Origin of the sequence: Sedimentibacter sp. (genome assembly GCF_038562225.1) — a bacterium.
Taxonomy (GTDB): domain Bacteria; phylum Bacillota; class Clostridia; order Tissierellales; family Sedimentibacteraceae; genus Sedimentibacter.
Genome location: NZ_JBCFAS010000002.1, coordinates 115,344 through 230,686, shown reverse-complemented (window position 1 = coordinate 230,686; position 115,343 = coordinate 115,344). Strand labels below are relative to the sequence as shown.

Genomic DNA, 115,343 nt, shown 5'->3' with positions numbered 1-115,343 from the left:
ATCAACTATATTATCCGTGGCAGCATTAAGCTTCCTTGGACTCGGAGTACAGCCTCCTACACCTGAATGGGGATCGATGCTCAATGATGGAAAGGAGCAGATGAGGTATTATCCACATCTTGTTGTAATTCCCGGTATTGCAATAATAATTTCCGTGCTGTCCTTGAACTTGATAGGAGATGGTTTGAGAGATGCATTGGATCCCAGGTTAAAGAATTAATGATTGATGGAGGAAATAATGGCAGAAAAATTGCTTGAGATAAATAACTTGCATGTTGAATATAAAACGGATGAGGCTGTTGTGTATGCCGTAAACGGATTGGATCTGACCGTCAACAGGGGCGAAACAATAGGACTTGTGGGTGAAACCGGAGCTGGAAAAACAACAACAGCACTTAGCATCATGAGACTCCTGCCGGAAAGAATCGGTTATATAAAAGACGGGAGCATTAAGCTTGAGAACAAAGACATAATAAGGGCTACAGAAGCAGACATGAGATTGATCAGGGGAGAAAGCGTGTCAATGATATTCCAGGATCCAATGACAAGCTTGAATCCAATATTGACAGTCGGCGAGCAAATATCTGAAGTGCTGGAGCTGCATAAAAAAAATATGAGCAAAGCAGAAAAGTCTAAGAGAGTTGATGAAATATTGGAACTGGTAGGGCTGCCTGCATTAAGAAAAAAGGATTATCCCCATCAGTTCTCGGGAGGTATGAAGCAGCGAGTAGTCATTGCAATAGCATTAGCCTGTGAGCCTAAGCTTTTACTTGCTGATGAACCAACAACAGCGCTGGATGTTACAATTCAGGCTCAGGTGCTTGAAATGATGAAAGATTTGAAGGAAAAAATAAATACAGCTATGATTCTGATAACGCATGATTTGGGTATAGTAGCCCAAACCTGCGATAGGGTTGCAATTATGTATGCAGGTGAAATAATTGAGATAGGCACAGCAGAAGATATATTTGAAGGCAAAGACCACCATCCCTATACGGTTGGTTTATTCGGCTCAATACCAGATATGAAAAAAACGTCAAAAAGGTTAAGCCCTATAGAAGGATTGATGCCTGATCCGACAAATTTGCCTGATGGATGTAAGTTTCATGACAGATGTCCTAAATGCATGGAAATTTGTAAAACAAAAAATCCAGATGTATTTTTGGAAGGAATGCATTCCATAAAATGTCATTTGTATTCTTTAAATTAAGAAGGATCATTAGCGGTGAAAGGAGGCATTAAATGAGCACAGCTTTAATACAAACCAGGAATTTGAAAAAATATTTTAAAACACCTAAAGGCACGCTTCATGCGGTGGACGGTGTTGATTTGGAAATAAAAAAGGGACATACATTAGGCGTCGTAGGCGAATCAGGCTGCGGAAAATCTACACTTGGAAGGGCGATATTGAGATTACTGGAGCCCACAGACGGAGAAGTATTATATGACGGCAAGAATATTTTAAATTATGACAAGAAAGAAATGATTGATATGAGGAAAAGGATGCAGATAATTTTCCAGGATCCATATGCATCTTTAAATCCGAGAATGACTATAAATGAAATCATTACTGAGCCTGTCAAAGTTTGCAGAACCATAACCAATAAAAAAGAAATAGAAAAAAAAGTAACTGAACTTATGGATACAGTCGGTATAGCGCAAAGATTCATAAACACATATCCTCATGAACTTGACGGTGGAAGAAGACAGCGTATCGGCATTGCGAGAGCATTGATATTGGATCCGATGTTTATAGTGTGTGACGAGCCTGTTTCAGCTTTGGATGTTTCAATCCAGGCGCAGATACTCAATCTGATGATGGAATTGCAGGAAGAAAGAGGTCTCACCTATATGTTTATAACGCATGATTTAAGCGTTGTAAAGCACATTAGCGACGAAATTGCTGTAATGTATCTTGGTCAATGCGTTGAAAGGGCTCCCTCCGAAGAACTATTCAACAACCCGTTGCACCCATACACAAAGGCATTGTTAAACGCCATACCTGCTCCCGATTTAAGTTCCAGGTCTAAATCGAAAACTGTAATTAAGGGTGAAGTGACAAGTCCTATTGATCCAAAGCCAGGATGCAGGTTTGCTGCAAGATGTCCGGAAGTTAAAGCGGAATGCACGTTACAAAACCTGGAACTGAAGGAAAATTCAAGAAATCATTTTGTGGCTTGCACATTGTATAACAGAGATTATTCAATGTATTAACTATTATAAAAGGAATTAATGGTAGACATTTCGTTAATGAAGACAGATGCTTCATAAATATAGAAATGTCTACTGCTTTAAGCAGGAGTATTTTAAATAAAGAGGAGCTGGAGACAAAATGGACAAAAAAGTCAAGATTGCTCATCCATACATGCCTAACAGTGTGGAAAGCATAAAAAAGGAAATGCTTGAAGAAATAGGAGTAAAAAACGCTGAGGAGATACTGAAATACATACCGGAGGAGCAAAGATTCAAAGGAACCATGAAATTGCCAGAACCGCTGCTTTCAGAAATGGAACTGAAGGATCAAGTGGAGGAGACATTAGGAAAAAACATTTCATGCAAAGATAATCTGAATTTTTTAGGTGCAGGATGCTACAACCACTATGTTCCTGCAATATGCGACGAAATCAACTCGAGAAGTGAATTTTTAACAGCATACTGTGGTGAAACATATACGGATCACGGAAAATGTCAGGCAATATTTGAATTCACAAGCTTAATGGGTGAGCTTGTTGATATGGATGTTGTAGGATTAGCAACATATGACGGCGGTCAAGCAACATGTACTGCGTTGAGGATGGCACATCGTATTACAGGCAGATCTGAATTGCTTGTTCCAAGAACCATGAACCCGGATATCATATCTCAGTTAAATAATTTTGTTGATTTTATGACAATTACGTTTATAGACTACGATCCGGTCACAGGACAGCTGAACGTAGATGATCTGAGAGGAAAGATTTCAGAAAAAACAGCAGCGGTATACTTGGAAAATCCCTCATACCTGGGATTTATCGAAGAAAACGGCAAAACAATCGGAGAGATAGCTCATGAGCATGGAGCTGTATTCGTAGTGTCGGCAGATCCATCATCATTAGGGATATTGGAGGCCCCGTCGAACTATGGAGCAGATATAACCTGCGGTGATATTCAGTGCCTGGGAATGCACATGGGATTTGGCAGCGGCCTTTCAGGTTATATCGCAAGCAAAAATGATTCTAACTACATTATGAATTTTCCAAACCACTTTTATAGTTTGTATGAAAACGATAAAGGCGAGTTCGGCTTTGCACGCTCGTTAAATCAAAGAACAAGCTATGGCAGCAGAGAAAATGCAGTGGAATACTTAGGCACAAATACTGGATTATGGGCAATAACGGCAGCAGTCTATCTTTCGTTGATGGGACCTGAAGGAATGTATGATTTAGCAGAAAACATATTATTCAAGTCCAAATATGCAGCAAAAAAACTGTCCGAGGTTGACGGAATAAAGGTACTGTTCAATGGGAGCACAAATTTTAAAGAGTTCATACTTAACTTTGAGGATACTACAAAGACTGTCGGAGAAATCAACAAAGAATTATTGTCAAAAGGAATTTTCGGAGGAAAAGACATATCAAAGGAATTTAAGGAACTTGGAAATTCAGCCTTATACTGCGTAACAGAGCTGACGATGAAAAAAGACATAGACAGACTTTCGGAGACACTTAAAGAAATTTTGAAATAAAACGGTATATGCTTAAAAACCACATTGATACCATTAGAGGTGAAAAACATGAAAGAAGATATGAAAGTCAGAAATTTTCATCAGGCAAGATGGAATGAACCGATTATATTTGAGCTCAGTACCCAAGGTCAAAGAGGGATACTGATTCCAGAGCCTGAAAAGGAATTAAGAGAACAAGTTGGCGAATTCGAAAACCTCATACCAAAAAGCATAGAAAGGAAAAGAAAGGCTGCTTTGCCGGAAATAGCACAGCCTCAGGTGCTTAGGCATTTTCTGAGGTTGTCTCAGGAAACATTGGGGCAGGACATAAACATAGATATAGGACTTGGAACTTGTACCATGAAATACAGTCCGAAAATCAATGAACAATTTGTATCCAATCATAAATTTTCGGAACTTCACCCTCTTCAGGATGATGAAACAACACAGGGCATTTTGGAGATAATATATAAAACAGAAGAAATGTTAAAAGAAATATCCGGCATGGATTCGTTTTCGTTTCAACCGGGTGGCGGAGCGCAGGCTGTATTTTCCAATGCTTCAATTTTGAAGGCATATCATAGTGACAGAGGTGAGGTAGAACAAAGGGATGAAATAATAACGACTCTGCTGTCTCATCCGGTAAATGCTGCGGCTCCGCGCACAAAGGGATTCAAGGTAATAACACTGATGCCGGACAAGGAGACCGGATATGCTGATATAGAAACATTAAAGTCAGTAGTATCCAACAGGACTGCAGGGATGTTTATCACAAACCCGGAGGATACTGGAATTTATAACCCTATAGTGAAGGAGATGATAAAAATAGTACATGATGCTGGAGGATTATGCATAGCTGACCAGGCTGATGCAAATGGTCTGTTTGGCATTACGAGAGCGAGAGAAGCAGGATACGACATGTGTCACTTCAATCTTCACAAGGCTTTTTCATCACCTCATGGTTCCATGGGACCCTGCTGCGGAGCGCAAGGCGTAAGAGATTACCTAGTGAAATACCTTCCGTCTCCAGTTGTAAAATTCGATGGGAAAAGATATGGCTTAGATAATGACAGACCTGAAAGCATAGGTAAGATACGAGAATTTTACGGAGTAATAGCAGTAGTGTTAAGAGCATATGCATGGATTTTATCAATCGGAGCAGAAAGGCTAAAAGAAGTATCTGAAATATCTGTCATCAACAACAACTATATGATGAAGAAGCTTTTAAAGGAAGTGAAGGGAATTTCAGTTCCCTGGGCAGAAGGACAGTTCAGAATGGAACAAATTCGCTACAGCTGGGAAAAATTGAAAAACGATACGGGCGTAAATACAGAGGATATTGACAGAAGAAGTGGCGATTATGGTTTGCAGGGATACTTCCAAAGTCATCATCCACGTATAATAAAAGAACCATTTACACCAGAACCAAATGAAAGCTATTCTAAAAAGGAAATAGATGAATATGTTAATATATTTAAAAAAATATCAGAAGAGGCTTATGAAAATCCTGAAATTGTAAAGACGTCACCGCACAATGGGCCTATTTCCTTAATACCGAAAGAGGAAATAACTGATCCTGATGATCTGATTGTAACGTGGAGAGTTTATAAAAGAAAAAAGAAACTAGATGTATTTGATAGACTGCTGAAATAGTGTATGAAATATATTATTATGAGTGATAAATAGCATTTCTGCTTAGAGAAAAAATTATAAAACCGTATTATCCAGGAGTTATATAACAATCTGGTTAATTCGGTTTTTTTAGTGTATAGGTTTAATACCACTCGAGAAAAATCCGACATTAATCGACAAAAAAATACATGTGCTTTTTTGGAACATTCTGATGAACGGTATTTTGCAATAATCAGAAATAACGAATGGTTAAACAATCACATTCAAGCATAACCTTATAAAATCAATTTTCACAGATTAACAATCATATAGAAAAATGCCGACTTCAAATCAGCTTTTTCCACACAAAATAATTTATGTAAACATAACGTGTAATTACAACTTTAATGAAGAAATTTGTCGAATACAGTCGACAAACGTCGAAAATTACTGCCTTGTCGAGGGTATACAAATTTTGTCAGCAGTGCTATAATGTTCATTGCTTGAAACATTATGGATTAACCAGTGCAGGACTTAAGACATGGCAATAACATTTTGTCATTTCTGGGTTTCTTTTGTACAACTTTGAATTATTTGTTGGTACAACAAAATACCCATTTGAAACAAACAGGCACACATTCATTATTTCGGATGGATTTAAAAAAAGTTTAGGGTTCGTTATTAACTTTCATAAATTTCAGGCAAAGTTATCATACATAATAGCAAATGCATAAACCGGGATAACGGGGGAGTAACAGGGGATGAGGATTAATTCAAGTACATATTCGTTTTTTAGCAGGTACCGGAAATATGTACCTGTTCCTATCAATGCCTTAGCGGCAATACTATCATATTCGCTGCCTCATGTACTGACCGGCTAGCATCCGGTCGAAATCAAGATTATCCAGCACGATTTTCATTTACGCAATAATTTCATAGGTATATTAATTATGCTAAGAATTTCAGAATCCGGTTTAAAGCTGTAAATTCCGTTACTAAACTAGAACGGCTTTTAAGGCTGTCCTTGTAACTGGAATGACAACCATACAATGTAATTGGATTTTGAGGGTTTAGAGCTGGGAATAGTTTCAAAACCAGGGGAGGAAATAGATGTTAAGGGAATTTGGGGCGCTTTTAGATGATGTTTCGCGGTTAGTAGATTTTATTATCATTAGTCTGGGGTTTTATTGCACAGTGGAAATCTACCTGTTTAAACACGCTTTGAGCGGAAGTTTATGGGAACAGTATTTTGTGATATTTTTGGTATATGTTTTATGTTGGATTATAATTTCTAACACCGTTAAGGTTTACCAGTCCAGAAGGTTTATGACTGCAGGATTTGAAATAAGGCAACTTGTAAAGGCACATGTTGTTACATTTGCTGTGACGATAATGACTGTTACTTTATACCAGCCAACGTTAATACACAATCGATTTGTGTTTTATTTTGAAACCATAGCACTTTGTCTTACTTTAGTGGTTCATTGCATTGTAAGACTGATGCTTCAATCCTGGCGATTGATGGGGAGAAATACCAGATATGTTCTGATTCTTGGGAGTGGTCAGGCGGCTCATTCTTATTTAGACAAGGTTAATGAAAATCCTCAGTTGGGATATAAAGTCATAGGATACCTAGCACCTGAACGCAACGGTCTGAAAGTACCATATCTGGGAGATTATCCAAATCTTGAATCAATTATGAGGATGAAAATTGTAGATGTAACAGTAGTCACAGCCCCATTATCAGACCAAGGGGTAAGGGATTGTCTGGAGTTACTGGATATTATGGGTAAGACCGTTACAATTCTGCTTGATGACATCGTAGCAAAAGTAACACGCAGCAGATCAGTTAATTTTGATGGGTTGCCAATGGTTGCCTATTACGGCAGTCCAAGGTTACCGGTACAGGAATTTATGAAAAGAACATTGGATGTTACAATATCGGGGATAGGTCTCATCGCCATCAGTCCGTTATTGTTACTGATTGCAATAGCAGTAAAGGTATCATCTGACGGACCGGTTTTATTCTGCCAGGAGAGGGTTGGATTGAACGGACGTAGATTCAAAATGTACAAGTTTAGATCAATGGTTATAAACGCTGAAGAACTTAAAGAAAAATTAGTGCACCTCAATGAGATGAGCGGACCTGTATTCAAGATTACAAATGATCCCCGTGTAACTGCGGTAGGACGTTTTCTTAGGAAAACAAGCCTGGATGAGCTGCCGCAGCTGTGGAATGTGCTGATAGGAGACATGAGCCTGGTTGGTCCAAGACCTCCGTTGCCCAGTGAAGTAAATATGTATGACCCAAGGCACAGGAAGAGATTATCAGTGAAGCCGGGGATTACCTGTATCTGGCAGATCAGCGGCCGCAACGAGGTGGACTTTGAAGAGTGGATGGAAATGGACGCTGAATATGTAGACAGTTGGTCTTTGATGATGGACATGGAGATTCTGGCAAAGACAGTACCGGTGGTGTTAATGAGGAAGGGTGCAAGCTAAATCGGATACAAAACTTGCCAACTTGGGTGAATATAATAGCCACAGCGAAGATGCTAAAGCATTAGGGAGAAAAAGTTGATATAAGAGAATATCTACTTGTAATGAGGAATAGTTAAATGGAAAATAAGAGATTTAAATTATTTAATACGTATGTTGATGCTTTAAGTTTCGATGAAACAATAAAAGAAGTTGAAGACATTATTGTTGAAAAAAAACCAACTCAGCATGTTGTCATTAATGCATCAAAAATAAACTTAATGCAACAGGATGATAAATTAACTGAAATTGTTAATTCCTGTCCATTAATTAATGCAGATGGTGCATCAATTATATGGGCAGCAAAAAAGCTTGGTATTCCTGTTGTGGAAAGGGTAACAGGAATTGATTTATTTACAAAACTAGTGGAAATTTCGGATAAAAAAGGATATCGTATTTTTTTGTTTGGCGCAAAAGAGGAAGTTGTAACTAAGGTTAAGTCTATATTTGAAAATAAATATAAAAATATCAAAATAGTCGGATATCGAAATGGGTATTTCACTGAAGTAGATGAGTTTGAAATTGTACAACAAATAGCAGCTTCTGAAGCTGATATTATGTTCGTAGCTTTCTCTTCACCTAAAAAAGAATATTGGATAAATAAATACTTAAATGAAATGAACGTTCCTTTTGTTATGGGTGTTGGAGGAAGCTTTGATGTAGTGGCTGGTGTAACAGACAGAGCGCCAAAATGGATGCAGGAACATGGACTCGAATGGTTTTATCGTTTTATACAGGAACCGAAACGCATGTTTAAACGATACATTATCGGAAATGTAAAATATGTAATGTTAACATACAAAACAAAATTTTTATTATCTAGGTAATTTGGAAGGGGAAAAAATGATCAATGTTATAGGATTAGGATATATCGGATTACCGACAGCATTAATGTTAGCATCTCATGGATTGGCGGTAATCGGTACTGACTGTAACGAAGAACTTGTGTCTACATTAAATTCGGGGAAAACTACATTTAAAGAAGATGGCTTAGATGAAATATTTAATACTGCTGTTAAATTGGGGATACAATTTAGCAATGAATATCAGCAGACAGATATGTATATTATTTCTGTTCCAACACCGTATGATGAGTGCACAAAGAAAATAGATGCAAAATATGTGGGAGCGGCTATAAAAAACGTAATGGGTGTGTGTTTAAAAGGTGCAACTATTGTTATTGAGTCAACCATAGCTCCAGGTACTATTGATAAATATGTGCGTCCAATTGTTGAAGAAAATGGATTTGAAATTGGTGAAGATATAAATCTTGTTCATGCACCAGAAAGAATAATACCAGGAAATATGTTTTATGAACTTGTTCATAATTCCCGGACGATAGGTGCAGATAATAGAATTATTGGAGAGAAAGTAAAAGAAGTGTACTCAGTGTTCTGTAAAGGAGAGATAGTAGTTACGGATATAAAGACTGCGGAAATGACAAAGGTTGTTGAGAATACATTCCGTGATATAAATATTGCATATGCCAATGAACTGGCAAAAATCTGCCGCTCTGATGACATGGACGTTTATGAGATTATACGAATAGCAAATAAACATCCAAGAGTAAATATCCTTTCACCTGGCCCTGGTGTTGGCGGACATTGCATATCAGTTGATCCATGGTTTCTTGTTGGTGATTATCCAGGCCTTGCTAATATTATTCTTGCTGCAAGAAAAATTAATGATTCTATGCCTGAATTTGTACTTGAAAGAGTACATGATATAATGATAGAAAAAGGAATGACAGATTTAAGTCGTGTTGGTTTATATGGTCTAACTTATAAAGAAAACGTAGACGATATGAGAGAATCACCTACACTTCAGATGTTAGAATCAATGGAAAAGCATTTGAGTGGGAACTTTGTTAAAGTATATGATCCATATATTAAGAAGGATGTTGTTCCAAACCAATTTCATGATTTAGATGAATTTTTAAACACTGTTGATTTTGTTGTATTGCTTGTGGGTCATGATGAAATTAAAAAAAATATGGATAAACTTAGAGATAAAGTAATTCTTGATACACGTAAAATTTGTGATTTAAATGGAACGTATAGATTGTAATAGTATAAGATAAACTGGTGATAGTGTCTTAAGAAATTAAAAGAATTTGAATTATTGAGCACTAAAGTAAAATGCACCTTAATTAAACCAGTATTGGTTATGGTAGATACAACAGAGTGAACCGAAGGAATAAAGCTATAACTTTGAAAATGATTGGAATCGAGGAAAATTAATTTTGCAATAGTTTTTAGGTGTTACTATATATAACGATAGGAATATGAAAAAAATGCGAACTATGTAATTCTTATGGTGACATATTTACCAATAAACATAATGAAGGTATTCTAGTAAGGAGATAATTAGAGGGAGTTAGTAGCAATGATAAAAGTACTGATGTGTGGTAATCATCCAACTAATAAGGGTGGGATGACGAGTGTTATTTCTCAAATTTTATCTCATGATTGGGATAATGAAGGTATTGAGATTAAGTTTGTTCCTACATTTTATCCAGGGAACAATGCGGTTAAGAGCATCTATTTTATCGTAGCTTGTATTAAAATACTCATCAATTTTATTTTCTTCAGGCCTGAAATTGTGCATATGCATATGTCGTATAAAGGCAGTTTTAGCAGAAAGTATTTGATACATAGGCTATGTAAGATATTTAAAATTAAAGATATTATCCATTTGCATGGTTCGGAATTTGAAAAGTGGTATAAAGAATCAAATTGTTATTTACAAGGGAAAATACGATGCTTATTAAAGGAATGTGATACGTTTTTAGTTTTAGGAGAAAAATGGGAAACTGTAATTAAGAATATTGAGCCGGATACTAATATCATGCTAATCAATAATGCCATTGAGATACCTAATACAATGGTGTCGTGGAATGATAAAAAATGTCAGTTATTATTCATGGGCGTTTTAATACCTAGAAAGGGTATGTTTGATCTACTTAATGCTTTAAAAATACTTAAGGATCAACAGAAATTAGAAAAAATTAGATTGGCTATAGCTGGTACTGGTCCAGATGAAGAGAAACTGAAAAAGTTTTGTGATGAAAATGGTTTAAATAAATATGTCCGGTTTTGTGGTTGGGTGACTGGAGATAAGAAAAATGAATTGATTTGTAGTAGCCAAGTGTCTGTATTAACTTCATATAACGAAGGACTTCCAATATCAATTTTGGAGGCAATTAGTTATGGAATGCCAGTTGTGGCAACTGATGTAGGGGATATTTCATCTGCAGTTATAGATGATTTAAATGGATATCTTATAAAACCAAGAGATATAGAGACCCTGATTGAGAAAATACTATTTATAAATAATCAAGAGACTTTTACAAAAATGTCAGTAAAATCAAGGGAAATTGCTGAAAATAAGTTTTCATCTAAAATCTTTTATAAAAAGTTATCTAATTGCTATCACAAATTGATATGTAATTAGATTTGCTGGATAGAGGAATAAAACATATGAAGATATTACATTTACTTGCTACAGGGTATACTGGTGGGATAGAAGTTTTATGTAAGGAATATGCTTGTAATTCAAAACTGGATAACATTTTTTTATTTTTGTGGGGGAATGGGCAAATTGCTCAAGAAATGTTAGACAGAGGTGATAATGTTATTAACATGAATGCTTCAAAATTAAATCCAGTTAAATCCTTTGTTAATATTTTGTTTTTGTGTAAAAAAGAAAATATAACATCAGTTGTAGTACATCATTCAGCACCAATGATGCATGTTTATTTAATATTAATAAAACTTTTTAAACCATATATTAAAACATACGCCTATGCTCATTGTGATGCTAAAGATATGTGTCCGTCAGAAAGAAGGTTTTTGTGGCTACGCGAAGCAATAATTCGACAATCTTTATATCGGGCGGATATGGTTATTGCTATTTCTTATTATGTAAAAAAGAGTTTGATAAATTACTATAAAATAAATGACTCTAAAATTAAAGTTATATACAATGGAGTTGATTTAAAAAAATTTTTAGCTAAATTACAAAGAAGAAGTTCTTTTGAATTGATTGAATTGACATATATAGGTAGATTAATAAAAAATAAAGGCGTACAAATTATCCTACAAGGGTTATCATTGTTACCAGACGATAGTCCTTTTCATTTTAATATTGTTGGTGATGGACCATATAGATTAGAATTAGAGCAATTAACTAAAAAATACAAACTTTGCAAAAAAGTTAAATTTTGGGGGACACAAAGAGAAGTGTCAAAAATATTATTAAAGTCAGATGTTTTTGTACATGTACCGATATGGGAAGAAGGATTTGGTATCACAGTAGTTGAAGCAATGGCAGCAGGGTTAGTCACAGTTTGTTCAAGGAGTGGTGCACTTCAAGAGTTAATTGAAAACGGAGAGAATGGGTTTTTAGTTAATAAAAATAGTCCTAATGAAGTCGCAAATATTTTTCAAAAAATATTTGATAATATTAATTCTCCATGTATTTGGAATATACGAGTTAAGACTCAAGAAAAGGCAACTCAGTTCTCAATTCAAAGATTTACAGAAGAGCTTGATTCTACATTGAATGAAAAAAGTTAGTATAAGTACAGTTAGCCATAAATGTACATAACTTATAAAACTAACAATTTCACATATCTAATTCGATGTTTTGAGTTGGTTTATATAAACTCACCTCGTGGAACTGAACAGTTATTATTAAATATCAATTTAGTAAAAAAGTACTGTGTATGATTTGAATAAGAATAATTTAAAGTTGACTTTCACTATATATGCATGCTCAAAATTGTAAATGATGAAAGGTAAATGTTAGAAATGAAGGTAATACATATTGAATCAGGATTAGGAAACCAGATGCTAAGCTACTGTGAATTTTTGGCAATTAGGAAAACCAATCCTTATGATTCGTGTTATATTGAAAATATTATTTATGAAATTCCCTTATGCAATGATTACATTTGTCAGTGGAATGGTTACGAATTAGATCAAATTTTTGGAATTGATGTTCCAAACATAAAAGACATATTTACGAATGAACAATGGATGAATATAAGCAAGATGATTGTTGAGAGTGCATTTTGGCAAAAAGATTGGAATTGGCCAGTTTATTTTGCAAGAGCTTTTCAAGAAGAAGGATTAGTTCTGAAAAATATTCGTGGAGATTTTGAGGATGAAAAAAGAGAGTGGTCCATAAGTAGGAAAGGTAATATTCCATTAAGTTTTAAATTAAAGCAAACAGGCACCTATGCGAATTTTCGTAGAATATATAGAGAGCATAGATTTAAGGAGTATTTGTCTTCAGATGTTGATAAGCTTTTCTATAATGGTGAAGAAAGTGTATTAACAGGACAAAGACTTACATTTAAAAATAGAAATAACAATATTGAAAAAATTGATACTGAAATTAGAAGAAGTTTTATCTTTCCGGTTATTACTGATGCTAAAAATAAGAACTGTGCAGAGAAAATTTCAACATGTCAATCAATTGCAATACATGCAAGAAGAGGTGATATGCTATCAGTTAATGGTAAATATTATAGAAGTGGCTATTTTAAAAGAGCTGTCAGATATATTAAAAAAAATATTGAGAATCCTTGTTTTTTCTTTTTTTGTGATCCAGGAAGTATTGAGTGGTGTAAACAAAATGAAAGAATATTTGGACTGAATTTTCAAAAGGACAATGTATACTTTGTTGACTGGAATAGTGGTAAGGGTAGCTATCGCGATATGCAGTTGATGAGCTTGTGTAAACATAATATTATAACGAACAGCTCGTTTGGTTGGTGGGGAGCATATTTGAATACAAATCTCAATAAAATAACAATTTCTCCGGAAATTGAAATCAATACAACGCATCATTTCTAAGAAGAAGCTTTTATAATGGAGTAGTAGCATAGATGAAGATAAGGTTCAAAAAACAACTAATTTTTATGTTTATCATTATAGCAACAGGACTGTCATATTTTTATTTGATTGACTCAGATTCATCAGTTGTTGGCATTGGAGTCGACGATATTGCCTTGATATTTGCATCAGCATGGGGAGTATATATATGGTTGATACTGTATAAAAAGCCAAACCCTAAATTTGAGTATGCTGTTTGGATGTTGTGTACAATAATACTTATAGTCTTGAGTTCATGGCAGAGTTATAACTTATACGGTCAGAATATAAGTCTTGGAATTAAGGTTCAACGAACTTTTTTAGTTTGGGCGATTTTATATTTTCCTATTCGAAAAGCATTTTATTATCAATTGATTACCATTCAAGGAATAAAATATGTAATTCAAATTATTGGTATTATTGAATTGGTTTTGTTTATTGGGCAATATCTACTATCAGATAGCGTTTCTTTCTTGTACGTGGATCAAGGACTTCGATATGGAACAGTTCGATATTATTTTCAACCTATTTTGATAGACCTTTTATACTTTGTGGAATTCGATAATTTTATTATGTTAAAAGGTAGAAAGAAAATAGTATCTAGTGTGCTGTTGATTACATGTTTACTAGAGGTTATGGTTGTTCAAAAGCTCCGGTTAACATCGATAGCACTGATTCTGTGTATAATGATTGGAACATTTATAGCTAAAGGTTCAATTAAAAAAAAGTTTATGTATATTATAATTGCATCAATTTTTTTCTTAATCCTTTTTAAAACAATACTAGTTCAAGATGTTTTGAATGAACTCTTTTATTCAAGTAGCCATACTTCCACTTTAAGTATTAGAGAATCAGGAAGAGCATTATACTTGTCATCATTAACTAATCATCCTTTATTAGGTGGTGGCTATCCACACGAAGAATGCTATGCCGCATATACTGCTGCGGGTTTATATAGTAAGATTTATCTAGTTGATAACGGCATATTTGGGTTCATGTATATATATGGAGGTATCGGACTAGTTTGGTTGGTAACATTTTGGTTTAAAATGCTTTTGAAAGGTTGGAATTTATTCAAAAAATCTAAATATATGGCATATCTTTTGTTTCCAATTTTCTTCTTGGTTACTGGAATTAACGAGATGCATTGGTATTGGATGAATGGATTTATGATTTTGATATTTTTTCTTGCACTTCAAGAACAGGAAAGTGAGAAGAAAAGGTATGAACATTTAGGTAAGTATAGAATATTAACTGAAAAGATTAATATATATGCCACTTCTTAAATATAAGCAACTAAATAGTGTCGAAATTCTGATTGCTTATCGTACAATTAAATGCCAAATTAAAAGATGTTTTTAAATTTGAAGAGATATCATCATTACCAGATAAAAATGCTTATTTAGAAAAATTGATAACTCAGTAACTTATAAAAAGTTACATAATAATAATTAAAATTTTGAAACAGAAGGCTATTAATGCTTGGGTACAACTCTTGCTCATGTCGAATAAAGTCGAAACGGCTCGAAAAGAACTGCCCAGCTAAACTTGTTTGGGTAAGGAACAAAATGTTATAATGTTAAGAGTTGGTAAAATATGTGCTTTAAATACAGGACATATTTTAAAAATCAAAAGGAGAATTTTATGTACGAAGATGAAGAATATGACGTGATTGAGCTTAAGGAAATTTTGCAGATTGTTAAGAAGCACATTTGGCTCATTGTGATAGTTCCGATTATATTTGGAGCAATCGGAGCTGCAGTGAGCATATATGTGATTGCACCTGTGTATGAGTCTTCGACCACGCTCATAGTAAGACAGAACAAGGCCGACAATGAAGAAATGGAACTTACAGATGTGAATCTGAGCAAGAGCTTGGTTTACACCTATGCAGAAATGGCAAAGTCTAAGACTATACTGGAAAACACCAGGGTATCTTTGGGGCTGACTGAAATCGATGATGAGTCAATTACAGTGTCTCCTGTAAAGGACACTCAGATTTTGAAGGTTTCCGTGGAAAACACCAGTCCTCAGCTTGCCATGGACATCGCAAACACTCTTGTGGAGGAGTTCACGCTGGAAATAGTCAGAATCACAAAGACCGACAACGTGGCTGTGGTTGACTATGCGGACATGCCGCTAGAACCGATCAAGCCGAACAAGATCATGAACACGGCCATTGCTGCAATGATTGGCGAGATGCTGGTGCTGCTGGCAGTGTTTCTTAAGGAATATCTGGACAATTCCATCAAATCAGAAAAGGATATCGAAAAATACTTGGGTGTCTCTGTCATAGGCAGCATACCTAATTTCAACCAGGGGGTAAAAGCACATGGAAAAGTTCACCGCAAAAGACAGTCCGAAGTCGCCAATAACGGAAGCATATAGAAAGGTTGCCGCAAACATTCAGTTTGCAAACATAGACGGCAACATCAGGACCATAATGGTCACAAGCTCCATGGAGAATGAAGGCAAGTCCACAACCATCAGCAACCTGGCAACTGTCATGGCAGACCTTGGGAAGAAGATACTGCTGGCTGATTTCGACCTGAGAAAGCCATCCATTCACAAGCAGTTTGGTCTATCCAACAGAAAAGGTCTCACTGACCTGTTGTTGAACAAGGATAACTTCAAGAACTATGTAAATAATGTTTATCCCGGTCTTGATGTTATGACGGCAGGTAAGATTCCGTCAAACCCTTATGAGATACTTAATTCCAATGCCATCAGGGAGCTTGTGAAAGAGCTTCAAAAACATTACGATTACATATTTCTAGATACCCCTCCCATGATTCTGGTGAGCGATCCCATAACCATTGCTTCCTACTCCGATGCGGTCATACTTACCATTGCATTTTCGGAAACCGAAAGGGAAGTTGCAAAGAAAACCATCGAGAGCCTCAAAAAGGTCAATGCAAACATAATCGGAACAATACTGAACAAAGTGCCAGTGACTAAACAAAACAAATACTACTACAACTACTATTATTAAAACGGGGATTGGGGGAATATAAATTGATTGATATGCACAGCCATATTTTATATGGCGTAGACGACGGGGCTACATCCATGGACGAGTCCCTGACTTTGATCAGGTATGAGGCAGGTAAAGGTGTCAGCCATATAATCCTTACACCTCACTTAAAAAGAGGCGGGAAAAACAATTATGAAACAATCACAGACAACTTCAGAACACTTTCAGAAGCGGTTAAAGCCGAAAATCTGAATGTGGAGCTTCACCTTGGCAGTGAGCTGTATCTGGGGAACGATTATTTTGAGGTGCTTTGCGATGAATCAATAATTACCCTGGCAGGCTCAGACTATATTCTCATGGAATTCAGCCTTATAGACATCCCCCGAAACATTCCGGAAATATGCTACGAAGCTAGACTGAAAGGTTACATACCGGTCATTGCCCATGCGGAGAGGTACGAGACGCTGTTTGACAACGAAAGGCTCGTTGGAGACATATTAAATGAAGGAGCCCATTTTCAGGTCAATGCTTCTTCTGTAATCAGCAAGGAAGACAAGGACAGCCACAAGTTTGTGAATTATCTGTTGAAAAACCAGCTGATTAGCTTTGTGGCATCAGACGTCCACCATATGGACAAGAGAGGATTTTATCTGGATGAAGCATACACTTCTGTGGTAAAAACCTGCAGCAAGGGTTATGCCGACAGGATTTTTAAGGAAAACCAGCAAAACATAATATCGAATAAATTTTTTGACAGCCCCAAGCTAGACAGGGGCAGGAAGGGTTTACTGTCAAAACTATTTAATAAATAAAATCTTAATAACGAAAGGGGAATTTGAATGAACAAAATCAAAAAGACTATTGCAATAATATTATGCCTGATCCTGGCAGCAGGAAGCATGGCATTTGCAGAAGAAACACAACAGGCAGGAGCAAAGGATTATGAGGGGCATTGGGCACAAGCAACTATTCAGAAATGGATGGATGCAGGGCGTGTTTCCGGTTATCCTGATGGAAGCTACAAACCGGATGCTAATGTAACAAGAGCCGAATTTGTAAAGCTTGTCAACGGAACTATCGATTACAACGCAGCAGGAGTTTTGTCATACAATGACGTTACAGTCAATGACTGGTTCTATGACTATGTAGGCATTGCCCAGGAAATAGGTTATATATCCGGATATTCGGCTGACAAATTCGGACCGAATGATTACATAACAAGAGAACAGGCTGCTTCAATTTTGGCAAGAATTCAGTATCTAAACGGCAATGCTGCAGCCGCAGGGAAGTTCAATGACAAAAACAGCATATCATCATGGGCTGTTGAAGCTGTGGGAGCTGCATCTGATGCAGGCTTCATATCAGGTTACAGCGACGGAACATTCATGCCGTCAAAGAAACTCACAAGAGCTGAAGCATTGACAATGCTTGATAACATGGTTTCAAAATCGAAGAACGTCGTAATATACAAGGCAGGAACTGAGCTTAAGGACAAGACAGTAGAAGGCGATTTGATTATTACCAAGACTGTTGGCGAAGGAGACGTTCACCTGACAAACATTGTGATGAAGGGCGACATAAGGGTGTTCGGAGGAGGACTCAACTCCATATACTTCAACAATGTCAAGTATGTCAACGTGCTGGTTGAAAAGGACAATGTTAGACTTGTGTTCCCAAGAGGTACTGTGATTATTGCAGGAGAAAATGCTCAGGGAATTATTGCTCAGATTTCCATTACAGGCGACAATGAAGTGACATTTACAGGTAATTTTACAGATATAAAAATTGTAGGTGAAGTAAACATAGCGTTAAATAATGCTGATATAAACAAATTGACTGTCGAAAAGACCATAACCGTTACCGGTACAGGTTCCATAGGAACCCTGCAGGCCAATGCCGACGGAATAAAGTACGCTCCCGCACTGACCATCAATGAAACATTGACAGGAAGCGGAGTCAAAACAGCTCCTGCTCCCATAGCTGAATCAACTGGCGGCGGGGGAGGCGGATTTGCTCCTGATCCTGAAGCAAGAATTTCAATATCCGCATCAATTGACGGTAAATCATACAATCCTTTGATGACAACATCAGCTTATACAGGCAAAAATAATATTTCTTTGTTTTTGAAAAGCGAGATTGTGGATATATTGGGCACTTATAATACCAATATCAATGACATTGCAGGAAAAATCAACAACAGAATAGGCGGCATGACCATAAACGGAATAAGTGTCAACACGGTGGAAGGCCTTGGTAAAATTCAGGATAAACTGGCCGGCACATTCATAGTGAATGGTTTTGACGGAATATTCAGCGAAACGGATTCCACCCTTTCTTTGACTGATATCAAGGCTATTATCAATGCCTATCAGTATGACGATTTAAAAACCTTCAGCTTATTAGATATATCAAAGACTGTTGCTTATAACGGAAATGATGTTGAACCTGTATTTAAGGTTAATGGCGTTACAAAGAACAGGGAAGAAATGAGAAGCTTTCTCATTGATGCAGCTAGATGCACAATAGACAACTTCTTTGCTACCTACGGAACTACCGTTAACATTGAGGCTGTAAGAGGAAGCAGAACTGCTACAGTTACTATCACAAGAATCGATAATTAGGAATGAAAAATATAGGGACGCTTCGGCGTCCTTTCTACAAAAACAGAAACGGGGAACAACAATGAAAAAAACAATCAGATTTTTAAACTTGACGATGATTATAATCCTGCTGTGCGTGCAGCCTGTTTTTGCTGATGAAGCTTCATCGCCGGCATTTTCGGACCTGGATGAAGCTCACTGGGCATACGGCAGTGTTATAAAGCTTTCCCAGGCAGGAATCATAAGCGGATATCCGGATGGAACCTTCAGGCCGGAGGGGTTCATAACAAGAGCTGAGCTTGTTAAGATAACAAACATGGTATATTCATATACAGTGACAGGCGATGAGTTATCCTTTTCTGATATAAGTGCATCCGACTGGTTTTATGGCAATGTGCTGACTGCAAAAGCTGCAGGATACATTGACGGATATCCTGACGGAACGTTCAGACCTAATGACAACATCACGAGGCAGGAGCTGTGCAAGATAATAGATTCAATAAACAGTCTTGTGGAGCTGCCCCTTGACAGTGCCATAGCAGATGAAGTTTCACCATGGGCTGAAGGATTTGTGAGGAGGGTAGTATCAAACAGAATAATGACTGTTGACGGAAACGGAAATTTCAGGGCTGTAGAAAAGGCAACAAGGGCTGAAGTCTGCGATGCACTGGCAAAATTCCTGATTGAAGAGCCTGTGGTTGAGGAACCGGTTTCAGGAGGCTCAGGTGCAGGATCGGGTTCCGGTTCTGAAAGCGGAATTTCTGAAGAAGTGCTTTATGAAACCATGGACAGGGTTATAGATGAACTGAGCATGGATGTTATGAAAAACCTCACTACGGATGCACAGAAGGAAATAGTTGATGATATAATCTACAACATGAACGCTTACCAGGCTGACAATACACACGATTATGAAGCTGCTGCTGAAGCTGCTTATAATAAGTATAAAAAGCTCAGTGAAGATGAACGCGTAGAGTTGAAGTATGAGATACAAATCAGGAATGCCACCAAGGATTTGTTGATACTTCAGGAATTTTTCTTCCCGGATGTGGAATACTAGGAATTAGTGATTGGTGGAGCCTGACATGAACAGTAGGAGGGAGCCCGTAGGTTCACTCTTGATGACACGGTACATTAATAAATTATAATAGAAGGAATACGTATGAAAAAGGTTGTTAAAGTACTTATTGCATTGCTGATTTTAATTGCAGCTGCGGCAGGAGTAGTTGTATATTACTATGGCGACAACATTTCTGCGCTAATAAGCGGAATGAACTCCTCTTCTGAAGATCTGGCTGTTAAAATGAACGAGAACAGAGAAAAACTCAAGACTCAGGTTGAAAAGTACACATCAGTGCAGGTGGCCGACATGAGTGCAGAGGATGAGGAAAAACTTCTGAGCGGAGAGATTTCATTGGAGGATGTGGCTGAGAAATACAACCTTCCCGTGGATTACATGAGGGACGATGATGTGACAGGTATATCCTATAAAAGCACTGCTCCGGTTGCTGTTTCTAAAAACGACAATACAAACGAAATTGATGCAGTCGTAGGGGAAAGCGTCAGCAGGATGTATGCACTTAAAGCAAAGTACGTAAATAAGCTTGGAGAGCTTGAAAGGGCTGTGTTCAAGGAGTACAGCAGTCTGCCCAAAGAAAAACAGAACGATGATGCCAAGTATAAAATTGTTCTGAACAACCTTAACTATGTATCCGAACTTGAAAAAAAGTGTGACGATGAAGTGTCCAATGTACTTGCATCATTACAAACAGAACTTGAAAAGCTGGAAGGGGACACTGAAATAATAGGTATACTGCAGAAAGCCTACCAGGATGAAAAGGAAGTCAAGAAAGCATACTATATGAGTTTGTACAACAAGAACTGATAAAAAAGCCACAGGCTGTCGAACAGCCGGTGGCTTTTTTGCGGCGTGCAGCGCAATTTATAAATTCATATCCCATCGTTCTTCTACCAATTTTTCTGTTCCCCACTCGTTGTTTTCATGGGTCTCGGTTATCCTGAAGCCCTTGGTTTCATACAGGTGTCTCGCAGCGAACAGGGTGCTGAATGTCCACAAAAACACATGCTTGTATCCTTTTTTCCTGCAAAAGTCCATAGCCGAGTCAAAAAGCAGATGACCGGCTCCCTTGCCTCTTAATTCAGGTTCGATCAAGAAAAATCTGAACTGAGCGTTGTTGTCGTCTGCATGCCTTATGGCGGCACTTCCCATAGCAGCTCTGTCATGGTGAAGAATGAGCATGCATTCTTTTTCCTTATCAAAATGATCGATGAAATCATATACGGCATCTTCCACGTATGACTTCCACACATCAGTTGTCAGGCCGTATTCCGTCTCATACATCATGTGATGACCTTTTATTACATAATCAACATCCTCTGAAGTGAAGTTTCTGATTGTCAGACCGCTGTTAATAGTATTCTCATTTTTATCCATGAATTTACCTCCGCCATCAATTGTTATTGCATTAACATGCATCTGCTGCTACATATGATCAGCTGCGATTGTCATTTTACTTATTTTACCTCATAAGGCTTTTATTGTCCAGACTTATTGATGAATGCTTTGCAAGGCTGTCTTTGCATATATAGCAAACTCTTTGTTAATTTAATATTTTAGAAATACTTATAATTTTTATAAATACTATATTGCATAATTCGTCAAACTAAGTTATAATCGTCCTAATTAAATATCAGAGGATAGAGGCGGTCCTGACAAGAGTAGGCAAGTTGAGGTATTAGAGATACCGTGGATTCTTGCTGAAAGGGGAAGGGCCCGAAGGGTGGATTTTTCTCTTGAATCCATTACCTGGTTTCAGAATTAAGAGTTCTGCGACTGTCACCTATTGAGGTGGAGAGCTATCGTTTTGTACAGGCGTTTTTTTGCTATTATTTTTTTGAACAAGGCGATCAGGATTTCTATCGTCTTGTTTTTTATTGTTCTGATAATCAAAATACGGAGGATGAATATGACAAAAGTAATTATTGTTGGAGGCGGCTGGGCAGGATGTGCAGCAGCCATAAGCGCCAGAAAGGCAGGAGCTGAAGTGACTGTTCTGGAAAGAACTGACATGCTTCTGGGCACGGGCCTGGTAGGAGGCATCATGAGAAACAACGGAAGATACACTGCAACCGAGGAAATCATTGCAATGGGATGCGGCGATCTTTTTGAAATCTGTGACAGAAGTTCAAGACATACCAATATAGAGTTCCCGGGACACAAGCATGCGAACCTTTACGATGTGGGTAAAACACCGGGTGAGGTTATGAGACATATGGAGGGCATGGGCATTAAGATATTCTTCAATATGAGAATTAGCGGCATATCAATTGACAACGGAAGAATTCTGGGGGTTCAGGATTCTGAAGGCAACATGTTTGAAGGTGATGTGTTTATAGATGCAACAGGAACTGCGGGACCCATGAACAATTGTATCAAGTACGGCAACGGATGCGCCATGTGCATACTGAGATGCCCGAGCTTCGGAGGAAGAGTGAGTCTGACGGGCCTTGCAGGCATAAAGGAATCCATGGGTGCAAAGCCAGACGGGTCCATAGGTGCAATGAGCGGGTCCTGCAAGCTTTACAAGGAATCACTTTCTGAGGAAATTCAAAAGGACCTCAATGAGAAAGGCGTGGCTGTCATTCCTCTTCCCATGGAGCTTGTTGAAGACCATCTGGGTGTTAAGGCCTGTCAGCAGTATGCACTTCCGGAATTCAGGGACAACATAGTGCTGCTGGATACGGGCCATGCAAAGCTCATGACGCCGTACTACAACCTGGAGACGCTCAGGAAAATTCCGGGTTTTGAAAATGCCAGGTTTGAAGATCCATATGCAGGCGGAAAAGGAAACTCCATGAGATATTTTGCCATGGCACCCAGGGACAACCATCTTAAGGTCGAAGGTGCTGAAAATCTGTTCTGCGGCGGTGAAAAGGCCGGGCTGCTGGTTGGCCACACAGAAGCGATCGTAACGGGAACACTGGCAGGCAATAACAGCGTAAGATATGCCCTTGACATGGAACTAATTTCAATTCCGGAAAAGCTTGCAACAGGCGATGCCATTGCATACGTTAAGGAAAGGATGTCCAAGCCGGAGGGGATGACGAAGAAATATACATTCTCAGGTTCCGTATATTTTGAGAGAATGAAAGAGCTGGGTTTGTACAGTACTGATGCTGCAGAGGTGTCAAAGCGCGTTGAACAGTGCGGCATGAAAGATATATTTGCAAATGCATTATAAAAAATTGACTATAGCGAGGGCTTAAAATGGAACTTGGAATACTTCACTATATTTACATCGGCATGATTCTGGTAATCATGCTGACCATGACTTTAAAAATGGATACTGTCTTGCCTTGCATAATAGGATTGTTTCTGATGGGATTTGCGTCCACAGGCAGCCTGATAGCAGCAATACAGGTTATATTCAATGCCATGATAGCGGCAGGAAAGGAATTTCTGGGCATCATTGTCATAATATCCCTGGTGGTGGCCATGTCAAAGGCCCTCGGAGATATAGGCGCCGATGAGCTGATGCTGAGACCCATAAAAAAGGTAATGATAAACAGGGAGATAGCTTTCTGGATTCTGGGATTCGTAATGATGACCGTGTCATTCATCGTATGGCCGTCACCAGCGGTAGCCCTGGTTGGAGCCATCATGCTTCCTGCAGCGAAAAAAACAGGGCTTCCTGCAGTTTACGCTGCATCTGCAATGAACCTGTTCGGACATGGCATAGCTCTGTCCGGTGACTATTTCATACAGGGAGCACCGGAAATAACCGCGAAGGCAGCCGGACTTTCAAATGCAGGTCCCATAACAAGTGCGAGTCTGCCTCTTTGGATAACCATGAGCACCGTAACGGTAATCACGGCTTTCATAATGATGAAAAGAGATTTGAAAAAATCTGACCAGGGTGAGGCTGCATTAACCGTTGATCATGTGGATTCCAATGCAGCGACAGAGCCGTCTCTCAGTGCAAAATTTGTGGCAATAATCACGCCGTTGGCATTCATCATAGATGCTTTTGTGATGTATAAATTCAAGCTGAGGGGAGGAGACGCCACGGCGCTTGTTGGCGGAACATCTGTCATCATAATGTCTCTGGTGGCTGTAATAGAACATAAGCTAGTTAAATCCTGCGAGAAGGTTACAGAATATATAAAAGACGGATTTATGTTTGGAATAAAGATATTTGCTCCGGTTATTGTAATAGGCGCGTTCTTCTTCCTTGGAAGTGAAGGAACTGCAAAGGAGATACTTGGTCCGGGTGCAACAGGTCTCTTGACGGACATCGGGATGTATCTGGCTGACAGGGTTCCTCTCTCAAAGGCTCCCGTTGTCATCATACAGGCTGTCATCGGCGGAATTACCGGTCTTGACGGTTCAGGATTTTCCGGACTCCCGTTGGTTGGTTCGCTGGCACAGACATTTTCAAGTGCCATCAGCATAAGCAGGGAAGGCCTTGCGGCCCTAGGTCAGATAACTGCCATATGGGTGGGAGGCGGAACCATAATACCATGGGGCGTAATTCCCGTGGCAGCCATCAGCGGAGTGGATCCCGGCAGCCTTGTAAGCAAAAACATAATTCCTGTAGCAGCAGGTTTTCTGGCAACCATCATCGTTGCTATAGTGCTTCTTTAAGTTTATAAGGGTGACAGTGACCGAGTAAATTTTTCGTGTCCATACTTATATACTAACACCACACCATTTTTTAAGAATATATTATTTATATATTAAAATGGAGGTTAGTAAATGAGTGTTAACGGACCTAATGTTACTCGAAGATATCTTAATCCTTTAGATATATATTTATTACCAGGCTACACTATAGAAGTTTTTGCGCAAGGGTTAAATGCACCTGTAAGCATGGTGTTTGATGAAAATGGTGATATTATAGTGGGAGAATCTGGAGAGATAGATGGAAATGCAAGAGTTATGCGACTTGTTGAAAATGGTTATGAAGTTGTAGCAGAAGGCTTTAATGTTCCACTTAGAGGGGTTAATATACTTAATAAAGACATATATGTTTCTCATGATGGAGTGATAACTGTTATTAGAGCTGACGGTGCGAGACGTAACTTATTAACAGGTCTACCAACAAGGGGTGATTATAAAAACAGCCAAGTAGTTTTCGGACCAGATGGAAAAATGTACTTTGGCATTGGTTCTGTAACTAATTCGGGAGTTGTTGGTATGGATAATATTTGGGCTGCTCAGTATCCGCTTTATCATGATTTCCCAGCTGAAGATATTAAGCTGATTGGACAAAATTTTGTAACATATAATTTCTTATCATATTCACCAAGTGATTATGCATTTACCGGAGCCTTTCGCCCATTTGGAATACCAAACAGACCAAATGCAATAGCATACGGAAGTTTAAGGCCAACCAGTAGCATTATGAGAGCAGATTTGGATGGTGCGAATCTTGAGATGTATGCTTGGGGGATAAGACATCCTTATTCACTAAAATTTGACAGATTCAATAGATTGTATACTACGAATAATGCCTATGATGACAGGGGAAGCAGGCCTATTAAAGATGCTCCCGAAGAATTTTTATTAATAATACAAGGAGTTTGGTATGGCTTTCCTGATTATTCTGCAGGATTACCGGTTACATTACCACAATTCAGGCCAGATGTTGGCCCTCAGCCGGAATTCCTGATGGCAGAACACCCTATGATTCCACCAAAGCCTCTGGCTGTGATTGAACCACACTCAGGACTAAAAGGCTTTGATTTTAATTACAATGCTGATTTTGGCCCATATGGAGATGTTTATGTAGCTGAATCGGGTAGTATTTATCCTGTTAGTACAGGCGGATATCCTCTGCCTGGAGTTGGAAGAAGAATTTTAAGAATTAATATGACAGACGGAAGCACAAGTGTTTTTGCCATAAACAGATCTGGCCTCGGAGCCTCGGTTACAGGGGGAGGAGGATTTGAAAGACCTTGGGATGTTGTTTTTGGACCTGATGGAGCAATGTATGTTTTGGACTATGGTAGGTCCAGTCCTACAAATCCAAATCTTATGTTGCCTAATACCGGCGTGATATGGAGAATATCAAAAAACTAAGGGCGATATGGGGTGACAAGTCCAGCTAAGAATTGTCAATAATAAATTTTAAAATATTTAATATATTTGTTAAACAAAAAAAGAATCACTTTAATAAGCCTTTTAACAATCGTCAAAAAAGAGAAAGTAAAAATTTAGAATTAACCTAGAGACCGTTTCAAGTTTTGTGTAAACCCAAAAAACTGACATAATTTTAAAGATGATTTTTACAAGGGCAGAACCCGGAAATAAAATGGGATCTCCCCTTGTTTTGTATATAAAGATAACTTGTCATTTGTCAAGGGGACGATTTGTCAAGGGGACGGAGTTGTTGACACAAATATGACAGGAACCCCGTCCCCACGTCATCCCCCACGTCATCTGCCATTGTCCTGAACAGGCAAACACAAAATTTGTTTTATGCATTTTTGGAATACAAAATGCATACAGCAGGGTGGATAAACTACTAAAGTGCTTGATTTTGCATACTTTTATGTTATAATGGCATAAGCGGCTTTTGCGGCAAAGATTATTAATTTCCAAATTCCTGAATAAATTCGGAGGTGATTATTTGAAGAAGGATGAAAATAATAAAGAGGGAGTAAGCTTAAGAGATTCTCTGGAAGAATTGGTTCCGGAGGAAAAAGAACAGCTTGATATGGAAGCAAGGCAGTTAGTGGAAAAGGTAGATACCGAAAGCAGGGTAAGGGATTATCATGGACTATGGAAAAATATTATCACGGTGCTTTCTGTGCTGTGGGTTGTATTCCAGCTATATTACACAACCATAGGGACCATTGAGGCTATAACATTCAGGGCAATACATGCAGCTATTCTACTGGTATTTTGTTTTTTGCTGTACCCGGCTTTCAGAAAAGAAAACAGAAAGAGAAAACAGCCATCAATATTTGATTTTATTTTAATAGCAGGCACATTGTTTGTGTTTACATATTTTGTTCTCAATTACAACAGAATAGCTTTGACCGGCGGCTTTGTATCGGATTTTGAAAATATTATTGGTTTTATTGCAATCATTCTGGTATTCATAGCGGCAAAAAGAGCAACCGGCGGACTTGTGTGGCTTTCTGCATTGTTCATGGCATATAACTTCCTGGGAAGGATGGTGCCGGGAACATTGGGCCACGGAGGATTCTCCCTGTCCCGAATTATAGGTCATATGTTTTGGGGAAGCCAGGGTATTTTCGGAAGCGGAATTGGTGTTTCGGCAACTTATATATTTGTATTTATAATTTTTGGATCATTCCTGAATCTAAGCGGCTTCAGCCGTCTGGCAAACAACATTTCCCTTGCATTGGTGGGAAGATCGGCAGGAGGACCTGCAAAGGTATCTGTGGTAGTTTCCGGTCTTCTGGGAATGATAAACGGATCTGCTGTTGCCAACGTGGCAACCACGGGAATAATTACTATACCCATGATGAAGGACACAGGCTACAAGGCAGAATTTGCAGGAGCAGTTGAGGCAGCGGCTTCAACAGGGGGGCAATTTCTTCCACCGGTAATGGGTGCTGTTGCTTTCCTCATGGCTGAGTTTTTGGGTGTTTCTTATTCAGTCGTTGTAGCGGCTGCAGTGGTACCTGCTGTACTGTACTATTTCGGAATGCTCATGGCAGTTCATTTTGAAGCAAAGAAACTTGGACTGAAAGGCATTGACAAGGAAAATATTCCTGATGCACTGAAGGTTCTGAAAAATGACGGGCATCTGGTTGCTCCGCTCGTATCGCTTCTCGTTTTTATGGGTATGGGATACACACCGTTGTTTGCCTGCGTTATATCCATATTCGTCACCATAGGCTCAAGCTGGCTGAGAAAACACACTAGAATGGATCTCAAGACTATAATCAAAGCCTGCGAGGATGGTGTCAGAGGAGTCATTAGCGTAGGGGTAAGCTGCGTCATCATCGGCCTTATTGTAGGTACCGTATCCCTTACGGGCCTTGGACTTAAATTCGGTTACATAATGCTGAGGGTTGTTGGACCGGGGGAACTTCTGAAGGCGGGCATCATGGTTGCCATCATGAGCATCGTACTTGGCATGGGTGTACCGGGAATTGCTGCCTACGTAATAGTTACGGCAGTTGCAGTGCCTGTAATGGTTCAGGTTGGTTCACTGCCAATACCGGCGCATCTGTTCTGCCTCATGTATGCATCCTTGTCAAATATTACGCCGCCTGTGGCTATGTCTGTATACGTGGCTTCGGGTATTGCAAAATCAGATTTTACCAAGACTGGAATTTTAGCCTGCCTGGTGGGACTGTCCGGGTTCCTTCTGCCTTTCTTCTTCCTGCTTAACCCTATCCTTTTGTTGGGTGTGGCACCTGAAGGCACCGGAATGCTGCAGATTGTAATTGCCATAATCGGAGCAGCAGTAGGAATAGTATTCCTGTCAGCAGGAACTCAGGGATGGTACCTGAGAAAAAGTGGATTTGTGGAAAGAATTATTTTTATAGCAATAGGGCTGTTGATGATTCATCCGGGGGGCGGCACTGATATTATTGGAGTTGCCATGGTTGCCATCATTACCCTTTATCAGCTGTATTTGAATAATAATGACAAAAAAATTATATTAGAAGGAGAAAAGAAATGAAAAAGTCAGTTGCATTAGTTTTATCTTTGGTTATGGTTATGAGTCTTCTTGCAGGCTGCAGCAACAGCGGCAGCTCATCAGACAAAAAAGAAAATATCTACCTCAAGTTCCCAACAGCTTCCACATCCGGAGCGATTTATCCCATAGGTGCCGCCATGGCTAACCTTTGGACTGAAAAAATAGAAGGATTGACTGTTTCTGCAGAGGCTTCAAACGGCGGTGTTCAGAATCTTGGACTTGTGGCAACCGGAGAAGCTCAGATGGGAGTTGCAGTAACAAGCATACTGAGCGACCAGAAGAACGGAAAAGGTGTATTTGAAGGCAAGCAATACGAAGGAATGAGAATTCTCACAGCGCTGTATTCAAACTACAATCAAGTGGTGGTTTCAAAGGATTCTGGCATTGAAACACTGAAGGACATAAAAGGCAAGGTTTTTGCACCGGGAGCACCGGGAAGCACACCGGAGGTTGAGACAAAACTTCATCTTACGGCAGCAGGCCTTAAGTACCCTGACGATTTTAACGCACAATTTGTAAGCTTTACTGAAGCTATCGACCTCATAAGAAACAAGCAGTTGGACGGCGCTTGGATTCAAGCCGGCATCCCAACATCTGCAGTAACTGAAATTTGTGCAACTGCAGGCGGCAAGCTGATCTCTCTGGACGAAGATGTTATTGAACAGCTCACAAGCGAATATCCGTGGTACAACAAGGACGTCATTCCTGCAGGAACCTATGAGGGACAGACTGAGGACATAGCAACAACCAGCATAGTTATTACCATATTTGTGGATGAGAGTGTGCCTGAAGAAACCGTGTACGAAATGACAAAGGTATTGTGGGAAAACATGGATTCCTTAAAAGGTACCCACAATGCAATAAAGAATTTAGCAATCGAGGATGCCGTTGAAAACCTGGCTGACATTCCATTGCATGACGGAGCAGCTAAATATTACAAAGAAAAGGGCGTTCTGAAATAAAATTTTTCAACAGCAAGGGTGTGATAGGATGAAGCAGCTGGTATCAATAAAACATGGTTATGAACCGGCACAGATGGCATATGATGCCATCAATAGAGTATTCGTGGATGATGCGAAGGGAAAAAGAGTGCTCCTAAAGCCTAACGCAGGCAGAAAGGGAGAGGCCAATACGGCATTGTGCACATCGCCGGAAGTAATCAGGGGAGTCATCCGCTTCTTTAAGGAAAAGGAAGCCGGTGAAATACTTGTTGGGGACGGTGCCCTCTGGGGAGTTGATGTCCGGGAGGCAATGGAGATGGCTGGCATAACCGGGGTTTGCAACGATGAGAATGTAACAGTTGTAAACCTTGATGATTATCCTCCTGTAACAAAGGAAATTGAAAACGGCATAATGGTTGATAGGCTTCGCTTCAGCTCCCTGCCGTTCCAGGTGGATTTCGTGGTGTCAATGCCGGTTGTCAAAACTCACATGTACACCGGAGCGACCCTGGGAATTAAGAACATGAAAGGCTGTCTCTATCGCATGGAAAAAACAATTCTGCACAGGATTGATAAGCCCAATCCCCAGCCTGAGAAGGGTAAGTGTCTGGACATTGGAATAGGCGACATGTCTACGGTGCTCCTACCGGATTACGTGGTGCTGGATGGTACTACCTGCATGGAGGGCTTTGGCCCTGCAGTGGGAAGCACCATAGACCTGGACCTGGTGGTTGCCAGCAAGGATCCAACAGCTGCAGATTACGTGGGGATGTCCCTGATGGGCATGGACCCTTCTTGCGTTTCTCATGTCAGTATTGTTCGGGAAAGATGCGGCACAGCGTCTTTGGATGATATTGCAGCAGAGCCCGAAGATTATCTCAAGTATGCTAAGAAGTTTCAGACAGCTGATATGACAAGGCTATCGAACCTTTATCCGTACATTGATGTGGTTGAAAAAGGGACATGCAGTGCGTGCAGCGCAACCATAATGGCATTCATCAAGAATCACGGCAGCAAGTTTGACGACAACAACAGGCTTGTTCTGGCAACAGGCAAAGATCTGAAGGATGAGGACCTTATCAGAGAATGTCTTGTGCTGGTGGGAAACTGCGCCGGCCATGCGGGAAAGGGACTGCCCTACTGCAAGGGATGTCCGCCTGTGGGTTCAAGCATACTCAAATTTATAGAAGACCAAGCGGAGGATAATGCTACTTAGGGACAAGGACTGTTATGAACTGATTAATGATGAATAATCTTAATCAGTTTTTTATTTCTAAAAAATTACAATTTATGACAAAAATAGATATTAATTCTTGATATGACAGTATATTTTTTATATAATAAAAAAGGTTGAAAGATGTAACAGCAAGGTTTTGATAAACGTAGTACGATTGGAAGGAATATTAGAAAACGTTTATTGTAAACTGCTAAAATTTATAGGACGGTGATTGGAAGGAATGATAAAAAGCAAAAGAATTTTTCTATTAATTTTAATTGTTTCACTCCTTTTGTCTTCTGCAAATCTCTCATATGGCGAAATTCAAGACATGGGATTTGAGAATGACTTAAGCAAATGGAATGTAAACGGATTGATTACACTAAAAACACAATCAGTCATTAATACCGACGTCAATGTTTGGACAATATTGCCAAGGTATGAACAAATGGCTGAACTGGTTCCGGCAGGAGCAGAAGGTGCATTCGGTAATATGGCAGACACTCTCTCATTGTCTGCAGAAAGCAGAAACTATATTACAGGATTATTTCCTAATATTACAAATACAACCTACATCTACAGAGATATTGAATTGAGTGCAGGCGAAGAATTTACAATGGGATGGAATTATGTGTCTACGGACTATGAGCCTTTTAATGATGCATCCTTGGTTTCCTTGGTTAATATTGATGATCCTTCAAGACAGCCTATCATAAACGGGTATTACAGTGAAGTCTCTATATTGGGCGCAACTGTTGCTGGAACAGGAAATTATTCTACAGGAAGTTACGGAAGCACAGGTTGGCAGCTTGCAGAATTCAAGGCAATTTATCCCGGAACATATCGTCTTGGATTTGCAGTATATAATTTGGATGACACAGCATATAATCCATATCTTTTTTTAGATGACTGGAGAGGTACAACATTAAAAAACGGAGTGAATTTTGAACCTATCCCAAAGGACACATCAGCACCTCCGCCACCTGAATCTACTTCTATTATATTCAGTAATTATACTTTTGATGAGTCTTCCGAAAATAACGGCTCTATCGTTACAAATTCTCAAATCACATTGTATGGCGATACATTCAATGGAAACATAGGAGATACAATAACAGAATATGGAATAACAAATCTGCCTGCAGGATTGAGTGCAGTAATAACTAAAACAGGTGAAAAAACTGCTGAACTTTCCTTTTCTGGAAGCGCAGCTCAGCATCATGAAACTGACAGTATAGAAAATTTAATTATATCATTCAGTGACGGAGCTTTTGTCGGAAACAATGCCTCAGCAATAATGGGTGCTGACTCTTCTGTTTTTAATATTGTTTTTACTGATTTTGCAAATGCAATAATATATAATCAGCCTGAAGCAAAAGTTTATGGAGATGAACCATTTTCATTGAATGCAACATCAGACTCAAACCTTCCATTAAGTTATACGAGCTCGAACTTAAATGTTGCAACTGTTGATGCTGATGGTATTGTAACCATAATTGGTTCCGGAACTACAGATATTACAGTATCTGACGGCGGCAATGACTACTATGCTCCGGCTGCAGATGTAACAAGAATTTTTACTGTTAATAAAAAAGATGCATCAGTAACTCCTAATGATAAAGTAAAGGCATATGGTGAAGCTGACCCTGCATTGGACGGAGTACTTAATGGTTTTCTTGCTCAAGATAGTATAACAGCTTCCTACAGTCGAACAACAGGTGAATCTGTAAATACTTATTCCATCAGCTCAGTATTGAATCCATCTGATGCCTTGAAAAACTACAATATAACATATAATACTGCTGATTTTACCATAGATAAAAGACAAATAACAGTTCAAGCAGTAACCGATAACAAGGTTTATGACGGAACAGCCACTTCAGATGTGATACCAACTATACTGGAGGGAACATTAGCTAATGAAGATAATGCCGTATTAGTCCAGGAATTTGATGACAAGAATGTCGGAACCAATAAGACATTGACTCCATCATGCAAGGTGTATGATCAGCTGAATACTGAAACAACAACCAATTATGATATTGCATATATATTATCGGCATCCGGTGAGATTACTTTAGCTGATCCGATAATAAGTTTAGAGAATAAAACAAGTGCATATACAGGAAATGCTATAACCATTGAACCGGCTGTTGTTATTGGCGTGCCGGGAGAGACGCCTCCAGGTAATATCTCTTATACATATTATACAGACACAGCATGCACTACTTTGACTACACCTGGAAACAGCGGAGCAGCTGCAAATGGACAGGCACCGGTATATGCGGGCATTTATTATGTTAAAGCAACGATTGAAAATACGTTGAATTATACATCGCAAACCACATCAGCGCCGGGAACTCTGACTATACTGCCGGCCAGCGGGGCAGGCTTTTCTATAGGAAGTGAATTAACCAAGACTTATGGAGACGAATCATTTATGCTTACTGCGTCAGGCGGCAGCGGAATGGGAGCCGTTTCTTATACAAGCAGCAATCCAAATGCGGCATCGGTTTCAGCTGACGGATATGTGACAATCAATTCGGTTGGCACAGCAACAATTACTGCAACAAAAGCATCTGATGGAAATTATGACGTTCAATATGCTTCTATGACAATAACAGTCAATAAGAAACATGTTGCATATGCTATCACAAATAACTATAAGACTTACATTGGTCTCGCACAGTTTGCTGATGTTACTTGTGATGTAGCTGGATTAACAGCAGGTTTAGATTTTTCAATAAAATACTATCAGGACGATACTTTAGTCAGTAGCGCTGTTGAACCTGGCGTTTACAGTATAGTTGTTACAACTTTAAACTGTAATTATGAAGGCAGTGCAGAGGGAACATTTATCATTTCAAATGCAGATCAAATAGATTTTGGAGTAGGTGGTATACCACAGACTGTAGAATATTCAGATACATTTACAGTATATCCGGTTGAAAATATTGATGGAACTACAACCTATGAAATTGTATCCGGAAATGCCACTGTAGATTCTGCTACTGGTCTTGTTAATATAACAGGAGTTGGAGAAGTTATTTTAAAAGCAACCAACACAGCTCAAAATTTTGATGTTAAAACTGCTATGACATCATTTACAGTACAGCCAAAGACTATTACTGTAACTGCAATTGCAACAAACAGATCTTACGAAGAAGGCAATAAGGATGTTTCAGTGGAACTTATGACAGGTATTGAAGGCTTGACAGCCGGATACACATCAGCTTCTATGGTTACTGCTGATGCAGGAGTGGACAAGGTAGTGACTGTAACAGGTATAACCTTGAACAATGAAAATTATAAACCTGAAAGCACAACAATTTATGCAACAGTAAATATAGACATGATACCTGTGAGCTCAGAGTTGGTCATATCAGGACTTCCTTCATCAATAACATATGGAGACGATGATTTCAGACTCACTGCTGCAGGCCAAGGTACAGGAGACGTAATATGGAGCAGCAGTGACAGAACAGTAGCAGGCATAAACAGCTCTACAGGTGTTGTAACAATAGAAGGAGCAGGCAGTGCAGAAATAACTGCTGCCAAGGAATCAGACGGAAATTATAGTGCTGTTTCAAACAGTATAACGATAGAAGTAGGCAAAAAAGAAGTAACATATTCAATAATCAGCAACACAAAAATATACAATGGTTCTGTTCAATATGCAGTGGTAACACCAAGTGCAATATCATTAGTGGAAGATGTGGACTACAAGGTTACATACAGCCAGAATGGCAATGAAGTAGATGAACCAATTGAAGCAGGCGTATATGACATATATATTGAAACGTTAAACGACAATTATGAGGGGTATTCCTCAGGAGCAACACTAACAATTCTTGAGGCGGATCAGACATATGCTCTTGAAATTACAGGAATTCCAAAATATATAGAATACGAGGACTCTTTTGCTCTATATGCAAATGGAGGAAACGGAGAAGGAAATGTCACCTGGGATGTGGTGTCAGGAAGCGAATATGCAGATATAACAAGCGGTTCCGGGATTGTTTATATTAATGGAGTTGGTACAGTAACAATTTCAGCAACTAAGGAAGGTGACGGAAATTATAAGAACCAGACTGAATTTGTAACCTTTTCCACAAACAAAAAACAAATTAATATAGCAATAAGCAATACAATGAAGACATACAACGGACTAGAACAAAATGTGACAATCAAGGCAACACCTACATGCTACAGCTCCTTTGAAAATATAGCAGAAATAACATATTTCAATCAATCCGATGGAGAGGAAGCTGTATTTAGGAATGTAGGTACGTATAATGTCTTAATAGACGTAAATGATGATTATACTGAGTATTATGAATTATCAGGAAGCTTATCTGCTGGGGCGTCAATTAATAAGGCCGACATAATAATTACAGCAGATCATAAAGAAAAGGTATATGGTGAAGCAAATCCGAAATTTACTCTAAGCTACAATTTGCTGGGTACTGATGTTAATGATTTGTTTAATGAACCGTCTATAACATGTGCAGCAGATGAAGCAAGCAATGTTGGGGAGTACGACATATTATTGTCATATGATGGAGACGGAAATAACAGCAACTACAATGTAATATTAGTAAACGGAAAGCTAAGTATAACACCTGCTGAATTAACTGTAACAGCTGAGGACAATAGTGTTTACTACGGTAAGAATCCACCCGCATGTACATATAACATATATGGATTCAAGGGAAATGATTCAATAAATGATTTGGAAGGTACGGTAGTATTTAACTGTGACTATGCAAAAGGGAGTGCAGAAGGTGAATATGATATCAATATATCCGGCTTATCCTCCAACAATTACAATATAAAATTTGTTCGCGGAAAACTTACTGTATTGCCTCCGTTAAGCAGTGGCGGCTCCGGAGATGGATTCGTTCAGCGAAATACTATTTCGGTAAAAGATGTATCAAGCACATTACTTAATAATCCGGAACTTATTACAGTAACAGCAGATATGGAAAATGCATTCAATGAGTCAGTAGACTTAAGAATTACAGATGATGAAGAAGCGTCAGATAAGATTTTCAAGTTTGTTGGTGAAGGTTTTGATGTATATCCGTTTGACATAAGTTTGTATTCAAGGGGAACAAATAACAAGGTTCAGCCTAACAGCGGATACAAGGTAATAATAACTTTACCTCTGCCGGAAGCTCTGCTGGATTGTAAGGATGATGTACAGGTTGTTTATACAGATAATGAAAGTCTTATTACTTTGAAGTCAGAATTGGTACAAAATGAAGGAATATGGTGCATAGTGTTTGAAGCAGAACATTTTAGTCCGTATGCATTAATTGTTGATAAAGAGTGGAAGAATTCGTTTAGCGATGTTGATGAAACTGATTGGTTCTATGATGCCGTAAGATATGTAAACATTGAAGGATTAATGTCTGGAACGGGACTTTTTGCATTTGAACCGAACCTTGAAACAACTCGCAGTATGATTGTCACCATACTGTATCGTATGGAGAAACAGCCTGAAGTTACAAAAACAAGCAGCTTTGATGATGTTTCAACGGATGCGTGGTATTATGATTCAGTTTCGTGGGGTGAAGAAAACGGAATTGTCAAAGGCTATGATTCTGAAACATTTGGTCCCGATGATAAAATTACTCGTGAACAGTTGGCTGCTATCCTTTATCGTTATGCAACATATAAAGGATATATAATGAAAGAGCCTGCTGATTTAAGCAAATATAATGATACAGCAAAAATTTCTTCATGGGCTGTTGAAAGTATTGGTTGGGCCGTATCTGAAGACCTTATATCAGGAACAACTTTAACAACACTGGAACCTGCAGGATTAGCCACAAGAGCTCAAACAGCAACCTGCCTGATGAGGTTCATGCAAAATATCAATTAATAGTAGTCATAAGGGGATGTTTTACAGGGTGAAATATCCCCATTTCTTTTTTTTGATGGTTGATAATAAATAAAATTATGTTATAATAAAAAACGCAAATCAAACTGTACGAGAATTTCTTTTTCGAAAGTAGAAATGGAAGGAATAAATACTTGAATACATTGAAATACTGCGAAGCAAAAGATAAATTTTTTTTCATAGACGTAAGAAGCCCTTCGGAATATGAGGATGACACTATTCCCGGTGCCGTGAACATTCCACTATTAAATGACGATGAAAGAAAACAGGTGGGCACAACATATGTGCAGGTGGGCAAGACTGAGGCCAAGAGGCTCGGGGTCAAGCTCATTTCTCCAAAGATGCCTGACATGTTCGAACAGGTTGTGGATCTTAAATACAAGCACGGGCAGCTGGCAGCGTTTTGTGCAAGGGGCGGGTACAGAAGCACTTATTTTGCTTCCGTGTTCAGCTCCATAGGCATACCGGTCTTTCAGCTGGAAGGCGGATACAAAAGCTACCGCAAGGAAGTTATGGAATCACTTCCGAAATTGAATGACAGGGTCACTTACATTGTGCTCAGTGGAAATACCGGAGTGGGAAAGACTGATATACTGCACTGCCTTCGCAGTCTCGGATGCTCGGTGCTGGACCTTGAAGGAGCAGCCAACCACAGGGGGTCTTTGCTGGGGAGCATAGGCATAGGGGATTGCAACTCACAGAAGAAGTTTGAGACCAACATTTATGACCAGCTCATGAATACAAGGGACAGCTACGTCTTCGTGGAGGCCGAAAGCCAGAAGATCGGAAGCGTCACCATACCGAAGTATATCTCTGACAGGATGAAACAGGGCATACAGATTTTCGTTGAAGCAGATATCGACTACAGGGTTCAGAGCCTGAAAAAGGACTATATACTAAACGCTGACTGGAAAGCTGAATCAGCAAAGGCAATGGACAGACTGAACAAGTATATTTCAAGGGATAAACTTGAGGAACTGAAGCATGAAATAATGCAGGGCAACTTTGATCTGGTGGCAAGGGAACTCATGGAAAAATATTATGACCCTATGTACAACTTCAAGTCTGACAAGCTGAATTACGCAGCCAGATTCAAGGCAAAAACAGACAGCCGGGAAGCAGCCGGTGAAATATTCAAATGGTATAATGACCGCGTATGGGGAAGATGTTCTGACTTCATATGACCGTTACAAGAGGATGGTGTGAGACTGGTTAATAATCTCACACCGTCCTCTTTTCATCAGGCTGTCTTTTTGTTGATAATTTTTACGTAGATGAGGCTTATCAAAAGTATGATTCCTCCGTAGCCAACCACCGGGTACAGATACTTAACCAGGTTGGAGAACCCGAAACTGCTGGCGGCCAGACCTGCTACAGTTGAAACTGCAACAATCATCCTGCTTCTTGCAGGGTGTTTTTTCATGTCCGTGATCCTTGAAACAAATCCGTACATGGCGCCCACAGATGTGGTATAAACCTCCGCCGTCAGCACTACTGCATAAAATATCTGGACGGTGTATGAAATTCTGCCGGCAACGTGTATCATTGGAACTTCATACCTTGAGACCTCTGCAATGTTTCCTGACAGGGCAAGGTAAATCATGACTGAGCCAAGGCCCAGTCCCAATCCGCCCAGGATTGCCCCGTTTCTGACAGATTTTCTGTCCCTGGCTTCGGCACCCAGGGGACCGAGAACTGCCACAGAAACAATTGTGTTGTAGGACACGTACAGCACTGCTGCCATGAACCAGTTTGTTATGAGGCCGCTTTCGCCCATGCCTGATACGGTTGCTGTGATGTCGGGAGGCGAACTTAATATGGAAAATACACTTGTTCCGATAACTGCCGCCAGCAAAAATGGCACTACAAAGCTGATGGAATTTATGACGCCATTTATCCCGGTCAGCACAGTAAGAGCAGTTATGACAGCCATCAGGATGCTACCAAGCATTCCTGGCAGGTTGAACTGCTGGACAAACAATGCTCCTGTTCCGGCAATCATCGCTGTAAATGCTCCGAAAAGGAAAAATGTTATGATGGCATCTATTGCAGACCCAAGTATACTGCCGCCTGAGTATCTTATGATTTCCAGATGAGAACGGGCGTTCAGGCTTTTCCCCAAATCCATTATTATGTAGCCGAATACGATGAACATTATTGTTGTTGCAATAAGCCCTGCTATTCCCATTGCCCCGAATCTGGTGAAGAACTGCAGCACCTCCTGGCCGGTTGCAAAGCCTGCGCCAACTATGGTTCCTATGTATGTAGCCGCCACTTTCAGCGTTGTAACGTCATTTTTACTCACCATTTCACTTCCTTTCAAACTATAGTTATATTGTATCTGAAATAAGAAGTTTTATTACCTCAAAATTAACATGTTCAGTTCCGTTCCCTTGTGGTCCGCTTGCCATTCATCAATCCGGTTTTATTAGCATCAAATTAAATGAATCGTCGCATAATTCACTTGCAAAATTTTAAGAATTATTTGGTTGTAAATATGGTTGTACTGTAGTATAATAAAAAAGAACAGTGTAAAAAAATTCAAACTTTTAGAAAGTAAGTTTTCCATGGATGACGGCAGCTGCCACAAATTTATAGACATTACAATAAGGCCAATGACATTTGAGAATGGACAATCAGATGTCTTTTTTGTTTTCAAAAACAACCGGTGCAAAGTTCTATGGCGGTATTCATTTGAATGCATTAACTTACTATAAGTCATTTTCGGCAAATATACATATATTTCCACAAAAAAATGCTTGATAAATATCAAACAATATTTTATAATGAATACGTTCATAGAACACGTTCATCAAAACTTGGAGGAGAAATATGAAAGGTAAAAAAGTATTAAGTATCATCTTGATCATTGCCATGATATTCAGCATGGTTGCGTGTGCAAAGACTGAACAACCTGCAGAACAACCAAAGGTTGAAGCTATCTTTACACCAGGAACTTATGAAGGCGAAGCTGAAGGGTTCCATGGAAAAATAATTGCAAAAGTTACAGTTACTGAAACAGAAATAACTGATATCACTGTTGAACAGTCTGAGACTCCCGGTCTCGGTGACAAGGCAGTTGAAAAAATTGTACTGGGAGTTAACGAAACTGATTCTCTTAACGTTCCAATGGTATCCGGAGCTACTTATTCAAGCAAGGGTATCCTGGCTGCTATAACCGCTGCTCTTGAAAAAGCAGGCGCTGACATTGAAGCTCTTAAAACTAAAGAGGTTGCAGGCGCTGCTAAGGCAGAAGATGTTGAAAAAACAGCTGACGTTATCATAGTAGGTGCAGGTGGAGCAGGTCTTGCTGCAGCGGTAACAGCTCATGAAAACGGAGCATCTGTAATAGTTATTGAAAAGATGCCGCAGGTTGGCGGTAACACAATGATCTCCGGTTCAGCACTCAACTCAGCTGACCCTGACAGACAAGCAACTTTGGAAATGACTGAACTTGAAAAGAAGACTGTTGAAGGAATCATAGCTGCAGAACAGACTGATCCAATAGTTAAAGAGTGGCAGGCAACACTGAAGACAGAATGGGAAGCTCATGTTGCTTCAGGAAAAACAACATTGTTTGACTCACCAACACTTCACAAACTTCAGACTTACAACGGCGGAGACAAGAAGGGTAATCCAGAGCTTATTAGCACATTCACAGAAGGTACACTTCCGGCTATTCAGTGGCTTGAAAGCATGGGAATGGAATTCAAGGATTCAGTATTTACAGTTCTTGGAGCACTTTGGAACAGATCACACAAACCTGTAAAACCGCTGGGAACAGGATATATTGAAACATATATGAGCTATATTGAAAAGAACAAGGCTGATATCGAAATAATGCTGGATACAACAGCTAAGAACTTCATAGTTGAAAACGGAGCAGTTGTTGGAGTTAACGCTGAAAACGGCGGAGCAAAGGTAACATTGAAGGCTAACAAGGGTGTTATTCTTGCAGCCGGCGGTTTCGGAGCTAACGTTGAAATGCGTGAACAGTACAACACAGTATGGCCTTCATTGAAGGACGTTAAGACTACTAACCAGTCAGGAGCTACCGGAGACGGTCTCGTAATGGCTCAGGAAATCAAAGCTAACCTGGTAGGAATGGAATACATCCAGCTTCTTCCAATGGGAGACCCTGTAACAGGAAGCCTTAGCGGAAACATCGAGCAGGGCGTTCAGAACCGTATATTCGTTAACAAAGAAGGAAACAGATTTGTTGACGAAGGAGCAAGAAGAGACGTTATGACTCAGGCTCTTATGGATCAGACTGATGCTTACATGTGGGTTATAGTTGACCAGCATTCATATCCGACTGGAGACACAAAGAACAACTTCAACGAAACAATAGATGATCTTGTTGCTGCAGGAAGAGCATTCAAGGCTGATACTCTTGAAGATCTTGCAAAACAAATCGGTGTTGACCCAGCAAACCTGGTAGCTGCTGTTGATACATTCAACCAGTCAGTTGACGGTACTGCTGATCCATTCGGAAGAACACTGTTTGCAGACAAAATTGATACAGCTCCTTACTATGCAGGTGCTCGTGTACCGACAGTTCACCACACAATGGGTGGTGTTCAGATCAACACTACAGCACAGGTATTGGATGTTAACGGCAACGTTATAAAAGGACTTTACGCTGCTGGAGAAGTTACCGGAGGAATTCACGGAACTAACAGACTTGGCGGAAACGCTCTGGCTGATATCGCAGTATTCGGTAGAATAGCAGGCGAAAGCGCAGCTTTGGCAAAATAATTAAGAAATAAAACAATTGTTGATACCCCCGATTGCGGAGCTTATGCGCTGCTTTCGGGGTTTCTTATTTTGACAAGATTTCTTGCTTTTCTGATTGCGGTATTTGAGAAACTGTGAGATAATGTAATGTTATTGCTTCGGTTTTAAGGTTAAATTAAACAATGAGAGAGATACTGAATAATGGTACATGTCCTTCCTGCCAGCAGGAGAGGATGAAGGGAGATTGAATAATGAGACTGAGAAACATCAGCAGAAAAAATCTGCTTGATTTTGCCAAGACCTTATTTTTGGTGTTGATAGCTGTCTATATCGTGTATGAGGGACAGAAGGAACTTAGAGCCATCGATTTTTCCAAGACCGTTCACATGCTTAGAAGCTTTTCAGCATCCACTATACTTATTTTTACTGTGTTCGGCTTGCTTGCCAACGCACTGATGACATTGTATGACTTCATTATTGTCAGACATTTGAAGCTGGATATTGAAAGGATGAAGATTTTCAATGTTTCGTTTGTTGCCAACAGCATAAACAACGTCTCAGGGCTCGGGGGCCTGACCGGTGCATCCATAAGAGCCGTTTTTTTCAAGAAAGATGCTGGTTCAGCGGATGATATCATCAGGTATGAATTGTTTCTGGTTCCTGCCACCGGTGTGGGACTTTCGGTTATGGCTGCTGCGGTCCTTTTAAGATACAGGTACATAGAGCCCATAATACTTGAAAACAAGTGGCTTATGGCTGTGCTCCTGGGATTTATAGCTTATTTTTTCATATATTTTTTTATTGACAGCATATTTTTCTGGTATAAAAAACAGCCCTATGAAGGATTAAATAAGGATAACACAAAAATTAAACTGAAGCTTTTGCTTGTTTCACTGCTTGAATGGGTCAGCGCAAGCCTGCTGTTATACTTTATCGTTCTTCAGTATGACAGGAGCGTTTCCTTCACTCCGGTTCTTGTTTCATTCACGCTGGCGTCCATTGCTGGTGTGGCCAGCATGCTGCCGGGAGGGGCGGGTTCCTTTGACTTCATTTTGCTGCTTGGATTCAAGCACTATGGGATGAATGTGGAGTCTGCACTGGCTGCCCTGGTCATGTACAGGATGTTTTACTACTTCATGCCGCTTCTTATAGGAATAATAATCACATTCTCTAAACAGCTTATTAGCGGCAGAAAGGCAGTGGTTCAGAACCAGCAGCTCAAAACGTTCATGTGCAGGACATCCAATATTACAAACATGTTCCTGAGGCTTCTGGTTTTAATTAGCGGACTGGTTTTGCTGGCTTCAGCACTGGTTCCGGGACTGGTAGAAAGACTAAAGATAGCCTACAGAATTTTGTCGCTGCCCATAATGCAATGGTCAAACCAGATATCCATATGCATCGGAATATTGCTCCTTTTCATGTCCAGGGAAATAGGAATGAAAGTCAAACGCTCGTATTATGCAACCCTCTTCCTTCTGTTCGTCGGTGCGGTCTCCACATTTTTGAAGGGCTTTGACATAGAAGAGGCAGTCATCCTGACATTTGTGTTCATCTTGCTGTTTTTTTCAAAAGAAAGTTTTTACAGAAAAAGCCTGCCTTTTAACTGGCTCAAGACCATATTTACTGTTATTCTTGCATTTGTTGGCATACTGACTTATGTGAAGCTGAGACACATGATACTTGTTGACTTTCTTTCCGCCTACAAGACAACAAGGGTTCCGGGAATGCTGAGGTTCAACTCCGTATTTACAGGAATGGTTTCGTATTTATCACTCATTATCTTTATAATAGGTTGGCAGCTGACAAAGCCAAGGATAGTAAATGATGAGCGATATGAAAGTGTGGATGATGAAAAACTAAAGAGATTCCTGGAAAACAACAAGGGAAACTATCTGACACATCTGATATTTTTGAAGGATAAGCACATATATTGGGCCCAGGGCGGAAATGTTGCAATTGTGTATGAAAAAAGCCATAACATTGTAGTAGTCCTTGGAGATCCCACCGGAGACGACAAGCTGTTTGGCGAAGCCATATCGGAATTTTTAAGTTTCATAGACGAGTACGGCTACAAGGCTGCATTTTATCAGGTAAGCGACAATTATCTGCCCATATACCACGACCTGGGTTATGTCTTCTTCAAGCTGGGGGAGACGGCCCTTGTAAACCTTATTGAATTTGACCTGCAGGGGCCTGAAAGCCGAAGCTTCAGGAATGTATTGAGCCGTTTTTGCAAGGATGGAATGGAATTTCAGCTTTTTGAAAACCTGCCCGATGAACTTTACCAGGAGCTTAAGGACGTTTCGGACCAGTGGCTTGGCAAGCGAAAAGAGATGGGATTTTCGCTTGGAAGTTTCGATAGAAATTACCTGAAACATTCACCGGTTGCAGTGGTAAGAAGCTGCAGCACAGACGAGATTGTGGCATTTGCTACTGTTATGCCGTCCTACGACGGAAACAGGTCGGTGTCGCTGGATTTGATGCGTTTTAAAAAGGATGCCCCAAAGAACACCATGACTTTTCTCATACTCAATCTGCTGACAAACTACAAAGACATGGGATATGAAATATTCAATCTGGGAATGGTTCCGCTTACAAATGTCGGCAACAGGCAAAGAGCTCACCTGCCTGAAAAGCTGGCACACCTCATCACGCTGTACGGCAACCATATTTACAGCTTTGCAGGGCTTCGCAGCTATAAGGCAAAGTTTTCTCCCTCATGGGAACCCAGGTATCTTGCTTATGAAAACATAATATGGCTTCCATCATCATTGATAGAAGCGACACTGCTCATTCACTAGCGACTAAAGGCATCGCTTAATAAAATGGCAAGGTTGCGGCTGCCACTCCCAGCAATATCAGGGACAGAGTTGCTTCCGTACTGTACAATGTGAAGGCATTCTGTCCCATTGTTATGCTCTTTTTCCCCCGCCCAATTATTAATTTTTTCTTATTTATTAATTTTAATTGCGAGAAAACATTGCCACCCGATTGACTTATTTAACCGCGTTTAATATAATGAAGCGTATGAGAGGGGTATCCCCAGGATTCAGCGTAATCTGCAGTGCCGTTAGCCGTAATCCGTTCTAAACCTAAGGTTTGGTGGATTTTTTTTATTTCGCTGCATACATTCAGGAACTTACCGACGTACTTATCAGGTGCACTGCAGGCATCTCAACATTGAAAGGAATAAATATATGAAGGATTTAGAAAAGAAAGATTACATTTTTACCAACAGAAATTTATTGGAGCTTTTGTTTCCGCTTATAATTGAGCAGTTTCTGGCAGTGGCAGTGGGACTGGCTGACTCCATAATGGTGGCCAGCGTGGGAGAAAGCGCTGTGTCTGCAGTTTCTCTGGTTGACTCCGTAAACATACTTCTCATAAACATATTTGCTGCACTGGCCACAGGAGGAGCAGTTGTGGCGGGCCAGTACATCGGGCGAAGCAGGACAGACAAATCCTGTGAAGCAGGCGAGCAGCTTCTCATATTTGTCACATTGGTTTCACTGGCCATAATGGCTTTGATGTATGCCGGGAAAGGCTTCATTTTAAACGTGGTGTTCGGAACCATCGAGCCGGATGTGGCAGCCTATGCCGACAGGTACATGATGATTGTGTTCTCCAGCATTCCTTTTATAGCTTTGTACAACAGCGGAGCTGCGCTGTTCAGGGCCATGGGAAACTCCAAGGTCACAATGGTCACATCAATAATAATGAATGCCATTAACGTAGCGGGAAATGCCATTCTAATTTACGGGTTCCGTTACGGTGTGGAAGGTGTGGCGATTCCAACGCTTATATCCAGAGGTGTGGCAGCGGTGATAATAATAGCCCTGTTAAGAAACCAGGATCTCATCATTCATATCAGCAGCCCGTTCAAATACAGGTACAACAAGAAAATGGTGGGAAACATTCTGCGCATAGGAATTCCAAACGGAGTTGAAAACAGCATGTTCCAATTGGGTAAGATACTTCTGTTAAGCGTTGTGGCGGGATTCGGCACTGCATCCATAACAGCCAATGCCGTTGGAAACACGGTTTCATCTTTTGAAATTCTGCCCGGAGCTGCCATAGGACTGGGACTCATAACTGTTGTAAGTCAGTGCGTAGGAGCAGGAGATTACGAGCAGGTGAGATACTACACCAAGAAGCTACTCAAATATGCGTATGTGTCGCTAATAGTACTTAATGCGGCCATAGCCCTTGCCACTCCATCAATTCTGAAGGTGTACAATTTGTCTTCCCAGACGGCTGCCATGGCTCAGCAGGTCATATTGTTTCACAGCATAAACGCGTGCCTCACCTGGCCCTTGTCCTTCACGCTTCCAAACACCCTCAGAGCTTCAAACGATGTGAGGTACACCATGGTCATAGGTGTTGGCTCCATGTGGATATTCAGAATAGGTTTCGGCATCTTCCTGTCAAGATACATGAACATGGGAATGTTCGGAGTGTGGGTTGCCATGATCATTGACTGGGTAATAAGAAGCATTTTCTTTGTGTCACGCTACATGGGAGATAAGTGGGAAATGAAGAAGGAGCACAACAGTCAAAGCCGGGAAACAACAGAGGCGGCCTGTGAGGGAGCATAAAACTTGATACATTTTTATTGATTTTATTTTGTAAAAGTAATATAGTAATTAAAAAATAACTATATGTCTGTACTAAGAGGTATGCATTGAACATAAATAAAATCATAAATGAAATAAAATCAGGCAGCTCTGTCAATGAGCAGGAATGCTTCGTAACCGTTGAAGAAGCGCTGAGGCTGCCCATGTTCGGAGGCTATGAGATCTTAGGCGGGAAAAACGGCCTCACCAACAAATGCAAACACATGACTATTCTTGAAACACCGGAAGGGATTAGCTGGCTGAAGGGCGGAGAATTTCTGGTGACGGCAGGTTATGCCCTTTACGGCAAAGAGGACCTCAAACAGAACATGATCGCAGATGCCTACAACAAGGGAGTTTCTGCCATAGCCATAAAGGATATGAGGTACTTCGGTGATATCAGCGATAAGCTCATATCGGATTCAAACAAGTACAAGATACCCATTATCAGGATACCGTACAATGTGACGTATTCGGAGATGATTTCCAACTTTTATTATATTTTGTTCTACCGCAGGAATGAACATATCCTGAATCTCAACAACATTTATAAAAGTCTGCTGAAATTGTCATTTGAAGACAAGGAAATAGATGAAATAATTCATTCTCTTTCCAATCTGACCAATTCAAATGTGTTTTTGTTCGATAACAGGCTGGAACTCATCAGCCGGAGCATCATCAATATTGAATGGTACAATAAGGTTGCCGAACAGTATCCGTTTAACAAATCTGGCGGTTCTGCTTCTGCAGAGTTTGAAACTTTCTGCGTGAACAAGAAATTCAAGGATTCTTACATCAGCATATATCCGATCATCAAGAGGAACAACAAGACAGCATTCATATATGTGGTGAATGAAAACAAGATAGACGCATTGATTCAGAGTGCCATAGATTACGGTGTTTCTATAATTTCTTCCAAAATTGAAAAAGATAAGCTGGAAAAGTTTAATCAGCCGAAATATAAGACCACAATGGTTGACATCATGCTCAACAACAAGGATCTGCCTCTTGACTTTTATCTGAATTTTGAAAGAGATATCGGATGGGACAAGGATGGGGAAGTTGTGGGACTGTGCGTCAAAACGGAAGCTGTTAGCGAAAAAAGCCAGGACGATTTTAGCAGCACTGTCCATAAGGTTCTTATGGAATCCATCGGTCATGAGAATTACCTTTCAACTGAAAAAGCAAATGATATTTTTGTATTCATGAAGATGGAACCGGGGGATTTCATCCAGGATGTAATTGCCGGCATCTATGACAGACTGATGGCTTATAAAACCAAGTTTATGGTTTCAGTAGGCGTTTCCAAGCCCTATGAAAGTTTGCATGACATAGAAAATCTGTACAATGAATCTTACCTGGCAGTTTTATTCAGCAGCTTTGATGTTGTTCACTACAGTTCACTGGACACCATACGGCTTTTGTATCCCTTGAAGAATGACGACGAAATAGTGAAATACTTCAACAAAACCATAAAAAAGCTGGAGCTTTATGACATCAAGCACGAAACAAACCTTGTGGATACGCTTGAAGCATATTTCAGATACAATCTGAACAACAAGCTGACAGCTTCAAAGCTGTTCATACACATAGAAACCTTAAGGTACAGACTAAACAGGATTCAGGAAATAACAGGGTTTTCGCCTAATGAGACAGAAGGCATATTTGCACTGCAAATGGGGCTTAAACTCATGAAGCTGATCAGATTAAAATAAAATACAATTATTCGGTAAAGTCTTTGCGTTTTATGAGAAGTCATAAAACAGAAGGCTTTATTTTTATGTTTATATATGATTGTATTTAACTGACAAGTTGTTATAATTCTTTACTAATAAGTATTCACAAATGCTTGCAACAAAGATTTTGACGCAATGTCAGGGGGTTAATATGTTATTAAAACAAATATTGGAAGTGTATGAGCAAATTGACTCGTCTTTCGTAGACGGACAGAAGGTAAAGGAATATCTACAGTCCTACGGTGCTAAAGATGTTGAAGTAAAAACTTTTTCCGGAGATAAAGGAAAAACGGATTTTGTAAGAGTAAGAATTCCCGGATTGAAGGGAAAGTCAAAAGGCATGGATACCCCTACCCTGGGTATATTGGGAAGGCTCGGCGGAATAGGTGCCAGACCTGAAATGATCGGAATGGTGTCCGATGCTGACGGCGCTGTGGTTGCACTGGCTGTGGCAGCAAAACTTCTGGATATGCAGAACAAGGGCGATTTTTTGGACTGCGACGTGGTAGTATCAACTCACATATGTCCCGATGCTCCCACACAGCCACACAAACCGGTTGCCTTCATGGGTTCGCCCGTTGACATGGCTACCGTAAACAAGGAAGAAGTAGACGGAGAACTGGATGCCATATTGTCCGTGGATACCACAAAAGGAAACAGGGTTATAAATCACAGGGGTTTCGCCATATCTGCAACTGTTAAGGAAGGATACATCTTAAAGGTAAGCGATGACCTGCTGGACATAATGGAAATGACAACCGGAAGACTTCCAGTTGTTTTCCCTATCACCACTCAGGACATTACACCTTACGGAAATGATGTGTACCACCTGAACAGCATACTCCAGCCATCCACTGCAACTGATGCACCGGTAGTGGGAGTTGCCATAACAACTGAAACAGCTGTACCCGGATGCGCCACAGGCGCCAGCAATCCCAACGATATGGAACAGGCAGGAAGATTTGCGGTTGAAGTTGCCAAGCAGTTTGGAAAAGGCAACTGCAGCTTCTACAACAAAGAAGAATTCGCGAGATTGAAAAAGCTGTATGGAAGTTTGAGCCATCTGCAGACTTTAGGAAACTAAGCCATTAAAGTTTATACCAAATAAAATAAAAATCAAAATTCAAAGAAGGAAGGTAAAGAAATGAAGAAAAGATTATTGTCTTTAATGCTGGCAGGCATAATGGCTGCAACTGCGCTGACAGGCTGCAGCAGCACAAAAACGGAAACGCCGGCCAGCACTGAAAAACCTCAGGAAAAACCGGCTGAAACAGCAAAGAATGAACTTGTGGTTCCCAGCGAACCTCAGGATGGAGGAGTACTTACAATAGCTCTGACATCATCACCAAAGAACCTTGATCCGGTAAAGTATACAGGCACCTATGAATCTCAGATAATTCAACAGGTTGCTGATACATTGGTGACATACAAGATGGATTTAAGTGAAATTGCACCTAACATTGCAAAGTCATGGACAGTAAGTGAAGACGGCAAAGCATATACTTTCCAACTGAGAGACGATGTTTATTTCCAGCCTGGCAAGTATCAGGACGGAAGACAGCTTAAGGCTGAAGACGTTAAATACTCACTGGAGCGTTCTCATGAACTGTCAGCAATGAAAAGGCTTGACATGATTGAAAACGTGGAAGTTGTAAATGACTTTGAAATAATCGTTCATCTTCCTGAACCCAATGCAGCGTTTCTGACAGCCCTTACAAACTCAGGAAACGTAATAGTTCCGAAGGAAGAGGTTGAAGGATGGGGCGATGATTTCGGCAACCACCTGGTAGGTTCAGGTCCGTTCATGCTTAAAGAGTTCAAGTACGATGAAGAAGCAGTGCTTGTGAAAAACGAAAAGTACTGGGCTCAGAAACCTCACCTTGACGGGGTTACTTTCAAGGTAATCACAGATATAAATCAGAATGCAAATGCCTTAAGAACAGGCGAAATTGATTTTTCCTCAGGACTCAGCGGAGAATCAGTTAAGCTCATAAGAGAAGATGCAAACATTAAATTGTTGGAAACTCCGGGCCTTCACGTGGCATACATCTACTTCAACCAGGTTAAGGGACCCACTGCCGATATAAGAGTTAGGGAAGCATTGATTAAAGCTGTTGACACCAAGGAATTGGTTAAAGGTATATATCAATACGGTGAAGCCCAGCCGGCTTCTCTTCCTCTCCCTCCAGGATCATGGGGATATGATGCTTCACTGGAAAGCTCAGTGCCTGCTTATGACCCAGCAGCTGCAAAAGCTCTGCTTGCTGAAGCAGGATATCCTGACGGATTTAAAACAACCGTTTATATATCTAACACTCCTGCGCGTGTGAAGATGGCTACAATTCTTCAGCAGTATCTGAAAATGAATTTGAATGTGGATCTTGATATTCAGACTTCAGAGTGGGGAACATTCAGCGAAATAGCTTCCAAAGGAAATGCAGAGATTTTCGCAATGTCATGGACATGGTATCCGGATCCGTATTTCTTCCTGAACAAGATTTTTGCATCAAGCGCAATCGGTTCATTGGGCAACGGCCAGGGATACAGCAATGCAGAGGTTGATAAGCTTCTTGATAAGGCCTTGCTGGTAACTGACCAGGCAGAAAGAGCAGAATATTACAAACAGGCTCTTAAGCTCATAGTTGAAGACCGCCCTGGTATATTCTATTCAAATGAAAATGTAACATGGGGTGTCGCTCCGGAAGTTCAAGGCTTGATTCAGAGAGCTGACGGAAGCATATTCCTCGTAAATGAGGAAGTAAATGTTTGGAAAGTACAGAAATAAATAAAGATAAGTTTCAATAATTACAATAAGAGGGGGCTATACCCCCTCTTAAGGTATAATTAAGTAAAAGAGGTGATGTAAATGTTAAAGACATTTTTAAAAAGGTTGTTTCAGATAATACCTACATTGCTTGTTGTCGTGACTATTACATTTATCATAACGAGGATGATACCGGGAAATCCCGCTGCAACTATACTTGGTCCTCAGGCTTCTGCTGAGGAAATTGAAAAGCTCAGCGAAGAGTTAGGTTTAAATGAAAGCATTTGGAAGCAATATTTCAATTATTTGGGTGATCTGCTCAAAGGTGATTTTGGAACTTCATATTCATACAATCAGCCTGTTGCAAGGCTCATATCGGATAGAATACCGAATACACTGGTAATTTCTCTTTCAAGCATAGTATTGGCAATTCTAATCGGAATACCCATCGGTATATTATCTGCTGTAAAACAGTACACTCTGTTTGATTATATTTCTATGATTCTGGCATTGATAGGTGTGTCTATGCCTATATTCTGGCTGGGACTGATGCTGGTTCTTGTGTTCAGCGTCAATTTGGGATGGCTGCCATCCCTGGGAATGGGTTCCATGGAAAAGGGACTTTGGGATGTGGTGTCCCACATGGTGCTTCCTGTGGCGTGTCTTGCGACAATTCCAACTGCCACATTCGCAAGGATTACACGTTCCAGCATGCTGGAGGTGATCAATGCCGAGTACATTAAATCCCTGAGGGCAGGAGGGCTTAAGGAAACAGTCATCATTTGCAAGCATGCTCTTAAAAATGCACTTCCGCCAATAGTTACCGTGCTGGGATTGCAGCTTGCCACATCCTTTACGGGAGCCATATTGACAGAAACAATTTTCTCATGGCCGGGAATGGGGACGCTTATTGTGGGAGCCATCGAAAACAGGGATTACGTGTTGATACAGGGAGCTGTGCTGCTTACTGCATCGGCATTTGTGTTTATAAATTTATTGGTTGACGTGGCTTACATGTTTATAAATCCCAAGGTGACATATGACAGTGCAAAGGGGGGAGCATAGTGAACGATACACTTGGTAGCAGCGCACAGGCAGAAATGATAAAAAAAGAGCGCAGAGCAAACAACGCCTGGAACAAACTCAAAAGAAACAAGACTGCCATAATCGGGTTGGTTATAATCTGTGCCATGGTGCTTATGGTTATATTTGCGAAATTTTTGGCTCCCTATGATCCCAATGCCCTGGATCTGGGCAATGCCTTCATGAAACCCGGAGGAGAAGGGCATATATTCGGAACCGATGAGTTCGGAAGAGATCTTTTCAGCAGAATTGTCTACGGCTCCCGAATTTCCATACTGGTAGCCGCAGGGGCGACTGTTGTTGGAGGCGTAATAGGATTGCTGCTGGGATTGGTTTCAGGCTATATGGGAGGCATTGTTGACTCCGTGATCATGCGTGTAATGGACGGCATGATGGCATTTCCATTCGTCCTTTTATCAATTCTATTGATGACAATTCTGGGGTCCGGAGTTTTCAACGTGATACTTGCCATAGGCATATCCAATGTTCCGCGGTTCGCCCGCATAGTGAGGGGACAGGTTCTTGTAGTGAAGAACGAGGAATACTGCAATGCGGTAAGGGTTATTGGAGCATCTCATACAAGGCTTTTGTTAGGACACATTTTCCCTAACTCCCTTTCTCCCATTATTGTTCAGGCGACCCTGAATATCGCAGGTTCAATTATATCAGAAGCGACATTGAGCTTTCTGGGACTTGGTATCTCTCCTCCAACCGCATCCTGGGGAAACATACTGAGAGGAGGAAAGGACTATCTTTCCACGGCTCCTCACATAGCCATGATTTCCGGATTCTTCATTCTTATTACAGTTTTGGGATTCAATCTTTTCGGAGACGGAATAAGAGACGTGCTGGATCCCAAGATGAAAAAGTAGGTGATGATTATGGATTACAAAAAAGCAGTACAGGAAAGAGTGGACATGATTATGCCGGACCTTGTTTCCCTTTCGGATAAGATTTGGAGCAATCCTGAATACAATTTTGAAGAACACAAGGCCTGCGAAGCATTTTCAAAGCTTCTTGAACAATACGGCTTCCATGTTACTGTGGGACTGGCTGGCCTTGAAACAGCCTGCAAGGGAACCTATAAAAGTGCAAAGGACGGCCCTCACATAGGCATATTCGGAGAATATGACGCGGTTCCAGGCATGGGACATTCCTGCGGACACAACCTTATGGCCGCCATGGCGGTGGGAGCAGGTGAAGCGATAAAAAGCGTAATCGATGAAATTGGAGGAACCGTGACTGTGTTCGGCACTCCCGCAGAAGAAGGCGGAGGAGGCAAGGTCATTATGCTGAACAACAGAGCATTTGACGGCCTTGACGCTGCCATGATAATTCATTCGGCAAATGAAACTGTCGTAAATGACATATCATATTCAAAAACAGATATACTTGTTGATTTTTACGGAAAAAAATCTCACGCAGCAACCTGGCCCGAGGAAGGAATAAGTGCTCTTGCTCCGGTGCTGGAGCTTTTTAACACAATTAATTCCCTGAGGCTGGAAATTGCCGATAAAGGAAAGATCCTGGGCATAATCACAAAGGGCGGCGATGATCCGGTAATGATTCCCGAACACTGCCAGGCGAAGTTCACTGTGCGTTCCTTCAGCATGAAACACAAATTTGAACTTCTTCACAGGCTCATCCATATTTGTGAAAATATTGCAGCAATAACCCGGACCAGATTTGAATACAAGCTGGACGGACACTCATATGAAGACATAAGAAATAATCCGGCCATTGAAGATGCACTTGCTGATAACTTCAGGGCTCTGGGTGAAGAAGTGATGCCAAGAAGAAGGGAACTGGGCATAGGATGCACTGATGTAGGCAATGTTACCCATAAGATACCTGCCCTTCAGTCATATGTGAAGGTAGTGCCTTATGTCAGGGGACACACAGCTGAATTTGAGAAGGCCGTGGGAGGACCGGACGGTCACAGGGCAATCGAGGTCGGTGCAAAGGCAATGGCCATGACGGCTGTCGATATATTGACCGACAAAGAACTTTACGAAGAAATTATAAAATCATTCAATGAAATGAAGAAAAAATACCAGTGGGAGGAGTAGATATGAACGAAACAGTTTTACAGGTAAAGGATTTAAAGACGTATTTATTCCTGGCCAGCGGGGTTGCCAAGGCTGTTGACGGAGTCAGCTTCAATCTGGAAAAAGGAAAAACGCTGGGCATTGTAGGCGAATCAGGTTCCGGAAAGAGCATGACGGCTTCATCCATCATAAGGCTTCTCCCCAGAAATACCGGAAAAATTCAAGACGGCGAAATAATATTTGACGACAGGGACGTGCTGTCCTTAAGCAAAAAGGAACTCCTTGAATTCAGGGGAAAAGATGTTGCCGTAATATTTCAGGATCCAATGTCAGCGCTGGACCCGGTGTTTAAAATCGGTGATCAGATGATTGAGAAAATCTGCGCTCACCAGAAGGTTTCAAAGCAGGAGGCAAGAGCTATAGCAGTTGAAGCTCTTAGAAAAGTGGGCATACCTAATCCTGAAAGCCGCATGCAGTCATATCCGTATGAACTTTCAGGAGGAATGTGCCAGAGAGTAATTATTGCAATGGCCATATGCAAACAGCCAAAGCTTGTTATTGCAGATGAACCGACCACGGCTCTCGATGTTACAGTCCAGGCACAGGTCCTGAAGCTTTTGAAAAACATGCAGAAAGAAAATGACACTGCAATTTTGCTGATAACTCACAACCTCGGAGTAGTGTGGGAGATGTGCGACACGGTAATGGTGATGTATGCAGGAAAAACTGTGGAGTATGCTACTACAGCAGACTTGTATTCGGAACCTCTTCATCCGTACACATGGGGGCTTCTGGATTCCATGCCGAAGCTGACGGATACGGCAAAGACAAAGCTTGTAACCATACCCGGAACGCCTCCGGATTTAAGGCTGACAGGTAACTGCTGTAATTTTTACAACAGATGTCCATACGTAAAACCCGTATGCACAGAAAAAGCACCGGAGCTTACAGAGGTAAAAAGGGGGCATTTTGTGGCGTGCCACAGACAGACAGCAGCAGAAAAGCTGGAAAAAGGGCAGGTGGAAATCAATGAGTGATAAGGCCATACTCCAAATCAAAAAACTCAGCAAGAATTTCAAGCTGAGGGGCAGCAGGATGTTTGAAGAGCCAAAAACACTTCATGCCCTCAGTGAAGTGAGCATTGACATTTATGAGGGTGAAACCCTGGGCGTCATAGGAGAGTCGGGCTGCGGCAAGTCAACATTTGGGAAATGCATCGTGAACCTTCACAGCGCCTCATCCGGAGAAATCATCTACAAGGGCGAAAACATCACGGATAAAAAAGGTAAAGAGCTGAAGAAACTAAGAAAAGAAATCCAGATAATATTTCAGGACCCCTATTCATCCCTTGATCCGAGAAAGTCTGCAGGGAACACCATATTGGAGCCCATGAATATTCACAATATTTCAAGTGGCAAGGAAAGAATGAACAGGGTTTCCTCTCTCATGCAGGAAGTCGGGCTGGATTCGCAGCACATATACCGCTACCCCCATGAATTTTCAGGGGGCCAGAGGCAGCGTATAAACATAGCGAGGGCGCTGGCTCTGGATCCCCAGATAATCGTGTGCGACGAACCTGTTTCGGCATTGGATGTTTCCGTGCAGGCGCAGGTGCTGAATCTTCTAAGCGATCTTCAGAAAAAGCACAACCTGACGTTAATATTCATATCCCATGATTTAAGCGTAATAAAGCACGTGAGCGACAGAGTGGCAATCATGTACCTTGGAAAAATAGTTGAGCTGTGCAAGGCAGAAGAAATTTATGAAAATCCGAAGCATCCCTATACTCAGGCTTTGCTTTCAGCCATTCCGCCGGACAGTCCTTTTGAAAAGAAAAAACAAATTGAACTTAGCGGAGAAATCCCAAGTCCCATAGGAGAGCAGAAGGGATGTTCCCTGGCTTCCCGTTGTCCATATGTTATGGAAAGATGCAGGAACGAAGTGCCTGAGCTTAAGGAAATAAGCAGCGGACATAAGACAGCCTGTTTCCTGTATTAAAAAAGATAGGAGAGAGCAAATGAGCATTTCAAAACAGGAGCTGCTTAACCTGGCAGCTGAGAAAGAGCAAGAACTTATAAACCTGACTTCGCAGCTTATCAGGATAAACAGCGAAAACCCAAACGGAAGTCAGCGTGAAGTAATAGATTTTGTAAAAAACTATTTAAATGAAGCGGGAATCGAAAACAAGGAGATTGCCGCCGATGAAACTTATCCCTGTGTGCTGGCCCAGATGGGTTCAGATGAAGGGTTCAGCATGATAATAAACGGCCATGTGGATGTGGTGCCGGCAGGAGACATATCCAAGTGGAAATTCGATCCCTTCGGAGGAGAAATAACTGAAACGCAGATTCTTGGGAGAGGAACATCCGATATGAAAGCCGGAGTGGCATGTACACTGTTTGCAATGAAGCTTTTAAAGGAAACAGGGGCAGATCTTAAAGGAAACATAAGGCTTCACATTGTGTCTGACGAGGAAACAGGCGGCGCATACGGAACAAAGTGGCTGTGCGAGCAGGGATACGCTGACAATGCCCATGCATGCCTTGTAGCGGAACCTACATCCAATTCAACCATTGAAATAGGACAAAAGGGTTCAAACGAACTCATAATCAAGTCCTACGGAACTCCTGCCCACGGAAGCCTGGGCAATTACAAGGGCGACAATGCCATACTGAAGCTTTCAAAGGTATTAGAAGGAATTGGAAGGCTTCACACGGTCAAGGGAAAATATGACGACAGCCAGCTTGAAGCTCTTGAGAATTCAAAGTTTATTGCAAAAAACAAACTGGATGTTCCGGGAATAGAAAATGTCATAGACCGCGTTACTGCCAATGTGGGTATAATAAGCGGAGGCAACAAGCTGAACATGGTTCCTGACTACTGCGAAGCCCGCGTGGACATCAGGCTTCCCATCGGTGTTGACGTTGCAGAGGTTGAAAGAGAAATAAAGGGAATGATAAAGGACAGCGGCGTCAGCGGAGTTGAGTATGAAGTTGAGTGGAAGAAATTCGGAAACAGCACTCCCATGGACTCATCAATTGTTCGGACTGTTAAAAAGCATGCGGAGGATTTGTGGGGAATCAAGGTTCTTCCTGCATACCAGTGGGCATCAAGCGATGCTGCCTTTTACAGAATACATGGCATTCCAACCATACAGTACGGTCCTTCCAACACAGAGGGCATCCATTCATACAATGAAACCGTGGATATAGAAGATGTGCTTAACGCAAGCAAAATATACCTTTTGACACTTTGCGATTTGCTGGGTGTCCAATAATAAATCAATCAGGTCTGCCAGAATGAAACAGTCTTTCATTTTAGGCAGACTTTTTTGTTGATTAAATTTGTTTGTCATTATATATTTAATGTACAAAGATACCAGCTGAACCCATTAATAATGGTTCAAATTAATAGGAGGCCGCTATGGAGATAACAGTAACAGATAAACTTAAAACTTACCTGATGGATAAAAGTGAAAAAAACATTACACTCAATCTTCCCATGAGAAAGTTTTGCTGTGCGGGACCGTACCTGCCGGCAGTGAGACTGGGAAAGCCAAAGAAAACAGACGAATTCAGCCTTGTGGAAATAGACGGTGTCACCGTATACATAAACAAGAAAATAAAATACTCCAAACCAAAGATGAACATAAGCCTCAGGCAGTTCATGCTGATGAAGGAAGTGTACGTGTTCGACCCGGATACGGTGTGCATCTGCAGCGGAGGAGAAAAGAATACTTAGAAATTTCAGCCATCCCGATATAAGGGGTGGTTTTTTATTAACCTTATAAAATGTGGACATAAACATTATAAATCAGGAATATACTTTAGCATATACTCTGAAGGAGGATTAAAGATGATACATGAAATTACGATGCCTAAATTAGGAATGATGGATGGAGATATCAATTTATCTGAATGGTATGTAAAGGAGGGGGACAAGGTTGCAGCCGGTCAGGAGCTGTGCGAAATCGAAAGCCAGAAGATTACTAATAAAATCGAAACAAAAATTGATGGTACAGTATTGAAAATATTTACGGATGAAGGAGATGAAGTTCCTATAGGAACACTGTTGGCGCTTATAGGTGAAGAAAGTGATGATATTTCAAAATATCTTTAGGATAGGGTGATTTAATGATTGGTATTATTGCAAATCCGTCATCAGGTAAAGATATAAGGCGTTTAGTCGCCCAGGCCACAGTGTTTGATAATATGGAAAAGGTCAATATTGTTCAGCGTATTTTGGCAGTCATATATACAGCAGGATTAAAAGATGTTTACATGATGCCTGATGCATTTCATATCTCACATAAGGCATCATACAACATCAAGCGCGGCATGAAAATAGATTTTGATATTAAGGAAATAGGGATAAAGTTCGGCAATGATCAGAATGATTCAACTCAAGCCGCTGCCATGCTGAGTGATATGGGTGCCTCATGCATTATAACGCTTGGTGGTGACGGAACAAACAGGGCGGTTGCCAAGGCATGCAAAGATGTACCGCTGATTCCTGTATCAACAGGCACAAATAATGTATTCCCTCTGATGCTGGAGGGTACAATGGCAGGAATGGCTGCTGTTATTGCCGAACGGGATGAAATGAAAAAGTTTCTTAAGATAACCAAGCGTAAAAAGCTAAACATTTATAAAAACGGTGAGCTTACAGACATAGCACTTATTGATGCGGCAATAACTGATGATATGTTTGTGGGGGCAAGGGCATTGTATGATCCGGAATCTTTAAGCGAATTGATTGTTACTGTTGCTAAGCCAGACTGCCTGGGTATGTCCGCAATAGCCGGAAGTGTTTATCCGGTAGAGGAAAGCGAATCAATAGGGCTGTATCTTGAAATGGGACAAGACGGAGAACTTGAAACATGGGTGCCCATGGCGCCGGGTGTTATGAAAAAAATCAGGTTCAAACAGTTTAAGAAAATAGTCTTGGGTGAAAGGATAAAGGTCAAAGCCATGGAAGGAATGGTAGCATTGGATGGAGAGCGTGAAGTTCCATTTAACAAGAATGATACCGTAGAAATCGAATTGTCTTATGAAGGACCAAATGTGATAGATATTCACAAAAGTTTGAAAGCTGCTTCTGAAGGAGGTTTCTTCATTGAAAAAGGTGGACATGGATTGGCAAAGTCATCTTGCTATAGCTTTTATTCTGAAAATTAGTGTTTTAATTAAATTAATATAAGGGAGGAACAAGATGAAAGTATCAAATGAGGATTTAATTAAGTTGTATGGCGAAATGTGGTTGATTCGATTGTTTGAGCAACGGGCTTCGGATTTATTTGCTAAAGGGGTTCTGCCTGGTTTTATACATCTTGGAATAGGGCAGGAGGCATTTATGGTAGGAACACATTACAATATTAAAGCGGGAGACAGCGTAGGCACAAGCCATAGAGAACACGGTCTTCTGCTGGGGCTTGGTATAACTCCAAATGAGCTTATGGCTGAACTTTATGGAAGGGTAACAGGCTCTAACAAGGGAAAGGGTGGATCCATGCACGCTTGCAGCCCTAAAAACGGTGCTCTTGGATGCAACGGCATACTCGGACCCGCACAGACAATAATTAATGGTTATGGATTTGCTCATAAGGTTAGGAATGACGGCAACATAGCAGTTACGGTTTTCGGCGATGGAGCATCAAACAGGGGAGATGTTCATGAGGGTATGAATCTGGCAAGTGTTATGAATCTTCCTGTGGTGTTCATAATTATTGACAACGGCTATGGCATTTCAATGTCCAGCAAGGATTCATCGGTAATTGCAGACTTGTCGGCAAGAGCTGCAAGCTATGGTATGCCGGGACTTACTGCTGACGGCAATGATGTGCTTGCAGTAATCGAGGCAACAGGTGAAGCCTTTAAACGCGCAAGAGAAGGAGGAGGACCTTCGGTTGTGGAATTTAAAACATACCGTCATCGCGGTCATTTTGAAGGTGACCCAACACCGTACAGAACAAAGGAAGAACTGGAAATGTGGATGAAAAAGGATCCTATTCTTAATCTCGAAAAAGTGCTTCTTGAACGTGAGGTAATAAATGAAGAGCAGATGAAGGAAATACAGGCGGAACAGCTTGCAGTTATTGATGCGGCTCAGAAATTTGCTGAAGAAAGCCCATTCCCTGAAGGGCCGGAAGGATATGAGGATGTATTTTATTTTTACGAAGGGAGTGATAAATAATGAGAAAAATTACTGTGGCTCAAGCTATAAATGAAGCATTGGCAGAAGAAATTTCGTTAAACAATGAGGTGTTTGTTCTGGGTGAGGATGTGGGCAAATTTGGTGGATGTTTTGGCGTAACAGCCGGATTATATGATAAGTTCCCCGACAACGTAATCGACACTCCCATTTCTGAAGCAGGTATCATGGGGTTATCGGCAGGTGCTGCATACATGGGCATGAAGATGGTTCCTGAGCTAATGTTTGCTGACTTTACCGGAGTAGCAATGGATTATTTTCTGAACCAGATATCAAAATCCAGATACATGGGCGGAATGCAGCCTGAAGGCAAAGAGTGCTGCGTTGTTGTCAGGCTGCCCAACGGAGCAGGAGTAACTGCAGCAGCCCAACACTCCCAATGCATAGAAGCATTGCTGATGAATATTCCCGGTATTAAGATAGCAATCCCAAGCACGCCTGCTGATTATAAAGGAATGCTGAAGTATGCCATAAGGGGAAAAGATCCTGTTGCATTTTTCGAACACAAACTGCTTTACGGCATTAAGGGAGAAGTACCAGATGAAGATTATGTAATACCTTTAGCATCAGCTGATGTTAAAAGGGAAGGTACAGATGTCACTGTTATTGCCACTCAGGTTATGGTTCATAAGTCTCTGGCTGCTGCCGATAAACTTGCGAAGGAAGGTATAAGCGTGGAAGTCGTAGATCCACGAAGCTTAAAGCCGCTTGATACAAAAACAATAATTGATTCAGTCAAAAAGACAGGTCGTGTTGTTCTTGTAAATGAGGCACCCGAATTTGGAAATGCCTTGACAGAGATTGGGCTTCAGATTGCCGAACTTGCCTTGAAGGAATTAAAGGCAGCTCCGGTGCGTGTTTGCGGTCCGAACAGACCTATTCCGTTTTCTCCTGTCCTGGAAAAACAGTGGCTTGTAAGTGAAGAAGATATTATTGAAGGTATAAAAAGCGTTTTGAAATAACTATATAAGGCTCTCTTTCGGAGAGCCTTTAAGATATTTAATCAGGAGGTCATTAATGACAGAGCAGAACATGAAGTTCAAAGAAAAAAAGATTAAGGGAATGCGTAAGACGATTGCTGAAAACATGGCATACAGTTCAAGAGAAAGTGCTGCAATAACTCAAACAAGGACTGCAGACGTTACGGAGCTTATAGATATCAGAAAAGCAAGGAAAGAAGAGTATAACAACAAGGGGATTGATATGCCTTCTATAAACGATATGGTTATAAAAGCTGCAGCATTGGCATTAAGGGAGCATCCGGATTTGAATTCCACATTTCAGGATAATATAATCAAAACATACGAGGACATTAACATAAGCATGGCAGTAGCTCTTCCAAATGGACTGATAACACCTGTAATAAGAAATGCTGATAAGTTGTCACTGCATGAAATAAGCATTAAGACAAAGCTAGCAGCAGATAAGGCACGGACAGGAGGCTTAACTGCCGATGACATAACAGGCGGTACATTTACAATTACCAATGTTGGAATGGTGAAGGTTGAAACGGCAACACCAATCATAAACTCACCGCAGGTTGCTATTCTTGCAGCAGGCACTATTGTACCAAGGCTTGAAAGAATAGAAGGAGAAATAGTGGAAAGGCAGAGAATGTTTTTGAGCTTGACGGTCGATCACAGAATAATAGACGGATATCCTGCAGCATTGTATTTGAATACTGTTTGTGATATACTGGAAAAACCGGAACAGTTGTGGGTATAAATTAATTAAACAGGAGGAAGTATGCTAAAGAGATATGTTGTTGAAATCGGAGTTGGAACAGACATGCACGGAGGTGACCTTACCAAGGCTGCAGTGAAGGCTGTGAAGGATGCAACCTCAAGAAGCTGCTTATGCGGCATTGAAGATGTTTTAGGGAAGAGCCCCCTTGGCATGCATGTTCACGTTAAAATCGGATGCTCAAATCCGGAAAAAATAGACAAGGAAACGGTGCTTAAGGCAGTTCCTGTGGGCACAGGTGAAATTGAGGTGGTTCAGGGTGGACTGGGAGTTCGCGGTCTTGAGGTTCCTGCCTTTGGTGACGGGAATACCATTGAGGTTGTTGTGGCGGCACTGACGGTTTACATAGAAGTTTAATATCATATAGGCCTGTTGCTTTGCAACAGCCTTTTTGTTTTATGCAGCAATATAAGTCCAAATGTTTCCATTGTATTGACAGGTGATAATAATTCAATTAAAATTAAATGCAATGAATACGTTCACAATAATTGATTAATCTCGAGGGTATTAATGGGAGACGAACTTAAAGTGCGAAAGATTAAACAGGAAATAGATGAAATTAAAAGAGTAACGGAGAAGCTTGACATTTCCCGGGACATAAATCAGGAGCTGCAGTCCAGATTTGACAGGATAGATGAAGTCTACAGTGATTTCATGGACAAGTACCTGGACTTCAAGGAAATAAGCGACCATCTTTACGACGGTATTTACATATCCGACGGAACGGGAAAAACGATTTTCGTAAACGAAGCATACTCACGCATCACGGGAATACAAAAGGAAGAGGTCATCGGAAGGAACGTTCATGACATTTCAAAGGAAGGAAAACTCTACAGGGGAGCTGTAACCATGGAGGTGATCAGGAAAAAGGAAATGGTTAACTCTATGGGGAAAAGCTTTGTGAACAACAAGGATCTTCTTGTGACCGGTTCCCCCATAATGGATGAAAATGGAGATGTTAAGCTGGTTGTAATTAACAACAGGGACATAAGTAATCTGAAAGAACTTGAGCTAAAAAACGCAGAGCTTCAAAATGACAAGCAAAGAGCCAGTCAGGAAATCGAATTTCTGAGAAGACAGCAGACCTCCAAGTCTAAGTTTGTGTATGAAGGGGAGAACATGAAGGCTGTCATGGACCTGGTGAACATAATTGCTCCCACGGATGTTACAGTTCTCATAACCGGTGAATCTGGAACAGGCAAGGAAGTCATTGTGGATGAGATTTATCAGCGAAGCAACCGAAGGGACAAACCCATAATAAAGGTCAACTGTGCCGCCATTCCCGGTGAACTTTTGGAATCAGAGCTTTTCGGCTACGAAGGGGGAGCGTTTACCGGTGCCAGGAAGTCAGGAAAAATGGGAATGTTCGAACTGGCAAACGAAGGAACCATTCTGCTTGATGAAATTGGTGAAATGAGTCTCAAGCTGCAGTCAAAACTTCTGAGGGTGCTGCAGAGCAGGGAGATCGTCAGGATAGGCGGGAATCAGCCAGTCAGGCTGGACATTCGCGTGATTGCCTCAACAAACAGGGATCTGCGGGAGGAAATAAGAAACGGAAAGTTCCGCGAGGATCTTTTCTACAGACTCAATGTTGTTCCCATTGAGCTTAAGCCCCTGAGGGAAAGAAAAGAGGAAATTCACGTTCTGTCAAAAGAATTTCTCAACAGGTTCAACAAGAAGTACAACAAGAACGCCGAATTTGAGGAGGAAGCACTTAAGCTTCTTAAGATGTACGAGTGGCCGGGAAATATAAGGGAGTTGGAGAACTTAACAGAGAGGCTGGTTGTAATAAACAATGACGGAATCATAAGGGCTGACAGCCTTGCTTCCATGCTGGATATTGATAAGCTCGACTTAACACTGAAGATTTCGAAAAACAGATCCGGAAAGACAACTTTGAAGGAAGCTGTCCGCAGCCTTGAAAGGGAAATGATAGAACATGTAGTTAAGGAATGCGGCTCGGTGAATAAAGCAGCATCCGTTTTGGGACTCAGTCAACCGGCCCTGTGGAAAAAGTGCAGGGTTTTGGAAATAAGTGCTGATAAATTTTGATAAAAAATTGTTTTACTAATAATTCGAATTGCAGCTATAACAAAAGTTATAAAATATATAACATTTGTTATAGCTTTTCTAATGTTTTGAAAGATGCAAAATTTTTGTTGGAATTGTAATGAAATGCAAACAATTTCCGAAAATGTTTTCACGTGCTGAGGCTTGTCAGAAAATTAATATTATAACTTAAGTTATAATGAGCCGAACGATAAATTGAAAAGAAATATTTGTCATGTGCTGTTCTCTTTGAAAAATCAACATTTGTATTTTGTTCTCCAAGTTGGCACGATTTATGCTTTATATATAGCAAACGAATAAGGAGGATAAAATGAGTAAGACAATAATAACGGTAGCTCCTACCGGAGCATGGCCAACCAAGGAAAACAACCCCAACATACCTCTGACTCCGAAAGAAATCGCAGAAGATGTGTATGAATGCTACAAGGCAGGTGCTGCTGTAGCACATCTTCACATGAGGGACGATGAAGGCAAGGGCACAATGAGCAAGGAGAAGTTTGCTGAAACTGTGGCACTCATCAGGGAAAAATGCGACATCGTGCTGAACCTTACCACATCAGGGGACTTAAACGCAACAGACGAAACAAGGCAGGCACACCTTAAGCTTTTAAGACCTGATATGGCTTCATACGACTGCGGCTCCATGAACTGGATGAACAACAGCCTGTTTATAAACCATCCGAAATTCCTTGAGGAGCTCGGCAGGACTATGCAGGAATACGGAGTAAAGCCTGAGATTGAAATTTTTGACGCAGGCATGATTTACAACTCTTTGTACTACCTTAAACAAGGGGTGCTGAAAGCTCCGCTGCACTATCAGTTTGTATTGGGAGCTGCAGGCGGAACAGCAGCAACTGTGGAGAACCTTGTATATCTTAAAAATCTGATTCCTGAAGGCTCTACATGGTCAGCGCTTGGAATCGGCAAAGGGCATGTGCCGATAATGCTGACTGCCATTGCCATGGGTGGACACGTTCGTGTAGGCATGGAAGACAATGTTGTGTTTGCTCCGAAGGTTCTGGCTGACTCCAATGCACAGTTCGTAACAAGGGCAGCAAACTTAATCAGGGAGGCAGGCAACCAGGTTGCAACCCCGGATGATGCAAGAGAAATTTTAGGTTTGAGGAAATAAATAAATTAAGAGAGGCATGAATAAATGATCAGAAATATTGCAGTGCTTGGTGCAGGAACAATGGGGCACGGCATAGCCGAAACATTCGCTATGTATGGGTATCCTGTCAATCTGTATGAGACAAGCGAAAAAATCAAAAGCTCGGTTATGGGGACTATAAAAGCGGAACTAATTTTTGCAGCAGAGAACGGACTTGTAAACAAATCGGAAATTGAATCAATCCTAAACAATATTACTTTATATGACGATTTAAAATCAGCTGTTGAAAACGCCGACTATGTCATTGAAGCCACACCTGAAATCATTGAGCTTAAGCAAAGATTATTCAGCGAAATTGACGGATATTGCAAGGAGGATACAATCTTTGCAAGCAATACATCCAGCCTTGCCCTGAATGAAATGATGAAGAACGTGTCAGAATCAAGAAAAGAAAAAATGATGGTATGTCACTGGTATAATCCGGCACATCTCATGCCTATCGCGGAATTATCATATTTTGGAAATATGAATGAAGAAACATACAAAAATGTTGAAGAACTTTACCACAAGGTAGGCAAACAGACCGTTAAGGTTCTTAAGGACGTTCCAGGCCTTGTAGCTAACAGGATTCAGCAGGGGGTTGCCCGCGAGGTGTTCTCTCTAATCGAGATGGGAGTGGCTTCGCCAAAGGACATCGACACGGCTTTGAAGTTCGGACCGGCATTCAGATATGCGACTACGGGACAACTGGAAGTTGCAGACATGGGAGGTCTTGACATATGGTGCACGGTAGGTGATAACCTTCTATCAGTAATGGACAACAGAACGGAAGCAAATCCCATATTGAGACAGAAGGTTTCTGAAGGAAAACTGGGACTGAAATCAGGTGAAGGATTCTTCGAATATCCAGCAGAAAAAGTAGAAGAATTGAAGAACAACTTTAACAAAAGATTAATAACTCAGCTGAAAGTATCTAAAAATTATATTTGATAAGGAGAACTAATCATGACGAAAGACAGTTCACAAAAAATCGATAAAGGAACGTTTTTGTGGAGATTTAGCAAGAAATTCAATTTTGCGGCGGAAAACATAATACCTGACCCATTAGTATTTTGTCTCATATTAACAATATTGGTATTCGTTGCCGGAGTTATATTTACAGATCACGGAATAATGGGAATGCTGACATCATGGTACAACGGAATCTGGTCACAAATAGCTTTTGCTTTTCAAATGTCATTCATGGTAGTAACCTGTGCAGTAACAGCCAGATCAAAACAGGTTAAGAAGCTATTGAAGGGTTTCGCGAAACTGGTAAGCACTCCTAATGCAGCAGTAATCCTGCTCATGGCTTTCGGATATGCTTCAAGCTTTTTAAACTGGGCTTTCTGCACCATAGTAACTCCAATACTTGCAATGGAGCTTACAAAAAACATAAAAGGATTGCACTTTCCAATGCTCATAGCAGCAGGCTACTCAACAATGTGCCTTGGCCAGTGCCTTGGACCTAGTGCATCGGTATATGCACTTCTGGCAGGAAAGGAACACTTCCTGGTAGATAAAATTGGAGTGCTCACTCAAGATGTAACCACATACAATCCTATGAACGTTATTGTGTGGACCATCCTTGCCGTAGGAACCATAATTCTTACGTTAAGAACAATGCCGCCAAAGCATGAAATAGTTGAATACCAGGGTACAGACGCAGAAGATGAAGAAGAAGCTGCAGAAGAGAAAGTAACTTTTGCAGATAAAATGAACGGCAGCAAGGTTATAATGATTCTGGTGGGAATCGCAGGACTTGTAAATGTTGTATTTACTTTCATGCAAAAAGGATTCCTGGGCGCGCTGAGCCTGAACTTCGTAATTTTCATATTCCTTACGGCAAACTTCCTATTGTACAATACACCTGCAAAATTCATCACAGCATACAGAGAAAACTTAAGCCTTGCCACTGACGTTATGATTCAGTTCCCGTTCTATGGTGGAATTTCAGGCATGATGGCCGATTCAGGACTGGGTCAGATTATAGTAGGGGGAATATGCCAGCTGGCAACAGCTTACACGCTGCCGGTGTTCTCTTACCTGTCAGCTTCCATAGTAAACCTGTTCATTCCTTCACAGGGTGGACAATGGATCGTACAAGGTCCTATCATCATGGATGCCGCGTTGAGACTTGATGCAAACATACCTCACGTTATCAACGCATTTGTTTACGGCGATGAAGCGACCAACCTGCTGCAGCCTTTGTACGTAATACCTGCTCTGTCTGTTGTAGGCATGAAGCTTAAAGATGTTTGGGGCTACATGGCATTCATCTGGCTGTTCTGGTGCATTGCTACAACATTGGGCTTGTTGATAGTTCCAATGTTCATTTAAACAGTTTATACATCCCAAATTGAAACTCTTATATAATAGTCCTGCAGACACCCGCATTGCCTCCCGCAATCCGGGTGTTTTGCTTGTGGCAAAACTCTGTCCTGTCATTCTGAGCGTTAGCGAAGAATCTCAGTTTTTTGACCGGCTCTGCAAAAATATCAGAATGGTTTACCAAACACAAACTTGATATCGAAAAATATTATGGTATAATAAAATCTAAAATGTTACATTATGAACCAATGGAGGTAATTAAATGTCAGTTGTAAGACCGTTTAGAGCCATAAGGCCTGCAGTGGAGTATGCGGACAAAATGATTTCGCTGCCCTACGACGTCATGAACAGAGAGGAAGCTGCAGCAATGGCAAAGGGCAATCCATACAGCTTTCTTCACATATGCAGATCAGAAATAGACCTTCCTCAGGAAGATAATCCATATGACGTGAAAGTATATGAAAAAGCAAAGGAAAACATAGAAAAATATCTTTCGGACAGAGTAATGGTCCGTGATGAAAAGCCAATGTACTACGTGTACAGGCAGGTTATGGACAACAGGACGCAGACAGGGCTTGTGGCTTGCGTTTCCATAGACGATTACATAAATGATGTCATAAAGAAGCACGAGTACACCAGAGTTGAAAAGGAAATTGACCGAATCAATCATTTTGATATATGCAACGCAAATACCGAGCCGGTATTCTTAACTTACAGGGATGACGAAAGCTTAAGGTCAGCCATTGAAGGATGGGCAGACAGCCATGCTTTTGAATACCATATCAAAACAGGCGACGGCATTTTGCACACGCTCTGGATAATTGACGATGATGAAACAGTTGCCGGAATAATGTCCATGTTTGCCAAAATCCCAAATCTCTACATTGCAGACGGACACCACAGGTCGGCTTCCGCCGCTAAGGTAGGTCTCAAGAGAAGGGAAGAAAACCCGGGATATACCGGCGAAGAAGAATTCAATTACTTTATGGCAGTAATTTTCCCTGACAGCGACCTTAAGATCTTTGACTACAACAGGGTTGTGAAAGATTTAAACGGCCTGACATATGAAGAGTTTCTGAATAAAACCGAAGAGAAATTTGCCGTAACAAAAATAATGAACGGACCGTACACTCCTGAAAAGAAACACACCTTCGGCATGTATCTTGACGGAAACTGGTATAAGCTTGAGGCAAAGCCGGAAATAATAAGTGCTGATGATGTAATTAAGTCCCTGGATGTTTCAATTCTGCAGGATCATTTGCTGAATCCTGTGCTTGGCATAGAGGATCCCAGAACCGACAAGCGAATTGATTTCATCGGAGGCATCAGAGGTCTTTCTGAGCTTGAAAGAAGGGCTGGCAGCGACATGAAGGTTGCATTTGCCGTGTATGCCGTGAATGTGTCCGACCTGTTTGAGGTTTCTGACCAGAACAAGGTTATGCCGCCTAAGTCCACCTGGTTTGAACCGAAGCTTGGAAGCGGACTTTTCATCCACGAACTGTAAAAAATAAATAGGAGCAGCAAAACGGGAGAGAAAATGAGGAAGTTAAAAGATATCGGAAAACAAAAGCATATTGCGCTCATAGCGCACGACAACAGAAAAATTCAGCTCATAAAATGGGCGAAGAAAAATGCAGGCGTACTGTCCACGCATTTTCTGTGCGGCACTGGAACAACTGCCAGGTTGATTGCCGAGGAAACCTCTCTGCCTGTAAGGGCGTTTGAAAGCGGACCTCTGGGTGGTGATCAGCAGATAGGTGCTTCAATTGTGGACGGAAAGGTTGACTTCATGATCTTTTTCTGGGATCCTCTGTCCTCACAGCCTCACGACCCTGATGTAAAGGCTCTTCTCAGGATCGCAGTGCTATATGATATTCCCGTAGCCATGAATGAGTCAACAGCAGATTTTTTGCTCATGTCAGACTTCATGAACACAGAATATGTGCATGAAGAAGAGTAAAATAGGTATGTTTCGAAAAATATTTCTCACAAGACAAGCGGGTGTTTCTGAAAAGGAACATCCTTAATTTTTTGTTAAGGATGTTCCAAATAATTACAGCGTGGGCAATGCATCAAAACCGGGCTTCAGGTCTTCGTCCGTGGGGATGTAGTCTGTCATCATGCCTTCGTTGTACTGCATGTATGCAGCCATGTCAAAGTATCCTGTGCCTGTGAGGCCGAAAAGAATTGTCTTTTCTTCTCCTGTTAACCTGCACTTAAGTGCTTCGTCAATGGCGGCTCTTATGGCGTGGGATGATTCCGGAGCCGGCAGGATGGTTTCGTACTTGGCAAAAAGCGCCGCTGCATCGAATACCCTTGTCTGTTCGTAGGCCTTTGCCTCGTCAAGGTATCCGTCATGGTAAAGTTTTGATATGACCGGGCTCATGCCGTGGTAGCGAAGTCCTCCCGCATGGTTGGCGGACGGTATGAATTCACAGCCCAGGGTGTACATTTTGGCAAGCGGCGTAACCCTTCCGGTATCACAGAAATCATAGGCATATTTCCCCCTTGTCATGGAAGGGCATGATGCAGGTTCAACGGCAATGAAGTATGGATTTTTTCTTCCTGTCAGCTTATCCTGCATGAAAGGAGCAATTAGTCCGCCAAGGTTTGAACCGCCACCTGCACAGCCGATAACAATGTCCGGATACTCACCGATCTTGTCCATGGCAGCCTTTGCTTCAAGACCGATTATGGATTGGTGAAGGAGAACCTGGTTGAGCACAGACCCCAGCACATAGCGGCAGTTTTCTGTTTTTACAGCGTGTTCGATAGCTTCGGAGATGGCGCAGCCAAGACTTCCTCCGGTTTCAGGGTTCTTTTTAAGTATTGATCTGCCCACTTCAGTCTTGTCTGAAGGGCTTGGTATTACTTTTCCGCCGAATGTCTCGATTATGGCTTTACGGTAGGGCTTTTGCTGGGAGGAAACTTTCACCATATATACAGTGAGAGGCATGTCAAAGTATGAGCATGCTTCCGACAAGGCAGTGCCCCATTGTCCGGCTCCTGTTTCAGTGGTAAGAGATGTGATGCCTTGTTTTTTTGCATAGTATACCTGGGCTACCGCAGAGTTGAGCTTATGGCTTCCGGAAGTGTTGTTCCCCTCAAACTTGAAGTAAATTTTTGCAGGTGTATCAAGGGCCTTTTCAAGGTTGTATGCCCTGCACAGGGGAGATGGGCGGTAAATCTTGTAAAATTCAAGTATTTCTTCCGGTATGTCCACGTACCTCGTGGTATTATCCATTTCCTGCTTTGCCAGCTCCTCGCAGAAAACCGGGTACAGGTCTTCAAGAACAGCAGGCTTCATGGTGCCGGGGTTGATGTATGGATCGGGAAGTTCCGGCATGTCCGATCTTAAGTTGTACCACTGACGCGGCATCTCCTGTTCGGTTAAGTAAATTCTGTAGGGTATTTTGCTCATTTCGTTCTCCTTTCGATTTTTATTATAAATTTAATATAAAAGCTAATAAAAAAAGCCCTTGCCCCCATGTAAGGGACAAGAGCTGCTCCTGCGATACCACCCAAATTGGTAAAAAATTACCCACTCATTTCATATACAATAATATATGCTCCCTTTGTAACGGGCGGAGATCCCGTCAGTGCCTACTCGGATGACCTTTCAGGCTGCCTTCGTGAGTCCATTCTTCTAATTTTATGTTATCGCATCCCACCAACTGCGACTCTCTGTAAACATGAACTTTTAGAATACTACTCTCATTCATCAGTTTTTATATTGTTTGTTATTGTATATTTGAAATCTGACTTTGTCAACAGATTTTTCAGAAAAATTGTATTTTATTTTTCTTCATCTTCGTTTATTACCAGCACAGGGCATGGGGCATCCGAAATTACTCTTTGAGTGACCGAGCCTACAAAAAATCTTTTGAATTTTGTAAAGCCCCTGCGGCTCATGACAATGAGGTCAGCCTTGTTATCGGCTGCGTATTTCAGTATTTCTTCGTAAGGAACTCCGGCAGCAACCTTCTTTTCTATGTTGATTCCCTTGCTGTCCACAATGGAAGCGAAGGCGTCCAGCATCTTTGTCTGGTTTTCCACCAGCATTGCAGAAATCTGGGAGTGATTGATGGGAACCGACACCACGCCATCGCCCATGTAGGCGTATTTTCCGCGGACATCCGCCACGCTCAAATATGTTATTTCACTGTTGTAATCCCTGGCTATTTCTATTGCCTTCATTGCTGCCTTTTCCGAAGCCTGTGAACCATCTACGGGAACAAGTATTTTTTTCATGATTCCTCCTTACTGATACAATGATTTATAAAACCTATAATAATTTATAAACTCTTATAGGTTATTTATACCACAAAAAAGTTTTTTTAAGCATATATTTAAATTCTGAAGTGAAATCAATTCGTAGAATAATCCGAAAAAACATTTGGATTGTATGTACAAAAGAGAATAACATTGTGATGGTAAAACCAATTAAGTTATGTTAAAATATAGACAAATAATGCTTTTAGTTTTTGTTAGTCGGGAGGGAACTATGCTATCTTTTGATTTGGATGATAGAATTGAAGAAGTTTATTCACAGATACTGCTTAGCGGATACGACAACATTACTGTAGCCAATTCTGAAGGAATATTCATAAAGGTCAAAAATATGTGCAAAGACTATTTCGGTGTATCAGAAGATGAGTTTGTAGGACAAAATGCTTTTTACCTGGAGAGCAAAGGAGTCTTTGATATTTCGGCCACGGCAGAAGTCATGCGCAGAAAGCGCGAGGTATCGCTGATCCAGAGGACAAAGGGAGACCGGTTGCTGTTGGTTAAAAGTTATCCCATAATGAATTCAAATAATGACATAGTGGAAATCGTCAACTTTTCAAAGGATGTAACGAGTCCTGAAAGACTAAGGGAGATTTTGGACTTAAACAACCTGTTGCTGAAAGATTACCAGACAAAAAAGAAAAAGAAACATAATGAGCTGTTTGCTGAAAGCGAAAACATGAAGCATCTTAAGGAAGTCATAAACGCTGTAATAAATCTCGATACCATCGTGCTGCTTTTAGGTGAGACTGGGACCGGCAAAAGCTACATAGCCAGATACATCCATGAAAACAGCAACAGAAGCGATTCACCTTTTGTGACCGTCAACTGTGGAGCGATTCCTTCAAACCTGATGGAGTCGGAGCTTTTTGGATATGAAAGGGGCTCCTTCACCGGAGGACTTAAGGAAGGCAAGAAGGGATTGATTGAAATGGCAGGCAACGGAACAATCCTTATGGATGAAATCGGTGACATGCCTTTGGAGCTTCAGGTTAAATTGCTTCATTTGCTTGACAACAGGGAGTTTACACGAATAGGCAGTATTTCCAGGGTAGAGGTAAAGGCCAGATTCATTTTTGCAACCAATTGTGATTTGAAGGAGCTGGTTAGGCTGGGAAAATTCAGGAAGGATCTTTATTACAGAATAAGTGTGCTGCCTGTTGAAATATTGCCGCTTCGTGAAAGACATAAGGATATTCCTCTTTTTATAGATTATTTTTTAAAACTGTACAACGAAAAATATCAAAAGGAAGTAAAAATTACACAGGACGATATTGAAGATATGTGCCAAAATATATATCCGGGCAATATTAGAGAACTGATGAACATAATCGAGCGAAAAGTGATTTTATCCCAATTGTCCGGCAATGAACAGGTCGGTACGCCTAAAGATAGGGAAAACATCAGCAATTACGTACATGTTGATGGAATATGTCCCATAAAGATGGCAGTGGAGGAACTTGAAAAGCAGATGCTGACAATGGCCAAGCAAAAGTACCGCACTACCAGAGGAATTAGCAAGGCTCTTCAAATAGACCAGTCAACGGTTGTCAAGAAGATGAACAGGTACTTTGATGAATAATTTCATCGATTGATTATTATCATCATCGAAATTGAAACGCTGTTAGTTTTATTTCAAAGGAAAAAGAAGTGAGATCACACAGTCTCATTCACCAATATATTAGCTCCCTCTGGTCGCATATATTGGAAATTCGTTGTGAGTGGCCTACCGCTATTTTTCAGAAAAACGCCTAAAAAATAGGGTTAGGGCATCTTTCGCTAGTACCATGGATGACAAAATCGGAGTTTGTCAGTGATTTAGGACATTGAATTTTCAATGTTCTTTTTTTGTTTGAAAAAGGTTGTTCGTTTCCATGATTGGCATATGAATTGCATTAGTTTTAGTATGATGCGATTCTACAAAGATACGCAGATATTATTATATTAGGTGGGAGGTTAACATGAATTACATTAACACAGCAAATTCTACGGCATTATGGTTAAGCTGCATACCTGTTGTCGTCATTGTCGCATTTCAGGCAATCATTTTTTCGAAAAAAGCTATGAACAGTGCTGACTTGGTGGACCTTAACAAACAGGATGCAAAGAAGGCATTTACAGTAGGAGCTCTTTCTGCAATCGGACCGGCTTTGGGAGTATTTGTAGTAATGCTCGGTCTTATGTCGGTAATCGGAGCCCCTTTGTCATGGATGAGGCTTGCTATTATAGGAGCAGCTCCAACTGAACTGGCAGCAGCAAATATGTCTGCCAAAGCAATGAACATCGAGCTCACAAGCCCTGAATTCGGATTGATACATTTTGCCAATGCAGCGTGGGTAATGGCATTGAACGGGAGTGCATGGCTTTTCACCACAGGACTGTTCTCGCACAAGCTGGATGGAGTGACGGATAAGATATCTGGCGGCGACCCGAAAAAACTAGGTATTCTTATGGTATCAGCAATGTGCGGTGCATTTTCGTACCTGTTCGGAAAAGAGCTTATAAAAGGATTGGATCCTAAGACTAGACCGTTTATGGTTTCAGGCATTGCGGCAGCCGTGGCAATGATAATTCTTGATAAGGTTGCCAAAAAATATCCCAAACTGACAGAATACAACCTGGGGATTGCAATGGTTGTAGGTATGGCAGCCGGTGTCATTTTTAAGCGTTTATAATGGAGGTGTATTATGACTGACAATCAAAGAAATTATGAAAACAGTTTTACGAAACCTATCATAAAATATGGCAGACTTACTAATCTCTTGGCAATACCCTTCTGTTTTCTGCCTGCTCTGGTGCTCTTGTTTGTTTACGATACTTTTCCGGGCACATCTAACATATTGATGGGATGGCTTTATATTGCATCAGTATACGGCATTTACTCTATAGTCGAACCCATATCATATTTTCCTGTATTGGGACTGCCCGGAACATATATGTCATTTTTGGCAGGAAACATAGGAAACATGCGTGTTCCGTGTTCAGCTATTGCTCAGGAGGCTGTAGGAGTTACACCCGGAACCAAAAAGGCAGAGCTTGTATCTACCCTTGGAATTGCAGGTTCAATAATAACAAATCTCTTGGCTGTGACAGTTGCCGCAATTGGCGGAGCTGCCCTCATGAATGTATTTCCGCCTGTTGTATTGGAAGCATTCACTTATGTGGCACCGGCAATCTTTGGAGCCATATTTGCTATGTATGCTGCTAAGAACATCAAGTACGGTGCATTTGCGATGGTCGTAACTTTGATAATGCTGCTGGTAATCAAGGTTATTCCTACATTTGTGATGATTCCTGCTGCAGTATTTTCAACGGTGGGATTTGCTTTTTATGACCATAAGAAAATATCGGCTAAGCAAGAAAATAAATAAATCAATTGAGGAGGATACTATGGACGTAAGAAATCTGGCGCAAGATGTTGCTGCAGATGTTGTAAAGTGGAGAAGAGATTTACACCAAATTCCGGAGGTGGGTCAATATCTGCCGCAAACAAGCGAGTATGTGTGCAGTCAGCTTGATGACATGGGTGTGGAATATGAAACTGGAGTTGGACTGGAATCTGCCATAGTTGCAACTGTAAAAGGAAACAGAAATGGAATGTGCATAGCCCTAAGGGCTGACATGGATGGGCTCCCGGTAAAGGAAGAAACAGGGCTTTCATTTGCTTCAGTCAACGGAAATATGCATGCATGCGGCCATGATGCGCATACATCTATAATGCTTGGAGCAGTTAAAGTGTTGAATCAACTTAAAGACCAATTCAGCGGCACTGTGAAATTTCTGTTTCAGCCGGCGGAGGAAATATCAGCCGGAGCACAGCCTATGATTGAAGGCGGCGCACTTGACGGTGTTGATGCCATTGTAGGGATGCATGTGGGCCATATATCTGATGAAGTAAAGGGCGGCAATGCTCTTTTCAGCACCGGCTCCATGATGGCATGCCTTGACAGATTCACGCTGAAGGTAAAAGGAATAGGGTCCCATGGGGCATATCCGCACAATAGCAGGGATCCCGTTGTTATGGCAGCTCACATCATTACATCGCTGCAGGAAATAATCAGCAGGGAGCTGGACCCAGTAGATCCGGGAGTTATAACCATCGGCATGGTTCAGGGAGGTTCCACTTACAATGTTATTCCTGGGGATGTTTATCTTGAAGGAACAGCCAGAGCGGTAAACCAAAAGACAAGGGAATATCTGGCTGGCAGAATTGGAGAGATTAGTGAGAATATAGCTAAGGGCTTCAGGGGTAGCACAGAGTATAAATATTTCTACGGAGCACCGCCGCTGGTCAATGATGAAAAGTTTACATTGAAAGTTTTTGAAAGTGCCGGCAAGGCTATCGGTTCTGACAAGGTGCATCTGATTAATAAACCGGTTATGGGAGGCGAGGATTTCGCTTACTACTTGGAAAAGATTCCGGGAACCTTCATATTCCTGTCAACACCTATGGCTGTAGATGGAACAGTGTACCCGCATCACAACAGCAGGTTTGCGCTGGGCGAAGAATATTTCGAATCGGGCGTAGCAATTCTGGTTCAGTCAGCGCTGGATTTTCTGAATGAATAGACGGAGGTTCACATGAGAATAGATTCGGAACGCTTGCGTCTAAATTTTGACAGGGTTACAGACATTTCTGCCACAAAAACCGGCTGCACCAGATTTTCATACAGCAAGGAAGACATGAAGGTGCGCAGCATATTGATTGAAGAAATGAAGTCCTTCGGCATGGAAATAAAGCATGATTTTGCTGGAAACATACGTGCCTTATACAATCCTGACCACCTGCAATCAAAATCGGTTCTGATCGGTTCCCATATTGACACTGTAATGTACGGCGGGAAATATGACGGCCTGACAGGAGTTTTAAGCAGCATTGAAGTTGTAAGGCAAATCCATAATAATGGCATCAAACTCAAGCATCCTGTAGAGATAGTGATTTTCGCTGAGGAGGAAGGTTCCAATTTCGGAGTTACAATGATTGGAAGTAAGTTTATCACCGGTAAGATCGATGAGAGCTACCTGAAGAAACTGCATGCCGATAATGGTATGTCCGCATATGATATTATTTCAGAGTGCGGCTTCCTGCCTTTTGATGCAGATCAGCCACGCATTGATTCGGAACACGAAATGTGTATGATTGAGCTGCACGTGGAGCAGGGAGGAGTATTGGACAGCCAGAAAAAAAGGATAGGTATTGTTCAAGCCATCGCTGGTATGGTAACATTGCAGGTCACAGTTGAAGGAACTTCAAACCATGCCGGTACTACCCCAATGTCCATGCGCAGGGATCCGGTAGCTGCTAGCGCAATGATGATTGATAAAATCTCCGGAGTTCCGGAAAAGCTTAAAATGGATGCGGCTGTAACAACCGTCGGGAAAATAAATGTGGAACCGAACGGCTCAAATGTAATAGCCTCAAAGGTTGTGTTCAATGTGGACATAAGAGATGTCATAGAAGAAAACATCAAGGAAATTTCCGACTTTATAAAAGAACTGTGCAAAGAGACAGCAACAGCAAAAAATGTCAATGTATCTATAATCAAGCTTGGAGAATCAAATGTTGTTCATATGGCAGATAGAATAGTCAATACAATCGAGGAAAGTGCCAAACAAATGAATCTGCCGTATATTATGATGAACAGCGGCGCTGTTCATGACAATGCCATGCTCAACGGAATAATCGAAACGGGAATGATATTTGTCCCAAGCATAAAAGGTATAAGCCACAGCTTTTATGAAGAAACCGAATTCGAGGATATTATTGAGGGAGCGGAACTTCTCCTTGAAACTGTAATAAGATTGGCAAAATAGGTTTTTGGGCCCCAGGGTACTACAGACTGATGACAATTTAGAGTATGTCAATGGTTTGGAGGATTCTCGGGTTCTTTTGTTTTTTGAAAGCATAGAATCACGAAGGTTGTCCGTCTCAAACAGACAGCATTTTGTAAGGAATGACAAATTTCCAATAATTTAATATTCTTATCTTGCATAATTAAATCAATACTGACATAATATAACATCAATTATGGAGGTATATATGAGGAAAATTTACAGGACAATTTCAGTAGTTGCAGCTGCGGTTCTAACGTTGTCCCTGTCTGCATGCACATCCAAGGATGACGCTGCCGGGCCGGAAGGTATTGTACCTCCGCAAGCCTGGGCGGGAAAATATCCATCTATTGTCGCTTCTTTTGAAAAAAATGCCGAAATGGAAGCAACCACCTACGGAGGAAGCGAGCCTTACTCTTACCTGGAGAAATATGAATTTTTGAATACCTTTTATGAGGGCTTCGGATTTTCGAAGCAATATGACAGAGCCAGAGGACACGTCTACACCCTGGAGGACGTTATGGAAACTGCCAGACCTAAAAAAGGTGCAAGCTGCTATGCCTGCAAGACGCCGGACTTTGTGGAACAGCTGAACAAGGAAGGAGTATCCTTCAACTCAAGGGACTTTGAAGAAGTGTCAGAGCTCATGACCAACAGCATCACCTGCTATGACTGCCACATGGAAGAACCGGGGGTCATTAATCTCACCCTTACTCACCTGACTGATGCGCTGCCGGATGACAAACAGTACAAGGACACCACACTTGCCTGTGCCCAGTGCCACGTGGAATATTATCAGGACCCGAAAACCATTGCCATAACACTGCCATGGGACAAAGGGCTTGATCCTGACAGCATGCTTGAGTACTACGACGAACTTAATTACACGGACTGGACTCACCCAAGAACCGGGACACCGCTTCTGAAGGCCCAGCATCCCGAATTTGAAACCTACCAGGACGGCATACATGGAAACCTGTCTTGTTCGGACTGCCATATGGAGGAAACCCAGGAAAACGGTCAGACAGTTAAGGCTCATCAGTTTACCAGCCCGCTTCTGACATCCATGGAGGATACCTGCATTAAGTGCCATTCAGGCGAAACAAAGGAAAGCCTGACTGCGAAGGTTGAAGCAATTCAAAAACCTGTCTATGACAGAACGCTGGCTGTTGCTGACAACATCACAAAGCTAATTGAGGAGCTGGCAAAGGCAGTTGAAAATAAAACCAAGACCGAGGATGAGCTTAATGCAGTAAGAAAGCTGCACAGGGAAGCACAGTTCAAGTGGGATTTCGTATTTGTTGAAAACGGTGAGGGGTTCCATAATCAGGAACTTGCCCTGAAGCTGCTTGATGAAGCAGACGCTCTGGCACTTGAAGGATTGGAACTGCTTAAATAATGAAGATAAGGAGCCATACGCTGGCTCCTTTAATATAAGGGGAATGGATATGAAAAAAATTGTGGCATTTATGAAATCCATGAAACTAAGCATAGTGCTGCTGATGGTTTTAGGTGCTGCCTCTGTGGTGGGAACTGTCATACCTCAAAATGAAAGCCCGCAGTTTTACACACAGAATTACGGGAGCCTTTTTAACAGCCTGAGGGAATTTCTTGACCTTGACAATGTGTATTTTTCGTGGTGGTACATTGCCATTACGGGACTGTTATCGGTGAATCTTACAACATGCATAATATTAAGGCTTCCGCGGGTTATTAGGCAGATGAAGACTGTTCCGGAAGCAAAAGACAATCTTGCTGAAAATAAATTTTTATTTAAGGCCGGCAGCTCGGATGTGGAAAAGCTGTTTGAGGTGATGAGATTTAAAAAACCGGTAAGAACAGGTGATAATACATACGCTTCAGCAAAGAGTACATTCGGTCACCTGGGTTCCTGGCTTCTGCACCTGGGTATTTTATTCATAATGGTGTTCTTCACCCTGGGAAATATTTTCGCCTATGAGACCAATCTCTACGGTGTTCCCGGCACTATGGGAAAGCTTGAAGGAAAGGACCTGTATATGAAAATTAATTCCTTCAATGTGAAATTCAGAGATGATTACACGGTGGAGCAATACATATCAAACATAGACATACTGAACAAGGAGGGGGATGTTTTGAAGAGCGGGGATGTTTCTGTCAATTCACCGCTTAGATACAACCACTACAGCTTTTACCAGAACAGCATGGGATATGCCGTAAATCTGAAGGTTTATAAAGAAAATCAGTCCATATATGAGGACGTATTCTACCAGTCAGAGGTGTATGTCAATGACGATAAAAGATTTGCTGTGCAGTTTGTAAGCTTTTATCCTGACATGGAAATGACGGCGGAAGGTCCCAGGATAAAATCTCCACGCTTCGACAACCCTCATATGCTGTATGTGATTTTCTACAACGGCTACATGGCCGGCATGAACGTATCTCCAATGGGAAGGCCCGTAAGCTACGGGGAGTACAGCTTCACAGTAGATAATCCCACGGAATTCACCCAGATAAACATTAGACGGGATTTGTTCACTCCCATGGCCATGGCAGGGGCTGCAGTTCTTTTGGTGGGGATAATTTTGACATTCTATTTTGTGCCTATGACTCTCTACGCAAAGGAAAATCAGGGAGAATGGTCGTTTTACCTGATTTCCAAAAAGAATGTTGATACGGCTAAATCAAATTTATTGTTTAAATACGAGAATTATAGAAGAGGTGAAAGCTATGGATCTTAACAGATACCTGGGAGCAGAAAATATTTTTTTTACGGTTACGGTCATTACATATTTGTTGTCCATGATTTCATACTTCATTTTCTTTTTGACCAAAAAAAATAAGGTGGGTTTTGCTGCAAGCGTGACTGTGCTGACAGGTTTTGCGCTTCAAACTGTTTCTCTGGTAATCAGGGGAATGGGTGCAGGAAGGATTCCCTTGACAAACCAATATGAATTTGCAGTAAGCTTTGCATGGGGAATTGCACTTTGCTTCATCGTTGTGGAAAGACGGTACAGCTTCAGGGCTCTGGGTGCTTTTGCCCTGCCGGTTATTTTCATCATAGTGGGCTACGCAGCCATGCAGAGCAAGGACATAAGACCGCTGATGCCGGCTCTACAAAGTTCGTGGCTCACCATACACGTTTCGACTGCAGTGATAAGCTACGGGTCTTTCGGAGTGTCCTTTGCTCTTTCCTGCATGTACATGATGAAACAAAAATTAAAGGGAGATTTCTTCGACAGGCAGATGCCAACCCTTGAAAAGCTGGATTTTCTGACATACAGAGTGATTTCATTCGGATATCTTTTCCTCACTCTTGTAATTATAACCGGAGCTATCTGGGCTGAGAGGGCGTGGGGAAGGTACTGGGCATGGGACCCGAAGGAAACATGGTCTCTGATAACATGGATAATTTACTCCGTGTACCTTCATGTAAGGCTAGTAAGGGGATGGAAAGGAAAAAGCGCCGCCATATTTGCAATTGCAGGTTTCATATGTGTAATCTTCACCTACATCGGCGTCAACACACTGCTTCCATCCGTTCACAGCTATGTAAGATAGTGACTGCCGATGCATGGTATAAACAAACCTTAAGCATAAACAAATAAATAGCACCCAATTTCCACGTCTTTAAAAAATCAGGTGCTATTTATTCTATGTTTTCAGTATCTCTTATGGTGGACTCACCGCTTTCCTGGTATACTTACCACAACCGTCGCTAGTAATCTTTGCTGATTCAATATGTATTTTCTTTGCCTGATTATTGGTCTTGTTTATTATCCAACCGTTCGGAATCTCCTGATATTTCTTTTGAGATCCAACTCCTAAGCATTATCCAAATGCTTTTATCCTGGATTTTCTTATTCAATTTTATTTTAAATTCCTGCAATTTTATTTTGCCGGATTTAAAATTTTGACCTTATCAAAGCTTTTAGAATATTTACTGTTTCAGCTTGATTATGTTGCTTATGTTGTACTTAATATATACCACCAGATTTTAATCCTAAACACATATCATAAAATATTTTTTAAATAAATAGCACCCGGAATTCATTAGTTATATGAAATCGGATGCTATTTACTTTTTTCTTTTGTCATTTAATGTTCCTTTCTTATGTCTATATGATAATCACCAGACACCAAACCATATCCTTAAACTCTAGTTGATGTTGAATTTTCGGTTTAAATACATTACTTATGATTCAGCATCTTTTGTGGTATATGTTTTATACCCTGATTTTAATTTTCTAAACATATATTTTTATTTTAAGCAAATATCTTTTTTTACCTTCAGCTGTTGACTTTGGAAAAATTTAGTACCATAATAAAATTGTTGCTAAGTGAATAAATAAAAATATGGTTAATAAAATAGATAGCATCGAGGGGTGAGTTTGAATAAATAATAAGTTTTTGAGCTTTTTTGATGACTACAGGAATTTTCCGCGGTCCATTTATTTTATTTTTTTGTCGCGAATAATAAACTCTGTAGGAGCCTTTGTGGGACCACTTCTCACATTGCTTCTCACAGACAAGATAGGGCTGTCAACAAGCGAAGCCGGTTGGTTTGTGACGGTTTCCACCACAATGTTTGTGCCTGCATCAATGATAGGAGGATACCTTTCCGACAGGTTCAACAGGAAGTATACTCTGTGCACCCTGACGCTTCTTCAGGCTGCAAGCTACCTGCTATGCGCCTTTATGGAAATGTCCATGACCATTCCGTACCTGCTGCTGGTGGCTTCGTTCTTTTCCAATGCGGCACAGCCTTCAAGCAGTGCAATGACTGCAGACCTTTCCGACAAGTCAAACAGGCAGGGCGCGTTTTCTCTTTTGTATCTGGGAACAAACATAGGCTTTTCTGTGGGACCGGTCATTGCAGGATTCCTATATAAGAACTACCTGCCGCTTTTGTTCATCGGTGATGCTGTCACCACAATAATATCGGTTATAGTGATAATCATCAACGTTCCTGAAACAAAACCACAGTACAGCATGGAAACGGAAACTGAATCATATGACTTCGAGCGTGCCGAAGAAGGCTCCGTGCTGTCGGCAGTGATAAAGAGGCCGCAGATACTGGTATTTGCCGTTATTTGCATGTTCATGTCATTTTCATTTTCACAGGTTCATTTCACGCTGCCTCTCTATGCTAAGGTTGTATTCGGCGTCGACAAGGGAGCGAGGATATTCGGATTGCTCATGAGTACCAACGGCATAGTCGTAGTTCTGATGACCATATTCATCATTGGATACACAAAGAGATTTCAAGCATCCTTCAATGTGGCGCTGGCTTCTGTCTTCTGGGCTGTTGGCCTGGGAATGCTGTACTACGTGAATTCCTTCGGTATGATGTTGGTGTCCACGGTTCTCTGGACCATAGGGGAAATACTCAATGCAACGAATATCGGCGTATACATTGCGAACAATTCCCCCAAATCCCACAGGGCGAGATTCAATTCCCTTTACGGAATAATATCCGGAGCAGGGCAGGCCATGGGACCGGTTATGATGGGAAGCTATCTGCTGTCAAATCCCATTAAAAATGTGTGGGCAATTTCATTTTTTATTGCCATGATGTGCAGCTTTGTGATGTATTGCTTCAATTTGCTTGAAAGATACACCTTCAGAAAATCCCTTGCACGAAAGTGAGAAAATCCCCGGTCAAAAAGCCGGGGATTGCTTATTCGCTTAATATTCTTTTTCTTCTTAAATATTCCTCTTCAGTAATTTCTCCCTTGGCATACTTGATTTTCAATTCATCAAGCGCTGCACTTCCGGAGCTTCTCTTAGAGGAAGAATTTATTTTATTCACTGCCAGCACTATGAGTGCCACAACTATAACAGCGAATATACCCATCATTAACATCGGTAAGAAACCGCCGCCGTAGAATCTGTCAAACCCCAGACAGCCTCCGAATCCTCCGTATCCTCCATAACCTCTGAACATCATAATCCCTCCTATTCTTTGATCGTCTTTTTCATTTTTTCGTAAGTTTCGTCATCAATTTCGCCGCTTACGTATCTTTCCTTCAATATCTCCTCCGCATTGCTGCGCTTAGGTGCATCTATGCTCGTTTGTGCGTTGTTTTTATACATGTAGTAAATTAACAAGCCTATTACTATCCATATGAATATCATGTTAATTCCTCCTTTGCTATCAATGTAATACATAATTGTGTCAAAATTATGAAGAAAAATTGTTAATTTATACCATGTAAAAGAAAAATATACTAAGTTGCAACAATAATGGAGCGATGATATAATTTTGTTTAACTAAATAATTTTCGGGAGAATGTGTATGAACAGACCAAAGGTTTACATAGCAAAAAAAATACCGTCATTTGTTGAGGAGTACATAGGTAAGCACTGCGATTATGAGATGTACGACAATGAAGGACGAATAAGCGAAGAGACTTTGTATGAGAAGATTAAGGATACAGAAGGACTTCTGCAGTCGGGGATTGCCATAGACCAAAAACTCCTTGACAGAGCGCCCAAGCTAAAAGTTGTGAGCAATGTTTCCGTGGGATACAACAACTTCGACACTGATGCCATGAAGCAAAGAAACGTCATAGGGACAAACACACCGGAAGTTTTAAACGATACTGTGGCTGACCTGATATTCGCCCTGATGCTGTCCTGCGCCAGAAAGGTTTCTTACCTTGACCGATGCGTGAAGGAAGGACGATGGAACATGATGGATGACAAGAGCTTTTTCGGCAAGGACGTTCATCACGCCACTCTGGGAATCGTTGGCATGGGAAGGATAGGTCAGGATGTGGCTAGAAGGGCAATTTGTGGATTTGACATGAATGTATTGTACTTCAACAGGACCAGGAAGACTGAAGCGGAGGAAAAGCTTGGTGTCAGATATGCGGATATGGAAACCGTACTGTCATCAAGCGACTTTGTGCTGGTGATGACTCCCCTGAGCAGTGACACATACCACCTTATAGACGAGCCCCAATTCAGGCTTATGAAAAGTGATGCCATATTCATAAATGCATCCAGGGGTGCCACGGTGAACGAAAAAGCTCTCATAAAGGCACTGCAGGAAGGATGGATCCTTGGAGCAGGGCTGGATGTTTACGAGCAGGAGCCTGTTGACAGGGAAAATCCTTTGCTGAAGCTTGACAATGCTGTACTGCTTCCCCACATAGGTTCTGCCACCGAAAAAACAAGAAACGATATGGCAATGCTTGCAGCAGAAAACATGGTGAAGGCTCTCACAGGGCAGGTGCCCCCAAACATAGTGCCTGAGCTGCGAAAATAACTTATGGGGATATCACATGTATAAGATTAATGAATTTGCTAAAATGACGGGACTATCCCAGTCGAAGGTGCGCTTTTATGAAAAAAACGGGTTGCTGCATGTTCATAAGGATAAAAACGGATACAGATACTTTACAAGGTGGGATGCTTTCAGAGTGAACGCATTTAGAACTCTTAAGCAATATGGATTTACAGTTGAGCAGGCGGTGAAGATGCTTGATGAAAAGCATTCTGAACTGCAGTTTATCAATTCCCTGGAAGAAAGAAAAGAAGACCTTCAAAAACAAATTGAAATAATGAACCATCGTATGAGCAAGCTGGATACTGTCATTAATTATCTTAAGGAAGGCTACAGCAGCAATTTTGAAATCATGGAAGTTGAAGACCACCTTTATGTTCTTGCGTCAAATGGAACTGATTTCAGCGTATCGTTCAAGAGTGAAAAAATATTGGCTCAATTTGTGGACTTGCTTTCAATATCATCTTTCGCAAGGATAATTTACAAAGACGACCTGTTAAGTGAAAATGAATGCATTAATCCAAGCTATGCGCATGCAATACCAATATCAAAAGAGTATTTATTGGGAAAGTATGATAAAACGCAGGTTAAGAAGATTCATTTGGGAAGATGCATATGCTATTACCGCAAAGCAACGAGAGAAAAAAGTGAAAATAAAGAATCGTTTCATGATCTTTTCGAGTTTATGGAAAAAAACAATTATGAGATTTGCAAAGACATCCTTCTCTTGCCGACTTTCCTGAATCTGGACGGAAAGGGAAGCGATATAGAAGTGTTGTACGTTCCGATAAAAAAATAACAATTTTTCTAAATTATCTCTTGACTCTAAACCATGTTCATACTTTAGAATATGGATTGTAATTAAATTAACAACTTTGGGGAGGAAAAGAGATGTTTAAAAAAAGTAAATTTATTTGCTGCGTTTTGGCTTTTGCCATGATTCTGTCCATGCTTACGGCTTGTGACACAAAGCAGCAACAGCCGCCGCAGGAGGCTCCTAAAAAGGAGGAAGCAGCAGCTGCAAATTCTGAAAAGGTCGAACCTGCAAAGCTTTCATTTAAGTCAGGCACATATACCGAAAGGGTTTATGGTTACCTGTCATACCTGAATGTAGAAACAACATTCAGCGATAGTGAAATAACAAACATTAAAATTACAGAACAAAAAGAAACTCCTGAACTGTTTTCGCTGGTTGAAGGCAGTGTGGTAAAGGATATTATCGACAATCAGAGTCTGGCGGTAGACACAGTTACAGGAGCTACCATATCCAGCATGGCTGTAATAAATGCGGTAACAAAATGTGCTGAACAGGCAGGCGGAGACGTGAAGGCGTTAAGAGCCAATAAGGTAGTGAAACAGGCCGGTGCTGACGAAGAATACACTGTTGATGTGGTAATAGTGGGTATGGGCGCTTCAGGTTTCATGGCGGCTCACAATGCAGCAGCTTCAGGCGCAAAGGTAATGGCTGTTGAAAAGGGAGCAGCTCTTGCAGTATCCAACGGATTGAAGGTATCAGGCCCGTTTGCTGTTGATACACCTGTTCTTCAGGAGAAGAATTCCAAGCTTACAGTTGACAAGGCATTTTACCACATGATGAACTACTCTCACTGGTCGGTAAATGCACCTCTTGTAAGACGTTGTCTTGAAACATCCAGTGAAGCTGTAACGCAGCTTATGGATATGGGATATCAGTTCAAGGAGGCAGACTTCAGGTTTGAAACACCTTTCAAAGGTGAGTACGGCGGTTTCCATCTCATTCTCAATCCGTTAGCAGAACGTGTAAGCATCTGGGAAAATACGCTGAAGGAAGATGGTGTAGAAGTATTGTTCAACACCACAGGAAAGAAGTTGATCATGGATGGTGCCAATGTTGTCGGTATTGAAGCACAGAAAAAAGACGGAACAAAGGTAACAGTACATGCAGATTCAGTAATACTTGCAACAGGCGGTTTCATAGGCAACAGGGACATGATATCGGAATATTTCTCCGGTGCAACAATTAATCCTGCTGGCGGAAGTTTAAGCACCGGCGACGGAATTAAGATGGCTATGGAAGCCGGAGCTGTGTTGGATAAAACATTCGGACTTTGCGGCAGTGAATATGGCGGAACAAACACCAAGGCTACAAGAAGTGCCAAGCAGGACAAGTATGACCAGAATACAGCTTTTAAATTCGGAGTGTACGGAGGTCTTTATGTGGATGCTCAGGGAACACGCTTCATGAACGAAGGCTTGCTTGTTGATTATCCGATGTCCTACGGAAGTGAACCGATTCTTAGAAACAGCCCATACTATGCTGTTGTGGATCAAGCTTATGTTGATGCCATGAAAACACAGGGATTATATGTGTATACAAGAGAAAAGGGAGCACCGGACAACTGGACAATAGGAAACTACTACAAGGAAAAAGTGCTTACCAATCTGGATGCAGATATTGAAGAAGGCATAGCTCAAAAATGGATTTTCAAGGCAGACACTATCGAAGAGCTTGGTAAACTGGCCGGAATTGAAAATCTCAAGGAAACAGTTGATGCATACAATCAATATTGCATAGACGGAGTGGATACACAATTCGGAAAAGAATCCATGTACTTGTCAGAAATTAAAACAGGACCTTTCTACATAGTAGAAAACCAATTCAGCGGCTGGAGCACCATCGGCGGTGTGAGAGTCGATGAATCATTGAGGGCATTGGACGACGACAACAAGGCAATCCCGGGATTGTATGTTGTAGGATCTGATGCAGGAAGTCTGTTCTGCGCTCCATACTATGATATTCCAGGATCTTTCTACGGACTGGCAATTGATTCAGGAAACATAGCAGGCAAGGAAGCAGCAGCCTATTCATTAAGTAAATAATTTCTTAAGACTGTCGATTTCGGCAGTCTTTTTTTTCTTTGACAAAAAAAGTTCTGCGATATAGAATAAGTTATAAATCAAGTATACCGGAGGTAGCTGTGAAGAATACATTGAAGGAAAAACTAGAACAGGGAAAAGCGGTTTTCGGATCGTTCGTAGTAACAAACGGCTTGGACAACGCTGAAATAATGGCCCACACAGGAGCAGACTGCCTGATGATTGACGGGGAGCACGGTTCCATGGACCTGGAAACTGCAGGAAAAATGATTTCAGTCATAAGAAACACAAAAACCACTCCGCTTCTCAGGGTTGCCAACAACGACATAGCCCTGGTGAAGAGAGGTCTGGACACGGGAGCCCACGGCTTGATGATTCCCCTAATCAACACCAGGGAAGAAGCGGAAAAAGCTGTGCAGTACAGTAAGTATCCTCCGGTTGGCGTTCGGGGCATGGGACTCGGAAGGGCTGTTCTGTTTGGAGCAAAAGCAGATGAATATACGGATTATTTTGCCAAGGCTAACGACGAGGTTTTGTTGATAGTTCAGGTTGAACATTACACCGCTGTGGAAAACATCGATGAAATACTGTCTGTACCCGGAATAGACATAGCTTTTGTGGGACCTATGGACCTGAGCACATCCATGGGAATTTCCGGGCAGCTTGACCATCCGGATGTCATTAAAAACTGCGAGAAGGTAATAGAAGCATGCAGGAAGCACAACGTGGTACCGGGGACCATGACATGGGCAGGAGCCATGAAAAAGCACATGGACATGGGATTTAAGTTCCTGCTGGGCGGAATAGACGGAATCATTCTTTACAACGGAATGAGACAGCTCGTGGACGAATTCAGCAAAGAAGCATAACAAGGTTTGGAGGGATTACTATCGGCATCAGAAACAATGTTATTTTAATCGTGCTGCTGACCATTGTGTCTGCAGCCATATACTATGTGCAGTACCTGCTTTTTCACCAGACTCATGACACTATATTCTACCTGCTTCAGGACCTGGCTTTCGTCCCCATTCAGGTTGTTATGGTCACCATGATAATAAACAGGTTTTTGAATGTCATGGAAAAGCGAAAGAAAATCAAGAAGATCAACGTTATAATAAGCACATTTTTCGTTGAGGCAGGTATTTCCATAATAGAAACTATTTCAAAGTTCAACCGCAACAACGATGAATTCTGCAAGCTGGTCAAGGTTAGCCAGTTGAACAGGAAGAACGTCAGCCGCATTAAAAAAGCCGCCAAGGAATTCAAGTTTGACATATATGCTGACCCTTCAAGGCTTGATAAGCTATACCAGGTTCTTGCGAAGTACAAATCTTTCACGCTCAACATGCTTGAAAACTCCAATCTGCTGGAGCACGACTCCTTCACGGACATGCTTTGGGCAGTGTTTCATGTGGCTGATGAACTTCAGACCAGGGGAGATTTTGTACGCCTTGACAAGGATGACATAGACCACCTTTCAAACGACATGCTGCGTGCATATTCGGCCATGGTTGTTGAATGGATCAACTACATGGGCTACCTTCACGACGAGTACCCATTTTTGTACGCACTGGCCATAAAGAAAAATCCTTTTGTGACAGCGCAGAACTAATGATGCAAATTAAAAAGGGGCGAAAGCCCCTTTAGCATATCAGTATTTTATAAACGTCTTATATATAATCAACGCAAAGGTCAGAATATACAAGATCCACACAATCACTATTTTTGTCAGAAAAAAATCCGAAAAATATGCGCCCAAAAGGATTCCGAAACACATAAGTGAAACTTTGAGTATTCCGAAATCTACCACAGTGTATTCCCTGGTGGAATTCATAACCCGTTTAATCAGCTTTCTCATTTCTTCCTCCTGATTTAAAGTTTGAGTTGCCTGATTACATTATATTATTTGCATAATGATTAGTCAAATAATATAAATTTGGGAAACTGGAACAAAAAAACAGTTCATGGGGATAATAGAAAAAAACCTGAACAAAATATCTGTAAAACTATTATGGCAGGTAGATATGAGCGCAGTAGAAAAATCCTATTCATTCATTTATAAAAATCTGACAAGGGCAGTCAATCCCCTGAAGAAAAAAGTTATCAGGACAGAGTGCATAGTTCACAAGTTCATAAACAATCAGTCTCTGATTATATTAAAAAACGACGGGCACAAGGAAACATTCAACCTTCTTTCCAGATACATAGAAAACATAAACGAGGGAGCAGTGTGGGCGGACCAGGACTTCAAGAGCAGCAACCACTTCTACAGCCCCAGGACAAAGAAGGGAATGTATGGCAGCAGCAATGCCAAAACAGAATGCCTTGCATACTACAAAAGGGCATTGAAGGAATATTTCCTGGGAGATGTGAAGACTTCCATGTTTTATCTGGGGGCAGCGTGCCACCTGATACAGGATGTCACCATTCCTCAGCATGCCAATGTGGAGCTTTTGAACAACCACAGAAGATACGAGAACTGGGTTATAAAAATGTACAGGGTGCACGACAAGTTCAGGGCCTATGATTCCGGCATATATCTTGATTCCGTGCAGGATTATCTGGAACTTAACAGCAAAAATGCGCTTGTGACCCATGATCTTTATTCAGGGATTTTGAATGAACACATGAGGTTTTACAAAATAACGTCAAACATTCTGGTCATGGCGCAGAAAACAACTGCAGGCCTCATGCGGAACTTTTTTTACGACATAAGAAGAATAAAGGCTCTTAAAGCAGTCAGGAAGCTATGACTTACCTTTCATAAGGTTCAGGAATTTTTCGATTCTGAAGGAATCCATTAGGCATTGCACTGTGTTGGGATCATCAAGGTCAAGGGACGTAAGTTCCTTGATTCTTTTTATTCTGTAGTTCAGTGTGTTTCTGTGAATGAAAAGCGCATCCGAAGTCTGGCATGCATTTTTGCTGCAGTCGAGATACTTTTTAAGCGTGATGTAAAGATTATCATCGTAATCATTCAGCCATTTCAGGGCCGGGTGACAGAAATTTTCTAGTCGAGCATGGGCTGAACTGTTAATAAGCATGTCATAGTAAGCAAATTCCGTATAGCTGCACACCTGTGATCCTCCAAAATGTCGGGATTGCTTTATGCAGGTGACCGACTGATAAAAATGCCTGCTGAACTGGCTGATGTCGTCAAACTTCCACGAAATTCCTATGTTTACGCTTTCCTCAAGAGCAAGCTTCGTGAGCTTTTCCTTTTGTTCCAAGGATACATCAGGCACAAGGATGGCAATGTAGCTTTTATACAGCACCGAGAAACCGTCTGGAAACAGTCTTTCCAAATCCACTCTCAGGCTGAATTTGAGGTAGTGGTTTTGGGTATTGAAAGTGAACTGGGCAACAACCACCTGCATGGATTTGGGAAATGTGATTTTAGATAAGCTCAGCATTTCCGACTTGTTCATTTCCCTTTCATCCAGCATGTTGTAAAGCACGGAGCTGTGAATGGACTTGTACATTCCTTTTGAGGAGTCGTAGCTGAAGGATTCAAACAGTATGTCTCCTACCAAAGGAAGCTGTATGAAGTGTGAGCGATTTATTTTCGTGTGATGTTCTACCATTATGAGAGAGCCTGCTACGTGACCATTCTGAACTATTCGTGCCACAAGTTTAGGCTGCTTGTCTCCAGGAAGGGTTATCAGCTGAGCATTGCTGCCCTGTTTGTCCCATTCCTTCATCTGCTTGTTTAAGCGTACTTTTTGGATGAATTCATAGGAAAGAAATCCCCTTTCAACATTTTCTGCCCACAGAGGGTCTGCAATTTCATAGGCAGCGGAGTGAGCCAGTACCTTCTTGCCTCCGTCAGTGAGAATGATTGCATTGCCCAGGACATCTGCAGCCATGTTTATTAGGTGGGCGAGGCTCTTTTTGTTTAAGACAGCCTGTGACAGTTCAAACAATTCTGCCTCCGAGCGCAGTTCATCCATTAGATAGTCTTTGGCACAGTTGTATACCTGGACCAAATCACCGCTTCTGATGAGCGAATAGCTGCTGCCGCTGCAAATATCATGAACAGGTTCAGGACCTATGAGCATCACAGGTTTGTCAGGCAAGGACTGAGAACTTGCATGACCTATGTACAGAGTCCTGTCGTGCCAGTTGTCAATGTGTTCATCCATCGGCTTCACATCTATAATTTTTGCGTTATAAGAGTTGGACATGTTTTCTATCTGGAATTTTTCCTGCAGCAGCTTTATCATTTCCATGTAGCGCATTTGATCACCCCATTGTTTTATACTTCATTATACAGCATTTTTCACATTACGGCACGCTATTTATGATTGAATTCATATATTTTTTATGCATGTTGCACAAATACCTCTTTCTTTTTTCAAACAGTCTACACGTATTTGAAAACGATAACAAGTGCTATAATTATCTCAGATATCTGTTTTAGGAAAGGAGCAAGTATGATTACATCTTATGAAATTTTTGTTCCGATGCTCATGGGCAGCGGCGCTTCACTGCGAACAGGCCTCAAGGTTAAGCAGCTTGGCTGCAGCAGAGTCCTGGTCGTTTATGACAAAGGGCTCAAGGATGCGGGCATTGCTGATACAATCGTGGAGAACATCAACAATGCCGGAGTTGAAACGGTCATCTTCGATAAGGTTCTTCCCGACCCGCCTGACACAATGGTTGAAGAAGGAGCCGTGCTGGCCAGGGAAGCAGGAATCGACGGAATTGTGGCTGTAGGCGGAGGAAGTTCCATGGACACAGCCAAGGGCATAAATGTACTGATCAATAACGAACCTCCTATCATGAAGTATTTTGGTGTGCAGAAGAACCTTAAAAAAGGCGTTCCTATGGTTTTCATTCCTACAACCAGCGGAACCGGAAGCGAAGTTACAAACATGTGTGTCATTTCATGCACATCAAGAGGAAACAAAGACAGCGTCGTAAGTTCTGTGTGTGTTGCATCCCTTGCGGTCATCGATCCTGACCTTACCATGGGACTGCCTCCCAAGATGACTGCTGCCACAGGTATTGATGCTCTTGCTCACGCTGTTGAATCCATTACAGGTTCACAGGCGAATCCTCTTTCAGACGCCCTCGCAAGGGATGCAATTAGAACAATTGCAAAATGGCTCCCCGTTGCTTACAGAGACGGTTCAAATGAGGAAGCCAGAGAACAAATGATTCTGGCATCCACCTTTGCGGGAATGGCTTTTACTAACGGGCTTGTTCACCTGGGTCACTCCATAGGACACACTCTTGGAGCACATTTTCACATCCCTCACGGCATTGCCTGCGGCATTGCTCTGCCGGAGGTAATCCAGTACACCTCAAAGACTGAATGGAAAAAAGTTAGAATGATATGCGAGTGCCTCGGTACTGACGTCCCGGATGACGCATCGCCTGATGAAATCGGAGCAGCTGCAAAAACTGCCCTGAGATCCCTCATTAAGTCAGTGGGAATTCCAAATCTTAAAGACTTAGGGGTTAGTCTTGAGGATGCTTTGAAAGCAGCGCCGGCTGTAACTGCAGATGCCGGTTTTGCCATGGTACCATACAGGATTACGGCTGCCAGGGTCGCTGAATTGTTGAAATCTGCATACGATGCATAGGAGGGTCAATATGTGGTCAAAATTAACTGTAGACATGAACAACTTGACTGTAAGCAAGGAACCTTTTGACAAGGAATTGGAAGGACTGGGCGGAAGGTCACTCATTGCCCGGTACATGATTAATAATGTTCCGCCATCGTGCGATCCTCTGGGCAGGGAAAATCAGCTCATAGTCTGCACGTCAGTTTTTGCCGGTACCAAAGTCACAACTGCTCACCGTCTGTCCATTGGAGGCAAGAGTCCTCTCACCGGCGGCATAAAGGAAAGCAACTCGGGAGGCTACGCTGCCTACCAGCTTGCAGGCCAGGGAATAAAGATGATTGCTGTTAAGGATTTACCCAGGGAACAGGGACTCTGGATTCTTCACATAGATTCTGCAGGCAACGCTTCCCTTGAGGATGCTTCTGCATTCAGGGGTGTAAACAACTATGACTTCGTTGAAAAAATCCATGAGAAGTACGGCGACAAGGCTGCCACCATTTCCATCGGAGCAGGCGGAGAAAGGCTTTACAAAAGCGCTTCTGTGCAGATTTCAGAGTTTGGTTCAGGACACCCAAGCCGTGCTGCTGCCAGGGGAGGTCTTGGGGCTCTCATGGGAAGTAAGGGATTAAAGGCCATCGTAGTGGAAAATCCAGATGAAAGATACAAGGTTGAATATGCGGACGAAGAAAAGTTTGAGGAACTCTGCAGGGAATTCAATAAACTTGTGGCTGAGGGAGCCAAAATGGATCCGTTCCACAACATTGGAACCATTTCAACCATAGAAGCAACTGCAAACAACGGAGTTCTTCCTGTCGACAACTTCTCTGGGAAACTTTTCAAGGACTACAGGGAAGTGGGAGCCAACAAATTTATGGAAAATCTGGCCTCAAGAGGCGGTAAAAACAAGCTGTCCTGTCAGCCGGGCTGCGTGGTGCAGTGCTCAAACTGCTACAACGACAAGGAAGGGAATTACCTTACGTCGGGCTTCGAATACGAGACAATTGCTATAATGGGACCGAACTGCCATATTTCAGATCTGGATGCCATAGCAAAAATGGACCGGATTTGTGACAACCTGGGAGTTGACACCATTGAAGCAGGAAACGCTGTGGCGGTTTGCATGGAAACAGGAAAAATAAACTGGGGCGATGCCAAGGCTGCGTTATCACTGCTGGATGAAATGGAACAGGGAACCGAGTTCGGAAAAATTATGGGTGATGGCTGCGAAGCAGTGGGCAAACACCTGGGCTGCTTCAGGATACCTGTGGTGAAACACCAGTCTCTTCCTGGTTATGACCCAAGAAATACCAAAGGCACGGGTATAACGTACGCAACGTGTCCCCAGGGCGCCGACCACACGGCTGGTCTAACCATGGGCCGTGCGTTTGATGATGCGGGAAGAAGCGCTCAGGCGTATGCTTCCAACAAGCTTCAGGTCGCAATTTGCTTTTCGGACAGCATGATGTGTCTGTTTGCTTTTTCTCATGCGGCAGCGAACCTTCCGCTTTTGTCAGGACTCATGGCAGCCATGTACGGAGGAGAACCTGACTTTGGAAAGATTGCTGAAATGGGAGTTAAGACGCTGCTGACAGAGAGGGCGTACAACAGGATGGCAGGAATGACAGCCGAAGATGACAGGCTTCCTGAATTTTTCTACAAGGAAAGAAGTGCTGCAACAGGCTCGAAGTTTGACATAAATGACTACGAACTCGAAGTGCTGTTTGATTTCTGATGATTTCGGTTAATGGAAGGATGGTTGAATGCCATGCTGAAATGACGGTTTGGGATGCCATAATCAAAGCCGGAGAAATCTCGGATAACATGACCCTGGTTATGGTCAACGGCAGGGTTGTTGACAAGGACAGGTTAAGAAGCATGAAGCTTGAGGGCTTCGAAAGTATAAAGCTGTTAAGGATTGTATCCGGTGGATGAACGGATAAATGGAGGAGCTGTGTTATCGCAGCTCCTTTTGTTTGCACAGTTACAGTGGCAGGACAAAATTATGATTAAAAACTGCCGGCAAGGGTAATTACTAAGTGTAATAGCTTTCAGGAAAGGCGGAACATATGAGAAAAATTTTGTTGTTGTTGTCAGTGGTGCTTGTGGCAGCAGCTGTTTTAACAGGCTGCGGTGAGCAGGAAGAAAAGATGGATACAGGAAAATACAAGAAAATCGGCGCGGAAGAGGCAAAAAAGATTATGGACAGCGAAGAGGTCATTGTGCTGGATGTAAGAACCCAGGATGAATACGACCAGGGACACATACCGGGATCGGTTCTTCTGCCGGTGGACGAAATATCAGCAAAAGCCGTTCAGGTGCTGAGTGAAAGGGATGCGAAAATACTCGTGTACTGCAGGAGTGGAAACAGAAGCGCAGCAGCAGCCAGGACTCTCATAGACATGGGGTATACAAATGTCTATGATTTCGGAGGCATAAACGACTGGCCCTATGAAACCGTAAAGTGATTGTAGGTTCATTATTTTTAGATCCATAAAGCGGCAGGAATTGCAGGAGCAGCATACACCGCCAGCAAGCATGCGGTTGTGGGTCTTACAAAGAACACAGGCTACATGTATGCCTTGAAAAACATCAGATGCAATGCCATTTGTCCTGGAGCGATTAAGACCGATATAGGCAGCGGGGAATTCATGCAGAAAATCAATAAGGAAGGTGCAGCCAGAACGGGAATAGGCCTAGCCTTAAACCCGAGCTACGGAGAACCTGCGGAAATAGCTGCTGTTGCAGTATTCCTGGCCAGTGATGACTCAAAGCTGATAAACGGCCAGGCAATAGCCGTTGACGGAGGCTGGACAGCTTACATGTAAGATAAATGCGGGGCGGACGGTTGTCCGCCTTTATTAATTTCATTTGTGTAAAAATATTTTATCATGTCATGTTTCAGGGTATATAATAGTATATCTTAATAAAAAGGGTGCGGCATGAACAAAAAAAGAAGGTATTGCTACATAGCCGCAGCAGTTGCTTTTTTGGCGCTGCTGCTGACTTTTATAGGCACTTACAAAAAGCTTATCCCGCTTGCCGGCGAAATTTTATCGAAAATTCTGGAGTACACTGGAAGATCGCCTATTCTGACGACAGCTGCCATATTACTCTTATATGTGCTTAAGACAGTTATAATGGTTATACCCGAGACGGTGCTGTACATTTCTGCCGGGCTCATATTTCCTCTGCCTTACGCCATACTGTTAAACTATACGGGAATAGTTCTGGAAATGTCTCTTGGATTTTTCCTGGGAAGGTACCTGGGGAAGCACAAGATGTCAGAAATGATCAAAAAAAACAAGTACGCCGACAGGGTGGTCAAATTTGAAAATGACAACAGCATTTTAAGCAGCTTTCTTGTCAGAATCATAAAGGGACCGCCCCTGGACCTTACGAGTATGTTTTTGGGTTCTACGGGTATGGACTATGTTCCTTACTTGGCAGGAACGCTGCTGGGACTTTCTCCGGGAATGATTTTATCCGTGTTCATAGGCAGGTCTGTTGATAACCCCATATCTTTTGAGTTCATGGTTCCATTTTTCATATACCTGGTATTGATTTTGACTGCAATTATTGTATTCAAACTGAAAACGAAATAGTCCAAAGGAGGATTAAATGGGAGATTTTGTATACGTTTCATGGGAACTGATTGGAAACTTCATGGAAAGCGCTTTTGTAAAGCTGGGTGTGCCTGAAGAGGAAGCGAAAATTTGCGCGGACGTCCTTATGGAAAGCGACAGACGCGGAATTGACAGCCACGGATGCAACCGCTTCAAGCCCATATACATCGACCGAATCATGTCGGGAGCCCAAAGCCCTGTAACATGTTTTGAAGTAGTTAAGGAAACACCGACTACGGCAGTAGTTGACGGGCACGACGGCATGGGCATGATTGTGGCATACAAGTCAATGAACATGGCCATAGAAAAAGCAAAAAAATACGGAATGGGAATGGTAGCGGCGCGCAACTCCACCCATTACGGCATAGCCGGATACTATGCCATGATGGCAGCAAAAGAAAACATGATAGGCATAACCGGCACCAACGCACGTCCTTCGATTGCTCCAACATTCGGAGTGGAAAATATGCTTGGAACAAATCCGCTGACATTTGCCATGCCCACAGATGAAGAATTTCCTTTCGTTCTTGACTGCGCCACCAGCATCACCCAGCGGGGCAAGATAGAATTTTACGAAAGAAGCGGAATGGATACACCATTGGGGGCCGTTATCGACCAGGATGGCTTCCCGATTACAGACAGCAGTAAAATCCTCCTGGGACTGTCGAGCAATACAGCGGCACTTACGCCTCTGGGAGGAATAGGGGAAGAAACCGGAGGCCACAAAGGGTACGGGTATGCCACCGTCGTTGAAATTATGTCTGCAGCTCTTCAGGCAGGAAGTTACCTCAGGATGCTTTCCCAAGCTCCCTACCGCCTGGGACACTTCTTCATGGCCATTGACACGGATGCGTTCATGGGGGCTGAAGTCTTTAAAAATACTGCAGGCAGCATACTCAGGGAGCTTCGCGAATCCAGGAAGGCAAAGAATCATGACAGAATCTATACGGCAGGAGAAAAGGAATACCTGTGCTGGCTTGACAGAAAGGACAAGGGAGTTCTGCTGGTTGAATCTGTTCAGAAGGATTTGACAGGCGTAAGGGATGTGCTTGGTTTGCCTTTCAGATTTCCTTTCGAAAAGTAAGAAGCATTGGGAACTGCAGATTGTTTGTAATGTGCGGACAGTTTCCTGAAAATCACCTTGGTAAAAAATTACAAAAACATAACATTATTATAATTGCATTTTTTTGCAATTTGCATTACAATGTATATACTGATACGATAATAGCAAACTTGCTGAAAGGCAAGGACGCAAAGCCGTGGGTCTAAGGTTTATACTATGATTGCCAGGTTGCCGAAGAGAGATGAGTTGATTATTCAGCTGTATGCTTTGGCATACAGCTTTTTTATTTGAAATGACAGCAGGGATGCTTAACTGACAGATTTAGTTTCTTGTAAGAAGTCGTTAAACCGTTTATATACCAAGGAGGAAATGATTATGTCAAGTATGGATGCTGCACCAGGTATGGATGAATTAAAAGATCTCCAGCGCAGAGTAAACCATGAATCAATAAAACAACAGTTCAGGCCAAAACTTATCGGCGGTTTAAATGAAGAGGACGTTGCCCAATACATTGAACACATAGAAGGACAGTTCAGAAAGCTTGAACAGGAAAATAAAAAATATATGGATGAAAATTTTGCCCTGAAGAAGAAGCTGGAAATACAGGATGAAGAGTTCAGGACAATTCAGGACAGCGTTGAAAGTTCAAAACACAAATTGAATTTCTACATGTGTGAATGCAAGAACAAGGATATTGCCTTGAAAACTCTCACAGAAGAAAGCATTGCGGAAATAAAGAAGCTGCAGGAAGAAATGCAGCATGAATCAGTAGAGCGTCACAGGCTGGAAGAACAATTGTCACAGTCGAACATGGAGATGGAGCAGGCAAAATCTTATGCTGCGAATCTTGATGAAAATAAAAGGGATGTTGAAGCAAGACTCGCTGAAATGATGGAAAAAAACCAGCTGCTGGAAGAACATGTCTCTGATTTGGAAAGTGAGCGCGCAGTTTCAGCAAGTCTTAAGGAAGAGCTGGACAGGGTTGCCGATGAAAGCAGGGAACGAAGCAGACAGCTGTCAGAATCCGTGCTTGAGCTGTCCCAGTTGAATGATTACGCTTCTGAGCTTGAGGAAAACAACAGGGCAGTTGAAGCAAAGCTTGCTTCGATGGTGGAAAAAAATCAGCTGCTGGAAGAATATATTTCTGAGATGTCTGAAGAAAACAATGATTCGGCAAATCTTAAGGCAGAGCTGGAAAGAATGACTGATGAAGGCAGGGAACGAAACAAGCTACTGTCAGAATCCATGCTTGAGCTGTCTCAGGTGAAGGATTACGCGTCGGTGCTTGAAGAAACCAACAACGAGATGAAGATAAAGCTTGACGAGTTTGAAAACAGGATGATGTTCAAAGAAGTCGAATGCGACAAGCTCATAAAGGCATGCCAGGAGCTAAAGGAACAGGTTGAACAGGAAATAGCGAAAAATGAAAAACAGAACATGTATCTGGAAATGTCAAAGCAGAAGATTTTCAGCCTCGAAGCTACATTATCAGATAACATTACCGAACTTGAAACATTAAGAGCCAAGAGCGAGAAGGCGGAGCAGGAGCTGACACTGGAAAAGGCCAGGGTATCCAGCAGCATAATAAACAGCTTCAAGGATGAGCTGGAGAACATATACAAAAAAATTGAGTTCCTTGAAAGTGAAGCCGAACAGCATGTAAGGAGCATCAATGAGCTGCAGCAGCAGATGTCTGCCGAGCAGCAAAGAGCCAGCAAGGCTGAAAGCAATGCATCTGAATACTCAAAGCTGGTGGAAAGTATGAAGCAGAAACTGTACAGCGAACAGGAGATGCTTGAAGCTCAGCTAAAAAGGATGCTTGAGGGTAAGACACAGATCCAGACAGAAATCAATGAATGTATTTTAAATATAAAATGAGCCGTTATTAATAACGGAATGAAGCAAGGGGGTTGCTTTATATTTAGCCGCAGTTAAGGGTGAACCTTATAAGCGGCATTTTTTTATGCTGTAAATGACAGCAAAGATACCTGGTGTTTTACGAGGCAAGATAAATATAAGCAGAAAGGTTCCGGCAAGGCGGAACCTTTTTGGTGAGTAAACTTGAATCTGCGTATGATTTGATTTTATATATCTTTGCGTTCCCATTCCTCAACATATTTATTGAGCTCGTCCTCCATGATGGGTATCATGCTGTCGGTGGACCCGCAATGGAGGCATTTGTCACTTTTAAATCCCTGCTTTGTGCATTTATCTGCTACAGGCTGGGAGCAGCCGTAGTTGCCGCACTGGTTGCATCGGAAAACAGGATTCTTGCACGGGTGCCCTGCCTTAATACAGTCACAAAGAGCAACATGTTTTTTTTCTTCTTCAGTCAGTTCAACATGACGCTTCTGGTTTAACTTTCCTCCTCTTAACCAAAATTTATTGTTAGTGGATACTTCTGGCATAAAAATCACTCCTCGCAAATTAATTTGTTTTATTTATACCCACAAAAATTATGAATAATCAAAAGGGCTCACATTTTGTCGATTTGTTATGATTTTGTCGCATGCTGTAGAAATAAGCAAAAATAGACAAAGTTGATTTTATTTACTTTATTATGTTTAAATTAACTAAAAACGGTTAACCCTTGACAACATTTTGACTTGTGTTATAATACAACAAGTTAAAAAAATATCAAGGCAAGGAGTTTTTTATGAAATTGAAAAAATTGTTATCGCTGCTGCTGGCAGTCATGCTTGTGTTCTCTATGACTGCGTGTCAGCAAAAAGAAGCTGAAAAGCCAGCTGAGGAAGAAAAAACGGAAGAGCTTGTAAGTGCCGTGGTTGAAGGTGAAGGATACGGAAAGTACGGTCCGTTTAAAGTAGAAGTTACTTTGGAAAATTCCGAAATCAAGGATATAGTAGTTATTGAGAGCTCTGAGTCAGGTTTCACTGAACCTGTTATAGCGCAGCTGACCAAACAGATGATCGACTCTAACTCAGTTGATGCTGATGCTGTTACCGGAGCAACCCTAACAAGCTTTGCTTTTTTAAATGCCGTTAAGGATGCCGTTGAGCAATCAGGCGCAGTTCTTACAGCCAAGGAAGTTCAGGCTGAAGCTGAGAAGGTTGAAGATGTCACAACAGACATAGTAATAATCGGAGCAGGCGGAGCAGGTCTTTCTGCAGCAATTGAGGCTACAAATGCCGGAGCAAAGGTAATAGTAGTTGAAAAGAATGCATTTATGGGCGGAAACACAAACTATGCCACTGGCGGTATGAATGCTGCGGGAACAAAGTACCAGGAAGCAAAGGGAATACAGGACAGTCCTGAACTTTTCTATGCTGACACAATGAAGGGCGGAAAGGACTTGAACAATCCTGAACTTCTGAAGGTATTCACTGAAAAATCTGCAGATACGCTTTATTGGCTTGAAAGTCTTGGAGCTGATCTCTCTGAAGTTGGAAGATCAGGCGGACAAAGTGTGGACAGAATACATAAGGGACCGGGAGGAATGCCTGTAGGTACACACCTTATGAGTGTTTTCACTGATCAGGTAGAAAAGCTTGAAATAGAAGTAAGGCTAAACACAAAGGCAGTAGAAATTCTTTCAGACAGCAACACTGTAACCGGTGTTAAGGTTGAGAAGAACGGAAACAGCTACAACATAAACGCTAAGGCAGTAATACTGGCTTCAGGCGGTTTCGGAGCAAATCCTGAAATGATTGTTAAGTACAAACCTGCACTTAAGGGCTTCGGAACAACAAATGCTCCTGGCGCAACAGGAGATGCACTGGCAATGGTAGAGAAGCTTGGTGTTTCATTGACAGACATCGACCAGATCCAGACACATCCTACAGTTGTTCCTATAATCAATGAAATGATTACAGAAGGAATCAGAGGAGACGGAGCGATACTTGTAAACCATGAAGGTCAGAGATTCATAAATGAACTTGAAACAAGAGACGTGGTTTCCAAGGCAATACTTGAACAAAACAAAGCTACTGCATTCCTGGTTCTTGACAGCCAGACGTATGCAAAGGCATCAACTTACGAAAAATACAAAAACCAGGGACTGCTGAAGGAAGCACAGACATTGGCAGATCTGGCTAAAATAATGGATGTGGATGCAGCAACACTGGAAGCAACAGTTGCAAAATACAACGAAGCAGTTAAGGCTAAATCCGATGCAGAATTCGGAAGAACATCACTTGATGTTGAACTGGTTACAGGACCATTCTACGCAGTTGAAATATCTCCTGCAGTTCACCACACAATGGGCGGAGTTACAATCAACACAAGCGCTGAGGTTATAAACAACTCAGGAGAGACTGTTACAGGATTGTTTGCAGCAGGTGAGGTTACAGGCGGAGTTCACGGCGCAAACAGAATAGGCGGAAACGCAGTTACAGATATAACAGTATTCGGAAGAATTGCTGGTGCAAGCGCAGCTGCATTTATAGCAAAATAAATAATATAGCAGATACATCTTCCATAGATTTAATCCAATAAAGAAAGATGCTGAATTTTCAGCATCTTTCTTTTCACTTATTTGATTACGAAAGCTCGAACATTCCTGTGTAAAGCTGGTAGTACTTGCCCCTTTGTTCTATGAGGTCTTCGTGGTTTCCTCTTTCTATTATCTTTCCGTGTTCAAGCACCATTATGGCATTGGAGTTCCTTACGGTTGAAAGCCTGTGAGCAATGACGAAAACCGTCCTTCCGTGCATCAGGGTGTCCATTCCCTTTTCTATAAGCGATTCTGTACGGGTATCAATGGAGCTGGTGGCTTCATCAAGAATCAGTACCGGCGGATCGGCTACGGTGGCCCTTGCAATTGCCAGAAGCTGTCTTTGTCCCTGGCTCAGGTTTGTTCCGTCGGATGTCAGTACGGTATTGTATCCTTCAGGCATGTGCTTTATGAAAGAATGTGCGTTGGCAAGTTTTGCGGCCTGAATAACTTCTTCATCTGTGGCATCCAGCTTTCCATAGCGTATGTTTTCCATGATTGTTCCCGTAAACAGGTGTGTGTCCTGAAGAACCATTCCAAGGGACCGCCTCAGGTCATCCTTTTTGATTTTGTTTATGTTGATGCCGTCGTAGCGGATTTTGCCGTCAGGCACATCGTAAAAGCGGTTTATGAGGTTTGTTATGGTTGTCTTGCCTGCTCCTGTTGAACCCACGAAGGCTATTTTCTGCCCTGGCTTTGCAAAAAGGCTTATGCCGTCCAGAACGGTTTTGCTTTCTTCGTAGCCGAAGGTCACATCCTCGAAACGAACATCTCCCTTCACTTCGGTATATGTTATGGTTCCGTCGCTGTGGGGATGCTTCCACGCCCATGTGCCTGTTCTGTGTGATGCTTCTTCAATATTTTTGTTTTCATCTATGACTGCATCCACCAGAGTAACGTAGCCGTCGTCTACTTCAACGGGCTCGTCCATGAGGGCAAATATTCTTTCAGCTCCTGCCAGAGCCGTTAGCACTGAATTAAGCTGCTGTGATATCATAGTTATGGGTTGGGAGAACGAACGTGTGTACTGAAGATATGAACCGATTGTTCCCAGGTCCATGTATCCGTTTACTGCAAGCACGGCTCCGGCTGTGGCAGTGAGGGCATAGTGCACGTAGGACAAATTTCCCATGATCGGCATCAGTATGTTTGCGAATGTGTTGGCGCTGCTGGCGGCCATTCGCAGGTTCTCGTTTATGTCGTCGAACTCCTTTTTCACCTTGTCCTCGTGGCTGAACACCTTAACGACCTTCTGTCCTTCAATCATTTCCTCTATGAATCCGTTGAATTTTCCTAGCTCCTTTTGCTGCTTCTTGAAGTATGCTGCACTTTTGCCGCCGATTTTCTTCACGGCAAAAATCATGACGAAAAACATGAGTATGACGAGGGCTGTCAGTGCCGGACTCAGTAATACCATCATGACGAAGACACCTGTTACGGATATTGTTGATGAAATGAACTGTGGAAGTCCCTGGCTGAGCATTTCTCTCAGCGTGTCTGTGTCGTTGGTGAAACGGCTCATGGTTTCTCCGTGGGTGCGTGAGTCGAAATATTTTATGGGCAGATCCTGCATGTGCCTGAACATTTCCACCCTGATTTTCTTCATGGTACCTGTGGAAACAGTGATCATGAGCCTTCCGTAGGTGTAGGAACATACGATGCCGGCTGCGTAGATGGCCACCATCATACCTATCATCCTGATGAAGCCTGACAGGTCCGGATTTTCCCGGCCTACGAACGGCACCACGTAATCGTTTATTATGGGTTTTAAGAAGTACGTTCCTGCCACGCCTGACAGTGCACTGCCCATGATGGCAATTACTATGAATATCAGCTGAAGCTTGTAGTCCAAAAGGTACTTCAACAGCCTGTTCATTGTTTTTTTCATGTCCTTGGGCTTTGCAAAGCCCCTTGGACCTCCTCCCGGACCGCCGTGACGGACCTGGTTCACTCTTTCTCCTGCCATTTAAGCCACCCCCTTCTGCTGAGATTCATAAACTTCCCTGTAAATGCTGTTTGTTCTTAACAGCTCCTCGTGGGTTCCAACAGCATCTATCTGACCGTCGTTCAGGACTATTATCTTGTCTGCTTCGCTTACTGAAGAAATTCGCTGAGCTATTATTATGGTTGTTGTGCTGCTGAGATTTTCCTTGAAAGCCTTTCTTATGCTGCTGTCCGTTGCTGTGTCCACGGCGCTTGTGGAATCATCTAGAATGATTATGCTTGGATTTTTAAGAAGAGCCCTGGCTATGCAAAGCCTCTGCTTTTGCCCGCCGGACACGTTCACGCCGCCCTGGCCAAGATCAGTTTTATAGCCCTCAGGCATTTCACTTATGAAGCTGTGAGCCTGGGCAGCTTTGCAGGCTTCTATAATTTCTTCGTCTGTGGCATTTGCGTTGCCCCAACGGAGATTGTCCTTAATGGTTCCGGAAAACAGCACGTTCTTCTGCAAAACCATGGATACGGCATTTCTAAGGGTGTCAAGGCGGTAATCCCTGACATCGTGGCCGCCCACAAGAATACGTCCGTCCAATACGTCGTAAAGGCGCGGAATGAGCTGAACCAGGGTGGTCTTGGCAGAACCTGTTCCTCCGATTATCCCAACGGTTTCTCCCGAGTTTATTGTCAGATTAATGTTGGAAAGAGTCAGGTTGTCTTTGTTTTTTGAGTAGCTGAAGCTTACATTGTCAAAGACTATGGAGCCGTCTTCAACCTGTGGTTCTCCTTTTTCGTTGTTCTTTATGTCAAGTTCCTCGTCAAGCACTTCCACGATTCTTGTTACGGAAGCCCTGGACATTACTATGCCCACGAATGCAAATGAAATCATCATCAGAGACATGAGTATCTGAGAAATGTAGCTTATGAAGCTGAACAGCTCTCCTGTCTGCATGTCGCCTGCAATTATGAAGTTTCCTCCGAACCATACAATGAGAACAGTGCATGCGTACATGGTGAACATCATGATGGGCATGTTCATTATGATGAGCTTTTCAGCCTTAAGCTGTGCAGCTCTCAGGGCTGCAGCAGCATCCTCGAACTTTTCGTTTTCGAAGTCCCTCCGCACAAATGCCTTTACTACGCGGATGGCCACCAGGTTTTCCTGTACAGATGCATTCATGGAGTCGTACCTCTCAAGCATCTTCTGAAAGTTCGGAAGTGCCCTTCTTATGATGAGAACTATGGAAGTTCCAAGGAAAGGAATGGCCACCAGAAACACCAGTGAAAGCTTAGCATTGATGGATACAGCCATCACTGTGGCGCTCACCAGCATTATGGGAGATCGAACCAGCATCCTGATTATCATCATGAATGCGGTCTGAGTGTTTGTCACATCTGTGGTCAGTCTGGTGATCAGAGACGCTGTGCTGAATTTATCCATGTTTGCAAATGAAAAATCCTGTATTTTGTAAAACAGTTTTTTTCTTAAGCCTGCAGCCAGACCTGTGCTGGCCATTGCGGCAAATCGTCCGGATAATGCTCCGAACACCAGAGAAATCAAAGCCATGAAGACCATGAGGGCTCCTGTTTTTGCTATGTAGCCCACGTCACCGTTTGAAATTCCCACGTCAATTATTTTTGCCATCAAAAATGGTATGAATACTTCAAGAATTACTTCTCCTATTACCGTAACCGGTGCCAGCAGGGCGTATTTCTTGTACTCTCCAAGGCATGGCAGAATTTTTTTTATCATTTGTTCACTCCTTGATGTTGATTTTCTGCCTTGTTACGCAAGGCTGCCATTGTAAAGAAGTCCAGTCCGACATCTTTGCCTTCGCTTATGTTGTTAATCAGTCTATCCAGATAACCCTTCAGTTTTGTCAGGTCCTCCTCAGAGAAACCGCTGTACAGCTTGTTGTCCAGCTGGTCAAAGCCTTCGTGGCACTTTTCTGCCAGCACCAGTCCTTTTTCTGTGACTGAAAGCATATTGTTTCTGAGATTATCCTTGTCTGCCTGTTTTTCCACCAGGCCGGCTTTCTGAAGCCTCTTGGTGGACGTCGCTATGGAAGCTGGCGTCACTCCCAGGGCATCTGCAATTTCCTTCTGGGTGCAGCCGTTCTTGATCCTTATAAACTCCAGTATGTGAATCTGACCCGGATAAAGACCAGCTTCGGCGCAAATTTTGTTTAACTCAATCCTGCGCAGAAGACTCAGCTTTTTAATCCGGACTCCTACTTCTATGAAATTTTTGTTCATTATCCACCTCCTAAGTTAACAGTTAATAATTAACTGTTTAACTATTAACCGTTTAACAATTACATATGATAAACCTGTAGTCACATAAAGTCAAGCAGAAATATATAATTTGCTGCAAAAAATAAAAAAGCAGCTAAAGGCTGCTCAAAATTTATCCCACATAAAAGTACATCATCATGAAGTGGCAGAAGGTGCCTGCCAGTACAAACAGGTGAAACAGCTCGTGAAAACCGAAGTACGGGTTTTTGAAGTTCGGCTTCTTTATTCCGTAGATGGTTCCTCCTATGGTGTAGAAGATACCTCCCAGAACAAGCCAGAACATTCCTTCAGGGGGCATGCTTTTTGCCAGCGGTGACAGAACAAGAACCGCCAGCCAACCCATGGCTATGTACAACAGTGAACTTACCCAGTTTGGAGCCTTGATCCAGAACAATTTCAGAAATACTCCCATGAATGTGATGGTCCACACAAGCGTCAGAAGATTGTAGCCTGCAGTGTTGTTGAGAACAAGCATGCAGACGGGCGTATAGGTGCCTGCGATCAAAACAAAAATCATTATGTGGTCAAGCTTACGCATGATAAGCTTAGCTCTTTGTTTCGACTTGTCTATGAAATGATAGATTGTGCTGGCCGAATACAGCAAAATCATGCTCAAGCCAAATATTAAATATGCCACAGCTGTCATTAAGTTGTTGGCAGCGGTCATGAGAAGGATTGTTCCCACGACTCCGAACACCGCCCCTCCGAGATGGGTGAGTGCGCTGGTTATTTCCTTTTTATCTGTATTCATTCTTACCTCCTATGTAGTATTGAAAACTACCTAATATGGTTATAATATGCTCTTTCGTGATGTATGTCAACAGTATCTTGTAATTTATTTTTTATTGCTATATAATGTCCATATAAAATAAATGGAGAATAATCATGGAACTGGAAGAACTGCTGAAATTTTTGGATGATGACAATTTCCTCAATCAGGTGGAAGGTCACAAAATACCTAACATTAACTTATATATGGACCAGGTGCTGACATTCATGAATGAAAACCTTGAATGCTACAAGCGTAATCAGGACGACAAAATACTTACCAAGTCCATGATAAACAACTATGTAAAGAGTAACATGATTCCGAAGCCTGAAAACAAGAAATATTACCCGCAGCATATTATTGCCATAATTTATATTTTTTATTTAAAACAGATACTGTCTCTGGACGATGCAAAGATTGTGCTTAAAAACTATCTGGACAGCCACTTTAATCTGGAGGAAATGAGCTCTCTTTACAATGTATTCCTTGCAGCGGAAAAGTGTGAAGAAGAAAAAATAGAAAGTGAGCTTAAAGAGCTGTCCAACAGTCTATTCGACAATTTTAAGGAAGATTATAAGGACGATGAAATTCTTTTTCTCTTCATAATGCTTCTTGCTTCAAGGGCGAACACATACAAGGTCATAATTGAAAGGCTTTTGGACGGTAGGGACAAAGAAAGTAGTCTTCACACAAAAAAGCATATAAAGAAGAATAAGGACACGATTAAATAAAAAAAGCAATTATGTTGCTTTTTTTATTTAACTAAGGTATTATAAGTTGATAAATAAAATAGATTCTGAAATGTGTATAACTGAGTTGCATATATGCTTTGGAAACAGAAAAGAGAAAGTTAAAATATGAAATTTGAAAATTTAAATGTAATTGAACCAATTCTTAAGGCCTTGAAGGACGAAGGGTATGAAAAGCCTTCTCCCATACAGGAACAATCCATTCCGTCAGTGCTTGAAGGAAGAGATCTGCTGGGATGCGCCCAGACTGGCACCGGCAAGACTGCAGCATTTGCAGTGCCCATAATTCAACAAATATATCAAAACAGGAACAAGAACAGTCAAAGACAGATACAATCCCTGATTCTAACACCCACAAGAGAACTTGCAGTGCAAATTGAAGACAGTTTTAAAGCCTATGGACGATACGCCGGTTTGAAGTACCTTTCGATTTATGGAGGCGTTTCGCAAAATCCGCAGTCAGATGCCCTGAGAAGAGGCGTTGACGTGTTGATTGCCACACCCGGAAGGCTTATGGACTTAATCGGTCAAAGACTGGTGAATTTGCATAATGTGAAGATATTCGTGCTGGATGAAGCAGACCGCATGCTTGACATGGGTTTCATCCACGATGTGAAGAAAATAATTTCCGTTATACCGGATAAAAGGCAGACCTTGCTTTTCTCGGCCACCATGCCAGTGGAGATTTCAAGTCTGGTGAATACAATTCTGTCGGATCCCGTAAAGGTGGCTGTGGCTCCTGTTTCATCTGCGGCAGAAGCAATAGACCAATATGTATATTTTGTGGACAGGAACAATAAAAAGAAGCTTCTTGTCGATTTGCTCAGCAAGAATGACATTTCTTCAGCTCTTGTTTTCACGCGTACGAAGCATGAAGCAGACAAGGTTGTAAAGGAGTTGGCTTCAAAAAACATCAAATCTCTCGCCATTCACGGAGACAAATCCCAGGGGGCAAGGCAAAATGCTCTGAACAGCTTCAAGAAGGGGGAAATCAGCGTGCTGGTCGCAACTGACATTGCAGCAAGAGGCATTGACATAAACGAACTGTCACACGTGATAAACTTTAATATTCCGAACATGCCTGAAACGTATGTCCACAGAATAGGAAGAACGGGAAGGGCAGGCATGTCCGGCACTGCCGTATCATTCTGCGAGTATGAAGAAAAGCCTTACCTTAAGGATATACAGAAATTAATCAAGAAAACAATCAGAGTGGTGGCGGAACATCCCTATCCCATGGTTGAAACTTCAGCCTCGGCCATTACTGCCAAGGAAAAAGGCAGACAAAAAATCGAAAAGATTGAAAAAATTGGGAGAAGCGAAAAAGTCGAAAAATTTGAAGCAGAAATATCAAGATATAAAAAATCCTCTAAGTCAACCTCGTACAAAGGTCCAGGAAAGAGCAGAGCAAAATCAAGCTCTAAAAGGGGAGCAAGATAAAAAAAAATCGGGTTGCCCCGATTTTTTTGTTGTTATGTTATAGTTATATAATATTTACGTTTGTAGCCTGTTCGCCTTTGTTTCCCTGAGTTATGTCAAAGCTCACTGCCTGACCTTCTTCAAGTGATTTGTATCCATTTCCCTGGATAGCTGAAAAGTGAACGAAAACGTCTTTTCCGTTATCTCTTGTTATAAATCCAAATCCTTTTTCTGCGTTAAACCATTTTACTGTACCTTTATTCATGAGGTACCTCCTAATTTTTTATTATATTCCTGCTGCAAATAAAAAATTCACATATTTTTACAAATCATATACACTTAACATATATATAATCTCTAAAAACATGTGAAATCTATAAATACATCCGTAATACCTGCTTACTATAACACATGCATCCATATAAGTCAACAGTGTTTTAAATTTATTTTTAAAAAATATATTAATAAACTATTCGTATCTTTCGGTCCAGGCTATTTTGGTTTCAAGGCAATTGAGGCTCTCCATAGCATTCTGAATGCTGTCTGTAAATTCATTCATGGAGTCTGTAATTTCCTTGCCGTTAAGGGTGAGCACGTGAAAGTTTGAATACACATCCAGATCCCTGACAGGCACCAGTGAAACATTTGAAGGCATGTGTTCCCTGTTGCCTGAAAAGAAACCTATGGCCATGTTGGCGCTGCACAAATCCGACTGAATGTTGACTTCAGCAGGATTGATGAAAATTTTGGGCAGCACTCCGCAGGATTTCAGCCTGTCCGTAAAAGGCACATAATGCTTTGTATCTTCACTCAGGGCAATCACACGCTCGTTTTTCAGGTCGCTGAGGCATATGAAATCGCAGGAGGACAGGGGATGCTGGTTGTTGATGACGGCAAATATTTCTGCCCTGCAGTACAATGAAGATCTGAATTCCTTCTCGTTGTATGGGGCGGTGCAGATGCACATGTCCACTTCGTTGGCCAGCAACGCCTGTTCGCACTTCAAGTCCGGATATTTTTTGAATAATACATTTACTTCAGGGTGGGAACTCATGAAGTTGCTGATGAAGTTTTTCGGCAGCATGAAAAAAATTCCTTCGGCATAGCCTATTGACAATGTTTCCTTGCTTGAATTTTTGGCAAGCCTTATGTGATGTATTGCCAGATGATATTGTTCCAATGTTGTTATTGCGTAGTTTTTTAAGATTTCACCGTATTCTGTCAGCTCTAGGCCACCTGCGTTACGGTTGAACAAGGGGGCATCGAATTCCTCCTCCAGTTTGCTTATAGCCTTGCTGAGCCCCTGCTGCGATATGTATAGGTTCTTTGCCGCCTTGGAAATGTTTTTGTATTCGCAGGTTTCCAGGAAAAGCTGCAGTGTCCTGATGTCCATAATTTCTCCTTATATGCTTTTATAATATTATACTATTATTTTTCATCATCAGCTACAAATTTTAGTTGTAATTTATTTAACAAATATGTGTTTTACAGCTGAACAATTTTCAATTAATCTATAGAAGTAACAACTAAAATTTTATAAAAAGGTGGAGATTTTATGAAATCAACAGGTAAGAAAGGCTTGTGCCTTTTGCTTTGTGCTTTGTTAATATTTTCTCTTTTTGGCTGCGCAAAGACTGAAGAAACTTCGGCTGCAAAGACTGAAAATGAACCAAAGCAGGTTCAGGAAACAACATATACGTCAGAAAGCAAGGGCTTCGGAGGAACAGTGACCGTAACAGGCAAATTCAAGGGTGATGAGTTGGTTGAACTGACGGTATCAGCGCCTGATGAAACAAAGGACATCGGAGGAAAAGCCGCAGAAACTCTGCAGGCTGCCATACTTCAGGCAAAGTCAGCCGATGTGGAGAGCATATCCGGAGCTACATACACCAGCCAGGCTGTTTTGTCAGCAGCAAAGAAAGTTTTCAATGAAGCTGCCGGAATACAGGAAACAGCTGAAATTAAAATGAAGCCGGGAACCTACACGGGTTCGGCAAATGGCTACAGCGGTATAATAGTTGCCACGGTAACCGTATCCGAAAATGAAATACTTAAGATAAAACTGGAAAACACAACAAATGAGGACAGCACCATTAAACCCGACCAGCCTATGTACATAATGCAAAACATAGCTGTAAGGGAACTGGACCAGATTTTTCACGACGTTGAAACGTTACTTCCCGAAAGAATCATAAAGGCTCAGTCATTGAGCGTTGATGCAGTTACAGGGGCAACGGCCAGCAGCAACGGAGCGCTGGCAGCAGTGAAAAATGCCGTGAAGGAAGCCGGTGCAGATCCTGAGGCATTCAACAGGACTGTTGCAAAAAACACTGCCGAAGAAACTTATGACTGTGATGTAGTGGTCGTAGGCGGAGGAACCGCAGGAACAACTGCAGCTGCTCAGGCCAAGGAGCTGGGAGCCAAAGTTGTTCTTATTGAAAAATCTGCAAGGCTTGGAGGAACAGGCGGACTGTCCGCGGGACCAATGGCCCTGAATACGGATGCTCAACTGGCACTGGGACTTGAAGCGGATGTTAAATCATACTATGACCATTATGACGAGCTTATGCACTGGTCCATTAAGGGAGCCCTATTCAGCCAGCTGCTCAATAAGTCGGCTGAAACATTTGACTGGCTCAATGCAAACGGAATGAGCCTTGTGCCCGATACAGGATGGTTTGCAGAAACTCACGGCAAGACTTCCCTCACATGCTACACGTCTTTGCCTTACATGGGACTGGAAGTAAGGAATTATTTTGAGAACCTGGCAAGCAAGGTTGATACTGTATTGATGGAAACCACAGCAAAATCATTGATAACAGATTCCAACGGAAAGATAACCGGTGTGATTGCAGAAAAATATGACGGAACGAAGGTTACTGTAAACGCCAAGGCAGTCATAATGGCTACAGGCGGTTTCGGCGGCAATCAGGAAATGATGCAGGAAAAGCTGGGAGCTGTGTACAATCTGCTGGGAGTAAGGCAAAATGACGGTTCCGGACTCAATATGATGCTTGAAGCAGGTGCCAATGAATACAATGATACAGCCATATGCACCCACGCCATAGGCATTCCGGGTGAGGTAACAGGCTTCAACGGATTTGACAGAACGATACCGTATTCTCTTATTACAAGTGCGGCACTTCTGCAGGTAAACGGAAACGGTGAGCGCTTCATGAACGAAGAAATTCAGGATACGGACATGACAAGAGGTTCAGTGACGCATGCAGCACAAGGCTCTTACTACTACGCACTGCTTTCACAGAAACAGGTTGATGCCATTGCACAAAAGGGAACAGGCGCAGTGGGTCAGCAGTATGACCCTATGGCATTCAGCTTCCAGTACCAGACCGCCGGCAAAGATGTGCCCATGACCAACATACAGGCAGTTTTGGATGCTGCAGTTGTTCAAAACCTGGCATTCAAGGGAGCCACTCTTGAAGAGCTGGCAGAAAAGGCAGGGATGGATCCAGAAATATTGAAGATGAACGTTGCAGGATATGATGAATCCTGCGCCGCGGGCAAGGATGAAATATTCGGTAAGACTGTCAGCGAGCTGAATGCTCTTGGCGAGGGACCTTACTATGCCGTAAAAGGAACCACAGTTGCATACTGCACTGTTGGAGGCGTTGAAACTGCTTCTAACCTTCAGGTTATGAATACGGAAGGAAGACTCATAGACGGACTTTATGCAGCCGGAGTAGAATCCATAGGCAACATAATGGATGGAAAAGGATACACAAACGTATCAGGTATCGCACTTTCATGGGGGTTCAATTCCGGAAGAATTGCTGCAGAAAATGCTGTTGCGGCAATAAACAGGTAATAATCAAAAAACTGCGGCCAGGCCGCAGTTTTTGTTTTGAAAACGCATAAAAAAACTTTCCGCAAAAGGCGTACAGCTTGCCGGATGATTTTAAAAACTGCAAAAAAAACAGTTGACAAAGATTATTTTTTATTATATTATCTCAATTAATATAAATAAATGCGTTGACGCAGAGAAAGATATTTTGAACATTATCAGAGAGTTGGGTAAGGTGAAAGCCAACAATGCAAGAAATATGGAATATTCACTGCTGAGCAAATCCGCTTAAAGGAAATCGAGTAGGCGGGTGCGTGAACTCACGTTACAGGGCTAGAAGTTAACAGACTTCGAAGAGTGATGATACTATATCATAACTAGGGTGGTACCGCGAATCTTTCGTCCCTATAAGCACAGTTGCATTCAAATGTAAATGTGCTTATAGGAATGAAAGATTTTTTTAATTCCGATTATTTATTAAACTATGCGCAGAGTTTAATTTCTAAATTATTTCAATAGGAGAATGAATATGGAAACTAAAATTCAAGGTCAAACTGAAACAAATCAGATCACTAAGCAAAAATCAGTTGTTCCTCCATTTGTGGGAATTGCTGCAGTTTGGTTCGGCACACATGCAGGACCCGGGGTTGCATCCGGTAAGCAGGTTGCAACGTACTTTGCGTCTTACGGGAAATGGGGTATCATAACTCCGGTTCTGGCTATGGCACTTCTAGGCTTGGCAATGTATTATTCTTTGGAATATTCAAGGGTTCACAAGATTCATGACTTCAAGTCATTTACAAACAAGTTCTTTCATCCTTATGAGAAATTATTCAGCGCATTTTTTGAAATATCTTTCCTAGTCACATCGCTTCTGGCTCCGGGCCTTTGCATAGCTACAAGCGCAAAGCTTCTGGAACAGTTCTTCGGATTGAATATGTGGGTTGGAACAGTAATGATGGTTGTCATCTCTGTGATTCTAGTAATTTACGGTGCAGAGCTGGTTAAGGCGGCCTCAACGGCTCTGACTGTGGGAATACTTGTTGTTATAGCCATGCTGGTTGTACTTGGACTGAATGCAAGTGCAGGAGCCTTCAGTGCCAACTGGGCAGCTTCAAATACATCAGATTACTCACATAAAGGAGCTATATGGCTTGCAATTACCTATACTGGTTTCCAGACCACAGGAAATATAGGAAACTGCATATCGGTTTCACAGGGTCTCAAGAGCAAGAAGGAATCAATGATGTCAGCAACACTCGGAATAATATTAAACTCTTTGATGCTGGTTGCAATTGTTATTGTAAACTTCGCTTACCAGCCTGATTCCATCAAGAGTCTTCTGCCGAACTACTACATCGTTCAGCAGATCGGATACCCCATACTTGAAAGTGTGTATGTGGTGTTTGTCATCATGGCATCTCTTTCAACAATAATCGGTTTTGCATTCGCTCTGGTTGCCAGATACGGAAGCAAGGAATATATGGTAAAGAGAATTAAAACAGAAAAGTCAAGAAACATACTCATTGTAATGACAATGCTTGTTTTGGACGTAATGGTGTCCACATTCGGCATTGCGTCAATAGTGAACATCGGCTACAAGTACCTGGGATACTTCGCAATATTCGTAGTTTTGTTCCCGGTAATAATAGTAGGAAACATAAGAGGCAGAAAAGAAAAATCTGCTTAGACAATGCTGCGAAGCGTACGCTTCGCTGCATTTTTTAAAGGAGGAAGAAATGACAATCATAGTGCTTATTAAACAGGTACCGGACATGGAAAAGGTCAGGTTTGACAGGGAGAAAGGGAGAATAGACAGGTCCTCTGCAGGAACTGAAATAAATCCGTTTGATTTGAA

General features: G+C 41.6%; 94 protein-coding genes, 1 pseudogene, 2 riboswitches and 2 other annotated features (2 of these 99 cut by a window edge). Of the genes and pseudogenes, 80 read left to right on the top strand and 15 right to left on the bottom strand.

Translation table 11 applies throughout. The annotated features are described in order from the left end of the window. The 18 genes from AAGU76_RS07645 to AAGU76_RS07560 form a co-directional block, all read left to right on the top strand. Positions 1–220, top strand: partial view of an ABC transporter permease gene (locus AAGU76_RS07645; protein WP_342484881.1) — the end only. The gene continues 686 nt to the left of window position 1, outside the view; 220 of the gene's 906 nt are visible here — the last part of the coding sequence; its start codon lies beyond the left edge, outside the window; it ends in the stop codon at positions 218–220. An 18-nt stretch (positions 221–238) separates the two neighbouring features. Continuing rightward, positions 239–1,210 carry an ABC transporter ATP-binding protein gene (locus AAGU76_RS07640; protein WP_342484880.1) on the top strand — a complete coding sequence of 324 codons (972 nt, stop codon included), beginning with the start codon at positions 239–241 and terminating at the stop codon, positions 1,208–1,210. A 32-nt stretch (positions 1,211–1,242) separates the two neighbouring features. Beyond that, a complete protein-coding gene (locus tag AAGU76_RS07635; RefSeq protein ID WP_342484879.1) occupies positions 1,243–2,214 on the top strand; it encodes an oligopeptide/dipeptide ABC transporter ATP-binding protein in 972 nt (323 codons plus the stop codon). A gap of 118 nt (positions 2,215–2,332) precedes the next feature. Next, entirely contained in the window at positions 2,333–3,724 is a 1,392-nt protein-coding gene (gene gcvPA / locus AAGU76_RS07630; RefSeq protein WP_342484878.1) for an aminomethyl-transferring glycine dehydrogenase subunit GcvPA, read from the top strand. Positions 3,725–3,772: 48 nt separating this feature from the next. Further along, a complete protein-coding gene (gcvPB, locus tag AAGU76_RS07625) occupies positions 3,773–5,356 on the top strand; it encodes an aminomethyl-transferring glycine dehydrogenase subunit GcvPB (protein WP_342484877.1) in 1,584 nt (527 codons plus the stop codon). Positions 5,357–6,424: 1,068 nt separating this feature from the next. Further along, entirely contained in the window at positions 6,425–7,816 is a 1,392-nt protein-coding gene (locus AAGU76_RS07620) for a sugar transferase (RefSeq protein WP_342484876.1), read from the top strand. 116 nt (positions 7,817–7,932) lie between these two features. After that, positions 7,933–8,679: a WecB/TagA/CpsF family glycosyltransferase gene (locus AAGU76_RS07615; RefSeq protein ID WP_342484875.1), complete on the top strand. Its 747-nt coding sequence runs from the start codon at positions 7,933–7,935 to the stop codon at positions 8,677–8,679. A gap of 16 nt (positions 8,680–8,695) precedes the next feature. Then, complete coding sequence (locus AAGU76_RS07610; RefSeq protein ID WP_342484874.1) at positions 8,696–9,919, top strand: nucleotide sugar dehydrogenase; 1,224 nt, start codon at positions 8,696–8,698, stop codon at positions 9,917–9,919. Positions 9,920–10,237: 318 nt separating this feature from the next. Then, positions 10,238–11,305 (top strand): glycosyltransferase family 4 protein, encoded by a 1,068-nt coding sequence (locus AAGU76_RS07605; RefSeq protein WP_342484873.1) that lies wholly within the window; start codon positions 10,238–10,240, stop codon positions 11,303–11,305. 26 nt (positions 11,306–11,331) lie between these two features. Beyond that, positions 11,332–12,429 (top strand): glycosyltransferase family 4 protein, encoded by a 1,098-nt coding sequence (locus AAGU76_RS07600; RefSeq protein ID WP_342484872.1) that lies wholly within the window; start codon positions 11,332–11,334, stop codon positions 12,427–12,429. 225 nt (positions 12,430–12,654) lie between these two features. After that, on the top strand, positions 12,655–13,713 hold the full coding sequence (locus tag AAGU76_RS07595) for an alpha-1,2-fucosyltransferase (RefSeq protein WP_342484871.1): 1,059 nt from the start codon (positions 12,655–12,657) through the stop codon (positions 13,711–13,713). Between the two features lie 32 nt (positions 13,714–13,745). Further along, on the top strand, positions 13,746–15,017 hold the full coding sequence (locus AAGU76_RS07590; RefSeq protein ID WP_342484870.1) for a hypothetical protein: 1,272 nt from the start codon (positions 13,746–13,748) through the stop codon (positions 15,015–15,017). Between the two features lie 358 nt (positions 15,018–15,375). After that, positions 15,376–16,119: a Wzz/FepE/Etk N-terminal domain-containing protein gene (locus AAGU76_RS07585; RefSeq protein ID WP_342484869.1), complete on the top strand. Its 744-nt coding sequence runs from the start codon at positions 15,376–15,378 to the stop codon at positions 16,117–16,119. Then, on the top strand, positions 16,064–16,723 hold the full coding sequence (locus AAGU76_RS07580) for a CpsD/CapB family tyrosine-protein kinase (RefSeq protein ID WP_342484868.1): 660 nt from the start codon (positions 16,064–16,066) through the stop codon (positions 16,721–16,723). The genes AAGU76_RS07585 and AAGU76_RS07580 overlap by 56 nt, the downstream gene beginning before the upstream one ends. A gap of 32 nt (positions 16,724–16,755) precedes the next feature. Beyond that, positions 16,756–17,517: a CpsB/CapC family capsule biosynthesis tyrosine phosphatase gene (locus AAGU76_RS07575; protein ID WP_342485703.1), complete on the top strand. Its 762-nt coding sequence runs from the start codon at positions 16,756–16,758 to the stop codon at positions 17,515–17,517. A gap of 27 nt (positions 17,518–17,544) precedes the next feature. After that, a complete protein-coding gene (locus tag AAGU76_RS07570; protein ID WP_342484867.1) occupies positions 17,545–19,326 on the top strand; it encodes an S-layer homology domain-containing protein in 1,782 nt (593 codons plus the stop codon). Between the two features lie 61 nt (positions 19,327–19,387). Then, complete coding sequence (locus AAGU76_RS07565) at positions 19,388–20,365, top strand: S-layer homology domain-containing protein (RefSeq protein WP_342484866.1); 978 nt, start codon at positions 19,388–19,390, stop codon at positions 20,363–20,365. Between the two features lie 102 nt (positions 20,366–20,467). Continuing rightward, positions 20,468–21,190, top strand: a complete 723-nt coding sequence (locus AAGU76_RS07560) for a hypothetical protein (RefSeq protein WP_342484865.1) — start codon at positions 20,468–20,470, stop codon at positions 21,188–21,190. A 57-nt stretch (positions 21,191–21,247) separates the two neighbouring features. On the opposite strand, the gene AAGU76_RS07555 is transcribed toward AAGU76_RS07560, so the two are convergent. Then, positions 21,248–21,760, bottom strand: coding sequence for a GNAT family N-acetyltransferase (locus AAGU76_RS07555; RefSeq protein WP_342484864.1), 513 nt, complete (start codon positions 21,758–21,760; stop codon positions 21,248–21,250). A 256-nt stretch (positions 21,761–22,016) separates the two neighbouring features. Further along, a riboswitch (Lysine riboswitch) is annotated at positions 22,017–22,193 on the top strand. Positions 22,194–22,271: 78 nt separating this feature from the next. On the opposite strand from AAGU76_RS07555, the gene AAGU76_RS07550 reads away from it, so the two are divergent. The 8 genes from AAGU76_RS07550 (at position 22,272) to mnmH (ending at position 38,255) form a co-directional block, all read left to right on the top strand. Then, a complete protein-coding gene (locus AAGU76_RS07550) occupies positions 22,272–23,567 on the top strand; it encodes an FAD-dependent oxidoreductase (RefSeq protein ID WP_342485702.1) in 1,296 nt (431 codons plus the stop codon). A gap of 26 nt (positions 23,568–23,593) precedes the next feature. Then, positions 23,594–24,970 carry a hypothetical protein gene (locus AAGU76_RS07545; protein WP_342484863.1) on the top strand — a complete coding sequence of 459 codons (1,377 nt, stop codon included), beginning with the start codon at positions 23,594–23,596 and terminating at the stop codon, positions 24,968–24,970. A 111-nt stretch (positions 24,971–25,081) separates the two neighbouring features. Further along, positions 25,082–26,407 carry a hypothetical protein gene (locus AAGU76_RS07540; protein WP_342484862.1) on the top strand — a complete coding sequence of 442 codons (1,326 nt, stop codon included), beginning with the start codon at positions 25,082–25,084 and terminating at the stop codon, positions 26,405–26,407. Between the two features lie 550 nt (positions 26,408–26,957). Then, entirely contained in the window at positions 26,958–28,991 is a 2,034-nt protein-coding gene (locus AAGU76_RS07535; RefSeq protein ID WP_342484861.1) for a TRAP transporter permease, read from the top strand. After that, positions 28,988–29,971, top strand: coding sequence for a TAXI family TRAP transporter solute-binding subunit (locus AAGU76_RS07530; RefSeq protein WP_342484860.1), 984 nt, complete (start codon positions 28,988–28,990; stop codon positions 29,969–29,971). The genes AAGU76_RS07535 and AAGU76_RS07530 overlap by 4 nt, the downstream gene beginning before the upstream one ends. Before the next feature lie 28 nt (positions 29,972–29,999). Further along, entirely contained in the window at positions 30,000–31,166 is a 1,167-nt protein-coding gene (locus tag AAGU76_RS07525) for a DUF362 domain-containing protein (RefSeq protein ID WP_342484859.1), read from the top strand. A gap of 241 nt (positions 31,167–31,407) precedes the next feature. Then, positions 31,408–37,053, top strand: a complete 5,646-nt coding sequence (locus tag AAGU76_RS07520) for an MBG domain-containing protein (protein WP_342484858.1) — start codon at positions 31,408–31,410, stop codon at positions 37,051–37,053. A 152-nt stretch (positions 37,054–37,205) separates the two neighbouring features. Then, positions 37,206–38,255 carry a tRNA 2-selenouridine(34) synthase MnmH gene (gene mnmH / locus AAGU76_RS07515; protein WP_342484857.1) on the top strand — a complete coding sequence of 350 codons (1,050 nt, stop codon included), beginning with the start codon at positions 37,206–37,208 and terminating at the stop codon, positions 38,253–38,255. Between the two features lie 56 nt (positions 38,256–38,311). Here the strand turns inward: mnmH and AAGU76_RS07510 are convergent, their stop codons facing one another. Further along, positions 38,312–39,379: a hypothetical protein gene (locus AAGU76_RS07510; RefSeq protein ID WP_342484856.1), complete on the bottom strand. Its 1,068-nt coding sequence runs from the start codon at positions 39,377–39,379 to the stop codon at positions 38,312–38,314. A 524-nt stretch (positions 39,380–39,903) separates the two neighbouring features. On the opposite strand from AAGU76_RS07510, the gene AAGU76_RS07505 reads away from it, so the two are divergent. From AAGU76_RS07505 to AAGU76_RS07385, 25 genes are all read left to right on the top strand, one after another. Beyond that, a complete protein-coding gene (locus AAGU76_RS07505) occupies positions 39,904–41,829 on the top strand; it encodes a flavocytochrome c (RefSeq protein WP_342484855.1) in 1,926 nt (641 codons plus the stop codon). Between the two features lie 230 nt (positions 41,830–42,059). Next, positions 42,060–44,612 (top strand): bifunctional lysylphosphatidylglycerol flippase/synthetase MprF, encoded by a 2,553-nt coding sequence (gene mprF / locus AAGU76_RS07500; protein ID WP_342484854.1) that lies wholly within the window; start codon positions 42,060–42,062, stop codon positions 44,610–44,612. Between the two features lie 396 nt (positions 44,613–45,008). Continuing rightward, on the top strand, positions 45,009–46,406 hold the full coding sequence (locus AAGU76_RS07495) for an MATE family efflux transporter (RefSeq protein WP_342484853.1): 1,398 nt from the start codon (positions 45,009–45,011) through the stop codon (positions 46,404–46,406). A gap of 86 nt (positions 46,407–46,492) precedes the next feature. Beyond that, positions 46,493–48,139: a PucR family transcriptional regulator ligand-binding domain-containing protein gene (locus AAGU76_RS07490; protein WP_342484852.1), complete on the top strand. Its 1,647-nt coding sequence runs from the start codon at positions 46,493–46,495 to the stop codon at positions 48,137–48,139. 172 nt (positions 48,140–48,311) lie between these two features. Further along, on the top strand, positions 48,312–49,244 hold the full coding sequence (locus tag AAGU76_RS07485; RefSeq protein ID WP_342484851.1) for a DUF1177 domain-containing protein: 933 nt from the start codon (positions 48,312–48,314) through the stop codon (positions 49,242–49,244). A gap of 60 nt (positions 49,245–49,304) precedes the next feature. Then, positions 49,305–50,945 (top strand): ABC transporter substrate-binding protein, encoded by a 1,641-nt coding sequence (locus AAGU76_RS07480; protein ID WP_342484850.1) that lies wholly within the window; start codon positions 49,305–49,307, stop codon positions 50,943–50,945. Positions 50,946–51,026: 81 nt separating this feature from the next. Continuing rightward, positions 51,027–51,989: an ABC transporter permease gene (locus AAGU76_RS07475; protein ID WP_342484849.1), complete on the top strand. Its 963-nt coding sequence runs from the start codon at positions 51,027–51,029 to the stop codon at positions 51,987–51,989. A 35-nt stretch (positions 51,990–52,024) separates the two neighbouring features. Beyond that, positions 52,025–52,879 carry an ABC transporter permease gene (locus tag AAGU76_RS07470; RefSeq protein ID WP_342485701.1) on the top strand — a complete coding sequence of 285 codons (855 nt, stop codon included), beginning with the start codon at positions 52,025–52,027 and terminating at the stop codon, positions 52,877–52,879. Positions 52,880–52,888: 9 nt separating this feature from the next. After that, on the top strand, positions 52,889–54,076 hold the full coding sequence (locus AAGU76_RS07465; protein WP_342484848.1) for a M20 family metallopeptidase: 1,188 nt from the start codon (positions 52,889–52,891) through the stop codon (positions 54,074–54,076). 2 nt (positions 54,077–54,078) lie between these two features. Continuing rightward, the gene (locus AAGU76_RS07460) at positions 54,079–55,092 is read left to right on the top strand and encodes an ABC transporter ATP-binding protein (RefSeq protein ID WP_342484847.1); all 1,014 of its coding nucleotides are present in this window, start codon (positions 54,079–54,081) and stop codon (positions 55,090–55,092) included. Beyond that, entirely contained in the window at positions 55,085–56,053 is a 969-nt protein-coding gene (locus tag AAGU76_RS07455) for an oligopeptide/dipeptide ABC transporter ATP-binding protein (protein WP_342484846.1), read from the top strand. The genes AAGU76_RS07460 and AAGU76_RS07455 overlap by 8 nt, the downstream gene beginning before the upstream one ends. A 19-nt stretch (positions 56,054–56,072) precedes the next feature. After that, the gene (locus AAGU76_RS07450) at positions 56,073–57,332 is read left to right on the top strand and encodes a M20 family metallopeptidase (protein ID WP_342484845.1); all 1,260 of its coding nucleotides are present in this window, start codon (positions 56,073–56,075) and stop codon (positions 57,330–57,332) included. Between the two features lie 146 nt (positions 57,333–57,478). Further along, the gene (locus AAGU76_RS07445) at positions 57,479–57,796 is read left to right on the top strand and encodes a CC/Se motif family (seleno)protein (protein WP_342484844.1); all 318 of its coding nucleotides are present in this window, start codon (positions 57,479–57,481) and stop codon (positions 57,794–57,796) included. A gap of 114 nt (positions 57,797–57,910) precedes the next feature. Beyond that, positions 57,911–58,174, top strand: a complete 264-nt coding sequence (locus AAGU76_RS07440) for a biotin/lipoyl-containing protein (RefSeq protein WP_342484843.1) — start codon at positions 57,911–57,913, stop codon at positions 58,172–58,174. 14 nt (positions 58,175–58,188) lie between these two features. Then, the gene (locus AAGU76_RS07435) at positions 58,189–59,232 is read left to right on the top strand and encodes an NAD(+)/NADH kinase (RefSeq protein WP_342484842.1); all 1,044 of its coding nucleotides are present in this window, start codon (positions 58,189–58,191) and stop codon (positions 59,230–59,232) included. Positions 59,233–59,266: 34 nt separating this feature from the next. Next, entirely contained in the window at positions 59,267–60,247 is a 981-nt protein-coding gene (locus AAGU76_RS07430) for a thiamine pyrophosphate-dependent dehydrogenase E1 component subunit alpha (protein WP_342484841.1), read from the top strand. Beyond that, positions 60,247–61,227, top strand: a complete 981-nt coding sequence (locus tag AAGU76_RS07425) for an alpha-ketoacid dehydrogenase subunit beta (RefSeq protein WP_342484840.1) — start codon at positions 60,247–60,249, stop codon at positions 61,225–61,227. The genes AAGU76_RS07430 and AAGU76_RS07425 overlap by 1 nt, the downstream gene beginning before the upstream one ends. Before the next feature lie 55 nt (positions 61,228–61,282). Continuing rightward, positions 61,283–61,990: a dihydrolipoamide acetyltransferase family protein gene (locus tag AAGU76_RS07420; RefSeq protein ID WP_342484839.1), complete on the top strand. Its 708-nt coding sequence runs from the start codon at positions 61,283–61,285 to the stop codon at positions 61,988–61,990. Between the two features lie 21 nt (positions 61,991–62,011). Then, a complete protein-coding gene (locus AAGU76_RS07415; RefSeq protein WP_342484838.1) occupies positions 62,012–62,365 on the top strand; it encodes a Lin0512 family protein in 354 nt (117 codons plus the stop codon). 153 nt (positions 62,366–62,518) lie between these two features. Next, positions 62,519–64,060, top strand: coding sequence for a sigma 54-interacting transcriptional regulator (locus tag AAGU76_RS07410; protein ID WP_342484837.1), 1,542 nt, complete (start codon positions 62,519–62,521; stop codon positions 64,058–64,060). A 328-nt stretch (positions 64,061–64,388) separates the two neighbouring features. Then, positions 64,389–65,210 carry a 3-keto-5-aminohexanoate cleavage protein gene (locus tag AAGU76_RS07405; protein WP_342484836.1) on the top strand — a complete coding sequence of 274 codons (822 nt, stop codon included), beginning with the start codon at positions 64,389–64,391 and terminating at the stop codon, positions 65,208–65,210. 24 nt (positions 65,211–65,234) lie between these two features. Beyond that, positions 65,235–66,179 (top strand): 3-hydroxyacyl-CoA dehydrogenase NAD-binding domain-containing protein, encoded by a 945-nt coding sequence (locus AAGU76_RS07400; protein ID WP_342484835.1) that lies wholly within the window; start codon positions 65,235–65,237, stop codon positions 66,177–66,179. Between the two features lie 15 nt (positions 66,180–66,194). Beyond that, a complete protein-coding gene (locus tag AAGU76_RS07395) occupies positions 66,195–67,568 on the top strand; it encodes a TIGR00366 family protein (RefSeq protein ID WP_342484834.1) in 1,374 nt (457 codons plus the stop codon). Between the two features lie 253 nt (positions 67,569–67,821). Continuing rightward, positions 67,822–69,063: a DUF1015 family protein gene (locus AAGU76_RS07390; RefSeq protein ID WP_342484833.1), complete on the top strand. Its 1,242-nt coding sequence runs from the start codon at positions 67,822–67,824 to the stop codon at positions 69,061–69,063. 33 nt (positions 69,064–69,096) lie between these two features. Continuing rightward, the gene (locus AAGU76_RS07385) at positions 69,097–69,519 is read left to right on the top strand and encodes a methylglyoxal synthase (protein WP_342484832.1); all 423 of its coding nucleotides are present in this window, start codon (positions 69,097–69,099) and stop codon (positions 69,517–69,519) included. Positions 69,520–69,612: 93 nt separating this feature from the next. On the opposite strand, the gene AAGU76_RS07380 is transcribed toward AAGU76_RS07385, so the two are convergent. Then, positions 69,613–70,980, bottom strand: coding sequence for a TrpB-like pyridoxal phosphate-dependent enzyme (locus tag AAGU76_RS07380; protein WP_342484831.1), 1,368 nt, complete (start codon positions 70,978–70,980; stop codon positions 69,613–69,615). 68 nt (positions 70,981–71,048) lie between these two features. Further along, positions 71,049–71,290 (bottom strand) — a binding site (T-box leader). A 64-nt stretch (positions 71,291–71,354) separates the two neighbouring features. Beyond that, the gene (locus tag AAGU76_RS07375) at positions 71,355–71,810 is read right to left on the bottom strand and encodes a universal stress protein (protein WP_342484830.1); all 456 of its coding nucleotides are present in this window, start codon (positions 71,808–71,810) and stop codon (positions 71,355–71,357) included. Positions 71,811–72,063: 253 nt separating this feature from the next. Here AAGU76_RS07375 and AAGU76_RS07370 point away from each other — a divergent pair, with 253 nt between their 5' ends. The 9 genes from AAGU76_RS07370 (at position 72,064) to AAGU76_RS07330 (ending at position 83,306) form a co-directional block, all read left to right on the top strand. Beyond that, on the top strand, positions 72,064–73,428 hold the full coding sequence (locus AAGU76_RS07370) for a sigma 54-interacting transcriptional regulator (protein WP_342484829.1): 1,365 nt from the start codon (positions 72,064–72,066) through the stop codon (positions 73,426–73,428). Between the two features lie 379 nt (positions 73,429–73,807). Beyond that, positions 73,808–74,521, top strand: coding sequence for a DUF5058 family protein (locus AAGU76_RS07365; RefSeq protein WP_342484828.1), 714 nt, complete (start codon positions 73,808–73,810; stop codon positions 74,519–74,521). A gap of 12 nt (positions 74,522–74,533) precedes the next feature. Next, entirely contained in the window at positions 74,534–75,217 is a 684-nt protein-coding gene (locus AAGU76_RS07360) for a hypothetical protein (protein ID WP_342484827.1), read from the top strand. Positions 75,218–75,236: 19 nt separating this feature from the next. Beyond that, positions 75,237–76,415: an amidohydrolase gene (locus AAGU76_RS07355; RefSeq protein ID WP_342484826.1), complete on the top strand. Its 1,179-nt coding sequence runs from the start codon at positions 75,237–75,239 to the stop codon at positions 76,413–76,415. Positions 76,416–76,427: 12 nt separating this feature from the next. Next, positions 76,428–77,660 (top strand): Zn-dependent hydrolase, encoded by a 1,233-nt coding sequence (locus tag AAGU76_RS07350; RefSeq protein ID WP_342484825.1) that lies wholly within the window; start codon positions 76,428–76,430, stop codon positions 77,658–77,660. A gap of 226 nt (positions 77,661–77,886) precedes the next feature. Beyond that, complete coding sequence (locus AAGU76_RS07345) at positions 77,887–79,077, top strand: ammonia-forming cytochrome c nitrite reductase subunit c552 (RefSeq protein WP_342484824.1); 1,191 nt, start codon at positions 77,887–77,889, stop codon at positions 79,075–79,077. A gap of 49 nt (positions 79,078–79,126) precedes the next feature. Next, the gene (locus AAGU76_RS07340) at positions 79,127–80,398 is read left to right on the top strand and encodes a cytochrome c biogenesis protein ResB (protein ID WP_342484823.1); all 1,272 of its coding nucleotides are present in this window, start codon (positions 79,127–79,129) and stop codon (positions 80,396–80,398) included. Continuing rightward, on the top strand, positions 80,388–81,218 hold the full coding sequence (gene ccsB, locus AAGU76_RS07335; RefSeq protein WP_342484822.1) for a c-type cytochrome biogenesis protein CcsB: 831 nt from the start codon (positions 80,388–80,390) through the stop codon (positions 81,216–81,218). Before AAGU76_RS07340 ends, ccsB begins: the two co-directional genes overlap by 11 nt. A gap of 849 nt (positions 81,219–82,067) precedes the next feature. Continuing rightward, complete coding sequence (locus AAGU76_RS07330; RefSeq protein WP_342484821.1) at positions 82,068–83,306, top strand: MFS transporter; 1,239 nt, start codon at positions 82,068–82,070, stop codon at positions 83,304–83,306. A 31-nt stretch (positions 83,307–83,337) separates the two neighbouring features. Here the strand turns inward: AAGU76_RS07330 and AAGU76_RS07325 are convergent, their stop codons facing one another. Together AAGU76_RS07325 and AAGU76_RS07320 are read right to left on the bottom strand one after the other, a co-directional pair. Then, on the bottom strand, positions 83,338–83,604 hold the full coding sequence (locus AAGU76_RS07325; protein ID WP_342484820.1) for an SHOCT domain-containing protein: 267 nt from the start codon (positions 83,602–83,604) through the stop codon (positions 83,338–83,340). An 11-nt stretch (positions 83,605–83,615) separates the two neighbouring features. Further along, positions 83,616–83,795 (bottom strand): SHOCT domain-containing protein, encoded by a 180-nt coding sequence (locus AAGU76_RS07320; protein WP_342484819.1) that lies wholly within the window; start codon positions 83,793–83,795, stop codon positions 83,616–83,618. A 160-nt stretch (positions 83,796–83,955) separates the two neighbouring features. Between AAGU76_RS07320 and AAGU76_RS07315 the strand changes: the two genes are divergently transcribed. The 5 genes from AAGU76_RS07315 to AAGU76_RS07295 all read left to right on the top strand — a co-directional run bounded on the left by AAGU76_RS07315 (position 83,956) and on the right by AAGU76_RS07295 (position 89,416). After that, a complete protein-coding gene (locus AAGU76_RS07315) occupies positions 83,956–84,930 on the top strand; it encodes a D-glycerate dehydrogenase (protein WP_342484818.1) in 975 nt (324 codons plus the stop codon). Between the two features lie 16 nt (positions 84,931–84,946). Continuing rightward, on the top strand, positions 84,947–85,747 hold the full coding sequence (locus AAGU76_RS07310; RefSeq protein ID WP_342484817.1) for a MerR family transcriptional regulator: 801 nt from the start codon (positions 84,947–84,949) through the stop codon (positions 85,745–85,747). Positions 85,748–85,839: 92 nt separating this feature from the next. After that, a complete protein-coding gene (locus AAGU76_RS07305; protein ID WP_342484816.1) occupies positions 85,840–87,807 on the top strand; it encodes an FAD-binding protein in 1,968 nt (655 codons plus the stop codon). 98 nt (positions 87,808–87,905) lie between these two features. Next, positions 87,906–88,673: an aldolase/citrate lyase family protein gene (locus AAGU76_RS07300; RefSeq protein ID WP_342484815.1), complete on the top strand. Its 768-nt coding sequence runs from the start codon at positions 87,906–87,908 to the stop codon at positions 88,671–88,673. Positions 88,674–88,738: 65 nt separating this feature from the next. Continuing rightward, a complete protein-coding gene (locus AAGU76_RS07295) occupies positions 88,739–89,416 on the top strand; it encodes a hypothetical protein (RefSeq protein WP_342484814.1) in 678 nt (225 codons plus the stop codon). A gap of 39 nt (positions 89,417–89,455) precedes the next feature. Here AAGU76_RS07295 and AAGU76_RS07290 read toward each other — a convergent pair whose 3' ends face one another. Next, entirely contained in the window at positions 89,456–89,662 is a 207-nt protein-coding gene (locus tag AAGU76_RS07290; RefSeq protein WP_342484813.1) for a hypothetical protein, read from the bottom strand. A gap of 166 nt (positions 89,663–89,828) precedes the next feature. On the opposite strand from AAGU76_RS07290, the gene AAGU76_RS07285 reads away from it, so the two are divergent. Next, entirely contained in the window at positions 89,829–90,557 is a 729-nt protein-coding gene (locus tag AAGU76_RS07285) for a zinc dependent phospholipase C family protein (protein WP_342484812.1), read from the top strand. Here AAGU76_RS07285 and AAGU76_RS07280 read toward each other — a convergent pair. Next, positions 90,552–92,042, bottom strand: coding sequence for a helix-turn-helix domain-containing protein (locus AAGU76_RS07280; RefSeq protein WP_342484811.1), 1,491 nt, complete (start codon positions 92,040–92,042; stop codon positions 90,552–90,554). The genes AAGU76_RS07285 and AAGU76_RS07280 overlap by 6 nt on opposite strands. Positions 92,043–92,237: 195 nt before the next feature. Between AAGU76_RS07280 and AAGU76_RS07275 the strand changes: the two genes are divergently transcribed. The 8 genes and pseudogenes from AAGU76_RS07275 to AAGU76_RS07240 all read left to right on the top strand — a co-directional run bounded on the left by AAGU76_RS07275 (position 92,238) and on the right by AAGU76_RS07240 (position 99,938). Next, a complete protein-coding gene (locus AAGU76_RS07275) occupies positions 92,238–93,392 on the top strand; it encodes an iron-containing alcohol dehydrogenase (protein ID WP_342484810.1) in 1,155 nt (384 codons plus the stop codon). Positions 93,393–93,402: 10 nt separating this feature from the next. Next, positions 93,403–95,106 carry an aldehyde ferredoxin oxidoreductase C-terminal domain-containing protein gene (locus tag AAGU76_RS07270; RefSeq protein WP_342484809.1) on the top strand — a complete coding sequence of 568 codons (1,704 nt, stop codon included), beginning with the start codon at positions 93,403–93,405 and terminating at the stop codon, positions 95,104–95,106. After that, entirely contained in the window at positions 95,106–95,306 is a 201-nt protein-coding gene (locus AAGU76_RS07265; protein ID WP_342484808.1) for a MoaD/ThiS family protein, read from the top strand. Before AAGU76_RS07270 ends, AAGU76_RS07265 begins: the two co-directional genes overlap by 1 nt. A gap of 134 nt (positions 95,307–95,440) precedes the next feature. Beyond that, positions 95,441–95,839: a rhodanese-like domain-containing protein gene (locus tag AAGU76_RS07260; RefSeq protein ID WP_342484807.1), complete on the top strand. Its 399-nt coding sequence runs from the start codon at positions 95,441–95,443 to the stop codon at positions 95,837–95,839. Positions 95,840–95,881: 42 nt separating this feature from the next. Beyond that, positions 95,882–96,199, top strand: a pseudogene (locus tag AAGU76_RS07255) (SDR family oxidoreductase); the annotation flags it as partial. A gap of 114 nt (positions 96,200–96,313) precedes the next feature. After that, entirely contained in the window at positions 96,314–96,976 is a 663-nt protein-coding gene (locus AAGU76_RS07250) for a VTT domain-containing protein (protein ID WP_342484806.1), read from the top strand. Between the two features lie 16 nt (positions 96,977–96,992). Next, positions 96,993–98,081 carry an Ldh family oxidoreductase gene (locus tag AAGU76_RS07245; RefSeq protein WP_342484805.1) on the top strand — a complete coding sequence of 363 codons (1,089 nt, stop codon included), beginning with the start codon at positions 96,993–96,995 and terminating at the stop codon, positions 98,079–98,081. Positions 98,082–98,213: 132 nt separating this feature from the next. Then, positions 98,214–98,296, top strand: a riboswitch (cyclic di-GMP riboswitch). A 139-nt stretch (positions 98,297–98,435) separates the two neighbouring features. Further along, a complete protein-coding gene (locus AAGU76_RS07240; RefSeq protein WP_342484804.1) occupies positions 98,436–99,938 on the top strand; it encodes a hypothetical protein in 1,503 nt (500 codons plus the stop codon). A 206-nt stretch (positions 99,939–100,144) separates the two neighbouring features. Here AAGU76_RS07240 and AAGU76_RS07235 read toward each other — a convergent pair whose 3' ends face one another. Then, entirely contained in the window at positions 100,145–100,468 is a 324-nt protein-coding gene (locus tag AAGU76_RS07235) for a hypothetical protein (RefSeq protein ID WP_342484803.1), read from the bottom strand. A 248-nt stretch (positions 100,469–100,716) separates the two neighbouring features. Between AAGU76_RS07235 and AAGU76_RS07230 the strand changes: the two genes are divergently transcribed. After that, positions 100,717–102,474, top strand: coding sequence for a flavocytochrome c (locus AAGU76_RS07230; protein ID WP_342484802.1), 1,758 nt, complete (start codon positions 100,717–100,719; stop codon positions 102,472–102,474). 85 nt (positions 102,475–102,559) lie between these two features. Here the strand turns inward: AAGU76_RS07230 and AAGU76_RS07225 are convergent, their stop codons facing one another. The 4 genes from AAGU76_RS07225 to AAGU76_RS07210 form a co-directional block, all read right to left on the bottom strand. Further along, entirely contained in the window at positions 102,560–104,401 is a 1,842-nt protein-coding gene (locus tag AAGU76_RS07225; RefSeq protein ID WP_342485700.1) for an ABC transporter ATP-binding protein, read from the bottom strand. 78 nt (positions 104,402–104,479) lie between these two features. Further along, positions 104,480–106,204: an ABC transporter ATP-binding protein gene (locus AAGU76_RS07220; RefSeq protein WP_342484801.1), complete on the bottom strand. Its 1,725-nt coding sequence runs from the start codon at positions 106,202–106,204 to the stop codon at positions 104,480–104,482. Next, positions 106,201–106,707: a MarR family winged helix-turn-helix transcriptional regulator gene (locus AAGU76_RS07215; protein WP_342484800.1), complete on the bottom strand. Its 507-nt coding sequence runs from the start codon at positions 106,705–106,707 to the stop codon at positions 106,201–106,203. Before AAGU76_RS07215 ends, AAGU76_RS07220 begins: the two co-directional genes overlap by 4 nt. A gap of 151 nt (positions 106,708–106,858) precedes the next feature. Further along, entirely contained in the window at positions 106,859–107,497 is a 639-nt protein-coding gene (locus AAGU76_RS07210; protein WP_342484799.1) for a hemolysin III family protein, read from the bottom strand. A gap of 134 nt (positions 107,498–107,631) precedes the next feature. On the opposite strand from AAGU76_RS07210, the gene AAGU76_RS07205 reads away from it, so the two are divergent. Together AAGU76_RS07205 and AAGU76_RS07200 are read left to right on the top strand one after the other, a co-directional pair. After that, entirely contained in the window at positions 107,632–108,246 is a 615-nt protein-coding gene (locus tag AAGU76_RS07205; RefSeq protein WP_342484798.1) for a DUF1836 domain-containing protein, read from the top strand. 126 nt (positions 108,247–108,372) lie between these two features. Then, positions 108,373–109,704 (top strand): DEAD/DEAH box helicase, encoded by a 1,332-nt coding sequence (locus tag AAGU76_RS07200; protein WP_342484797.1) that lies wholly within the window; start codon positions 108,373–108,375, stop codon positions 109,702–109,704. Positions 109,705–109,747: 43 nt separating this feature from the next. Here the strand turns inward: AAGU76_RS07200 and AAGU76_RS07195 are convergent, their stop codons facing one another. Beyond that, positions 109,748–109,948 (bottom strand): cold-shock protein, encoded by a 201-nt coding sequence (locus AAGU76_RS07195; RefSeq protein ID WP_342484796.1) that lies wholly within the window; start codon positions 109,946–109,948, stop codon positions 109,748–109,750. Positions 109,949–110,152: 204 nt separating this feature from the next. Then, entirely contained in the window at positions 110,153–111,076 is a 924-nt protein-coding gene (locus tag AAGU76_RS07190; protein ID WP_342484795.1) for a LysR family transcriptional regulator, read from the bottom strand. 162 nt (positions 111,077–111,238) lie between these two features. Here AAGU76_RS07190 and AAGU76_RS07185 point away from each other — a divergent pair, with 162 nt between their 5' ends. The 3 genes from AAGU76_RS07185 to AAGU76_RS07175 form a co-directional block, all read left to right on the top strand. Continuing rightward, positions 111,239–113,509: an FAD-dependent oxidoreductase gene (locus AAGU76_RS07185; protein WP_342484794.1), complete on the top strand. Its 2,271-nt coding sequence runs from the start codon at positions 111,239–111,241 to the stop codon at positions 113,507–113,509. A gap of 155 nt (positions 113,510–113,664) precedes the next feature. After that, positions 113,665–113,895, top strand: a binding site (T-box leader). 119 nt (positions 113,896–114,014) lie between these two features. Further along, positions 114,015–115,175 (top strand): hypothetical protein, encoded by a 1,161-nt coding sequence (locus tag AAGU76_RS07180; RefSeq protein ID WP_342484793.1) that lies wholly within the window; start codon positions 114,015–114,017, stop codon positions 115,173–115,175. A 49-nt stretch (positions 115,176–115,224) separates the two neighbouring features. Next, positions 115,225–115,343, top strand: partial view of an electron transfer flavoprotein subunit beta/FixA family protein gene (locus AAGU76_RS07175; protein WP_342484792.1) — the 5' end (the start) only. The gene runs 688 nt beyond the window's last position; only the first 119 of its 807 coding nucleotides appear in the window; it begins with the start codon at positions 115,225–115,227; its stop codon lies off the right edge, out of view.

What these genes read in the sequence shown, in the direction of transcription:
- AAGU76_RS07390 (WP_342484833.1), top strand. Translation starts at nt 67,822, where the DNA reads ATGTCAGTTGTAAGACCGTTTAGAGCCATAAGGCCTGCAGTGGAGTAT.
- AAGU76_RS07270 (WP_342484809.1), top strand. Translation starts at nt 93,403, where the DNA reads ATGTGGTCAAAATTAACTGTAGACATGAACAACTTGACTGTAAGCAAG.
- AAGU76_RS07370 (WP_342484829.1), top strand. Translation starts at nt 72,064, where the DNA reads ATGCTATCTTTTGATTTGGATGATAGAATTGAAGAAGTTTATTCACAG.
- AAGU76_RS07345 (WP_342484824.1), top strand. Translation starts at nt 77,887, where the DNA reads ATGAGGAAAATTTACAGGACAATTTCAGTAGTTGCAGCTGCGGTTCTA.
- AAGU76_RS07350 (WP_342484825.1), top strand. Translation starts at nt 76,428, where the DNA reads ATGAGAATAGATTCGGAACGCTTGCGTCTAAATTTTGACAGGGTTACA.
- AAGU76_RS07215 (WP_342484800.1), bottom strand. Translation starts at nt 106,707, where the DNA reads ATGAACAAAAATTTCATAGAAGTAGGAGTCCGGATTAAAAAGCTGAGT.
- AAGU76_RS07310 (WP_342484817.1), top strand. Translation starts at nt 84,947, where the DNA reads ATGTATAAGATTAATGAATTTGCTAAAATGACGGGACTATCCCAGTCG.
- AAGU76_RS07455 (WP_342484846.1), top strand. Translation starts at nt 55,085, where the DNA reads ATGAGTGATAAGGCCATACTCCAAATCAAAAAACTCAGCAAGAATTTC.
- AAGU76_RS07595 (WP_342484871.1), top strand. Translation starts at nt 12,655, where the DNA reads ATGTTAGAAATGAAGGTAATACATATTGAATCAGGATTAGGAAACCAG.
- AAGU76_RS07195 (WP_342484796.1), bottom strand. Translation starts at nt 109,948, where the DNA reads ATGAATAAAGGTACAGTAAAATGGTTTAACGCAGAAAAAGGATTTGGA.
- AAGU76_RS07385 (WP_342484832.1), top strand. Translation starts at nt 69,097, where the DNA reads ATGAGGAAGTTAAAAGATATCGGAAAACAAAAGCATATTGCGCTCATA.
- AAGU76_RS07525 (WP_342484859.1), top strand. Translation starts at nt 30,000, where the DNA reads ATGAAGCAGCTGGTATCAATAAAACATGGTTATGAACCGGCACAGATG.
- AAGU76_RS07220 (WP_342484801.1), bottom strand. Translation starts at nt 106,204, where the DNA reads ATGATAAAAAAAATTCTGCCATGCCTTGGAGAGTACAAGAAATACGCC.
- AAGU76_RS07565 (WP_342484866.1), top strand. Translation starts at nt 19,388, where the DNA reads ATGAAAAAAACAATCAGATTTTTAAACTTGACGATGATTATAATCCTG.
- AAGU76_RS07285 (WP_342484812.1), top strand. Translation starts at nt 89,829, where the DNA reads ATGAGCGCAGTAGAAAAATCCTATTCATTCATTTATAAAAATCTGACA.
- AAGU76_RS07360 (WP_342484827.1), top strand. Translation starts at nt 74,534, where the DNA reads ATGACTGACAATCAAAGAAATTATGAAAACAGTTTTACGAAACCTATC.
- AAGU76_RS07320 (WP_342484819.1), bottom strand. Translation starts at nt 83,795, where the DNA reads ATGATATTCATATGGATAGTAATAGGCTTGTTAATTTACTACATGTAT.
- AAGU76_RS07190 (WP_342484795.1), bottom strand. Translation starts at nt 111,076, where the DNA reads ATGGACATCAGGACACTGCAGCTTTTCCTGGAAACCTGCGAATACAAA.
- AAGU76_RS07380 (WP_342484831.1), bottom strand. Translation starts at nt 70,980, where the DNA reads ATGAGCAAAATACCCTACAGAATTTACTTAACCGAACAGGAGATGCCG.
- AAGU76_RS07485 (WP_342484851.1), top strand. Translation starts at nt 48,312, where the DNA reads ATGTTATTAAAACAAATATTGGAAGTGTATGAGCAAATTGACTCGTCT.
- AAGU76_RS07325 (WP_342484820.1), bottom strand. Translation starts at nt 83,604, where the DNA reads ATGTTCAGAGGTTATGGAGGATACGGAGGATTCGGAGGCTGTCTGGGG.
- AAGU76_RS07405 (WP_342484836.1), top strand. Translation starts at nt 64,389, where the DNA reads ATGAGTAAGACAATAATAACGGTAGCTCCTACCGGAGCATGGCCAACC.
- AAGU76_RS07260 (WP_342484807.1), top strand. Translation starts at nt 95,441, where the DNA reads ATGAGAAAAATTTTGTTGTTGTTGTCAGTGGTGCTTGTGGCAGCAGCT.
- AAGU76_RS07290 (WP_342484813.1), bottom strand. Translation starts at nt 89,662, where the DNA reads ATGAGAAAGCTGATTAAACGGGTTATGAATTCCACCAGGGAATACACT.
- AAGU76_RS07605 (WP_342484873.1), top strand. Translation starts at nt 10,238, where the DNA reads ATGATAAAAGTACTGATGTGTGGTAATCATCCAACTAATAAGGGTGGG.
- AAGU76_RS07585 (WP_342484869.1), top strand. Translation starts at nt 15,376, where the DNA reads ATGTACGAAGATGAAGAATATGACGTGATTGAGCTTAAGGAAATTTTG.
- AAGU76_RS07590 (WP_342484870.1), top strand. Translation starts at nt 13,746, where the DNA reads ATGAAGATAAGGTTCAAAAAACAACTAATTTTTATGTTTATCATTATA.
- AAGU76_RS07245 (WP_342484805.1), top strand. Translation starts at nt 96,993, where the DNA reads ATGGGAGATTTTGTATACGTTTCATGGGAACTGATTGGAAACTTCATG.
- AAGU76_RS07425 (WP_342484840.1), top strand. Translation starts at nt 60,247, where the DNA reads ATGAGAAAAATTACTGTGGCTCAAGCTATAAATGAAGCATTGGCAGAA.
- AAGU76_RS07445 (WP_342484844.1), top strand. Translation starts at nt 57,479, where the DNA reads ATGGAGATAACAGTAACAGATAAACTTAAAACTTACCTGATGGATAAA.
- AAGU76_RS07580 (WP_342484868.1), top strand. Translation starts at nt 16,064, where the DNA reads ATGGAAAAGTTCACCGCAAAAGACAGTCCGAAGTCGCCAATAACGGAA.
- AAGU76_RS07475 (WP_342484849.1), top strand. Translation starts at nt 51,027, where the DNA reads ATGTTAAAGACATTTTTAAAAAGGTTGTTTCAGATAATACCTACATTG.
- AAGU76_RS07540 (WP_342484862.1), top strand. Translation starts at nt 25,082, where the DNA reads ATGAGTGTTAACGGACCTAATGTTACTCGAAGATATCTTAATCCTTTA.
- AAGU76_RS07640 (WP_342484880.1), top strand. Translation starts at nt 239, where the DNA reads ATGGCAGAAAAATTGCTTGAGATAAATAACTTGCATGTTGAATATAAA.
- AAGU76_RS07355 (WP_342484826.1), top strand. Translation starts at nt 75,237, where the DNA reads ATGGACGTAAGAAATCTGGCGCAAGATGTTGCTGCAGATGTTGTAAAG.
- AAGU76_RS07635 (WP_342484879.1), top strand. Translation starts at nt 1,243, where the DNA reads ATGAGCACAGCTTTAATACAAACCAGGAATTTGAAAAAATATTTTAAA.
- AAGU76_RS07545 (WP_342484863.1), top strand. Translation starts at nt 23,594, where the DNA reads ATGGAACTTGGAATACTTCACTATATTTACATCGGCATGATTCTGGTA.
- AAGU76_RS07610 (WP_342484874.1), top strand. Translation starts at nt 8,696, where the DNA reads ATGATCAATGTTATAGGATTAGGATATATCGGATTACCGACAGCATTA.
- AAGU76_RS07315 (WP_342484818.1), top strand. Translation starts at nt 83,956, where the DNA reads ATGAACAGACCAAAGGTTTACATAGCAAAAAAAATACCGTCATTTGTT.
- AAGU76_RS07275 (WP_342484810.1), top strand. Translation starts at nt 92,238, where the DNA reads ATGATTACATCTTATGAAATTTTTGTTCCGATGCTCATGGGCAGCGGC.
- AAGU76_RS07410 (WP_342484837.1), top strand. Translation starts at nt 62,519, where the DNA reads ATGGGAGACGAACTTAAAGTGCGAAAGATTAAACAGGAAATAGATGAA.
- AAGU76_RS07520 (WP_342484858.1), top strand. Translation starts at nt 31,408, where the DNA reads ATGATAAAAAGCAAAAGAATTTTTCTATTAATTTTAATTGTTTCACTC.
- AAGU76_RS07240 (WP_342484804.1), top strand. Translation starts at nt 98,436, where the DNA reads ATGTCAAGTATGGATGCTGCACCAGGTATGGATGAATTAAAAGATCTC.
- AAGU76_RS07435 (WP_342484842.1), top strand. Translation starts at nt 58,189, where the DNA reads ATGATTGGTATTATTGCAAATCCGTCATCAGGTAAAGATATAAGGCGT.
- AAGU76_RS07510 (WP_342484856.1), bottom strand. Translation starts at nt 39,379, where the DNA reads ATGGTGAGTAAAAATGACGTTACAACGCTGAAAGTGGCGGCTACATAC.
- AAGU76_RS07495 (WP_342484853.1), top strand. Translation starts at nt 45,009, where the DNA reads ATGAAGGATTTAGAAAAGAAAGATTACATTTTTACCAACAGAAATTTA.
- AAGU76_RS07620 (WP_342484876.1), top strand. Translation starts at nt 6,425, where the DNA reads ATGTTAAGGGAATTTGGGGCGCTTTTAGATGATGTTTCGCGGTTAGTA.
- AAGU76_RS07230 (WP_342484802.1), top strand. Translation starts at nt 100,717, where the DNA reads ATGAAATTGAAAAAATTGTTATCGCTGCTGCTGGCAGTCATGCTTGTG.
- gcvPB (WP_342484877.1), top strand. Translation starts at nt 3,773, where the DNA reads ATGAAAGAAGATATGAAAGTCAGAAATTTTCATCAGGCAAGATGGAAT.
- AAGU76_RS07375 (WP_342484830.1), bottom strand. Translation starts at nt 71,810, where the DNA reads ATGAAAAAAATACTTGTTCCCGTAGATGGTTCACAGGCTTCGGAAAAG.
- AAGU76_RS07450 (WP_342484845.1), top strand. Translation starts at nt 56,073, where the DNA reads ATGAGCATTTCAAAACAGGAGCTGCTTAACCTGGCAGCTGAGAAAGAG.
- AAGU76_RS07415 (WP_342484838.1), top strand. Translation starts at nt 62,012, where the DNA reads ATGCTAAAGAGATATGTTGTTGAAATCGGAGTTGGAACAGACATGCAC.
- AAGU76_RS07430 (WP_342484841.1), top strand. Translation starts at nt 59,267, where the DNA reads ATGAAAGTATCAAATGAGGATTTAATTAAGTTGTATGGCGAAATGTGG.
- AAGU76_RS07530 (WP_342484860.1), top strand. Translation starts at nt 28,988, where the DNA reads ATGAAAAAGTCAGTTGCATTAGTTTTATCTTTGGTTATGGTTATGAGT.
- AAGU76_RS07460 (WP_342484847.1), top strand. Translation starts at nt 54,079, where the DNA reads ATGAACGAAACAGTTTTACAGGTAAAGGATTTAAAGACGTATTTATTC.
- mprF (WP_342484854.1), top strand. Translation starts at nt 42,060, where the DNA reads ATGAGACTGAGAAACATCAGCAGAAAAAATCTGCTTGATTTTGCCAAG.
- AAGU76_RS07555 (WP_342484864.1), bottom strand. Translation starts at nt 21,760, where the DNA reads ATGGATAAAAATGAGAATACTATTAACAGCGGTCTGACAATCAGAAAC.
- AAGU76_RS07235 (WP_342484803.1), bottom strand. Translation starts at nt 100,468, where the DNA reads ATGCCAGAAGTATCCACTAACAATAAATTTTGGTTAAGAGGAGGAAAG.
- gcvPA (WP_342484878.1), top strand. Translation starts at nt 2,333, where the DNA reads ATGGACAAAAAAGTCAAGATTGCTCATCCATACATGCCTAACAGTGTG.
- AAGU76_RS07600 (WP_342484872.1), top strand. Translation starts at nt 11,332, where the DNA reads ATGAAGATATTACATTTACTTGCTACAGGGTATACTGGTGGGATAGAA.
- AAGU76_RS07205 (WP_342484798.1), top strand. Translation starts at nt 107,632, where the DNA reads ATGGAACTGGAAGAACTGCTGAAATTTTTGGATGATGACAATTTCCTC.
- AAGU76_RS07200 (WP_342484797.1), top strand. Translation starts at nt 108,373, where the DNA reads ATGAAATTTGAAAATTTAAATGTAATTGAACCAATTCTTAAGGCCTTG.
- AAGU76_RS07420 (WP_342484839.1), top strand. Translation starts at nt 61,283, where the DNA reads ATGACAGAGCAGAACATGAAGTTCAAAGAAAAAAAGATTAAGGGAATG.
- AAGU76_RS07400 (WP_342484835.1), top strand. Translation starts at nt 65,235, where the DNA reads ATGATCAGAAATATTGCAGTGCTTGGTGCAGGAACAATGGGGCACGGC.
- AAGU76_RS07470 (WP_342485701.1), top strand. Translation starts at nt 52,025, where the DNA reads ATGATAAAAAAAGAGCGCAGAGCAAACAACGCCTGGAACAAACTCAAA.
- AAGU76_RS07365 (WP_342484828.1), top strand. Translation starts at nt 73,808, where the DNA reads ATGAATTACATTAACACAGCAAATTCTACGGCATTATGGTTAAGCTGC.
- AAGU76_RS07570 (WP_342484867.1), top strand. Translation starts at nt 17,545, where the DNA reads ATGAACAAAATCAAAAAGACTATTGCAATAATATTATGCCTGATCCTG.
- AAGU76_RS07615 (WP_342484875.1), top strand. Translation starts at nt 7,933, where the DNA reads ATGGAAAATAAGAGATTTAAATTATTTAATACGTATGTTGATGCTTTA.
- AAGU76_RS07180 (WP_342484793.1), top strand. Translation starts at nt 114,015, where the DNA reads ATGGAAACTAAAATTCAAGGTCAAACTGAAACAAATCAGATCACTAAG.
- AAGU76_RS07265 (WP_342484808.1), top strand. Translation starts at nt 95,106, where the DNA reads ATGATTTCGGTTAATGGAAGGATGGTTGAATGCCATGCTGAAATGACG.
- AAGU76_RS07340 (WP_342484823.1), top strand. Translation starts at nt 79,127, where the DNA reads ATGAAAAAAATTGTGGCATTTATGAAATCCATGAAACTAAGCATAGTG.
- AAGU76_RS07440 (WP_342484843.1), top strand. Translation starts at nt 57,911, where the DNA reads ATGATACATGAAATTACGATGCCTAAATTAGGAATGATGGATGGAGAT.
- ccsB (WP_342484822.1), top strand. Translation starts at nt 80,388, where the DNA reads ATGGATCTTAACAGATACCTGGGAGCAGAAAATATTTTTTTTACGGTT.
- AAGU76_RS07210 (WP_342484799.1), bottom strand. Translation starts at nt 107,497, where the DNA reads ATGAATACAGATAAAAAGGAAATAACCAGCGCACTCACCCATCTCGGA.
- AAGU76_RS07575 (WP_342485703.1), top strand. Translation starts at nt 16,756, where the DNA reads ATGCACAGCCATATTTTATATGGCGTAGACGACGGGGCTACATCCATG.
- AAGU76_RS07250 (WP_342484806.1), top strand. Translation starts at nt 96,314, where the DNA reads ATGAACAAAAAAAGAAGGTATTGCTACATAGCCGCAGCAGTTGCTTTT.
- AAGU76_RS07280 (WP_342484811.1), bottom strand. Translation starts at nt 92,042, where the DNA reads ATGCGCTACATGGAAATGATAAAGCTGCTGCAGGAAAAATTCCAGATA.
- AAGU76_RS07465 (WP_342484848.1), top strand. Translation starts at nt 52,889, where the DNA reads ATGGATTACAAAAAAGCAGTACAGGAAAGAGTGGACATGATTATGCCG.
- AAGU76_RS07505 (WP_342484855.1), top strand. Translation starts at nt 39,904, where the DNA reads ATGAAAGGTAAAAAAGTATTAAGTATCATCTTGATCATTGCCATGATA.
- AAGU76_RS07560 (WP_342484865.1), top strand. Translation starts at nt 20,468, where the DNA reads ATGAAAAAGGTTGTTAAAGTACTTATTGCATTGCTGATTTTAATTGCA.
- AAGU76_RS07305 (WP_342484816.1), top strand. Translation starts at nt 85,840, where the DNA reads ATGTTTAAAAAAAGTAAATTTATTTGCTGCGTTTTGGCTTTTGCCATG.
- AAGU76_RS07225 (WP_342485700.1), bottom strand. Translation starts at nt 104,401, where the DNA reads ATGAAAAAAACAATGAACAGGCTGTTGAAGTACCTTTTGGACTACAAG.
- AAGU76_RS07480 (WP_342484850.1), top strand. Translation starts at nt 49,305, where the DNA reads ATGAAGAAAAGATTATTGTCTTTAATGCTGGCAGGCATAATGGCTGCA.
- AAGU76_RS07185 (WP_342484794.1), top strand. Translation starts at nt 111,239, where the DNA reads ATGAAATCAACAGGTAAGAAAGGCTTGTGCCTTTTGCTTTGTGCTTTG.
- AAGU76_RS07395 (WP_342484834.1), top strand. Translation starts at nt 66,195, where the DNA reads ATGACGAAAGACAGTTCACAAAAAATCGATAAAGGAACGTTTTTGTGG.